The organism is Chryseobacterium sp. BIGb0232, from assembly GCF_024810195.1.
Taxonomy (GTDB): domain Bacteria; phylum Bacteroidota; class Bacteroidia; order Flavobacteriales; family Weeksellaceae; genus Chryseobacterium; species Chryseobacterium pennae.
The window spans coordinates 115343-230685 of record NZ_JANUEH010000002.1 but is presented as its reverse complement, the minus strand read 5'-3'; the positions used below and the strand labels follow the sequence as shown (position 1 = coordinate 230685).

At 36.1% G+C, this 115343-nt stretch carries 101 protein-coding genes and 1 pseudogene (2 of these 102 running past the window's edge); 66 read left to right on the top strand and 36 right to left on the bottom strand.

Going from position 1 to position 115343, the window contains the following annotated elements; translation table 11 throughout:
- From M2372_RS07190 to M2372_RS07175, 4 genes and pseudogenes are all read left to right on the top strand, one after another.
- Positions 1-815 carry the 3' portion of a RagB/SusD family nutrient uptake outer membrane protein gene (locus M2372_RS07190; RefSeq protein WP_123319713.1) on the top strand. 799 nt of this gene lie to the left of the window's left edge, so only the last 815 of its 1614 coding nucleotides appear in the window; its start codon lies beyond the left edge, outside the window; its stop codon occupies positions 813-815.
- Between the two features lie 14 nt (positions 816-829).
- Positions 830-1906, top strand: coding sequence for a SusF/SusE family outer membrane protein (locus M2372_RS07185; RefSeq protein WP_123319712.1), 1077 nt, complete (start codon positions 830-832; stop codon positions 1904-1906).
- A gap of 85 nt (positions 1907-1991) precedes the next feature.
- Positions 1992-4148 carry a glycoside hydrolase family 97 protein gene (locus M2372_RS07180; RefSeq protein ID WP_123319711.1) on the top strand — a complete coding sequence of 719 codons (2157 nt, stop codon included), beginning with the start codon at positions 1992-1994 and terminating at the stop codon, positions 4146-4148.
- 78 nt (positions 4149-4226) lie between these two features.
- Positions 4227-5214: pseudogene (locus M2372_RS07175) on the top strand (bile acid:sodium symporter family protein).
- Positions 5215-5422: 208 nt separating this feature from the next.
- On the opposite strand, the gene M2372_RS07170 reads toward M2372_RS07175, so the two are convergent.
- A complete protein-coding gene (locus M2372_RS07170) occupies positions 5423-6397 on the bottom strand; it encodes a sterol desaturase family protein (protein WP_123320116.1) in 975 nt (324 codons plus the stop codon).
- Between the two features lie 395 nt (positions 6398-6792).
- Between M2372_RS07170 and M2372_RS07165 the strand changes: the two genes are divergently transcribed.
- The 3 genes from M2372_RS07165 to M2372_RS07155 are packed head-to-tail and all read left to right on the top strand — an operon-like array spanning position 6793 to position 10583.
- A complete protein-coding gene (locus M2372_RS07165; RefSeq protein ID WP_123319710.1) occupies positions 6793-8655 on the top strand; it encodes a glycoside hydrolase family 13 protein in 1863 nt (620 codons plus the stop codon).
- Positions 8656-8664: 9 nt separating this feature from the next.
- Positions 8665-9186, top strand: coding sequence for a nuclear transport factor 2 family protein (locus M2372_RS07160; protein WP_123319709.1), 522 nt, complete (start codon positions 8665-8667; stop codon positions 9184-9186).
- Between the two features lie 14 nt (positions 9187-9200).
- Entirely contained in the window at positions 9201-10583 is a 1383-nt protein-coding gene (locus M2372_RS07155) for an MFS transporter (protein WP_115971118.1), read from the top strand.
- Positions 10584-10757: 174 nt separating this feature from the next.
- Here M2372_RS07155 and M2372_RS07150 read toward each other — a convergent pair whose 3' ends face one another.
- Positions 10758-11360 carry an FMN-dependent NADH-azoreductase gene (locus M2372_RS07150; RefSeq protein WP_123319708.1) on the bottom strand — a complete coding sequence of 201 codons (603 nt, stop codon included), beginning with the start codon at positions 11358-11360 and terminating at the stop codon, positions 10758-10760.
- A gap of 85 nt (positions 11361-11445) precedes the next feature.
- Between M2372_RS07150 and M2372_RS07145 the strand changes: the two genes are divergently transcribed.
- From M2372_RS07145 to M2372_RS07095, 11 genes are all read left to right on the top strand, one after another.
- Positions 11446-11817: a helix-turn-helix domain-containing protein gene (locus M2372_RS07145; protein WP_123319707.1), complete on the top strand. Its 372-nt coding sequence runs from the start codon at positions 11446-11448 to the stop codon at positions 11815-11817.
- Between the two features lie 52 nt (positions 11818-11869).
- Positions 11870-12382: a hypothetical protein gene (locus M2372_RS07140; RefSeq protein WP_185018820.1), complete on the top strand. Its 513-nt coding sequence runs from the start codon at positions 11870-11872 to the stop codon at positions 12380-12382.
- A 180-nt stretch (positions 12383-12562) separates the two neighbouring features.
- Entirely contained in the window at positions 12563-13291 is a 729-nt protein-coding gene (locus M2372_RS07135) for a pirin family protein (protein WP_123319706.1), read from the top strand.
- 98 nt (positions 13292-13389) lie between these two features.
- A complete protein-coding gene (locus M2372_RS07130; RefSeq protein ID WP_123319705.1) occupies positions 13390-13941 on the top strand; it encodes an NADPH-dependent FMN reductase in 552 nt (183 codons plus the stop codon).
- Between the two features lie 277 nt (positions 13942-14218).
- A complete protein-coding gene (gene purM / locus M2372_RS07125) occupies positions 14219-15211 on the top strand; it encodes a phosphoribosylformylglycinamidine cyclo-ligase (protein ID WP_115971124.1) in 993 nt (330 codons plus the stop codon).
- Positions 15212-15267: 56 nt separating this feature from the next.
- The gene (locus M2372_RS07120) at positions 15268-15684 is read left to right on the top strand and encodes a hypothetical protein (protein WP_123319704.1); all 417 of its coding nucleotides are present in this window, start codon (positions 15268-15270) and stop codon (positions 15682-15684) included.
- Positions 15685-15774: 90 nt separating this feature from the next.
- Entirely contained in the window at positions 15775-16338 is a 564-nt protein-coding gene (purN, locus tag M2372_RS07115; protein ID WP_123319703.1) for a phosphoribosylglycinamide formyltransferase, read from the top strand.
- Between the two features lie 151 nt (positions 16339-16489).
- Positions 16490-18007: a bifunctional phosphoribosylaminoimidazolecarboxamide formyltransferase/IMP cyclohydrolase gene (gene purH, locus M2372_RS07110; RefSeq protein WP_123319702.1), complete on the top strand. Its 1518-nt coding sequence runs from the start codon at positions 16490-16492 to the stop codon at positions 18005-18007.
- A gap of 89 nt (positions 18008-18096) precedes the next feature.
- Positions 18097-19335 (top strand): phosphoribosylamine--glycine ligase, encoded by a 1239-nt coding sequence (purD, locus tag M2372_RS07105; RefSeq protein ID WP_123319701.1) that lies wholly within the window; start codon positions 18097-18099, stop codon positions 19333-19335.
- A 162-nt stretch (positions 19336-19497) separates the two neighbouring features.
- Positions 19498-21027 carry a glutamine-hydrolyzing GMP synthase gene (gene guaA, locus M2372_RS07100; RefSeq protein WP_115971129.1) on the top strand — a complete coding sequence of 510 codons (1530 nt, stop codon included), beginning with the start codon at positions 19498-19500 and terminating at the stop codon, positions 21025-21027.
- Positions 21028-21205: 178 nt separating this feature from the next.
- Positions 21206-22714 carry a carbon-nitrogen hydrolase family protein gene (locus M2372_RS07095; RefSeq protein WP_115973852.1) on the top strand — a complete coding sequence of 503 codons (1509 nt, stop codon included), beginning with the start codon at positions 21206-21208 and terminating at the stop codon, positions 22712-22714.
- A gap of 19 nt (positions 22715-22733) precedes the next feature.
- Here M2372_RS07095 and M2372_RS07090 read toward each other — a convergent pair whose 3' ends face one another.
- Positions 22734-23345, bottom strand: a complete 612-nt coding sequence (locus M2372_RS07090; RefSeq protein ID WP_123319700.1) for a bifunctional 2-polyprenyl-6-hydroxyphenol methylase/3-demethylubiquinol 3-O-methyltransferase UbiG — start codon at positions 23343-23345, stop codon at positions 22734-22736.
- Between the two features lie 227 nt (positions 23346-23572).
- Positions 23573-23740, bottom strand: a complete 168-nt coding sequence (locus M2372_RS07085) for a hypothetical protein (RefSeq protein ID WP_185018818.1) — start codon at positions 23738-23740, stop codon at positions 23573-23575.
- A gap of 399 nt (positions 23741-24139) precedes the next feature.
- Here M2372_RS07085 and M2372_RS07080 point away from each other — a divergent pair, with 399 nt between their 5' ends.
- The 3 genes from M2372_RS07080 (at position 24140) to M2372_RS07070 (ending at position 27881) form a co-directional block, all read left to right on the top strand.
- Positions 24140-25789, top strand: a complete 1650-nt coding sequence (locus M2372_RS07080) for an AarF/ABC1/UbiB kinase family protein (protein ID WP_123319699.1) — start codon at positions 24140-24142, stop codon at positions 25787-25789.
- Between the two features lie 83 nt (positions 25790-25872).
- Complete coding sequence (locus tag M2372_RS07075; RefSeq protein WP_228455721.1) at positions 25873-26382, top strand: hypothetical protein; 510 nt, start codon at positions 25873-25875, stop codon at positions 26380-26382.
- Positions 26383-26528: 146 nt separating this feature from the next.
- The gene (locus tag M2372_RS07070; RefSeq protein WP_115973855.1) at positions 26529-27881 is read left to right on the top strand and encodes a DEAD/DEAH box helicase; all 1353 of its coding nucleotides are present in this window, start codon (positions 26529-26531) and stop codon (positions 27879-27881) included.
- Between the two features lie 175 nt (positions 27882-28056).
- On the opposite strand, the gene M2372_RS07065 is transcribed toward M2372_RS07070, so the two are convergent.
- The 5 genes from M2372_RS07065 to M2372_RS07045 form a co-directional block, all read right to left on the bottom strand.
- A complete protein-coding gene (locus M2372_RS07065) occupies positions 28057-29022 on the bottom strand; it encodes a tetratricopeptide repeat protein (protein WP_123319697.1) in 966 nt (321 codons plus the stop codon).
- Between the two features lie 10 nt (positions 29023-29032).
- Complete coding sequence (locus M2372_RS07060; RefSeq protein ID WP_123319696.1) at positions 29033-29689, bottom strand: GDSL-type esterase/lipase family protein; 657 nt, start codon at positions 29687-29689, stop codon at positions 29033-29035.
- 65 nt (positions 29690-29754) lie between these two features.
- Positions 29755-30228 carry a lipocalin family protein gene (locus tag M2372_RS07055; protein WP_123319695.1) on the bottom strand — a complete coding sequence of 158 codons (474 nt, stop codon included), beginning with the start codon at positions 30226-30228 and terminating at the stop codon, positions 29755-29757.
- A 393-nt stretch (positions 30229-30621) separates the two neighbouring features.
- The gene (locus M2372_RS07050; protein WP_123319694.1) at positions 30622-31785 is read right to left on the bottom strand and encodes an iron-containing alcohol dehydrogenase; all 1164 of its coding nucleotides are present in this window, start codon (positions 31783-31785) and stop codon (positions 30622-30624) included.
- 146 nt (positions 31786-31931) lie between these two features.
- Positions 31932-32342 (bottom strand): helix-turn-helix domain-containing protein, encoded by a 411-nt coding sequence (locus tag M2372_RS07045; RefSeq protein ID WP_115973860.1) that lies wholly within the window; start codon positions 32340-32342, stop codon positions 31932-31934.
- A 109-nt stretch (positions 32343-32451) separates the two neighbouring features.
- On the opposite strand from M2372_RS07045, the gene lpdA reads away from it, so the two are divergent.
- Entirely contained in the window at positions 32452-33852 is a 1401-nt protein-coding gene (gene lpdA, locus M2372_RS07040) for a dihydrolipoyl dehydrogenase (RefSeq protein ID WP_123319693.1), read from the top strand.
- Between the two features lie 396 nt (positions 33853-34248).
- Here the strand turns inward: lpdA and M2372_RS07035 are convergent, their stop codons facing one another.
- From M2372_RS07035 to M2372_RS07025, 3 genes are all read right to left on the bottom strand, one after another.
- On the bottom strand, positions 34249-34854 hold the full coding sequence (locus tag M2372_RS07035) for a hypothetical protein (RefSeq protein WP_123320115.1): 606 nt from the start codon (positions 34852-34854) through the stop codon (positions 34249-34251).
- A 63-nt stretch (positions 34855-34917) separates the two neighbouring features.
- Positions 34918-35499 carry a peptide deformylase gene (gene def / locus M2372_RS07030; RefSeq protein ID WP_123319692.1) on the bottom strand — a complete coding sequence of 194 codons (582 nt, stop codon included), beginning with the start codon at positions 35497-35499 and terminating at the stop codon, positions 34918-34920.
- A 56-nt stretch (positions 35500-35555) separates the two neighbouring features.
- A complete protein-coding gene (locus tag M2372_RS07025; protein WP_123319691.1) occupies positions 35556-36122 on the bottom strand; it encodes a Crp/Fnr family transcriptional regulator in 567 nt (188 codons plus the stop codon).
- 235 nt (positions 36123-36357) lie between these two features.
- On the opposite strand from M2372_RS07025, the gene M2372_RS07020 reads away from it, so the two are divergent.
- A complete protein-coding gene (locus tag M2372_RS07020) occupies positions 36358-38892 on the top strand; it encodes a phosphoenolpyruvate carboxylase (protein WP_123319690.1) in 2535 nt (844 codons plus the stop codon).
- A gap of 140 nt (positions 38893-39032) precedes the next feature.
- Here M2372_RS07020 and M2372_RS07015 read toward each other — a convergent pair whose 3' ends face one another.
- Entirely contained in the window at positions 39033-40637 is a 1605-nt protein-coding gene (locus M2372_RS07015) for a S8/S53 family peptidase (protein WP_123319689.1), read from the bottom strand.
- Between the two features lie 87 nt (positions 40638-40724).
- On the opposite strand from M2372_RS07015, the gene M2372_RS07010 reads away from it, so the two are divergent.
- The 4 genes from M2372_RS07010 to M2372_RS06995 all read left to right on the top strand — a co-directional run bounded on the left by M2372_RS07010 (position 40725) and on the right by M2372_RS06995 (position 44577).
- Positions 40725-41849 carry a DegT/DnrJ/EryC1/StrS aminotransferase family protein gene (locus M2372_RS07010; RefSeq protein ID WP_123319688.1) on the top strand — a complete coding sequence of 375 codons (1125 nt, stop codon included), beginning with the start codon at positions 40725-40727 and terminating at the stop codon, positions 41847-41849.
- Positions 41850-42305: 456 nt separating this feature from the next.
- The gene (gene galE / locus M2372_RS07005; protein ID WP_123319687.1) at positions 42306-43325 is read left to right on the top strand and encodes a UDP-glucose 4-epimerase GalE; all 1020 of its coding nucleotides are present in this window, start codon (positions 42306-42308) and stop codon (positions 43323-43325) included.
- A gap of 20 nt (positions 43326-43345) precedes the next feature.
- Positions 43346-44110, top strand: a complete 765-nt coding sequence (locus M2372_RS07000; RefSeq protein WP_123319686.1) for a methyltransferase domain-containing protein — start codon at positions 43346-43348, stop codon at positions 44108-44110.
- Positions 44111-44124: 14 nt separating this feature from the next.
- Complete coding sequence (locus M2372_RS06995; RefSeq protein WP_115973870.1) at positions 44125-44577, top strand: adenylyltransferase/cytidyltransferase family protein; 453 nt, start codon at positions 44125-44127, stop codon at positions 44575-44577.
- Between the two features lie 42 nt (positions 44578-44619).
- Here M2372_RS06995 and M2372_RS06990 read toward each other — a convergent pair whose 3' ends face one another.
- The 5 genes from M2372_RS06990 to pnuC all read right to left on the bottom strand — a co-directional run bounded on the left by M2372_RS06990 (position 44620) and on the right by pnuC (position 50636).
- Positions 44620-47226: a TonB-dependent receptor domain-containing protein gene (locus M2372_RS06990; protein WP_123319685.1), complete on the bottom strand. Its 2607-nt coding sequence runs from the start codon at positions 47224-47226 to the stop codon at positions 44620-44622.
- 131 nt (positions 47227-47357) lie between these two features.
- Entirely contained in the window at positions 47358-48383 is a 1026-nt protein-coding gene (mltG, locus tag M2372_RS06985; RefSeq protein ID WP_115972332.1) for an endolytic transglycosylase MltG, read from the bottom strand.
- Positions 48384-48415: 32 nt separating this feature from the next.
- The gene (dapF, locus tag M2372_RS06980) at positions 48416-49183 is read right to left on the bottom strand and encodes a diaminopimelate epimerase (protein ID WP_123319684.1); all 768 of its coding nucleotides are present in this window, start codon (positions 49181-49183) and stop codon (positions 48416-48418) included.
- 105 nt (positions 49184-49288) lie between these two features.
- Positions 49289-49960, bottom strand: a complete 672-nt coding sequence (locus M2372_RS06975; protein ID WP_123319683.1) for a hypothetical protein — start codon at positions 49958-49960, stop codon at positions 49289-49291.
- A gap of 4 nt (positions 49961-49964) precedes the next feature.
- On the bottom strand, positions 49965-50636 hold the full coding sequence (gene pnuC, locus M2372_RS06970; protein WP_115972329.1) for a nicotinamide riboside transporter PnuC: 672 nt from the start codon (positions 50634-50636) through the stop codon (positions 49965-49967).
- 164 nt (positions 50637-50800) lie between these two features.
- On the opposite strand from pnuC, the gene M2372_RS06965 reads away from it, so the two are divergent.
- The 5 genes from M2372_RS06965 to M2372_RS06945 all read left to right on the top strand — a co-directional run bounded on the left by M2372_RS06965 (position 50801) and on the right by M2372_RS06945 (position 56536).
- The gene (locus M2372_RS06965) at positions 50801-52315 is read left to right on the top strand and encodes an amino acid permease (protein WP_115972328.1); all 1515 of its coding nucleotides are present in this window, start codon (positions 50801-50803) and stop codon (positions 52313-52315) included.
- A 56-nt stretch (positions 52316-52371) separates the two neighbouring features.
- Positions 52372-53382, top strand: a complete 1011-nt coding sequence (locus M2372_RS06960) for a glycosyl hydrolase (RefSeq protein WP_123319682.1) — start codon at positions 52372-52374, stop codon at positions 53380-53382.
- Positions 53383-53473: 91 nt separating this feature from the next.
- The gene (locus M2372_RS06955) at positions 53474-53755 is read left to right on the top strand and encodes a hypothetical protein (protein WP_123319681.1); all 282 of its coding nucleotides are present in this window, start codon (positions 53474-53476) and stop codon (positions 53753-53755) included.
- A gap of 219 nt (positions 53756-53974) precedes the next feature.
- A complete protein-coding gene (hemN, locus tag M2372_RS06950) occupies positions 53975-55333 on the top strand; it encodes an oxygen-independent coproporphyrinogen III oxidase (RefSeq protein WP_123319680.1) in 1359 nt (452 codons plus the stop codon).
- Positions 55334-55336: 3 nt separating this feature from the next.
- Positions 55337-56536 (top strand): hypothetical protein, encoded by a 1200-nt coding sequence (locus tag M2372_RS06945; RefSeq protein ID WP_148060769.1) that lies wholly within the window; start codon positions 55337-55339, stop codon positions 56534-56536.
- A gap of 21 nt (positions 56537-56557) precedes the next feature.
- On the opposite strand, the gene M2372_RS06940 is transcribed toward M2372_RS06945, so the two are convergent.
- The gene (locus tag M2372_RS06940) at positions 56558-57934 is read right to left on the bottom strand and encodes a PQQ-dependent sugar dehydrogenase (protein WP_123319678.1); all 1377 of its coding nucleotides are present in this window, start codon (positions 57932-57934) and stop codon (positions 56558-56560) included.
- Between the two features lie 216 nt (positions 57935-58150).
- Here M2372_RS06940 and secD point away from each other — a divergent pair, with 216 nt between their 5' ends.
- The 8 genes from secD (at position 58151) to M2372_RS06900 (ending at position 67863) form a co-directional block, all read left to right on the top strand.
- Positions 58151-61045: a protein translocase subunit SecD gene (gene secD, locus M2372_RS06935; RefSeq protein WP_123319677.1), complete on the top strand. Its 2895-nt coding sequence runs from the start codon at positions 58151-58153 to the stop codon at positions 61043-61045.
- A gap of 442 nt (positions 61046-61487) precedes the next feature.
- Complete coding sequence (locus M2372_RS06930) at positions 61488-62060, top strand: hypothetical protein (protein WP_123319676.1); 573 nt, start codon at positions 61488-61490, stop codon at positions 62058-62060.
- Positions 62061-62148: 88 nt separating this feature from the next.
- Positions 62149-63420, top strand: a complete 1272-nt coding sequence (locus M2372_RS06925) for a hypothetical protein (RefSeq protein WP_148060768.1) — start codon at positions 62149-62151, stop codon at positions 63418-63420.
- Between the two features lie 225 nt (positions 63421-63645).
- A complete protein-coding gene (locus M2372_RS06920; RefSeq protein ID WP_123319674.1) occupies positions 63646-64866 on the top strand; it encodes a TCR/Tet family MFS transporter in 1221 nt (406 codons plus the stop codon).
- 50 nt (positions 64867-64916) lie between these two features.
- Positions 64917-65819: an AraC family transcriptional regulator gene (locus tag M2372_RS06915; RefSeq protein ID WP_123319673.1), complete on the top strand. Its 903-nt coding sequence runs from the start codon at positions 64917-64919 to the stop codon at positions 65817-65819.
- 72 nt (positions 65820-65891) lie between these two features.
- Positions 65892-66548, top strand: coding sequence for a hypothetical protein (locus M2372_RS06910; RefSeq protein WP_228455720.1), 657 nt, complete (start codon positions 65892-65894; stop codon positions 66546-66548).
- 43 nt (positions 66549-66591) lie between these two features.
- Positions 66592-67056, top strand: coding sequence for a DoxX family protein (locus tag M2372_RS06905; protein ID WP_123319672.1), 465 nt, complete (start codon positions 66592-66594; stop codon positions 67054-67056).
- Positions 67057-67065: 9 nt separating this feature from the next.
- Positions 67066-67863: an arylamine N-acetyltransferase gene (locus M2372_RS06900; protein ID WP_185018816.1), complete on the top strand. Its 798-nt coding sequence runs from the start codon at positions 67066-67068 to the stop codon at positions 67861-67863.
- 94 nt (positions 67864-67957) lie between these two features.
- Here the strand turns inward: M2372_RS06900 and M2372_RS06895 are convergent, their stop codons facing one another.
- Together M2372_RS06895 and M2372_RS06890 are read right to left on the bottom strand one after the other, a co-directional pair.
- Positions 67958-68641, bottom strand: a complete 684-nt coding sequence (locus tag M2372_RS06895; RefSeq protein WP_123319670.1) for an alpha/beta hydrolase — start codon at positions 68639-68641, stop codon at positions 67958-67960.
- Between the two features lie 109 nt (positions 68642-68750).
- On the bottom strand, positions 68751-69698 hold the full coding sequence (locus tag M2372_RS06890; protein ID WP_123319669.1) for a hypothetical protein: 948 nt from the start codon (positions 69696-69698) through the stop codon (positions 68751-68753).
- A 333-nt stretch (positions 69699-70031) separates the two neighbouring features.
- On the opposite strand from M2372_RS06890, the gene M2372_RS06885 reads away from it, so the two are divergent.
- The 4 genes from M2372_RS06885 (at position 70032) to M2372_RS06870 (ending at position 72355) form a co-directional block, all read left to right on the top strand.
- A complete protein-coding gene (locus M2372_RS06885; protein WP_115972313.1) occupies positions 70032-70370 on the top strand; it encodes a twin-arginine translocase TatA/TatE family subunit in 339 nt (112 codons plus the stop codon).
- A gap of 3 nt (positions 70371-70373) precedes the next feature.
- The gene (locus M2372_RS06880) at positions 70374-70940 is read left to right on the top strand and encodes a phosphatase PAP2 family protein (RefSeq protein WP_115972312.1); all 567 of its coding nucleotides are present in this window, start codon (positions 70374-70376) and stop codon (positions 70938-70940) included.
- Positions 70937-71749 (top strand): lipopolysaccharide assembly protein LapB, encoded by an 813-nt coding sequence (locus tag M2372_RS06875; protein ID WP_123319668.1) that lies wholly within the window; start codon positions 70937-70939, stop codon positions 71747-71749. Before M2372_RS06880 ends, M2372_RS06875 begins: the two co-directional genes overlap by 4 nt.
- Before the next feature lie 150 nt (positions 71750-71899).
- On the top strand, positions 71900-72355 hold the full coding sequence (locus M2372_RS06870; RefSeq protein ID WP_123319667.1) for a tRNA (cytidine(34)-2'-O)-methyltransferase: 456 nt from the start codon (positions 71900-71902) through the stop codon (positions 72353-72355).
- A gap of 23 nt (positions 72356-72378) precedes the next feature.
- On the opposite strand, the gene M2372_RS06865 is transcribed toward M2372_RS06870, so the two are convergent.
- The gene (locus M2372_RS06865) at positions 72379-72852 is read right to left on the bottom strand and encodes a 23S rRNA (pseudouridine(1915)-N(3))-methyltransferase RlmH (RefSeq protein ID WP_123319666.1); all 474 of its coding nucleotides are present in this window, start codon (positions 72850-72852) and stop codon (positions 72379-72381) included.
- Between the two features lie 110 nt (positions 72853-72962).
- A complete protein-coding gene (locus tag M2372_RS06860) occupies positions 72963-73952 on the bottom strand; it encodes a GlxA family transcriptional regulator (protein WP_123319665.1) in 990 nt (329 codons plus the stop codon).
- A 116-nt stretch (positions 73953-74068) separates the two neighbouring features.
- Between M2372_RS06860 and M2372_RS06855 the strand changes: the two genes are divergently transcribed.
- A complete protein-coding gene (locus tag M2372_RS06855; protein ID WP_123319664.1) occupies positions 74069-74518 on the top strand; it encodes a DUF1569 domain-containing protein in 450 nt (149 codons plus the stop codon).
- Positions 74519-74773: 255 nt separating this feature from the next.
- Positions 74774-75787: a YihY/virulence factor BrkB family protein gene (locus M2372_RS06850; protein ID WP_123319663.1), complete on the top strand. Its 1014-nt coding sequence runs from the start codon at positions 74774-74776 to the stop codon at positions 75785-75787.
- Here the strand turns inward: M2372_RS06850 and nhaA are convergent.
- The 12 genes from nhaA to M2372_RS06790 form a co-directional block, all read right to left on the bottom strand.
- Positions 75784-76962, bottom strand: a complete 1179-nt coding sequence (gene nhaA, locus M2372_RS06845) for a Na+/H+ antiporter NhaA (protein ID WP_123319662.1) — start codon at positions 76960-76962, stop codon at positions 75784-75786. The two genes, M2372_RS06850 and nhaA, sit on opposite strands and share 4 nt — an antisense overlap.
- Positions 76963-76964: 2 nt before the next feature.
- Entirely contained in the window at positions 76965-79175 is a 2211-nt protein-coding gene (locus tag M2372_RS06840; protein WP_123319661.1) for a bifunctional (p)ppGpp synthetase/guanosine-3',5'-bis(diphosphate) 3'-pyrophosphohydrolase, read from the bottom strand.
- 109 nt (positions 79176-79284) lie between these two features.
- Entirely contained in the window at positions 79285-79650 is a 366-nt protein-coding gene (locus tag M2372_RS06835; RefSeq protein ID WP_115972305.1) for a hypothetical protein, read from the bottom strand.
- 504 nt (positions 79651-80154) lie between these two features.
- On the bottom strand, positions 80155-82062 hold the full coding sequence (gene acs / locus M2372_RS06830; RefSeq protein ID WP_123319660.1) for an acetate--CoA ligase: 1908 nt from the start codon (positions 82060-82062) through the stop codon (positions 80155-80157).
- A 57-nt stretch (positions 82063-82119) separates the two neighbouring features.
- Positions 82120-84006: an AMP-binding protein gene (locus M2372_RS06825; protein WP_123319659.1), complete on the bottom strand. Its 1887-nt coding sequence runs from the start codon at positions 84004-84006 to the stop codon at positions 82120-82122.
- A 30-nt stretch (positions 84007-84036) separates the two neighbouring features.
- Positions 84037-84396: a response regulator transcription factor gene (locus M2372_RS06820; RefSeq protein WP_115972302.1), complete on the bottom strand. Its 360-nt coding sequence runs from the start codon at positions 84394-84396 to the stop codon at positions 84037-84039.
- 9 nt (positions 84397-84405) lie between these two features.
- Positions 84406-87108 (bottom strand): ATP-binding protein, encoded by a 2703-nt coding sequence (locus tag M2372_RS06815; protein ID WP_123319658.1) that lies wholly within the window; start codon positions 87106-87108, stop codon positions 84406-84408.
- Positions 87101-87295 carry a hypothetical protein gene (locus M2372_RS06810; protein ID WP_115972300.1) on the bottom strand — a complete coding sequence of 65 codons (195 nt, stop codon included), beginning with the start codon at positions 87293-87295 and terminating at the stop codon, positions 87101-87103. The genes M2372_RS06815 and M2372_RS06810 overlap by 8 nt, the downstream gene beginning before the upstream one ends.
- Positions 87296-87360: 65 nt before the next feature.
- A complete protein-coding gene (locus M2372_RS06805; RefSeq protein WP_123319657.1) occupies positions 87361-87588 on the bottom strand; it encodes a DUF6814 family protein in 228 nt (75 codons plus the stop codon).
- Positions 87589-87631: 43 nt separating this feature from the next.
- Positions 87632-89212, bottom strand: a complete 1581-nt coding sequence (locus tag M2372_RS06800; protein ID WP_123319656.1) for an MFS transporter — start codon at positions 89210-89212, stop codon at positions 87632-87634.
- Positions 89213-89309: 97 nt separating this feature from the next.
- Positions 89310-90689: a porin gene (locus M2372_RS06795; RefSeq protein ID WP_115972297.1), complete on the bottom strand. Its 1380-nt coding sequence runs from the start codon at positions 90687-90689 to the stop codon at positions 89310-89312.
- 171 nt (positions 90690-90860) lie between these two features.
- The gene (locus M2372_RS06790) at positions 90861-91277 is read right to left on the bottom strand and encodes a helix-turn-helix domain-containing protein (protein ID WP_123319655.1); all 417 of its coding nucleotides are present in this window, start codon (positions 91275-91277) and stop codon (positions 90861-90863) included.
- A gap of 160 nt (positions 91278-91437) precedes the next feature.
- On the opposite strand from M2372_RS06790, the gene M2372_RS06785 reads away from it, so the two are divergent.
- The 8 genes from M2372_RS06785 to argH all read left to right on the top strand — a co-directional run bounded on the left by M2372_RS06785 (position 91438) and on the right by argH (position 100313).
- Positions 91438-92073 (top strand): GNAT family N-acetyltransferase, encoded by a 636-nt coding sequence (locus M2372_RS06785; RefSeq protein ID WP_228455719.1) that lies wholly within the window; start codon positions 91438-91440, stop codon positions 92071-92073.
- Entirely contained in the window at positions 92045-93241 is a 1197-nt protein-coding gene (gene argG, locus M2372_RS06780) for an argininosuccinate synthase (protein ID WP_123319654.1), read from the top strand. Before M2372_RS06785 ends, argG begins: the two co-directional genes overlap by 29 nt.
- Before the next feature lie 54 nt (positions 93242-93295).
- Positions 93296-94261, top strand: coding sequence for an N-acetyl-gamma-glutamyl-phosphate reductase (gene argC, locus M2372_RS06775; protein ID WP_115972294.1), 966 nt, complete (start codon positions 93296-93298; stop codon positions 94259-94261).
- A gap of 267 nt (positions 94262-94528) precedes the next feature.
- Positions 94529-95668 (top strand): aspartate aminotransferase family protein, encoded by a 1140-nt coding sequence (locus tag M2372_RS06770; protein ID WP_123319653.1) that lies wholly within the window; start codon positions 94529-94531, stop codon positions 95666-95668.
- 32 nt (positions 95669-95700) lie between these two features.
- Positions 95701-96660, top strand: a complete 960-nt coding sequence (locus tag M2372_RS06765) for an N-acetylornithine carbamoyltransferase (protein WP_123319652.1) — start codon at positions 95701-95703, stop codon at positions 96658-96660.
- Positions 96661-96839: 179 nt separating this feature from the next.
- On the top strand, positions 96840-97634 hold the full coding sequence (gene argB / locus M2372_RS06760; RefSeq protein ID WP_123320113.1) for an acetylglutamate kinase: 795 nt from the start codon (positions 96840-96842) through the stop codon (positions 97632-97634).
- Positions 97609-98691: a M20 family metallo-hydrolase gene (locus M2372_RS06755; RefSeq protein ID WP_123319651.1), complete on the top strand. Its 1083-nt coding sequence runs from the start codon at positions 97609-97611 to the stop codon at positions 98689-98691. The genes argB and M2372_RS06755 overlap by 26 nt, the downstream gene beginning before the upstream one ends.
- A gap of 317 nt (positions 98692-99008) precedes the next feature.
- The gene (gene argH, locus M2372_RS06750; protein ID WP_123319650.1) at positions 99009-100313 is read left to right on the top strand and encodes an argininosuccinate lyase; all 1305 of its coding nucleotides are present in this window, start codon (positions 99009-99011) and stop codon (positions 100311-100313) included.
- 290 nt (positions 100314-100603) lie between these two features.
- Here the strand turns inward: argH and M2372_RS06745 are convergent, their stop codons facing one another.
- The gene (locus M2372_RS06745) at positions 100604-101065 is read right to left on the bottom strand and encodes an Lrp/AsnC family transcriptional regulator (protein ID WP_045495405.1); all 462 of its coding nucleotides are present in this window, start codon (positions 101063-101065) and stop codon (positions 100604-100606) included.
- 239 nt (positions 101066-101304) lie between these two features.
- Between M2372_RS06745 and M2372_RS06740 the strand changes: the two genes are divergently transcribed.
- From M2372_RS06740 to M2372_RS06685, 12 genes are all read left to right on the top strand, one after another.
- A complete protein-coding gene (locus M2372_RS06740; RefSeq protein WP_123319649.1) occupies positions 101305-102195 on the top strand; it encodes an aspartate carbamoyltransferase catalytic subunit in 891 nt (296 codons plus the stop codon).
- Between the two features lie 213 nt (positions 102196-102408).
- Positions 102409-103482: a carbamoyl phosphate synthase small subunit gene (locus M2372_RS06735; RefSeq protein WP_089733467.1), complete on the top strand. Its 1074-nt coding sequence runs from the start codon at positions 102409-102411 to the stop codon at positions 103480-103482.
- Between the two features lie 45 nt (positions 103483-103527).
- Complete coding sequence (locus M2372_RS06730) at positions 103528-103878, top strand: four helix bundle protein (RefSeq protein WP_123319648.1); 351 nt, start codon at positions 103528-103530, stop codon at positions 103876-103878.
- A gap of 56 nt (positions 103879-103934) precedes the next feature.
- On the top strand, positions 103935-107117 hold the full coding sequence (carB, locus tag M2372_RS06725; protein WP_123319647.1) for a carbamoyl-phosphate synthase large subunit: 3183 nt from the start codon (positions 103935-103937) through the stop codon (positions 107115-107117).
- Between the two features lie 136 nt (positions 107118-107253).
- The gene (locus M2372_RS06720) at positions 107254-108075 is read left to right on the top strand and encodes a lipopolysaccharide assembly protein LapB (protein ID WP_123319646.1); all 822 of its coding nucleotides are present in this window, start codon (positions 107254-107256) and stop codon (positions 108073-108075) included.
- 24 nt (positions 108076-108099) lie between these two features.
- Positions 108100-108546, top strand: a complete 447-nt coding sequence (locus M2372_RS06715; RefSeq protein WP_123319645.1) for a DUF6884 domain-containing protein — start codon at positions 108100-108102, stop codon at positions 108544-108546.
- A gap of 204 nt (positions 108547-108750) precedes the next feature.
- Complete coding sequence (locus M2372_RS06710) at positions 108751-109194, top strand: hypothetical protein (protein ID WP_148060767.1); 444 nt, start codon at positions 108751-108753, stop codon at positions 109192-109194.
- Positions 109195-109340: 146 nt separating this feature from the next.
- Positions 109341-110081, top strand: a complete 741-nt coding sequence (locus tag M2372_RS06705; protein WP_123319643.1) for a hypothetical protein — start codon at positions 109341-109343, stop codon at positions 110079-110081.
- A gap of 185 nt (positions 110082-110266) precedes the next feature.
- On the top strand, positions 110267-110656 hold the full coding sequence (locus M2372_RS06700) for a hypothetical protein (protein ID WP_148060766.1): 390 nt from the start codon (positions 110267-110269) through the stop codon (positions 110654-110656).
- 30 nt (positions 110657-110686) lie between these two features.
- On the top strand, positions 110687-111061 hold the full coding sequence (locus M2372_RS06695) for a hypothetical protein (RefSeq protein ID WP_123319641.1): 375 nt from the start codon (positions 110687-110689) through the stop codon (positions 111059-111061).
- Between the two features lie 382 nt (positions 111062-111443).
- Positions 111444-114215 carry a S8 family serine peptidase gene (locus M2372_RS06690; RefSeq protein ID WP_123319640.1) on the top strand — a complete coding sequence of 924 codons (2772 nt, stop codon included), beginning with the start codon at positions 111444-111446 and terminating at the stop codon, positions 114213-114215.
- Between the two features lie 10 nt (positions 114216-114225).
- Positions 114226-115343, top strand: the 5' portion of a protein-coding gene (locus M2372_RS06685; RefSeq protein ID WP_148060765.1) for a membrane dipeptidase. It continues 529 nt past the right edge of the window; only the first 1118 of its 1647 coding nucleotides appear in the window; it begins with the start codon at positions 114226-114228; its stop codon lies beyond the right edge, outside the window.

Here is a 115343-nt window from a genome sequence, read left to right as displayed (position 1 = left end):
GAGCAGATAAAAGTACTGAAGCATTAACAGAGGTTGAAAAAGTAATTGGCTCAAATTATAAAATAGCTCAAATTCCTTATGCTAATTTATTTAAAGCTGATAATAACAGCAATGGAGCACAGGAAGAAATTATTTTCCCTATTAATTTTGATGGTATCAAAACAAGAACCTATGGAGGAACTACATTTTTAATCCATGCAAATTGTACCAATGAAGTAGGAGCAACTTTAGGAATTGATTTTGGCTGGCAGGGATATAGAATCAGACAGGAATTTATGCAGTCTGTTGGAAATACAGATCCAAGAATAATGAAGGTGGCAGGAAATACAGATCCAGCCTCTATTTCAGATTATTTAAAATTTGACCAGGGCACAAAACTTATTAAATTCTCTAATAGATCATCAACAGGTGGTAATGGAAGTGATTCCAATTTCGTAGATACAGATTTCCCATTGTTCAGAATGGCTGATGCTTATCTGATGTATGCGGAACTTACGGTAGTAAATGGGAAAGGAAATATTGCTTCAGCTTTGAATTATGTGAATGCTCTTAGAACCAGAGCAGGAGCTCCTGCTGTATTGCAGTCAGCATTAACTCCAGATTTTATTTTAAATGAAAGAGGACGCGAATTATATTGGGAAGGGTATAGACGTCAGGACTTAATCCGTTTTGGAAAATACACTTCAGGTTATACCTGGCAATGGAAAGGAGGAAATATGAGTGGTACTGACCTTTCAAGTAATAAGTTACTTTTTCCTATCCCTAATAAGTATCTTAATTTAAATTCTAACTTATCTCAAAACCCTGGTTATTAATTAAAACGAAGAATATGAAGAATTTTTTTAAAATATTTATAATAGCAGTTGCTGGTTTTTTCCTGGTAGTTTCATGTGAAAAAGATGAAGACCAAGCGATACTAAATGAAGCAACTCAAAGTAAGATATCAACTAACAAAACAACAATTGTTTTAGATAAAACTCAATTAGACTCGGAAGCTGTAAGCTTTACATGGTTAAAGTCAACTTTTAATCTTACTGTAGTATCTAAACCACAAATAGAGCTAGGAATTAAAGGAACTAACTTTAAAGAAAGTAAATTAGTAGATGCTATAAGCTCACCTTCATCTCTAACAAATAGCCAATTGAATACCTTGGCAATGAGTTTAGGAGCGGTTGCTAATACAGTGAATGAGATAGAAGTGAGACTGAAAACAAGTGTAGGTAAAGCTTCTTTTTATTCCAACGTAATTACTTTAGCGGTAACTCCTTATATTCTAGGACCTGTTTATAACTATACTGATCTTTATCTTATAGGAGATGCTACAGCCGCAGGATGGACTAATGAAGCAACAAATACAAAGTTTCTGCCTTTACAAAAAGAAGCTACTGCTGGTGTTTATTCTTATACAGGATATTTTGCAAAAGGAGGTTTTAAAATGATTAAAACGCCAGGATCTTGGGATACTCAGTACGGAATGGGAGGAGCAACTGGTATTTTGAGCTCAAGCGGGTCGTCAGGAGATATTAAAGTGGATGTAGCAGGATACTATAAGCTGACAATCAATACAAATGCATTAACATATACATTTGGTCCAATAGCTGACCCAACAGTATCTTATAATGCCATATCAATGATTGGAACTGCTTCTGGAGACTGGAATACAGATGTTGATTTACAGAAATCAACTTTTGATCCTCATATTTGGGTAAAGAAAAATGCAACATTGAATTCCGGAGAATTCAAATTCAGAGCTGATCACGATTGGGGAACAAGCTGGGGAGTTGCACAGGAATTCTACGGGGTTGCCATTGTAGGAGGAGCCAATATTCCATTAACTACAGCATTTAAATATGATGCTTATTTCAATGATATTACAGGAGAATTTTCAGTAATTCCTGTATTCTAAATCAATAAAAATCAAGTTAAAATAAAGCAAAGTGCTGCTTTACTGCAGCACTTTATCTATTTTTTTAAGTTAATAAATAGTCATTATGAAGAAAATTACAGTTGGAGCGCTCTTGCTCTCAATGATGTTTACAGGTGTGAAAGCACAATCTTTAAAATCGCCGGACGGTAAATTTGAAATGAACTTCCAATTGAAAGATGGAGTTCCTTTCTATAACCTGAAATACAACGGTGCGGTGGTAGTTGAAGATTCAAAATTGGGATTGAGATTATTTAAAGACACAGCCATAAAATTTGCTTCTGAAATAGCCAAACCGGAAGATGCAAAATACGACCTTAACAACGGTTTTGCAAAGGTAGATGAAAAAAGAGACTCCAAAAATGAAACGTGGCAGCCGGTTCTTGGAGAAAAGAAAAATTATATCAACAACTATAATGAATTGGCACTTACGCTGAATCAGGCTTCTACAGACAGAAGTATTGTGGTAAAATTCAGATTGTTTAATGATGGTCTTGGATTCAGATATGAGTTTCCACAACAGAAAAATCTTAATTATTTCGTCATCAGAGAAGAAGATTCAGAAATCGATTTCCCAACTGATATGAAAGCCTGGTGGATTGTAGCAGATTATGATTCTCAGGAATATCAGTACCAGGAAACAAAAGTATCTGAAATTCCGGCAAAATGGGACAAAGCAGCTGATGCCAATGCCTCTCAGGCTTTAGTGAAAAATGCAGTTCAGTCTCCGTTAATGCTTAAAAAAGAAGGGAAATCACCTTTATACATCAATGTTGCAGAAGCTGCTGTATTAGATTACCCGGCTTCACATCTGGAAGTTGATGCCCAGAACTTTAAGTTCAAGACCCACTTAACAGGTGACAGGCAGGGAGCGAAAGGATATATCCAGACCCCATCAGTAACCCCTTGGAGAACGATCATCGTGGCACCAAAGGCAGAAGAGGTAATGGATTCCAAAATGATCTTTAACCTGAACGAACCTACGAAATATACTGATACGTCTTATATCCACCCAACAAAATACATGGGAGTATGGTGGGAAATGATTATCGGAAAATCACAGTGGGCCTATTCTACAGCTGAAAATGTTCATTTGGATAAAACAGACTTTGCAAAATTGACTCCAAACGGAAAACATGCAGCTAATAATACGAAAGTTAAAGAATACATAGACTTTGCTGCTGAAAATGGATTCCAGGGATTATTGATCGAAGGCTGGAATATTGGTTGGGAAGACTGGTTCGGACACTCTAAAGAATTTGTTTTCGACTTCGTTACCCCTTACCCCGATTTCGATATCAAAATGCTGAATGATTATGCCCATTCAAAAGGAATCAAACTGATCATGCATCACGAAACTTCAGGTTCAGCAACGAACTACGAAAGATGGGCAGATAAAGCATTCCAGACAATGAACAAATATGGGTATGATGCTGTAAAAACAGGATATGTGGGAGATATCATCCCAAGAGGTGAACATCACTATTCTCAATGGACAATCAACCATTATTATAGAATTGCTGAAAAGGCAAACGACTATAAAATTATGATAAACTCTCACGAGTCTGTTCGTCCTACAGGAGAAAGCCGTACCTACCCGAACTACATCTCTGCAGAAGCTGCACGTGGAACAGAGTATGAAGCATTTGGAGGAAACAAGCCAGATCACCAGACCGTACTTCCGTTTACAAGATGGATGGGTGGTTCTATGGATTATACTCCTGGAATTTTCCAGACAAAATTAGACTATTATTTCCCTGGAGATCAGCGTTTCGTAAAAACTACATTGGCAAAACAGCTTGCTTTATACGTAACGATGTATATGCCGCTACAGATGGCTGCCGATCTTCCTGAAAACTATAAAAAGCATATGGATGCCTTCCAGTTTATCAAAGATGTAGCTGCTGATTGGGATGACACGAAGATCTTATCTGCTGAACCGGGAGATTATGTAATCACTGCAAGAAAAGCAAAAGGTACAGAAAACTGGTTTGTAGGAGGAATTACCGATGAGAACAAACGTGAGTACACGGTAGACTTCTCATTCCTGGATAAAGGGAAGAAATATGAGGCAACAATCTATGAAGATGGAAAAGATGCAGATTATATAGACAACCCTCAAAGCTATAATATCTATAAGAAAGAGATTAACAGCAAATCGAAAATTAATTTTAAAATGGTAAGAAGTGGAGGTTTTGCGATCTCTATCAAACCGGTAAAATAAAAATTTCTTAATTTTATAATCCTTAAAGGCTACCCCTTTAAGGATTTTTTTATTTCTTAATCTTGTATTGTAATGCTGATGGCTAAAGTTTTTAATAAACAGAATGTTTTTCTTTTCCTGCTGATGGGGATGGTTGTAATGGGGTAAACTGATCCCTTTTGATAAATCCTACAATCAGTATTTCAATCTTTCCGCCTTTATAGATTGGGGAATTGCTGCGATTTTTTTATTGTATGGACTTAAGCTTAATCTCAAAGAAGTAGTAAAAGATATCTCAAACTGGAAACTGCATTTGTTGATTCAGTCCGGAACATTTATTCTTTTTCCGTTATTGGTATTGATCTTTTACCCTCTGGTGAAAGGAACAGAATATTATGAAATCTGGCTTTCCATATTTTTCCTGGCCGCTTTGCCTTCTACCGTTTCATCGTCTGTAGTAATGGTGTCTATAGCAAAAGGAAATGTGACTTCCGCAATTTTCAATGCTTCTATTTCAGGGTTGATAGGGATTGTAATGACACCTCTTCTGATGAGCTTTTTCTTAACTTCACAATCAGGTTCAGGAGATCAGGGTGAAGTGATACAACAGCTTTTGATGAAAGTTTTGTTACCCATTGTTTTAGGAATTATATTCAATCCTGTTTTTAAAAAATGGGTGACAAAATATTCAAATATCATTGCAGAATTTGACAAACTTATTATTCTGTTAATTGTTTATGAAAGTTTTTCAACAGCATTTATAGAAAATATTTTCAGTTCTGTTCCGCCGGTTATATTTTTAATACTGGCTTTCAGTGTGGTTTTCCTGTTTTTTGCAGTTTACAATATCCTTAAATTGATTTCAGGAAAGATGAAGTTCAATGCTAAAGATACTGTTACAGTCACTTTCTGTGGCTCAAAAAAATCACTCGTTCATGGAAGCCTTTTTCTATTGGTTTTGAATATTCCTGATGACAAAAAAGTATTATTTCTGCTTCCGGTAATGGTGTACCATAGTTTTCAATTGTTTTATGTGAGCTGGCTGGCCAGTAAAATTGCAGAAAGATCAATAGGTAATAAAGAATAGAATCTTAATAATTAAGATAAACCACTATGGCTATTGTGCTCTGTCGTTTTGAATACAAACTGAAGGTTTGCGAACGTAGTTCAGGAAGTGAAATGAAAAATCTCAGTAATAGATGATGCTCCTCTTTTGTCAGATTAACAACAGTGTAAAATTATATATAAGTACATAATGAAAAACCCCAGGCTAAGCAGCTTGGGGTTTTTATATTCTAATTCGGAGTGTATTCCGGTTCTGTAGCTTCCGTCTGCTCATTCTGAACAGGTAGCGGCTTATTTTTTATTTTCTCTTTGTATTCCCTCTGGAACTGCTTCACTGTTTTTCCGGTACCGTCATGTCTCCATCCCGGTGAGTAGAAGAGGTATTTCAGACGATCTTTGAAAGAAAGTCCTGGTTGCTTAAGGTCCTTCCCAATTCTTCTCCATTCATAAAACAGTACTGTAGCAGGATCTTTAGACTTCATTTTAGGATAGATCCCATATTTTACAGGCACTTCCGGATCTTCCTTTTCAAAAGTTCCGAAGATTTTGTCCCAGATAATCAATCCCATTCCCATATTACGGTCCAGGTATTTGATGTTACAGGCATGATGCACACGGTGGTGAGAAGGCGTTACCAAAATGTATTCCAGGAAGCCCATGCTTTTGATAGATTGCGTATGTACAAAGGTTCCATAAATCTGAATAGCAGAATAAGCTACCATTACATGAAGCGGATGGAATCCCACTAATGCCAGAGGGGAAAAGAACAGATATCTGTACAGCGGCTGAAATACAGGACTTCTGAATCCTGTGGTGATATTGAAATAATCAGAATTGTGATGGGTAATGTGTACCGCCCAGAAGACACGGGAATGATGGTCTACATAATGGTGGACATAATAGGCAAAATCCTGGGCCAGGAATACTGCAATCCAGTACCAGATCCCAACTTCCCAATCAAAAATACGATGATAGTAAAAGAACATCATAACGAGCATAGAAAACCCTTTCATAATGATATCCAGGCTATAATTTAAAAGCGCTAAAAGCACATTGGTTGCCACATCTTTAGTCTCGTAAAGCTTATCTTTATTGAAGTGACTATACGCCATTTCTATAAAGATGATACCCGCAAACATAGGTATGGCCCAAGGATAAACAATATCCGGCCCATCACTTTCAAACATTTTACTAAAATCAAACATTTTTTCTGTAAAATTAAGCATTAAACGGATAAAATGGGAACTTTTTAGATTTAATATTGGATTTTATACATGTTTTAATGGAAATTTAATAAAAAATATAATGGCAATTGTGAAATATTCCGATTTATCCTTTACAATAAAGTGTAATAATGGGCAGAGAGTCTGTCTGAATTTTATCAAGTCAAAGAATCCTATAGGACTCATAAATAAAAGAAAATTCTGCTGATCATTTTATAATAACTCTAAAAATTTTTCGTAATTTGCTGCTAAGTTGTTCATACTTAAATTGTTGTATTACTTAGCGTAACTTGTTGGTTTTCAAAATAATCAATAGTATTCTTAACGACATTTTATAGTACACAGCTGATGGTTACATGGAAGATTAAGACTAAGCTATGAGAAGAATATATACTATTTTTGCCCTTTCAGCTGCCACAATCGCTTTTTCCCAATCCAAAACATTGGAAAAAGTAGAACCGGCTTTCTGGTGGAAGGGAATGAAAAATCCTGAACTTCAGATCCTTGTTTATGGAAAAGGAATTGCCAATCATGAGATTTCACTTTCAGATGGAATAAAGATTAAAGACATTCAGAAAGTTGAAAGTCCAAACTATGTTTTTATTACAGTTAACACCAATGAAATCAACGTTCCGAAGTTTACAATCAATATTGGAAAAGATAAAAAGAATCTTGGTTCTTACACCTACGAACTGAAGCAGAGAAATTCTGGGTCTGCAGACCGGGAATCTTATACTTCAAAAGATGTAATGTACCTCATAATGCCTGATCGTTTTGCCAACGGAAATGAAAAAAATGATTCCGTTCCCGAATTAACTGAAAAAGGAGATCGTAATTTGCCTAACGGAAGGCATGGTGGTGACCTTCAGGGAATCATCAATAACCTGGACTATATTCAGAATCTGGGAGCAACGGCTGTTTGGCTAACACCAGTGAATGAGGATAATGAAAAAGTATACTCTTATCACGGATATGCCCAAACTGACCTTTATAAAATTGATGCCCGCTACGGAACCAATGAAGATTACAAAAAGCTTTCCCAGGAGCTCAATAAAAGGAATATGAAACTGGTAATGGATTATGTTACCAATCATTGGGGTGTTTCCCATTGGATGATAAAAGATTTGCCAACCAAAGATTGGATTCACCTGTTCAAAGAAGGTGAAAATGGGTTTAAAAGATCCAATTATAAAATTTCCACTCAGTTTGATACCAATGCTTCAGAAATAGATAAAAAATATGCTTTGGATGGGTGGTTTGATAAAACAATGCCGGATATTAACCAGAAAAATCCGCTGGTTTTAAAATACCTGACCCAAAATGCTATCTGGTGGATCGAATATGCTGAATTAGGTGGTTTCCGTGTAGATACTTATCCTTACAATGATAAGGAAGCTATGGCGAAATGGGCAAAAGCTATTACCGATGAATATCCTAAGTTCAATATCGTAGGAGAAACATGGCTTGGGACCGCAGGACAGATTTCAGCCTGGCAGAAAAATTCTAAGACAGGTGAAGCAGTGGGATACAATTCAAACCTGCCATCTGTAATGGATTTTATGCTGTTTGGAGAGATGCCGAATGCTTTTAAAGAAAAAGAAAGCTGGAACAAAGGATTGATAAAGCTTTACGAATCTTTGAGCAGCGATTTCCTTTATCCGGATATCAATAATGTCATGGTCTTTTTTGAAAATCACGACACCGAAAGATGGAATGAAATCTTCAATGCAGATCCTAATGCCTACAAAATGGGATTAACCCTGATCTCAACTGTTCGCGGAATTCCTCAGATCTATTATGGCTCAGAAGTAGGAATGCGTGGAAATAAAGAGAAAGGAGGGGATGCTGATATCCGCAGAGACTTTCCTGGCGGCTGGAAAACTGATAAACAGAATGCATTCAATCCTGCAGCGCAAACCTCTGAACAAAAAGAATTCTATCAGTTTACTCAGAAATTATTGAACTGGAGAAAAGGAAAAGAAGTCATTCATACTGGAAAAACGAAAAATTTTGTTCCAAAGGATGATATTTTTACTTATTTCAGATATAATGATAAGGAAAGTGTGATGGTGATCATCAACAATAATACAAAAGATCAGACGTTAGACTTAAAATATTTTGAAGAATCATTAAAAGGATTTTCCAAAGGAAAAGAGGTGATCTCAGGAAAAGAATTCTCATTACAGAATACTTTGACAATTCCTGCCAAAACACCATTGATTATTGAACTTGAAAAATAAATAATACCTATGAAAAAATTAATAGCTGTTCATACACTCATCCTGTTTTTATTCGGATTTACAATGTTGTCTGCACAGTCAAACAAAACATTTGAAAAAGAAAAATCAGAAATCAGCACTATGCTTGATGCTTTTAACGTAGCAGCTGCTAAAGCTGACTATACGGGGTATTTCAATTTTTTTGCTGATGAATCTACCTTTATCGGAACAGATGCCACAGAGATCTGGAATAAAAAAGAATTTATGGTTTGGGCAAAGCCTCATTTCGATAAAAAGAAAACCTGGAATTTTACCGCATTGAAAAGAAATATCCATTTCAGTAAAGACGGAAAACTGGCTTGGTTTGATGAATTACTGGATACTCAGATGAAAATCTGCCGTGGTTCAGGAGTTGTGGAAAAGATCAATGGACAATGGAAAGTAAAACAGTACGTCCTTTCTATGACGGTTCCTAATGATGTTGTAGATAAAGTGGTAGCTGAAAAAGCTGCTCTTGAAGATGTTTTGATTAAAGAATTAAAAACAAAATAAGCATAAAAATAGCAATGGCTGGAAAAATGAAACCGGAACTTTCACTTACTCAGATCATCAATATGAGTATGGGATTCCTGGGAATCCAAATGGCATTCGGATTACAGAATGGAAATGCAAGCCGTATTCTTGCCAATTTAGGAGCAGACGTTCACGAACTGTCGTGGTTCTGGCTCGTAGCTCCCATTACAGGACTTATTGTTCAGCCTATTATTGGCCATATGGGGGATAATACCTGGAGTCCGTTGGGAAGAAGGAAACCTTATTTCCTGATTGGAGCCATTTTGTGTTCCATTGGATTGGTTTTACTCCCTAATGCAGCTTCTGTAACTCAGATGTTTGCAGCCAATGCCCTTTTACTGGCGGTAATCTTTCTTGCTATGATGGATGCTTCCGTGAATGTTGCTATGGAACCTTTCAGAGCTTTAGTGGGAGATATGCTTCCGAAACATCAGGGAACGATAGGTTTTTCAGTACAAACCATTCTGATTGGATTTGGAGCAGTGCTGGGTTCTTATTTACCGGATTGGCTGACGAAATTGGGAGTTTCCAATGTAGCACCTAAAGGTTTTGTTGCTGACAATGTGATCTATTCCTTTTATGTAGGAGCGGTATTGCTGATCATATCTATTTTGTATACCATCATTACTACTAAAGAATATTCTCCGGAAGAATTTGCTGCATTTGAAGACGGCAAAGAAATAGAATATGAAAAATCTAAATTTTCAGACATTTTTAAAGATTTTGCAGCCATTCCTGCGCAGATGAAAAATCTGGGAATTGTTCAGTTCTTTTCGTGGTTTGCCTTATTTACGATGTGGGTATTTACAACCAGTGCACTGGCAACTCATCATTTAGGGCTTTCTCCTGAAGATACTCACTCGAAGGCTTTCAATGATGCCGGGGATTTAACGGGTAAACTCTTTGGGATGTATAACCTTTGGGCAATCCCATTCGCATTTCTCTTAACACCTATTGCTAAATGGATTGGTAAAAAGCAAACCCATGCTTTAGCTTTGCTGTGCGGAGGATTAGGATTGATCTCCATGTACTTCATCAAAGAGGTAGATAATCTATGGATTTCTATGATCGGTTTAGGATTTGCCTGGGCAAGTATTTTGGCAATGCCTTACGCTATGCTGATTGAAGTGATTCCACAGAGAAAAATGGGTGTTTATATGGGAATATTCAACTTCTTTATTGTGATTCCACAGATCATCAACGGTCTGTTTGGAGGACCTATTGTGAGCGGTATTTTTGGAAAGCAGGCAATGGATTATGTAGTGGTAGGAGGTGTATGTATGTTAATTGGTGCTGTGGTAACTATGATCTTCGTTAAATCTGAAGATGAAACCCCTAAAGAAATTGAAGAAGAAATTAAACAGGTACATTTTTAATGAGAAATTAAGTCAGACATTGGCTTATGAAGAAGAATATATCATATTTATAAATTGTATACGATAAATAATAGGATTAAAATTCAATAGAAGCGGGCTTTAGCCCGCTTTCATATTTTAGATACCTTCCATTGGCTTTAGCCAAAACTTAACGGTATTCTCTATCGGTATTTATTATGCTAAAACCGTTTCAATCTCTGCAACTGTTTTTGATAAATTTTCCTCTCTTATTTCGGGAAGAGACATTCCCTCACTTCTGAATACCTCAATATCTGTAATTCCGATAAACCCCAATAAGGTTCTTAAATAAGATTCCATCTGATCAATGATACCTTTATCTTCGTACACTCCGCCGATTGCAAAATTCAGATATACCTTTTTGTTTTTTAAAAGACCTTTCAGAACACCGTCAGCATAGGAAAATGTTTTCCCCGGAATCGAAATATGGTCAATCCATGACTTTAAAGTTGAAGGGAAACTGAAATTATAAAAAGGAACTCCAATAACAAGAATATCCGCCTCTTCAATTTCTTTTAAAGCCTGATCGGAATACTTTGAAGCTTCTTTCTGTTCATCATTTCTTTCTTCATGAGGGATTTCAAAAGATAAAAAATGCGTGGTTTGCATATGAGGAATAGGATCTGATGCCAGATCACGAACCATAACTTTACTGTCAGGATGTATTTCTAATAATTGATTGATAACAACTTCAGAAAGTTGATTACTGGCAGAGTTTTCTCCGTTGATGCTTGTTTTAATATTTAAAATGGTAGTCATTTTTTGAATTTTTTGTTTTTACTGATGACAAAATTATTGTAAATTCACTTTCCAAAGTATAGCAGTTACCTAAAGGAAAGTGAAAATGGAAAAACAGAACAATCATAAAGAATGTTTACAGATCTTGAAACCAGTCCGTGATACACTGGATGTGATAAGTGGAAAATGGAAATTACTTATCATCGTTTCATTAAATGCAGGAAACAAACGTTTTACTGAAATTGAAAGGAGTATTCCGAAACTGACATCAAAAGTGTTGGCAAAAGAACTAAAAGAGCTTGAACAAAACGGTTTGGTGGAAAGAATCGTAAAAGACACCTATCCGGTGAGTATTGAATATTATTCCACCGCACATGCAAAAACTTTAACAACGGTGGTAGAATCTTTAAAAGACTGGGGAGAAAATCACCGTAAACATATCTTTGGAAGTCCGTCGGTTGCCAACAACGAAGGGTGAAAACAGATTTTTTGTAATTGAGAAAAAGAGCTGGAATTATCTAAGTAAAACAATGAAATTTAATATTTTAAATAAGTTTTTTTTATCGGAAAAAGAAAAAGCACTAGATCGGAATGTGATTGAAGAAGTTAATGATATTGAGCTTACTGATGAAGAATTGCTTCAAGAGGAAATGCTCCAATATGATGAGCATGTAGATTTCTACTACACAAATATTATCAATTCATTAATTCTCTATACTTATAATACTGAAGAACTGGATAAGATGGCTCCTGTTTTAATTGATCCATTGACAGAACTATATGAAGAACTTGATTATGCTTTTTTGCCTGTGTTATTTGAAACAGTTTTCAGGAATAAACTCATTGATGTATTCTTAAAAGAAGAACTCTTACTATTCAAAAAGAAAGTAGATGATACTCCCGATGAAATCTGGGATTGGGATGTTTTAGATATTCATGAACTTTGGAAAAATATAAGACTTGATGCTGAAAGGCTTCTCCATACAATGAATATAGAAACCAGAGAATATAATGCGGAATATATTACAGTAATTAAAAGATGACAATTGAATCTAAATAGAATGTTACAGTATGAAAATTTGCGTCATCTGCGAGAAAAAAACACAACTTTTCAGACTTCTCAGCATTCTTAGGCTTATTTGCTACCCTATCTTCTTTCTTATCCTATATCAACTTTTTTCACTCTCACATCCCGTACATTTGTACCATAAATAATCACAGAAATGAAAACAGTATATCATAAAGCAGATTCAAGAGGCCATGCTAATCATGGTTGGTTAAACTCTTACCACACATTCAGTTTTGCAAACTATCAGAACAATGACAGAATGAACTTTGGAGTATTAAGAGTATTGAACGACGATACCGTGTCTCAGGGAATGGGATTCGGGACACACCCACACAGGGATATGGAAATTATTTCCATTCCTTTAGAAGGAGATTTGGAACACAAAGATTCAATGGGAACTACTGCGGTCATCAAAAAAGGCGAAATTCAGGTCATGAGTGCCGGAACCGGAGTGCAACATAGTGAATATAACAAAAATAAAGACGAAGAGGTAAAATTCTTACAGATCTGGGTTTTCCCAAAAGAGGTGGGTGTAGAGCCGAGATATGACCAGAAAAGCATCAAAGAAGGTGAGAAAATCAATGGATTCCAACAGATTCTATCTCCTAATAAAAATGATGACGGAGTCTGGATTCATCAGGACGCATGGTTTAACCTGGCGAACTTTAAAAAAGGAAACGGGAAAAACTATATGCTGAATAAAAAAGGAAACGGAGTTTACGCATTTGTTTTAAAAGGAAGTGCAAAAGTAGGAGACCGTGTACTTAATGAAAGAGATGGATTGGGAATCTGGGATACGCAAAGCTTTAATATCGAAGCAGTAGAAGATGCAGAAATATTATTGATGGAAGTCCCAATGGAATTACCGTCTTATCTTAAATAAAAAACTAAATTTGTATCCTTAAAAATTAAAAATAATATAGAAGCATCATTGGGAAATCCGGGTGATGCTTCTGTATAACTTAAAAATAAATACGATATATGAAGATCTTAGCAATAGCAGGAAGTAACTCAGAAGTTTCAATGAACAAGCAGTTGGTAGCTTATGCATCAACATTATTTGATAAAGCAGAAGTAGAAGTAATTGATTTAAATCCTTTCGAAATGCCAATCTATAAACATGAAAGAGAATTAGCAGGTGGAGTTCCTCAGGAAGCTCATGATTTTGCAGCAAAAATTGATGGAGCAGATCTACTGTTGGTTTCTTTAGGAGAACACAATGGTACATATTCTACAGCATTCAAAAATGTGTTCGACTGGGTATCGAGAATCAAAGACAGAACCGTATGGAATGAAGTACCAATGCTATTGATGGCTACATCACCTGGAGGTAGAGGTGGAGCAGGAGTTTTGGAAGCAGCATCCAAGCGTTTCCCTTTTCACGGTGGAAATGTGGTGGAAACATTCTCGCTTCCTTTCTTCAATGATAACTTTGATAAAGCTGGGCAAAAGATTTCTAATGCAGAGAAAGACAGTGAATTAAAAGAAAAAGTAAAGAAGATTGCGGCTATTGAAACCATCCTTGAAAAATAGAATTTGAATATTCATTTAAAATTACTATTTTTGCAAAAAGAAAAGAGATGAAAATTCAGACCTCCTATAAACAATGTTTTTCTCATAAAGGGAAAATTGTGGGCTCTGAAATTCTGAGATAAAATAACGGCCGATAATCTGAAAAGATTGTCGGCTTTTTTGTTTTCTAAATTTGAAATAAAAAGTAAATTGAAATATAAAAGATAGTAAGGTGACAGACACCGGATCATCAATAATCTGAGATCTGAAACATATTATCTAAAAAATCTAAGCAGACATGAGCAACACTTACAAATCAGCAGGAGTAGACAAAGAAGAAGGATACAAAACGGTTGACAAGATTAAAAAAGCAGTGGGTGAAACCCACAATTCCAATGTATTGAACCATTTGGGAAGCTTTGGTGCTTTCTACGAAATCGGTGGATACAAAAACCCAGTTCTTGTTTCAGGAACAGACGGGGTAGGAACTAAGCTGAAAGTAGCTTTGGATACCAAAAAATATGACTCTATCGGAGTAGACTGTTTCGCAATGTGTGCTAACGATATTCTTTGTCACGGGGCAAAACCTTTGTTCTTCTTAGATTATTTAGCTTGTGGAAAGCTGGATTCTGAAATTGCAGCAGAAATCGTTTTAGGAATGGTGAATGCCTGTAAAGATAACAACTGTGCATTAATTGGTGGGGAAACTGCTGAAATGCCGGGAATGTACCAGCCGGGTGATTATGATGTTGCAGGATTCTGTGTAGGAATCGTAGAAAAAGATCAGATCATTGATGGTTCAAACATTAAGGCAGGTAATAAAATTATCGCATTGCCAAGCTCAGGATTCCATTCTAACGGATTCTCTTTAGTAAGAAAAGTATTCCCGAACTTCGAAGAGGAGTTTGAAGGAAAACCATTATACGAAACCCTTTTAGTACCAACAAGACTATATTTCAAAGATATTCATAAAGTATTGGAAGAAGTAAAAGTAGGTGGGATTGCTCACATTACAGGTGGTGGGTTATACGAAAATGTTCCAAGAATCATTCCTGAAGGACTTTGTGCTTCTATTGACGGTTCCAAAATCAGAATTCCAAGTGTAATGCTTGAACTGGAGAAGAGAGGTGGAATTGCTCGTGAAGAAATGCACGGTACTTTCAACATGGGTGTAGGAATGGTAATCGTAGTAGATGCTGAACATGCTGAGAAAGTATTACACCTTTTAGATGATGCTTACGAAATCGGAGAAATCACTGAAGGAGCAGAGAAAATCAACTTATCACTATAATATAACAATGTATCAGTATATCAATTAAAGTCATTGTTATACTGTTACCTTATAAAATGAAGAAATCCACCCGCTATTGTCTCATAATAATAGTACTCCTGGGAGTCGGATATTGGGGATTTAATAGCTGGAAACATAAAACATCTTTAGGAAAACTCATCATCATCGAAGCTACATTTATGCAATATGCCTGCGGAGACGAAAATGATGACGCCAAAGTTGAAAAAGTAAGCGACTCACGATATAACTTTTTATTAGGAAAAGATATAAATCCTGAAACAGAAAACAATCTTGATCCCATCGATTTTAAAGATTATTTTTATGATAATCGGACCGATCAATATCACATGACATATAGATTGAAAGGTCGTTTGGAACAGGATTCAAGATCAGGATGCAGTGATTCCGCTCCCAGATTTTATGTGGAGGAAATAGAAAGATTAGACGGAACTCACCGGGTAGTAAAAAAATAAATTGAATAGATATCAGACAGGAAACTGAAAGATGTATTTAAAATAAAGCCTTGTCAAGGTTTAAAACCTTGACAAGGCTACCAAATAAATATGAAGAACATTGTTGTACTTGTATCCGGTTCAGGAAGTAATCTCCAAAGAATCATTGATACCATCGAAGCCGGAGAGATCCAAAACGCAAAAGTGGTTTTAGTGGTGGCAGACAGAGAATGCTACGGATTGGAAAGAGCAAAAAATCATAATATAAAAAACATACTTATTCCAAGAGGAAAGAACTTCAGCAGTGAATTGGCTAATGTAATCCCACAAGATACAGATCTTATCGTATTGGCAGGATTCCTATCCATTTTAAAACCTGAATTCTGTGAAAACTGGAATGGTAAAATAATCAATATTCATCCGGCATTGCTTCCGAAATTCGGAGGAAAAGGAATGTGGGGAATGAACGTTCATAATGCAGTGATTGAGGCTAAAGAAGTAGAGAGTGGGGCAACAGTGCATTTTGTAACTCCGGGTATTGATGAAGGAGAAGCTATTCTTCAGAAATCTTTTGAAGTAACAGCAGAAGATACTCCAGAAACATTAGCTCAGAAAGTTCACAAGATTGAATATGAAATATTTCCGCTAGCGATCAATAAGGTCTTAGGGAATTAATAATGAGTAAAATTCCCCTCCTCTGGAAGGGTGTCAAAAATTTTTAATTTTTGACGGGATGGTTAAAAATCTAAGTAAAATAAAAAGTAATCCGGAGGTGAAAGACCCGGATACAGTTTGAAATAACTGTGAAAAGTAAAAATTGAAAGTAATGAGTAAAAAGAGAGTTTTAATCAGTGTTTCTGACAAAAGTGGATTAATTGAATTCGCACAGTTTTTGGAAGCTCAGAATTATGAGTTGATCTCCACAGGAGGAACGTTCAAACATTTGAAAGACGCTGGTTTAAATCCAATTCAGATTGATGAGGTAACCAATTTTCCTGAAATGTTGGACGGTAGAGTAAAAACTTTACACCCAAAAGTTCACGGTGGTTTGTTAGCGGTTCGTACCAACGAAGAGCACATGAAAACCGTTCAGGAACACGGAATTGGTCTGATTGACATGGTAATCGTAAACCTTTATCCTTTCTTCGAAAACGTGAACAAAGACATTTCGTTACACGAGAAAGTAGAGTTTATCGATATCGGTGGTCCGTCTATGCTTCGTTCTGCAGCAAAAAACTTTGATTCTGTTACGGTAATTACTGATGTAGAAGATTATACAACGGTAAAAATTGAAATGGAACAAAACGGGGATACTTACATTGAAACCCGTAAGAAGCTTGCAGGAAAAGTATTCAACCTTACATCAGCTTATGATGCTGCTATTTCAAGAATGCTTTTAGATGAGGAATATCCAACGTATTTAAATGCATCTTACAAAAAAGTTTCTGATCTTAGATACGGTGAAAACCCTCACCAGTCGGCAGCTTACTATGTTTCTACTTTCGAGAACGGAGCAATGAAAGACTTCGAGCAGCTTGGAGGTAAAGAACTTTCTTTCAACAACCTTCGTGATATGGACCTTTGCTGGAAAGTAGTCACTGAGTTCAAAGAAGAAATGGCTTGTTGCGCCGTAAAACACTCTACCCCTTGTGGAGTTGCGATAGGTACTTCAGCATTGGAAACATACCAAAAAACTTTCGAATGTGATCCGGTTTCCATCTTTGGCGGAATTGTTGCAATGAACTATAAGATTGACGCTGCAACAGCTGAAGAGCTAAACAAAACTTTCCTTGAGATTGTAATGGCTCCGGATTTCGACGAAGAAGCTCTTGAAGTTTTAAGAAAAAAGAAAAACCTGAGAATCATCAAAATCGTAAACCCTGTTTCTGATAAAAAGACTTGGGTAAAAGTAGACGGTGGTATCCTGGTTCAGGATAATGATTTACATTTCTCTGATGATATCAAAGTAGTAACTGAAATTCAGCCTACTGAAGAACAGAAAAAAGCATTGCTTTTCTCTCAGAGAGTGGTAAAATATGTGAAATCTAATGCTATTGTTGTTTCCAATGGGATCCAGGCTTTCGGAATCGGAGGGGGACAGGTTAACAGAATCTGGGCTACACAGCAAGCAATCGAAAGAGCAAAAGAAAAGTTCACAGGAGATTTAGTATTGGCATCTGATGCATTTTTCCCTTTCCGTGACGTGGTAGATTTCTGCGCTCAGGAAGGTATCAAAGCAATCATCCAGCCAGGAGGAAGTGTAAAAGATCAGGACAGCATTGAAGCTGCTAATGAGCACAAAATCCCAATGATGTTTACTGGGGTTAGACACTTTTTCCACTAATTAAAATAGAATTAAAAAATAATTTTGGATGGTAATTTTAACATCCAAAATTATATATTTGTAGAATAAGACTAGATAATAAATAAAGTATGAGAATATTAATCATAGGTGAAGGCGGTAGAGAATCTGCTTTAGCAGCAAAGCTTCAGAATGACCCGAGAATTTCTAAAATGTTTTTTGCTAACGGGAATGCTACTACCGATGCAATAGGGAAAAATGTTCATTTATCAGAAATCAAAGAACTTAGAGATTTCGCTATTAAAGAAAAGGTTGATTTAACGATCGTTGGACCGGAAGCACCATTGGTAGCTGGGATCAAAGATGAGTTTAAAAAGCATGATCTTAAAGTTTTCGGACCTACTCAGAAAGTAGCAAGCTTGGAAGGGAGCAAGGCTTTTTCTAAGAAATTTATGCAGACCTATGATATCAAAACAGCTAAAGCGGTAGTATTTGATTCATATAACGAAGCAAAAGAATATGTACAAACACAGCAGTATCCTTTAGTGATCAAGGCAAGTGGTTTAGCAGGTGGAAAAGGAGTTGTTATCTGTGATACCCTTGAAGAAGCTGAAGCTACTATCCACGACTTCATGATCAGAAGAATCTATGGAGATGCAGGAATCCGTTTGGTGATTGAAGAATATTTACAAGGTTTTGAAGCTTCTATCATTGCTTTCTCTAATGGTGAAAAACTTTTCCCATGTGTAGCTGCAAAAGATTATAAAAAAGCAGGAAACGGAGATACAGGACCCAATACAGGAGGAATGGGCTCAGTGGCACCAAGCCCGGAGTTTACTCAGGAGCACTACGCTGATTTTGAACAAAATATTTTAGAACCTACTATTAAAGGTCTTAAAGCAGAAGGATTCAGTTTCAAAGGAATCATTTTCTTCGGATTAATGGTAACTAAGAACGGAGCTTATCTTCTTGAATACAACATGAGATTCGGAGATCCTGAAACTCAGGTATTGATGGCGCTTATGGAAAACAACCTCTTAGATGTGATCCAGGACTGTATGGACGGAAAAGACATTGAGCTTAAGTTTAAAGACGAAAAAGCAGTTTGTCTTGTCATGTGTTCAGGTGGTTATCCAAGAAACATTGAAACAGGTTTCGAAATTACAGGAGAAGACAAAGTAAAACATAGTAAACTATTATATGCAGGAGCTATCAAAAAAGGAGACAAAGTGGTTTCCAATGGAGGTAGAGTATTGAACATCGTAGCTACCGGAGCTACTTTCGATGATGCCCGCAAAAAAGTTTACGAAGACGCAGGACATGTACATTTCGATTACGGCTTCTACAGAGAAGACATCGGAAAGTTTTAATAAAAATCATGAGAAAAGATTTGGAGTCATTCCAAGTCTTTTTTTGTAAAACAGTTAATATTAGAAATAAGAGTTCAGATGCCAGATTCCAGACTTCAGACCCCCAAATCTGATATCTGTTGTCTGAAATCTGATATCTTTCAAACAAATCAATTATCAAAAATGAACAACGGTATTATTATTTTAGATTTCGGATCCCAGTACAACCAGCTTATCGGAAGAAGAATCCGTGAGATGGGCGTGTACTCTGAAATCTTACCTTTCAATACACCTTTACAAGATATTTTAGCAAAACAGCCAAAAGGAATTATCCTTTCCGGAGGACCAAGTTCTGTAAACGCAGAAAATGCTCACCTGGTTGAAAAAGAATTGTATGAGCAGGGAGTTCCGGTTTTAGGAATTTGTTACGGAATGCAGATGACTGCTCACCTTTTAGGCGGAAAAGTAAATAAAGGAGAAAAAGGAGAATACGGAAAAGCCAGCCTTGAAATCGTTAAAGAAAGCTCTTTATTAAAAGGCGTAACTCAGAACTCTGTAGTTTGGATGAGCCACTTTGACGAAGTAGGTGAGTTGCCTGCAGGTTTTGAATTAAACGCAAAATCAGGAGTTATTGCTTCCATTTCTAATGAAGACAAAAAAATATTCTGCGTTCAGTTTCACCCGGAAGTTTCCCATACGGAAGAAGGAGGAAAAATGCTTGAGAACTTCGTATTTGGAATCTGTAATTCAGAGAAAAACTGGAAACTGACGAACTATATTGAGAAAACAGTAGAAGAAATCCGTGAGAAAGTAGGGGATAACAAAGTGATCCTTGGTCTTTCAGGAGGTGTTGACTCTTCTGTAGCTGCAGTTTTGATCCATAAAGCAATCGGAGATCAGTTAACTTGTATTTTCGTAGATACAGGATTATTGAGAAAGGATGAAGGTAAGAAAGTAATGGATCAGTATGGAGAGCATTTCCATATGAACATTAAAATGGTGGATGCCAGAGAAAGATTCCTTTCAAAATTAGCTGGAGTAGATGATCCTGAAGCGAAGAGAAAAGCTATCGGAAATGAGTTTATCCATGTATTTGATGAAGAATCTCACAAAATTGAAGGGGCTAAATTCTTGGCTCAGGGAACCATTTACCCTGACGTTATCGAAAGCCAGTCTGTAAACGGACCATCTGCAGTAATCAAGTCTCACCATAACGTGGGCGGACTTCCTGAAGATATGGAATTCGAATTGTTAGAGCCATTAAGAGAGCTTTTCAAGGACGAAGTAAGAAGAGTAGGAGAAGAATTAGGAATTCCTCACCACATGGTATACAGACATCCTTTCCCAGGACCTGGATTAGGAATCAGAGTATTGGGGGCTGTAGATGCAGAAAAAGTAAGAATCCTTCAGGAAGCTGATGATATCTTCATCGAAGAACTATACAAAAACGACCTTTACGAAAAAGTATCCCAGGCTTTCGTAGTATTACTTCCTGTAAAATCTGTAGGAGTAATGGGTGATGAAAGAACTTACGAATACACAGCAGTAGTTCGTTCTGCTAACACCATCGACTTTATGACAGCAACATGGAGCAGGCTTCCTTACGAGTTCTTAGATACTGTGTCAAGCAGAATCATCAACGAAGTAAGAGGAATCAACAGAGTAGCTTACGATATTTCAAGCAAACCACCTGCAACCATTGAGTGGGAATAATTTTTGACTTGAATTTTAGATATAAATCCTGCCCGTTTGGGCGGGATTTTTTTGTTGGGAATTATTCTCAAATATGATTTTGGTCAATGGATGATTACTTGTTAAAAAATCTATAACAGGACGTATCTATTGGGATTGTTCAGGTTATTTTTCCTAAATTTAAGTAAAATTACATTAAATGCAAATAGATACAAGACCCCTGAATGTTCAGGATTATGATGAACTGGCAGCAACAATGAAAAGGGCTTATCCACAAATGTCGGAATCCATATGGTCTAAAAAAAGTATAGAAAAACTCACAAGAATGTTTCCTGATGGGCAAATCTGTATTACGGTAGATGGAAAACTGGCTGCAGTAGCGCTTTCTATTATTGTAAATTATGACGAATTCGGTGACGATCATACCTATAGTGATATTACAGGAAATTATACCTTTAATACCCATACCTCAAAAGGAAATGTTTTATATGGAATAGAAGTTTTTGTAGACCCTGAATTCCGTGAACTGCGTTTGGGAAGAAGACTCTATGATGCCAGAAAGGAATTATGTGAACTTTTAAACTTGAAATCAATTATCCTGGGTGGAAGAATCCCGAATTATCACAAACACAGCCATGAGCTTTCTCCAAGAGAATATATCCGAAGAGTAAGAGATAAAGAGATTTATGATCCTGTGTTGTCTTTTCAGCTCTCCAATAATTTTCTGCCAATCAGGGTGTTAAAAAAATATCTTCCAGAAGATGAAGCGTCAAGAGAAAATGCAGTGCTACTGCAATGGAATAATATTTACTATAGCAAAAACCCGAATACCATGCAGGACAGTATCATCCGTCTTGGATTGGTACAGTGGCAGATGAGGCATTTCAAAGATATAGAGGCCTTTTATGAACAGGTAGAGTTCTTTGTGAATGTAATGGGAGATTACAAGTCAGATTTCGTATTGTTTCCGGAGCTTTTCAATACACCATTGCTGGCGCCTTTCAATAACCTTTCAGAAAGAGACAGTATGATAGAGTTGGCAAAGCTTACTGAAGATATTAAAAAGAAAATTTCTGAACTGGCCATCAGCTATAATGTCAATATTATTTCCGGAAGTATGCCTGTTTTTGATAATGAGACTAATGATTTGTATAACGTAAGCTACCTTCTTCACCGTGATGGTCGTAAGGATGAATACAGAAAAATCCATATTACTCCGAACGAAAAGAGATATTATGGAATGAAAGGAGGAAATGAGATCAAAGTTTTCGATACAGACTGTGGTAAAATAGGACTCGTGATCTGCTACGACGTTGAATTCCCTGAATTGCCAAGAATTTTAGCTGACCAGGGCATGAAGATACTGTTTGTTCCTTATCTTACCGATACACAGAACGCTTATATGAGAGTGCGCCACTGTGCTGCAGCCAGAGCTATAGAAAATGAATGTTATGTTGCCATTGCAGGTTGTGTAGGAAATCTTCCGAAAGTAAATAATATGGATATCCAGTTTGGACAGGCAGCTGTATTTACTCCCTCAGATTTTGCCTTTCCATCCAATGCAGTGAAAGGAGAGGCAACTCCTAATACGGAAATGACTTTAATTGTAGATGTAGACCTTAATTTATTGAAGGATCTTCATCACAACGGTTCCGTTCAGGTGATGAAAGACCGGAGAAAAGACCTTTATGAAACCTATCTTAAATAGAGATCTCAGGGTAATTTTTTCATTGGATTTTTTGAAATACTAGGCGTGACCAGATGACAGGCTCTTTTCCTGGAAGAAGACTTGGTTGTTTTTCGAGGGTTAAAAGAGCTTTCAGCCCAGTTTGTTCAGCCTGTTGTATGGTAGATATTGTACAAGTTGGGAAAATATGAGTTCCAACACCCGCAGGACCATTTCTTAAGCTAAGAGCAAGAATTCCTTTTTTTGTCAGAAGCTGTGAAACTTTTATCATTGAAAAATGCTGTTCTTCCGGGCTGAGGTGATGCCATACTCCAGATACCAAAATAAAATCAAACTTTACGTCAGGACTTAAAAACTTAAGTTCTGGCAATGCATCCTGAATCCAATTGATCCCAAAATTAGGATATAATTTTTTCCCTGCTTTAAAAAGAGCTTCAGATGGTTCTACAGCAGTCACTGAATGTCCCATAGAAGATAATACAGAAGAATCTTTACCTATTCCGGCCCCAAGATCAAGAATCCTGCTAGAGCTTTTTGGGATAAAGGGAATGAAATCGTGATGTAATTCTGTAAAGTCTATTGAAACTGTTGCTTCAATAAATTTGTCAAGAGCAGCGGTGTATCCTTCAGTTCCGGGAACTTTTAATTTCATAATAAAAACTAGTTTCTTGTAAAAATACAAAAGTGTAGATTTATTTCTGTTTTTTTATATGTATTCTGGGATATTATAACAACAGGACAGTGCTCATAGGTATATAGTAAAATTTGGATTAAAACTATACTTAACACCTATTAAATAATAGAGTAGCGGAATTTAAATAACAAAACAGAATGCGAAAGCATTCTGTTTTTATTTTACCTAAAATTTAAATGTGTATCTTATAAATACTGTGGGCAAACTACCGCAGGACAAATCATTCCCGGGCATTTTGGAAGTCCGTCAGTAGGACAGCACTGGTGAGAGCACTTACCACCGATAATAATTCCGCTTCCTGAAACGTTTTTTAATTGTTCTCTTGAAAGTTTGCTGTTACGTAAATTTTTCATGTTGTAATACTTTTATTGGTTTGTTTTAAGTTTGTACTTCGTAAATATATAAAATATTATTATACATAACATTCTTTCTTTATTATGCTTGTAAATAATAATGTAAAATGCTGATTATGTGATTGTATTTTTAATCTCTTTATCGTGAATTTCTGTTTTTGTTTTAAATTCAGGACAGCAAACAGATTTGAAGACAGGAAGAATAAACACCTTAAAGAATAATTATACTCCGGTTTTCATCTTTCTGGAATATTTGATGAAAGGATATTCGGTAATTATACAACTACAAGTAACTTCCAGCCTCAAACTTCCATCTTCCCTCTATTAACCTTTTATATTCAGTTTAAATTAGTATTAGGAACAGTTTTTGGAGTACATTGCACCTACTATTGATACACTATGTTTGACAAGCAGCAAAGAAAACTGAAAAGATCCGCAAGACTGATTTCCGTATTAAGCAAATACGGATTTAAAGATATTCTCGCAAGAATGAATGGCGGAAATAAGCAGGAAGATGTTTCCGGGAATTCAGATGAAATTATTTCCAAAGGAACCGTTTATGAAAGAATCAGATTGGCATTGGAAGAATTGGGACCTACTTTTGTAAAGCTGGGACAGACTTTCAGTAACAGGGAAGATCTGCTGCCACCGGAACTGATTCAGGAGCTGCAAAAGTTGCAGGATAAGGTGGAAACGGTAGATATGGACGTGGAAGAAGCACTGGAAAGTGAATTCAATATTTCTGTGAAGGATCATTTTCTGGAAATCCAGAAAGAACCGCTGGCTACTGCCTCCATTGCACAGGTTTATAAAGCTGTTTTGCTGGACGGAAGTCCGGTCATTTTGAAACTTAGAAAACCAGACGTACAATCCGTCATTGAAGATGATTTACTGCTCATTAAAGATATTGAAAAAATAATTTCTGCCTATTCAGAAATAGGAGAGAAGCTGAATCTCAAACAGGCTATTTCCACTTTTGAAAGATCATTATTGGAAGAAGTTTCTTTGACGAATGAAAGAAATAATATCCAGCAGTTTCGCCTGAATTTTAAGAATAACAAAGAAACCTATGTTCCTAAAATTTACGAAGACTATTCCAATAACAATATTCTTTGTATGGAGTTCATCGATGGAATAAAGGTAACTGATAAATCTGTTCTTCTGGCTAATGATATTGATCCTGTAAAAGTTTCTGAAGCAGGATTAAGACTCTTTGTTTCCCAGATTTTAGACTATGGTTTCTTTCATGCTGATCCACATGCAGGGAATATTTTAGTGAAAAAAGATGGGAAAATTGTCTTTATTGATTTTGGAGCCGTTGGAAAAATCCAGCCCAACGATAAGGAAATCCTTGAAAACCTGATCGTAAGTTTTGTTTCTAAAAACCCACACAAAATTGTCCGTTATCTCAAAAAAATGGCGATTAGCTATGAAATCCCAGATGAAAGACGATTTGAAAATGATGTGGAAGATATTCTGAATTTTGTTCACAGTTCCTCATTACAGGAGATTAATGTTCAGGTTATTATCAATAAGATGAAGGATATTTTAAAGGATAACAGGTTGTACATGCCAGATTATTTCTACCTTTTATTTAAAGGAATCAGCCTGATAGAAGGAGTGGGGAGAAATATTAACCCGGATCTGGATATTGTCAAAAGCCTTCACCCTTACACTAAAAAGATTTTTACCAAAAAAATAAGTCCGAAGAACCTTTTGAAAACAGGAATGGACCGGATGATGAATTTTACGGATAATGTGGATGAAATTCCAAAAGAACTCCGCTCTGTACTTCAAAAACTGGATGAAAATAAATTTACGGTCTCCAGTGAGATCAAAAATATTGAAAAGACAAACCAGCTGATAAAATCCAGTGTGATTAACCTGATTTTAGCCATGATTTTAGGAGCAAATATTATTGCAACAGCCATTGTTTTTTCTTCAGAATCCGGACCAAGAATAGGAGAGCTATCTGTGGTTGCGGTTTTAGGTTTCGTTTTTTCAATTATTTTAATATTAATACTTTTGTTGAGAGTAACAAGGAAATAGCAGGTTATAAGATTCGGGATTTTAGATTATATATTTTCTATGCCTAGAATCTTGCATCCAAAACTTCGCACCAAAATATAACAATGAAAAAACTAATGATACCTATTATGCTTTTCTGTGGCATATTTGCTATGGCTCAGGAAGGAACTGAAGAGAAAACTCAAGGAGATTTTGACGGAAACGGAACAAAGGAATATGTCTATGCTAAGGTCAGTGATTGTACTGATGAATGTGATGGAAAATGTGATACCACGATGTATTTCAGTGATAAAAATATAAAGCCATTCACTATTTCGATGGCTAAAGGGGGAGCTTTATACAATCTGGGAGATCTTAACAATGACGGAAAGGACGAGATTGGTTTTTATCCCAATTGGTGTACAAGCTGCTGGCATTCTTTCTACGTTTACACATTAAGCAAAACAGAATGGAAACTGCTCGTAGATCCTATTTCCACACATTGCAACCAGTGGGAAGAAGACAAATTTCCAATTAAAAAAGATCCTAAAAAGAAAGGAAATGTTATCATCACTACCAGTGAATGGAAAGATGATGATATTAAAATAAGCAGTAAAAGCGTAAAGGTTAACTGATGAGGTTAAGGTTCAAAGTATAGAGCTGAAGGTTTTGGGCTCAGTTCTCAGGCTTTCACTCTTTTGATCTGGGATTCCTGTCTTTGCCATCGGTCATCTCAAAAACCCGATTTTACATTCTACATATTAATACTTATCTTTGCAAAATGGAAAAACTCACTTTTGCAGATTTTGACCTACCGGTTAAAGTTCTTGATGTTTTAGCAGATTTAGAATTATTTGAGCCTACTCCCATTCAGGAGAAGAGTTTAAAGCCAATCCTTTCCGGAAGAGATGTAATGGGAATTGCACAAACCGGAACAGGAAAAACCCTGGCTTATCTTTTACCCGTTCTGAAGACCTGGAAATACAGTAAAACTGGAAATCCAACTGTTTTGGTACTGGTTCCTACAAGAGAATTGGTAGTACAGGTGACGGAAATTCTTGAGACACTGACTGAAAATATTACCGCAAGAGTTATCGGAATATATGGTGGTAAAAACATCAATACACAGAAACTTTTATTCAATGATGGTTGTGACATTTTAGTAGGAACACCGGGTAGGGTGATGGACCTTTCCATAGACAATGCTATTTCCCTTAAAGAAGTTCAGAAGCTTATCATTGATGAATTTGATGAAATGCTGAACCTTGGTTTCAGACCACAGCTGACTCACATTTTCGAAATGATGAAAGAAAAGAGACAGAATATCCTTTTCTCTGCAACGATGACAGAGGCTGTAGATGATATGCTGGATGAGTATTTCGCAAGTCCTGTAGAAATTTCATTGGCAAAATCAGGAACTCCGCTTGAAAAGATCGAGCAGACTGCCTATAAAGTTGAGAATTTCAATACCAAGATCAACCTTCTTGAACATTTGCTGAAGAATAACACAGACATGTCTAAAGTGTTGATTTTTAATAATAATAAAAAACATGCAGATCTTCTTTTCACTAAGATCGATGAGCTTTTCCCTGAACAGTTTGATGTGATTCACTCCAATAAGTCTCAAAACTACAGGCTTAAGGCGATGAAGAGCTTTGAAAACGAAGAAATCAGAGGCCTTATTACTACCGATGTAATGGCGAGAGGTCTTGATATTTCAAACATTACTCACGTTATCAACTTTGAAACTCCTGATATTCCTGAACAGTATATTCACAGAATCGGTAGAACCGGTAGAGCTGATAAAGAAGGTAAGGCAATAACTTTTGTTACTAAAAAAGAAGAGCCTTTAATTCTTGATATCGAGCTTTTGATGGATAAAGATTTAAAGTTTTATGACTTCCCTGAAGAGGTTAAAATTAATCCAAACAAAATTGCTTCTGAGAAAGATGAGGTAATAATGAAGAACCCGGCTCAGGTAAAACTGAATGATGGAGGAGGTGCTTTCCATGAGAAAAAAGCCAAGAATACAAAAGAAAACTGGGGTGGACCTTCAAAAAGAAAAGCACCTAAGAAATTTGGGGCTAACAGAGCACAGCAAAAATCAATTTCTAAATCGAAGAAAAAGAAATAAAGAAAAACGATTCCTGATATGGGAATCGTTTTTTTTATCACTTTTGTTGATTGTAGTAAGGTTGGTATTTTTCCTCCCCCTCATCTTCCTGTCTTCAGATTTGTAGTAATGCGTGACTTTTTTAGATTTCTTCGGCCTTATTATAAATCAGCAGATTTTGGGAAGTTTTCATTTTTTACTCGAAGTCAATTTTATTATTTTTCAAAATTTCTTTAAACTTATCCACCTTATTTTCCTCTTTCATACTTTTGTAGATATGACCTATTATTGTTTCTGCATCAGAGCGGTAAGGTGATTTCTGCTCAGTATAGATCCTGTAAGCTTTGCAGATGTAATCAAGTCCTTTTTCGCTGTTTTTCAAATAAGAAAAATAGGTTTGTCCCATTCCATAATAAACTTCCGGATCTCCGGGATACACTTTATCCAAATCATTATAAGCATCAATAGCCTTTTGGTATTCCTTTTTATAAATATAGGTCATTGCTATATTCTGTAAAGGCATTTTACCTTTTGGATCAATAGCCAAAGACTGTTTATAAGCATTCAGTGCTTTATCATATTCATCAACTCTTCTATAGCAAATCCCAAGATTATCCCAGGCATATATGAATTTTGAATCAGTCTTTACAGCTTGCTCGTAATTTTGAATAGCTTCCTTCCAGTTTTCCTTTTTTGAAGCTTCAACTGCTTTCTGATAGAAATCAACTGCAACTTCATTTTTTGAAAACTTGTCATAATTGGTTTCTGTAGTTTTTGTAGCCTTCTTTACACTTTCACAGTTTTGCATCAGATAGCGTTCCAGTTTATTGTAGTTGTCTATATACTGTTTTGAGTTCTTATCGGAATTAAAAGTCAGGTTAATCTGCTTTTTCCCATTCACCTCAGGTGCTGTTTCTGAAAGCTTTTCTGCTCCTGACAAGAGGGATGATAGCTGAAGTGCTCCAGTGTATTTATCAATACATTCATGAACATCTTTTATAATATCTTCCTTTTTCCGGTTAGACAAAGCAATAGAATCAGCACACTTACATGCATTCTCCGAAAGTTCCTGAATAATCTTTTTTTCATCAGGTTTTTCTTGAGAAAACGAAAACGAAAATGGTAAAATAAAAAGTAAAATGGTTATTGTTTTTTTTATCATAGGATTGGGTTTATTTCATATAAGGAGTCATCACCTTAGTCCAGATCTGATAGCCTTCCGGTTTAAAGTGAAGCATATCTTCCACAAAAATATCTTTTCTTACCCTTCCGTTAGCATCTTCCATTGCTTTGGTTACATCTATAAACTCAGAATGTGGCTGCTTTTTCATAAAAGCTTCAATTCTGGCATTGGCTTCTTTGATCTGAGGCCAAAGGACTTCTCTGCTGGGGGAGTATTTCATTGAAATATAATCCACTTCAATATTAGGAAATCGTTCACGTATTTTTTTGTAGAAGCTTTTGTATCTTTTTACTACTTTTTGTGCCTTCAGCTGATGATTATCGGCGAAGTCATTTTCTCCACAATAGATAATAATCTGCTTAGGCTGATACGGGGAGAGCAGGTCATTCGCAAAATAATTAAGATCTGTAAGTCTGGAACCTCCGAACCCTCTGTTGATGATGGTTTTAGTAGGGAAATAATCCGCTACATCAGTCCATTTGGTAAAGGATGAGCTTCCTATTAATAAAATAGCATTTTGAGGAGGTGGTTTTTGTTGATCTTGTTTTTTGAATTCCTGGATGTCATGCCAGAACATTGGTTTTTTTTCCTGTGAAAAGGCAAAAATAAAACACAGCAATAGAAATGCTGATAGAATCTTCTTCATTATATTCAGTTTTAAAATTTGAGATAAAAGTAATAAAAAACTCCCGATCAACGGGAGTTTAGGTTTTATCTTTTGTAAGTAATGTAGGTGATGTCTATAATCTTGTCTCCATCCTTATCATAGTTGCCGGTTTGCTGTACCAGTCTAAGTTCCGTATTAGTCAGCATATCAACTTTGAAACTCATATTTTCAACATCTTCTCCGCTAAGCTGGATGTTGAGAAGTTTAGAATCTGTATCATAAGTATATTTGCCTTCATTTTTAGCGGCAAACTGGCAATTGGTACCATCTGGATTTCCATCATAAGCAGTATAGCTTACATAATAGTCTGTTCTGAAAAAAAGGATATTGTTAGCACTGCATCCTTCCGGAGTTGTCGTTTCAAGCACAGTTTTATTATCTTTTCCTGAAATAATTTCTGTCTTTACTTCTTTCCAATCCCCTTTCATAATGTCCATTTCATAGGCTGTAAGGTTATCGTCATTACAAGAAGTAAGTGCCAGAGCTGAAAAGGCAAATAAAAGTAGCTGTTTTTTCATTTTCACAAATTTAAGAATATGCTAAAATATAAATAAATTTGAAATATAAGTAATGAAATGATCTTTTTTTAAACGAATGTTTATGGATAAGAAGAAAGAGTAGTGGAGGAATTAAAAAATAAGAGATTGGGAATTATTTGTAAAAGATAAAAGATAAAAGATAAAAGATAAAAGATAAAAGATAAAAGATAAAAGATAAAAGATAAAAGATAAAAGATAAAAGATCTTGTCGTTAAACAACTATTATCCTATATGCATATCTGTTTGTATATCAAAATCAATTAGAGCGGGCTTTAGCCCACTCTAATTATAAAATTTATATTCATATGGCTTTAGCCAAAATTCAAAATATGTACTTCAATTCAAAACTTTAAATCTTGAGCTCAAAAACCTCTAGTAGCTCATTTCTACAATTTTTGAAGCATCCTGAGGAGTTAGTTTTTTATACTCCCCAAGGCCCATCCAGTTTCTGTCTGTAAAAGCTTTCTCCACTTTTTCAGCAGTTCCTTTATAATCTTCTGTATATTCAGAAAGTCTGGTCTTGATATGAAGGCTGTGGAAGAACTCTTCAAGTTTTTTGATTCCCAGCTCCGCTTTTTCTTCAATACTTCCGTCTTTAATTCCCCATACTCTTTCAGCATATTGGGCCAATTTTCCTTTTTTATCGTCAAAATTATAACGGTAGTGGGAAGGAGCGATGATTGCTAGTGTTCTTGCGTGATCAATACCGAAATACGCTGTCAGTTCATGGCCCATAGCATGTACAGCCCAGTCTGTAATCACTCCTTTCTGGATCAGTCCGTTTAATGCCATAGTACAACACCACATAAAGTTTCCGGCAGCGTCATAATTGAAGTCATCTGCTAATACTTTAGGAGCCGTTTCCTGAAGGCTGATTAAGATACTTTCTGCAATTCTTTCCTGAAGATCAGCAGAAGACGGAGCCGTCATATATTGCTCCAATACATGAGTATAGGCATCAGTAATTCCGTTTACAATCTGATTTTTAGGAATGGATCTGATCACTTCAGGGTCCAAAACAGAGAATTGCGGAAAAAGTCCAGGTCCTCCTGAAGAAAGCTTTTCATTGGTTTCTCTTCTTGAGATCACGTATCCTGAATTCATTTCCGATCCGGTTGCAGGAAGCGTTAGGATACTGCCGAATGGCACGCCTTCACCTTCAAAGGTTCTCACTTGTTTTCTCAGAATATCCCAAGGCTCACCATTGTAATTGGCTGCAGCAGAGATGAACTTAGTTCCGTCAATCACAGATCCCCCGCCTACAGCAAGAAGATAATTGATGTTTTTTTCTTTGATAAAACTGAGTGCATTTATCAAAACTTCATATTCAGGATTGGCAGGAACACCACCGAATTCGTAAAGATCGTGGTCTTTTAAAGCTTCTTTTACCTGATCATAGACCCCATTATTTTTTATGCTTCCACCTCCATAGATCATTAATATTTTGGCATCCTTAGGGATTTCATTGGAAATTTTAGAGATTTCTCCTTTTCCGAAAAGTATTTTGGTCGGATTTTTAAACTCGAAATTAAGCATTGTTCTAAATTTATTTAACCCAAATTTACGGAATGAAAAGGAAAAATTGAGTTAATGAAATTTTAAAATTGCTATCACTGATTTTCATGAAAGCTATCAAAACCTATTTACCAATCTGTAGGTAACGGATAATTATTTGATTGTATTTATTGGGACTTATTGGAAAGGTAGACTTTCGCCCTTTTGATAAAATCTTCTTTATCCTTTTTGATGTCTTCCAGCAACTTTTTCCTGTCATCCGGAATCGTCAGATATTTGTCTCCCCAGAGGTTAATTTCAACAATAATAGGCACCAGATCAATTCCTTTTTCTGTAAGATAGTATAATATTTTTAGCTTATTGTCCGGATGATCCCTTTTGTCGATAATTCCATTTTCCATAAGGTTCTGAAGCCTTGTAGCCAGAATATTGGACGCAATTTTTTCATCAGCTTTCTGAAGTTCTCCATAGGTACATTCCTTTTTAAGCATCAGATCACGGATGATTAATAGTGACCATTTATCTCCCCATATTTCCAATGAACAGCTGATAGGGCAGTCTGATCTTTTTCTACTCATTATTTTAATTTTTCTTTAAAAAAAAATATTACTTGCAAAATGAAAGTAATTATTTTAATTTTGCTTTTATTTTGCAAGTAAATTTAATCATAAATAATTAATAAATCAAATGGAAAACTATGACATTGCCGTGATTGGCTCAGGACCTGGAGGATATGTTGCAGCTATAAGAAGTGCTCAATTAGGCTATAAAACAGTGATTATTGAAAAATATGAAACATTGGGGGGAACCTGTACGAATGTAGGCTGTATTCCAACAAAAGCTTTACTGGACAGTACTCATCATTATGCAGATGCCCAACATAAGTTTAAGGAACATGGAATTAAGCTTGATACAATAGAACTGGATTTTTCTCAGCTGTACAAAAGAAAATCTGAAGTGGTAGGTAAAAATACCAGCGGACTCGATTTTTTAATGAATAAAAATAAAATTACCCGTCTGAAGGGGACAGCAGGTTTCGTCAATAACTCTGTTATTAAAATTACTAATGAAACAGAATCCAGAGAGATTACAGCTAAAAACTATATCATTGCAACAGGCTCAAAACCATCAACTATTCCGGGAGTGGAAATTGATAAAAGGAGAATCATCACTTCCACTGAAGCTTTATCCTTACAAGAAAAGCCTGAATCTATGGTGATCATCGGAGGCGGAGTAATAGGAGTAGAAATGGCCTCCATCTTCAACAGAATCGGAACACAGGTCACAGTTCTCGAATATGCAGATCATCTGATTACGGCGATGGATCATGAATTGGGGAAAAATCTTCAGAAAATCCTAAAAAAAGAAGGAGTTGATATCCGCTTGGGACAGGCTGTTTATAAAACCGAAAGTTCAGAGTCTGTAGCAAAAGTCTTTTTTAAAGATAAAAATGGAATAGAAAATAGTCTGGAGGCTGAATATGTTTTGGTAGCTGTAGGAAGAAGCCCTTATACAAAAGGATTGGGATTAGAAAATACAGCAGTGGAGGTAGACAACCGAGGATTCATTAAAGTTAATGAAAACAGCAGGACGTCTGTTTCTAATATCTATGCCATCGGAGATGTAATCGGCGGAGCAATGCTTGCCCATAAGGCTGAAGAAGAAGGTGTTTTGGTAGCTGAAACAATTAACGGACAGAATCATCATATTCACTACGACCGTATTCCTTCTGTGGTCTATACCTGGCCGGAAGTAGCGTCTGTAGGGTACAGTGAAGAATATCTCAAAAAGAATAATATTGCTTATAATGTTGGAAAGTTCCCATTTTCAGCCAGTGCAAGAGCCCGAGCATCGATGGATATAGAGGGGTTTGCAAAAGTTTTGATTGATCCAAAATATGGAGAGGTACTTGGAGTACATATTATCGGAGCCCGAGCTGCAGATCTTATTGCGCAGGGCGTTATTGCCCAGGAATATGAAGTCACGGCAGAAGATATGTTCCGTATTTCGTATGCTCATCCAACCTATTCAGAAACATTAAAAGAAGCATATCTGATCGCATCAGGACAAGGAGCAATTAATATCTGATCCTGACTACTTTAAATTGCCACGATACACAAATAAAATAATTAGTGTATTCATGGCAAAAATTCTGGGTAACTCTTGCCGGGAATCTTTGATTTTCTTGCGCCTTAAAATATGCATGTTGTTTAACATCTTAGCGACCTTGCGTTTTCCAACAATATGAGTATGATGAAAAAAGGGAATGTTTGGAAACGCAAAGTCGCTATTTTTTTTTCTTTTTGATATTGTTTTTAAGGCGCTAGGATTTCATCTGTGATAAAATTGTATACTGCTAATAATTGCCACGGATACCTTTAGATTTGCAAAACGTATTTGTGGCAAAAAATAAATGACGTTCTTGCTGAAAACTTTTCATTTTCCTGTATCTTAAAATAGATGTAAAAGTTATTGTCCAATATATTATAAAGTGGTACAGTCCTCATTTTTTGAGTAAATACCATTACTTTTAGCTTCCAGTTTTCCGGTCTTTCTGTTGATCTTAATTAAAAACGACTCTTTAACAACCGGACAGCCTTTAGATTGTAAAGCATACAGGGAAATAGAGTTATCTTCAATTTTATAAGAACCTGTAAAACGGTTTTTAGTATCGATAGTGTAGCCATATGTCCTGGCCAGTAAAATAGCTTCCGGAAGATTATCTACTGTTCCGATGAAATCCCTTAATTGCTGTTCATTGGAAAAATAAACAGGTCTGTCTTTTTTACAGGCAAGAATATAGGAAAAACAATTATTACCCATGCATTTCTGGAAAAACCCTTTTTCAGGAGCAGGCTCATTAATGGTCATAAAAAGAGGGGCCTGACTTTCATAGATGATAGCCTTGTCTGGATCATTGTCATTGGTGAGTACTCGCCAGTATTCGTATTCTTTATTGGGAATGACAAAAGGGTAAAGATATTCAGTAGTATCCAGAATATCCGGAATTTTTTTATAATCATCAGGAACCTTGATCTGTGCAAAAAGCAGATTGGAAAAGATCAGGGAAAGCGTGATGATAATTTTCATAAGGAAACGTGTTTTCAGCACAAATTTACGAAAATTACTCATGTTCTCAATGCCCTAAGAAGATTATAAAAACGTCATAGGATATCCGGTTTTAATATTTCCGTTGACAATCTTCTTCAATTTCGATTCTATCATTTTTCTTGTTAATGGTTTCAAATGATCAATATATAAAACTCCTTGTGTGTGGTCATACTCATGCTGAATGATTCTCGCCGTTAATCCTGTAAAAGTTTTGGTTTGTCTGATAAAATCCTGATCAAGATATTCAATGGTAATTTTCCAGGGCCTTTCTACCTTTTGAGACAGTCCGGGAATGCTTAGGCATCCTTCATAATCTTCCCAGGTCTCTTCAGAAGTGTTTAAAATCTTAGCATTAATAAAAGTTTCCCTGATTCCCTTATCATTCCTTTCGAAGGAGAGAAGCTGATCTTCAGTATCAAAGTTTTCAAATATGATCTGGCTGTCAACAATAAAAAGCTGTAGGGGTTTATTGATTTGGGAAGAGGAAAGGCCACATCCATTGGAGTTTTCCATGGTTTCCCACATATTGGCAATAAGGTCCTGTATTTCCTGACTGTTTTCATTAACCTGCATGCATTTCTGCTTTAAAATACGGTTCCCATAGGCTACAATAGGTAAATTCATTGAAATGTTTTTCTGCAAAGTTCAACAGAAGAGGGAAGATACACAATGAACCTATGTTAATTAATTTGTCTGCGGATTCTGCTTAAAGCCTGTGGAGTAATTCCGATATAAGAAGCAATATATTTTAATGGAACCCGTTGCAGAAGCACAGGCTGTTCAGTAAATAGTTTTAAGTAACGTTCTTTGGCGGTAAGTTTCAATAAAGAAAGTTCCCTTTTGCTTTTAGCCAGAAACAGTTTCTCGGAGGCAAAACGTCCCAAATGATTTCCCACATTGGTCTGATTATAAATTTTCTGTAAATCATCAAATGAGATCTGCCATACAACCGTCTCTGTTAATGCCTGCATTTCATATTCAGAAGGCGTTTGAGTGAGGAAAGAATCATAAGCACAGGTAAATTCCTTTTCAAAACTGAAGCTAAAAGTATAGCCATGTTCATCATCAGGAATATAAAATCTTACCAATCCGGATTCGATGAAAGACAAATAGTTTTCCGTATTACCCTGCTGCGTAATAATTTCGTTTTTAGCATACACTTTTCTACGGAAATATCCTGCGATGAATTCCCATTCAGATTCCTGTAGCTTAACAATTTGTTCGTAATATTCTCTGATGTAGCCCATATTCGAAAATTTTTGATACAACAGATAAAATTGTATCTAAGAATTAATTAAAACCCAAAGTTACAAAATGTTTCATTGAAGATATAGATATTGAATATTTATAGAATACTTAATTTTTGATGATAAAATTAGCTGTAATTGCTATTGTTATTTTAAATTTTCAGTTGACAATAAAGTTTTAATTTTTTGTCATTTATCAATTCAACTAATTCCAAAATCACTTACATTTGTTATTATGAGACACGACCAACGCGCAGAAAAATTCAGGCAGATCGTGGAAAATAAATTCCAGATCTACAATTCATTATTTATGAGCCTGCCTTATGATAAAATGACCAATATCGGGATGTTGCTTCCCTTCCTTTATGAGGAAAGCAAAACCGGCTATGATGCAGGAAAAACCCCCGAAGAAATTGTTGAAGAATTTTTTAAAAACCATACCGATCTTCAGACCGAAGAGCAGAAACTTGAACTGCTTTTTAAGATCATTCAATATATAGAAAGACAGGTGGTTTTATTCGACAGTATTGAAGATGCTGCATTTCCCAATCTGCATTCCGAAAGCGATGGCGGAACCGTGACCAATCTTTTTGAACGTTCTTTTCAGGATCATAAAATTGAGAAAGTACGTGGGAAATTAAAGGATTTCAGTGTAAAGGTTGTGTTTACAGCGCACCCTACACAGTTTTATCCAAGTTCAGTACAGAGAATCATCCAGGATCTGAGAGGGGCCATTACCAGTGATTCCGTTACTCAGATTGATACCCTTTTGCAGCAGCTGGGGAAAACCCCTTTTGTGAATAAGGAAAAACCGACACCAATTGATGAAGCTCTAAGCATTATTTCCTATCTGAGATATGTGTATTATGATACGATTGGTGAATTATTTACGAAGATTAAAAAGACCTTTGGAAACGGAAATTTCCATCTGCATGAAGATATTATACAGCTTGGCTTCTGGCCAGGAGGAGACCGTGACGGAAACCCTTTTGTAACGGCCGATGTCACCAAAAGAGTAGCCGAGGAGCTTCGTTCAGCCATTCTGAAGTCTTATTACAGCCATTTGAAATTCGTCAGAAGGCGATTGAGTTTCAGAGGTGTTTCTGAAGTATTGACGGCTTTAAGCGAGGAGTTGTACACGGCTATTTTTGATGGAAAAACAATTACAGCAGAAGATATTTTAAAGAAAACAGATGAGGCTGAAAAAATATTGATCAATGAGCACAATGCACTATTCTTAGATCTTTTGGTGAATTTCAGAGATCGGGTGAAAATTTTTGGAACTCATTTTGCCACGTTGGATATCCGCCAGGACAGCAGAATTCATCAGAAAGTCATTGATGAGGTTTTTGCAAAAGTATATGGAAATGAAGAAGCTGACTCCGAACAGAAATTCAATAAGCTGATTCAGATTTCAAAACAGGTAAATGCAGCTGATTTTGAGGATATTGTAACAGATACATTACTGACGGTAGCTCAGGTTTCCAAAATTCAGGACCTGAACGGGCTGAGAGGAATGAACCGCTATATTATCTCCAATTCTGATGCTGTGAAAGATGTAATGAATGTCTATGCATTCTTTAAAGTGTGTGGATATCAGGACGAAGACATCAATATGGATATTGTGCCGCTTTTTGAAACCATGGAGGGGCTTGATAATGCAGAGCATGTGATGAATGAACTGTATCAGAATCCTGTATATAAAAAACATCTTGAAAGAAGAGGAAACCAGCAGACCATTATGCTGGGCTTTTCTGATGGAACCAAGGATGGTGGATATCTAAAGGCCAACTGGGAAATTTATAAGGCTAAAGAAGTACTGACGAAACTTTCGGAGCAGAATAATATTAAAGTTGTGTTTTTTGACGGCAGAGGAGGACCTCCGGCAAGAGGTGGTGGAAAAACCCACGATTTCTATGCGTCCCAGGGAAAAACAATTGCGAATAATAAAATTGAACTGACCATTCAGGGGCAAACGATTACCAGTATTTTCGGAAATAAAGAACAGGCAAAATACAATTTTGAACAGCTTTTGACTGCCGGAGTAGAAAATGATGTATTTAAAAACGCTAAAAAAGATCTTACGGATAAAGAACGGGCATTGATTATTGAGCTGGCAAATATCAGTTATCAGAAATATTCAGATCTTAAGGCCCATCCAATGTTTGTTCCTTATCTTCAGGAGATGAGTACACTGGAATATTATGGAAAAACCAATATCGGAAGCCGTCCATCTAAAAGAGGAAACGGAAGTGAATTGAAGTTTGAAGATTTAAGAGCTATTCCATTTGTAGGTTCCTGGTCACAATTAAAACAGAATGTTCCCGGATTTTTCGGTTTTGGCTATGCTATGCAGCAGTTAAAAGAGGAGGGAAGGTTTGAAGAAGTTAGAGAACTGTATAAAGGCTCAGATTTCTTTAAAACTTTAGTTCTGAACTCTATGATGAGTATGAATAAGTCTTACTTTCCTTTAACTTATTATATCAAAAACAATCCTAAATTCGGAGCATTCTGGAATGTTCTTTTTAGTGAATACGAGCTTTCAAGAGATATTATGCTGGAATTGACTGGTTTCAAAATGCTTCAGGAAGAAGATCCGTTATCCAGAAAATCAGTGAAGATCCGTGAAAAGATTGTTTTACCATTGCTCAGTATTCAGCAATATGCACTGATGAAAATTCAGAAAGGTGAAGGAAACAAAGAAGCTTATGAGAAATTAGTGACAAGATCTTTATTCGGAAACATTAATGCAAGCAGAAACTCGGCTTAAATTGCTTTTAATGAAAGCGATATTATCAAAAATATACTATTTATAGTAAAAAAACGGGTCGTTAGACCCGTTTTTGGTTTATAATCAGTTTCGTGATATTAGTAATAAAATAGTGTTATTTGTGTTTAAAATAATGAAGATTATTCCTTTATAAACTTTTTATAATACCCTTTATCAAGGGTCTGTATTTTCAGATAGTAAATACCTTTTGCAAAATCATCAACCCTTACAGACTTCTGATTATTCACTTTTCTTATCAGCCTTCCCAGATTGTCATAAATTTCCAGCGAACTGATGTCATCTTCTGAGGCAATATTAAGAATGTTTTTAACAGGATTCGGAAACAACGCGAATTTTTCTTTTTTTACAATTTCAGAAGTATTTAACACGCCATTGTAAAGACTTCCGAAGTTAAGAATGCCATATCCTATCTGATCTGTGTGGTTAGGATAAAGTGAAGCTGTCTGTCTTAGCTTTGTTTTGAGCTGATCCCTATTCATGGTAGGAAATACCTGGAGAAGACAGGCAACACCTCCTGCAGCAATAGGAGTAGCAAGGGAAGTCCCGGTACTCGTAAAGGTGGTATCTCCTAAAACAGTTGCAGTAGCAGTTCCTCTAGCACTTCCATCCGGTTTAATGACTCCCAGTGAATTAGGTCCGAAAGAAGAGAATACAGATGTATTTCCTGAAGAATCTACTGCTCCGATCGTAAATACCTTGGCGTTGTCTGAGGGAGTTAAAAGATAATGCCATGGTTTATCCCCTGAATTTCCTGCCGCAGCAAGAACAAAAATTCCTTTTTCAGCAGCAATTCCGGCTCCCCTTGCAATAAAGGACGTAGTTCCGTTCATATCGGCATAAGTATAACTGTATTGAGGATTGTCAAATGCTTGATATCCAAGTGAGGTTGTGATAATTTCTACTCCCTTTCTGTCTGCTTCTTCAGCAGCTTCGATCCAGTAGAGTTCTTCCTCAGGAATTTCAGCAGCGGTATTTTCGCTTCGGTACAGATAAAAATCCGCATCCGGTGCAGAACCTACAAAGATATTTTCCAAATAACCACCAATAGCTCCCAGTACAACGGTGCCATGTGCATTTAGAGAAGGGTTGTAGATGTCATTGGATTTGGTAACAAAGTCATAACCAGCCTTTATCTTATTATTGTTGCGTAGTCTCAGAAAAGCATTTCCGGTATTCACAGTAGGAAATCCTGTGTCAATAACAGCAATGGAAATTCCGGTTCCTGTAAAGCCTGCAATGTGAAGAGGTCTTATGTTTACCTGGTCAATCTGTAAGGTACCGGAACCATATTCAAAATTGGTAAGTCCCTTCTGGGTATTCGTAGGATTTTTCCATTTATTAACGGGTGTCTGCTTTACTATAGGAGTTCCGTTTCGGGCAAAACTTTCTACAGATAAAACAAAAGGCTGGGTTTGCAAAGTGGCAATTTGAGCAGGGCTTGCATTGACTGCCGCTCCGTTGAGCCATTTAGAATAATCTGTAACGGTAAATCCTAGATTCTGAAGGTTTTGTATGTAAGATTGTTCTATAGGGACGTCCTGATCATTAAGTGATATGCCTAATGTTGTACGTCTGTCAAGCGATTTCTGGCTAAGCTCAGAAAGAGGATTAGCATAAAATACTGCTTTATTAGGCTTGTCTTTAAAATACACAAAAACAAGCTGAGTTTGTGCAATACTATAAGAGTAACCTGTTAGGAAACAAAAGAGTAAAATTTTTTTCATATAAATTTTTGTATAAAGATAAAAACAAAATCAATAAAATTTTTGATAGGATTTTAAAATCCTTATTTTTACAGAAATAATTTATTTATGAAAAAAATTCAGATGGTTGACTTGCAAAGTCAGTATTACAAAATAAAGAATGATGTAGACAATGCAGTTTTAAATGTAATGGATTCCGCGGCTTTCATCAACGGTCCTGAAGTAAAGTCTTTCCAGAATGAATTGGAGTCTTATTTAGATGTAAAACATGTTATTCCATGTGCAAATGGAACTGATGCATTACAGATTGCCCTTATGGCGCTGGATTTGAAAGAAGGGGATGAAATAATTACTGCTGATTTTACTTTTGCAGCAACAGTAGAGGTGATTCATCTGCTTAAATTAAAATCTGTTTTAGTAGACGTAGATTATGATACATTTACTATTTCAACAGATGCTTTAAGAAAGGCGATCACACCAAGAACAAAAGCAATTATTCCGGTACATTTGTTTGGGCAGTGTGCCAATATGGAAGAGATTCTGAAAATTGCTGAAGAGCACAATTTATACGTAATTGAAGACAATGCACAGGCAATTGGTGCAGAATATACATTCTCTGACGGAACATCGAAATATGCCGGAACGATGGCAACAGTAGGAACTACATCTTTCTTTCCTTCCAAAAATCTTGGATGTTATGGTGACGGAGGTGCTATTTTTACAAATAATGATGAGCTGGCACACCGTTTAAGAGGAATTGTTAACCATGGAATGTACGAGAGATATTATCACGATGAGGTAGGAGTGAATTCCCGTTTAGACAGCATTCAGGCAGCGGTTTTAAGAAAAAAGTTACCACACCTGGATTCATATAATGAGGCGAGAAGAAAAGCTGCTGACTATTATGATGAAGCGTTCGCAGGAAATCCGAATATCTTAACTCCAAAAAGATCTGAAAGCTCTACTCATGTATTTCACCAGTATACATTAAGAATTCTGAATGGAAAACGTGACGAACTTCAGAAGTTCCTTACTGAAAAGGAAATTCCGGCAATGATCTACTACCCTGTAGCATTAAGAAAACAAAAAGCCTATTTCCAGGAAAGCAATGATGCTGACTTTGTAAATACAGATAAGCTTTTGGGTCAGGTAGTTTCTCTACCAATGCATACGGAACTGGATGAAGAACAGTTGAAGTATATTACAGATGCTGTCCTTGAGTTTATGGGATAAAAGGGGATGAAGGGATTTTTTCTTAAAGGTAAAAAGTATAAATTCTTTTTAGGAGTTCATCTTTTTATTATGGGGATCTATTCACTTTATTTGATCAATACAGTGATGTCCTACAATTCCTTGTCTTACTCTAGATATTATAAAGAGAGTATTTTTGAAAATATTTTTAAATACTCTCTTTACATCATTGTAAATTTAATTGCAGGAATAATCATTTTTTGCAAATTAAAATATACCAAGATTATTCTCAATTTTTTTGCTGTAGTGATCCTTATTTTAGTTTGTTTTGCTAATTATACCTTAATTAAAAGTTACATTAACAATTCATATTATAACTTTGTAATTATTTTTAATACATTAGTTATCGGTTTTGTTTTTTTTTATATCTTTTATTTAAATCATAGGGAAATAGAAAAAAATGAAATAGAAAATATAGGAAAACACGAAGATTAAAAAATGGCAATACTTGTTACAGGAGGACTTGGATATATTGGTTCTCATACAGTAGTAGAACTTATCAATAATGGCTTTGATGTTGTTATTGTAGATGATCTGTCCAATTCGGAGAGGTTTATTTTAAATAATATAGAGGAAATCACTGGTAAAAAACCAGTTTTTTATCCTTTTGATCTTAAGCGTAAAGAACTTCTTTCACAGGTTTTTGATGCTCATAATATTGATGGGTGTATTAATTTTGCGGCTTCAAAGGCTGTAGGAGAGAGCCAGGTAAAGCCTGTAGACTATTATGAAAACAATTTGTTTTCACTCATCAATATCCTTCAGGAATTTAAAGAAAGAGAAATCTCCAACTTTATTTTCAGCTCATCATGTACTGTATACGGACAGGCAGAAGTAATGCCGATTGATGAAAATACTCCGTTAAAAATGCCTGAGAGCGTTTATGGAAAAACTAAGCAAATGGGTGAGGAAATCCTGATCGATTTTGCTAAGGCATACAACAGAAAGATATCATTATTAAGATACTTTAACCCAATTGGAGCACATCCCTCAGCAAAAATCGGAGAATTACCAATAGGAATTCCTAATAATTTAGTTCCCTATGTTATGCAGACCGCTGCAGGAGTTCGTGAGAAACTAAGTATTTGGGGAGATGACTATCAGACAAAAGACGGTACAGCTGTTCGCGACTACATTTATATAATGGACCTTGCAAAAGCTCACGTGGCAGCTTTGAAAAAACTTATGGAAGATCAATCCAGAGAAACAGTGATTGATACTTATAATTTGGGAACTGGAAAAGGGTCATCCGTTTTAGAAGTCGTAAAAGCTTTTGAAATTGCAAATGGAGTAGATGTTCCTTATCAGATCTGTGAGAGGAGAGAAGGGGATATTACTATTGCCTATGCAGATCCTTCAAAAGCAGAAAAAGAACTTAACTGGAAATCAGAAACTTCCCTGGAAGAGTCTTTAAGGACAGTCTGGGAATGGCAGAAATATCTCAATTCGAGAAACTAAACTCATAAAACACCACCATTATGGCTTGGAATCCTGAAATATATGATCAATTTAAAGAAGAGCGTTCAGCCCCTTTCTTTGATCTGTTGAAACTGGTAGAATCAAGAACGGGAATATCCGTTATAGATCTGGGGTGCGGAACGGGAGAGCTTACCTCAAAACTTTTGGATTACTTAGAAGATTCTAAAGTCTTAGGAATAGATTCTTCTGAAGAAATGCTTGAAAAAGCGGCTCAGTTCAAAACAAGCAGACTGAATTTTGAAAAAAGAAGTATTGAAGAGCAGCTTCATTTGGGAGATACTTATGATCTGATTATTTCCAATGCTGCTATCCAGTGGTGTAGTAATCATAAGGAGCTTTTCCCAAGAATTATCAGTAAAATTAAGGAAGGCGGACAATTGGCCGTACAGATTCCCTCAAATCACGAATATGTAGTTCATCAGCTTCTCAGAAAGATTGCAGGTGCTGAGCCTTATAAAAGTGCTTATGACGGATGGGAGAGAGAGTATACTGTTTTGAGCATTGAAGACTATGCCAGAATATTATTCAACAATAAAGGAAGAGAAATCACCGTTTATGAGAAAGTATTCCCTCATGTTCTTGAAAATGCGGAAGCAGTATTCACCTGGGCTTCCGGAACCGCTATGCTTCCTTATATAGAAAGGCTTCCTGATGAAATGAAAGAACAATTTAAAAACGATTATAAACAACAATTGCAAAACACCTTCCCTGAATCACCGGTTTTTTACCCGTTTAAAAGAACATTTATTTCAGCGAAGTTTTAACTTTTAACATTAATATGAAGACACAAAGAATAGGTATTACATTTTCCTCATTTGATTTATTACATGCAGGGCACATTAAAATGCTGGAAGAAGCAAAAACAGTATGCGATTATCTGATCGTAGGGTTGCAGATTGATCCGTCTCACGACAGGCCCAACAAAAACAAACCAAGCCAGACTATTGTTGAACGCTATATTCAGCTGAAAGCTGTAAATGCAGTAGACGAAATTATTCCTTATTACACAGAAGAGGATTTACTGGATATTTTAAAATCTTTTGTTATCGATGTAAGAATCATTGGTGATGATTATATGGACAGAGATTTTACTGGTAAACAATACTGTGAAGAGAAAGGTATTGAGATCTTTTACAATAAAAGAGACCACAGGTTTTCTACCAGCGACTTAAGAAAAAGAATTTATGAAGCTGAAAAAGAAAAAGAAGAGAGAGCTGAAATTGTAAAATAAAAATAAAAAATCCCGAAATCTAATTTCGGGATTTTTGTTTTATTACATCGGGCCTTGCTGTTCGTCACCGGTTGTATTAGAATTAATATCCTTTTTTCTCTTAGGTTGCTCTATTTTCTCACCTTGTTTGAATCTATAGGTTAAAGAGATAGAAAACTGTCTTGGCTGCCATTGCATAAAGCTGCTACGGGTATAATCGTTGGTGTAATTAAATACTTCCATCCCTCTTGTATTGAAGATATCCTGAATGTTGAAAGTAATAGTTCCGTCTCCTTTCCAAATGGTTTTGGATGCTCCAAAGTTTAGAGCATACATATCCTTTCTGTCCTGGCTGACTGTCTTTTGACCACCTCTGTAGAAACCTTGCAGCTGTACGCTTAAGGTCTTATCCAGTTTGAACGTTGTATTAAGACGTAATCTTGTAGAGAAACCACTTCCTGTAAAGTTTAATTCTCTTGTCTGTGCTAAACCATCTTTATCTATGGTAGCATAAGAAGTAATTCCTGTCGTTTTGTATCTGAATATATCTGCACTTCCCATAATTTTGAACCATGCAAAAGGATCATAGGTAAAGTTCAGATCCAAACCGATACGATCGTCATTGCCCAGGTTTTCCGGTCTTGTATAGAATACTGTTTTTCTTTCATCCGGTCTGTAGACTAGCATTTTCGTATCATCTGTGGCATGTCTATAATAAAAAGTAGGGTTCAGGGTAAACTTCTTCTTGGTAAGGTTATAGCCTACTTCATAAGAATCTACATACGATGGATTTAAATCGATATTTCCCTCGAAAATATTCTGGTTATTGGTGTAGCTTGAGAAAGGAACCATAAAGAATGATCTTGGTCTGTCTATTCTTCGCGAGTAATTAACTAAGATCTGATTATTCTTAGCGATGTCATAACTTAAGAATACGCTTGGGAATAAATTATTGTAATTCTTGGATTTATCTAATGGCTCCTTCGTAGGGTTCTGGCTGATATAATGGATCTTAACATTAGAAATTTCATCTCTTAATCCTACCTGATAGCCGAAGTTTCCAATCTTACTCCTAAACTGCAGATAGAAAGCATTGAAGATTTCCCGATAGTCTGTATTGTTGTTATAATCTGCAATCAGTGGATTATTAGATGTGGTGCTTACAAAGTTATCATATGTATTGTTGTTGACATCCAATCTGTAACCGGCTTCAATTTTTGAATTTTCGCCTATTGGTAATTCATAATCTGCCTTTCCGATTACCGTTTTACTTACAGAATGTCTTCTTGTAATATCCTGTACAGAAGGAACATGATCTACACTTTCCAGAATGTCTGCATTGTTATTACTTCTGTTTCGCTGTAAACTTAATGATAAGGATAGGTTTTGCCCTTTATCGTTAAATTTATGATCCAAACCTACATCTCCCTGAAAAGCAAGATTATTAAAAACAGTTTTAGAATCCCTTAATGTATAAGGGTTCATAAGCTTCCATGGATCTGAGGTGTCTTTTGTGTATTTGTAAAAAGTGTCATAGGTATTTACCAGATCATTTCCGTCTCCCTCAAAAGTTCTCACCAATCCTGTTAAGTTGATGGACGTTTTTTCAGAAACATCATATACAAAACCGGCACTTGCATTATAGTTTTTATTATATGTCTTACTAGTGGAGTTTTGAAGCTGATGAACAGGAACGGTAGGGATTTTATCTATTTCTTCCTGAGCAGTAGGGATAGGATTTACATCAGGGAATTTAATATTATGGTAAGTGGTTTCAGCATTATTTTTGGTTTTGTTTTCCGTATAGCCACCACCGCCATTTACAAACCAGGTCCAGTTGTTTTTTCTCCAGCTTAAATTGGCATTAAGGGAGGTTCTCGGAAAGTATCCAAGACTTCCCACTACACTACCGTTAAATCCTACTTTTTTGCTTTTTTTAAGAATAATATTTAAGATACCGGAAGTTCCACTAGCTTCAAATTTTGAAGAAGGATTGGTAATGACCTCAATTCTTTCAATCTGGTCAGCCGGAATACTCTGCAATGCATTGGCTCCATCATCAATCCCTAATAGGGAAGAAGGTTTACCGTTGATCAGGAATTTTACATTAGAGCTTCCCCTCATAGAAACGGTTCCGTCTGTATCTACTGTAACAGATGGTACATTCGTAAGAACATCCTGAAGACTTCCTCCTTTACTCACGATATCCTGTGATGGATCGTACGTTTTTTTATCCAGTTCTACCTTATAGGGTTTAGCTGCAGATGCTGTAATAACAACTCCTTGGAGCTCCTGTGTTTTTCCGTCTAATGTGGAAGTCGTTGAAGCTTCAATAGATAAAGCACCAATATTTCCGGCTCCGGTAATATTTTTGTTAATAATGCTTTTTTTGTAATCAATAGCTTCTACAGTAATGTCGTAGCTGCCGGGAGCAAGCTGTAATTTATATTGCCCCTTTTCATCGGTCAATACCGCATCGCTGAATGATTTGTTGGCTTTGTTGCTAAAGGTTACAGAGGCATAAGGCACCGGCTGGTTCTTCTTATTGACAATGATCCCTGAAATGTCGGCCTTCTCCTGAGCAAAAGCCATTGCAGCTGCCGAAAGTACTAACGTAAGTCCTAGTGTTTTTCTGGTGAAAATATTGACAATTTCTGTCTTATTCTTCATAGGTTATTTTTTTGTATAAAATCGTGAAAGGATAACCCTTAATATTTTGAAAATTTATATTAAATTGATTTTCAAAATATTATGATTTATGTATTGTTTTTATCTATAAAATTCTGGTGCCTGCTAAAAGCTTATTTTATATTCTTTGAATTGAGCCAATCCTGATAAGCTTTTGCATTTACAGCATGTTCTTCCGCACTGGCTGTAAACTTATGATATCCAAATCTTGCGGGATCAGCGCACATAAATATATAATTGTTGTTTTCTGCATTCAAAACAGCATCTACTGAGTTCTTATCCACTACGCAGATCGGCCCCGGAGGAATCCCTGCATTGGCGTAGGTATTGTATGGAGAAGGTGTAGATAAATGTTTATATAATACCCTTTTGATCTGTTCTTTAAAATTTGTCTGCTTATTGATCGCATAGATCACAGTAGGATCAGACTGAAGCTTCATTCCTTTTCTGTATCGGTTTAAATACAAACCGGCAATGGTCTTCATTTCGTCCTTCTTCCCTCCCGATTCTTTGTAAACAATTGATGCCAGTGCATAAATCTGATCTCTTGTAAGTCCGGATTGCTGTTCTTTATTTTTTCTTTCACTGGTCCAGAAATCATTGTACTGGTCATCGAATTTTGCAAAAAATTCTCTTGGGCTTACTGTCCAGAAGAAATTATAAGTATCAATGAAAAAATATTTCTTTAAGTCTTCAATGTTCTTATATCCTTTTTCCTGAGCAACCACATCCAGGTCATTCACAAAATGAAGAGAATCCAGTTCTGTTTTTTTGGTAACCTTTCCAATCATCTGGTACATATCTCCAAAATCACCAATTCTGAAAGAATTGGCCGTTTGGTTACCTGCTTTGATCATATTAACAAGATCTGTATTTCCTTTCCCACTTTGAATATGATAACGTCCTGCCTTAAAATTAGTAACAAGTCCTTTATCTTTAGCTACTGCTTCGAAAGAACTGCGATCCTTAATATACGGAGCGATAGAATCAAGAATCTGATTAAAGTTTGCCTTATGAGGGATCAAAATATAACCGTCCTTTTCTACGTTATTTCCGAAGTATTTATTATAAAATCTCAAACCAAAAAATCCTGCCACTACAAAAACAAGCAGAATGATAATGAGAATAGCTTTTTTCATTCCTAAATAGTATTGATTAAAAGTTTTTGATTTTAAAGAATATCTACCTTACCTTTAAAAACTTGCTTTGCAGGACCCTCCAGCCAGATGTTGCAGAAAGAATCACCGCTTTTTTCAGCATATACCTTAAGATTTCCTCCCAGGGTTTTAACTTTTACGGAAGTTAGATTGTCTTTTTGAAGAAAAGTTAAAGCAGAAGCTGTAACTCCTGTTCCACAGCTGTAAGTTTCGTCCTCAACACCTCGTTCATAGGTTCTTACAAAGATTTCATGATCTGAAATTTTTTCTACAAAGTTGACATTGATTCCTTTTTCTGTATAATTTTCTGAATTTCTGATGCTGTGTCCCTGGGTATAAACGTCATAATCGGCAAGATTTTCTACATATTTTACATAATGAGGAGAACCGGTATTAAGAACTGCATCATTTCCGTCATGTGAGACTGTATTCACATCAATCATCTTTAATTTAATGATCCCATTGTGAATTTCTGCTTCATGTTCACCATCTATCGCAATGAATTTGCATTTGTCTTCAAAAACATCAAGAAAAAAGGCAAAAGCTACCAGGCATCTTCCTCCGTTTCCACACATCGTACTTTCTCCACCGTCTGAATTATAATAGACCATTTTAAAATCATAATCAGGATCGTTTTCCAGAAGAATAAGGCCGTCTGCACCTATTCCAAAACGTCTGTCACATAGTTTTTCAATGATATTTTTGTCTTTAGGAAACTGAAGGTCACGGTTATCTACCATTACAAAATCATTTCCCGTTCCCTGATATTTATAAAATTCCATATTGTTTTTTGTCTGAATGAAGAAACAAAATTAGTATATTTAAAATGAAAAACGAACAGTGTTAACTGTTCGTTTCCTTATTTATAATCGTTATTTATAATTGTTCTATCTAAAGCCCCCGCCACTGTTTTGTTCTCTGCTTGAACTGGTGTTTGGAGTGCTTTGAGTGCTTGAGCTGTTTCTGAAACCTCCTCCGTTTGAAGATTCAGGTCTAGTGGTATTGGTATTGGTATTTGTATTTGCACTTCCTGAGTTTCTGAATCCGCCTGCGTTCAGGGTTCTGTTTTCAAAGCTATTGCTGTTTTGGTTTCTGAATCCACCGTTATTTTGGTTATTCTGATTTCCCTGATTATTCTGATAACCGCTGTTTGAATTTCTGAATCCACCACTGTTGCTGTTATTAGAGTTTCTGTTATATCCTCCATTGTTATAAGATCCGCTGTTGTTATTACGGAAACCGTTATTAGGTCTTTGTGAAGTGACCGTAGGAGTTGTATTTCTTCTTTCTACATACACTTTTCTTCTGGAATTATTATAAGTGTCATAATAGTAAGGCATACCATTATCATAGTAGTAATTGATGTTGTTTCTATAATAATAGCCGTCATTACCATAATATCCGCCATTGCCATAATATCCGGAAGGAGCGTAGTAAGATCCATTGTTATAATATGGATCACCATAACCATTGCTGCCATATCCGTCTGTATAAGCCATACAAGATGTTAAAGTGCTAATAGCAAAGATGCTAACTGCTATTTTTAATAAATTTTTCATAACTTTATTGTACTTTTTTTTCTTTAAAACTTTTTTTCCAATTAAGGTATCCTAAGATAGCCATTATAGTAAATACCAAATATTGAACCGAAGTGATGCCAAGCCCCTTAAAAATCATCATAGGCATACAAATAAAATCTCCGATAATCCAGAAAATCCAGTTCTCAATGCGCTGTTTGGCCATAAACCACATTCCTACTAAAAATATTGAAGTGGTAAAAATATCCAGCCAGTTTGCCCAATCCAGATGATATAATCCAAGATTGGTTCCTTCCATTGAAAAGTGATTGTCAATATAAGGTTTATAATAATAAATAAATGTGACAAGTCCTAAACTCAGGATAAAAAGGATTCCTGCATAGAACCATTCTTTTTGTGTCGCCCACGTAACGTCCACATGCACATGGTCTTCCGAATTTTTAGCCCACAATATCCAGCCATAGACACTCATCACAGTATAATAAACATTGATCAGGCAATCTCCAAGCAGCCCAAAGTTAAAAAGAATATATACATAAATCAGTGTTGAAATAATGCCTGTAGGATATACCCATATATTTTTCTTAATGGAAAAATATACGCTCAAAATTCCGAAAATGGCACCTGATACTTCAAGCAGAATCTGCAAAGCATCATAGTTTTCATAGGGTTTTACAAAAAGATCATATAAATTCATGCGATCAAAAATAAGCAAAAATATGGACTTTTTAAAATGAATTAAATAATGTGTTAATTAGGTTTTTAAGATTTTAATATAAAATAAATGATGAAATTTTAACGATAAACGTGAGGATTCCTAAATTTTTTATATTTTCGTAAATCCTTAATAAATAAAAAAACATGTCGAAAATTTGGGTTAAAAAACCACTAAGTGCCTATGAGGCAGATATGAAGAAAAGTGAGCTGAAGAAAGTCCTTGGAAAATGGAGTTTAACAGCAATAGGAGTAGGTGCTATCATCGGAGGTGGAATCTTTGTTCTTACGGGAACAGGAGCCTATTATCATGCAGGACCAGCACTTGCAATCTCCTTTATTATAGCAGGTATTGCCTGTGTTTTTGCAGCATTATGCTACGCGGAGTTCGCCTCCATTATTCCTGTTGAGGGATCTGCATATGCTTATGCATACGGAACAGTAGGTGAAATTTTTGCATGGGCCATGGGGTGGTGTCTCATCCTGGAGTATGCCATGGCCAGTATGGCCGTTTCCGTGAGTTGGTCCGGGTATTTTAATAAATTTTTGAAGATATTTAATATTCACTTACCGGCTTATCTTACATCGGATCCGTCAAGTTATACAGGGGATGGGTTTTCTATGAACCTGCCTGCATTTATTCTAGTTCTATTGATTACAGCCTTATTGGTAAAAGGAACTAAAGAAGCAGCAGGCGCCAATAACCTGATTGTTTTGATGAAAACTTCAGCCGTTATTTTCGTGATCATTGCAGGGGTTTATATTATTTTTTCCAATACTGATCTTTACAACGCAGTTGATGGAGTTAAAAATTGGAAACCTTTTATTCCTGATCAGATAAAACTTAAAAATTCTGAAGGTGATTTGGTTTCAGCCTATGGTATTAAAGGAATTATTTCAGGGGCTGCAGCTATCTTTTTTGCTTATATTGGTTTTGATGCCGTTTCTACACAGGCAGGAGAGGCTATCAATCCTAAAAAAGATGTGCCTTTTGCTATTATTGTTTCATTATTAGTTTGTACAGCATTATATATTTGTGTGTCTCTTGTTTTGACAGGAATGATGCATTATTCAGACTTTAATCCTGAAGGAAAATATCCTGATGCCATTAAAGCACCAGTAGCTTATGCATTCGAAATTGCAGGGAAACACTGGGCGAGTAATGTGGTAACCATTGCGGCTACTGTAGGATTGATCTCTGTAGTAATGGTAATGATGATGGGACAGTCCAGAATCTTTATTGGAATGGCAAAGGATGGATTGATTCCTCAGTTTTTTGGGGAGCTTCATCCAAAAACAAAAACACCTTATAAAGGAATTATTTTATTAGGAGTAGTGGTGGCTTTTATCGCTGCATTTACACCGATTTCTACACTGGCAGATATGACTAGCTTCGGAACCCTGTTTGCATTTACATTGGTTTGTATTGCTGTTTGGGTAATGAGAAAGAAAGAACCTAACTTGATCAGACCTTTCAAAGTTCCAGCTTATAAAATCGTTGTGGCATTAGGAGTATTTATTAATATATATTTAATATTTAACTTAAGTGCTCATGCATTGGAGCTTTCTGCTGTATGGCTTTTCTTAGGCGGTTTAGTGTATTTCCTTTATGGAAAATCTAACAGTAAACTTAACAATCCTGAAAAATATCAGAAAGATTAAATAATATAAACCGCTTCGGCGGTTTTTTTGTTGCAAATAACCAATCAAAATAATATATGAAAAATATTTTTTCCATTGTATTCCTGTCTGTAGGAATGACTGCATTTTCTCAACAGGTGGAAAGCATTGAAACAATTCTTAATGATAAAATAAGCATCAGAGCTCTTGAATTGTATGACAATAAAGTTTGGTACAGCGGCTCGGATTCCAAATTCGGTTTTGTAGATATTAACGATACCAAAAATCAAAAACAAATCAAACTTTCTGATGAAAAACTTGAATTCAGAACGCTTGCACAGAATAAAACTTCATTCTATGCGATCAATATTGTGAACCCGGCCCGATTTTTCAAAATTGATAAAAAAGACTTGAAATCCCAGATTGTTTTTACAGATTCTGCAAAAACAGCATTCTATGATGCTTTACATTTTGTGAATGATAAACTGGCATATACTTTCAGTGATGCGGACAGTGACAATGTATTGAAATTGGCTGTTTATAAAGACGGAAAATGGGGTATGTTTAAGAATGATTTAAAACTAAATGAAGGAGAAGCTGCTTTTGCTGCCAGTAATACCAATATTTCCTCTACCAAAAAGCATGTATGGATTGCAACAGGAGGCAAAGCTTCAAGAATCTTAAGATTGAACCTTAAGAATGAAAAGCTGGAGGTTTTTAAAACCCCTTTTATTCAGGGAGAGTCATCACAGGGAATGTATTCTATTGATTTTAATGATGATCAATTCGGAATTGCAGCAGGAGGTGATTATACAAAACAGAGTGCTAATATCAATAATATTGCAACGACTCATGATGGGGGCGAAACCTGGCAGATTCAGGCTTCAGGACAGAATGCAGGCTATACGACCTGTGTGAAAATAAAGCCGGGATCAAAAGGAAAGGAGATTATTGCGGTAGGAGATCAGCATATTAGCTATTCTTCAGATTTTGGAAAGACCTGGAAGAAAATTTCTGATGAAAAAGGGTTATATGTTGGGCAGTGGATTGATGGGAATAGAGTGGTTTTTGCTGGGAAGGATAGGATTGTGATGATGAAACTGAAGTGATTTTTGATGAAAACAGAAGATGTTTTAAAAATATATGATATAGAATTTATCGTTTCTAAATTAGGAACACCATTTTTTAGGAGGTGGGGCCATGGAAGAACTGTTTACTTTTTTAAGGTCACCAATGGATATCAATGATTTACTGGAAATGACAGATCATTATCTGAATGGTAATCCTTTTCCTGTTGATAATGACTGGACGGTTTTTACCTGTACAATAGAAATGACTCCCGAGGGAGTTGTATTTGTGTATCCTGGTATAAAAGATCTGGATAGGGTAGTTCCTTTGAAAGATTTTAAGATTATTGCTACAGCATGGCTTGATTTTCTTGAAAGAGATTCCGGTCAGATTAAGGTTCCTTTATACAAGTAAGATTAGATTTTACAGATAGGAAATCAGGATCAAAAAAATAAATAAAACTGATAGAATTTATCATTATCCCTGTAACCAGCTCTGTTAGCGTATTTAGACTCATTATAAAATACAACCTAATATAATTCATAGGTTAAAATTCATAACTAATGGTTAATTTTGTAGGATGGATTTTTAATAATGTTAAATTTCCCCACCTTATAAAATTTTATTTTCAAAATGAACTCTTTAATAGATAAGTATAATATTCCCGGACCCCGTTACACCTCTTATCCTACCGTTCCTTATTGGGATGATTCTACATTTTCACCGGAAGGATGGAAGGAAAGCGTAATAAGGTCTTTTCATGAAACCAATGCAGAGGAGGGAATTTCTATTTACATCCATTTGCCTTTCTGTGAGGCATTGTGTACATTCTGCGCATGTCATAAGCGTATTACCAAACAGCACAGCGTTGAAGTTCCTTATTTGGAAAGCGTTTTAAAAGAATGGAAACTTTATCTTGAGCTTTTTAATGAAAAACCAAAGTTAAAAGAGCTGCATCTTGGTGGTGGTACTCCTACATTTTTCTCTCCTGAAAACCTGAGAACATTGCTGGAAGGAATCTTTTCCACAGTAGAGATTGCGGAACATCCTGAGTTTTCATTTGAAGGACATCCTAATAATACAACAAAAGAACATCTTCAAACCTTATACGATCTGGGCTTCAGAAGAGTAAGCTTCGGTGTTCAGGATTATGATCCTAAAGTACAGAAAGCGATCAACAGAATCCAGCCTTTTGAGAACGTGAAAAATGTGACCGAATGGGCTAAGGAAATTGGTTACAGAGGAATCAGCCATGATTTAGTATTTGGACTTCCACATCAGAGTTGGGAAGCGATGGAACATACAATCAGAAAAACAATGGAGCTGAAGCCGGACAGACTGGCATTCTATTCCTATGCACATGTTCCATGGGTGAAAGGAGTTGGGCAGAGAGGTTTTGATGAAAATGACCTTCCAAGTGGAGAAGAAAAGCGCCGTCTGTATGAAGATGGTAAAAAACTGCTTCAGGATTTAGGATATATTGAAGTGGGAATGGATCACTTCTCCTTGGAACATGATGATTTATACCAGTCTCTGATCCATAAAAAACTTCACAGAAACTTTATGGGCTATACTTCAAGCAATACCCAGCTGATGGTAGGACTTGGTATGTCTGCTATTTCAGATTCATGGTATGCTTTTGCCCAGAATGTAAAAACAGTGGAAGAATATCAGACGATGGTAGAAGAAGGTAAAATCCCTGTTGTAAAAGGCCACGTTCTGAATGAAGAAGACCTGATAGTAAGAAGACATATTTTAAATCTGATGTGCCAGCTTGAAACTACTTTTACTGCAGGCAACTCTTTCCCTGAGCTGGATAACGCTTTAGAAATGCTGAAGGAAATGGAAAATGACGGGTTGGTTGAAATTTCCGGTAAGGAAATTAAAATTACTGAAGCGGGAAGGGCTTTCACCAGAAATGTAGCGATGGTTTTTGACCTCAGGATGATGAGAAATAAGCCGGAGACGAGAATCTTCTCGATGACGATATAGAGAATGAGACATAAGGCTCTAGTCATATTTCTATATATTTATACACTTTCTTTCAGTTTTTTTAAGACGGTAAGATGGCCCAATGAATGGTCTCAGTCGCATTGGCTGATGGACTATAGGTTTGGATTCATCAAGAGGGGCTTTGCTGGTGAGATCTTCGGATTTTTTTTTGAAAAAAATGAGTACCAGATACAGATATTATCTGCAGTGATATTATTTTTACTATATGTGACGATACTCATTACTGCAGTTAAGCATACTCTACAAAATTACAGTATTCATAAGGTTCTTTTTTATGTAGTCTTTTTTCTGTCTCAATATGCTATATTGTCTGCCCATCTTATCGGGTATTTGGATCATGTGATTTTTCTGTTGACAATGCTGGCCCTGTTTCTTATTCGGAATAAAAAATATTGGTGGGCATCTTTGCTGTGCACAGTCAGTGTGATGATACACGAAATTACATTCTTTATCATGCTTCCGATTTGCCTTTTTGCTTTATTGGTAAATGAATGGAAAGGCCATAAGCCGGTCTTTACATCAGCAGTATTGAAAAAAGTAGCTTTTTTTCTCATCATTCCGATGGGAGCTACCTTTTTAATTTCTGTATATCAGGAGTTTTTCGGAAAAGACAATCGTGATCTGATTTTTCAGTATTTAAAATATTCCGGATTGATAAGTGATCGGGTTTCAGGTGTGGTTGCAGATGCCTATACAGAAAGCTTTCTAAATTATCTGAAACAGGAAAGTCCAACATTTTTTTTAAAAATTTACTCTTTCGGAATTCCTGTTAAATTTGGAATTCCAATAGCTTTTATGTTCTTTGTACTCTATAAACAATTCCGAAAAGCGAATCAATATACAATTCTCCTGCTGTATATAATATCACTATTTCCTCTGCTATTGCATGCGATTGCTTGGGATACCTTCAGGATATGGTCATTTTCGTATATGATTCTGTTTCTTGGTTTTGAGATATTGGATACTCAGTTTAAAACGGTGAGACATTTTCAGAAGGTAAACGGATTTGAGATTTTATTTTTTGTGTCAGCTGTACTCACTGTTTCCATTTTTAATAATATGCTTTTTGATCAGGAAATTGAAAGATTTTCAAAGCCTGAAAGATTATGTTTTTTAATTCCTGTCTTTTCTGTGATATTTTATTTAATGAAAAATGCCCCAATACAGAATATTGAGGCATAAACTTCTATTTAAAAATAAAAATTATTTGATGATCAGTTTCTGACTATATGATTTCATGTCTCCTAGTTTCAGATTGATAAAATAAACTCCTGCCGGAATTCTGGAAATACTAATGCTTTTACCATTGATAACCTGTTTAGATTCCAGTACTTTCCGTCCTTCTGTATTGATGATCTCCAGTGTTAAATTCTTCTCCCTGATGCCATGAACGAAAATCTCTTCAGTGGCTGGGTTAGGATAAATGCTGATTTTGTCTAAACTGTTATTTTCCTGAGTAGCTAAAGTTCCTGTTGTAATTTTAAAGATCTTTCCACTGGTGACTGCTGCCACATACAATTCCTTTTGTGAATCCTGACCGAAGGAGGAGAAGCCGTTTCCGCTGTAAGCAGAGGTCCATATGATCGAATTATCAGTACTCAGAATGCCTATTTGATCGGAACAATAGTCTGCAAAGAAATATTTTCCCTGAAGTGAAGGATATAGAGAACCTGCATAAACGTAGCCTCCGGTGATAGAGCATTTTCCACCAGAATGATCATAGATGGCAACAGGGAATGTCATAGAAGACTGAGCAGCACATCCTGAAGTGTTATAGGCCGTATTTCCTTCATAGCAACGCCATCCGTAATTGATTCCGGCCTGTGTGACGGGCATTCTGTTGATTTCTTCAATTGCTCCCTGGCCTACATCTGCAATCATAGCATTTCCTGCATTGAGATCAAATGAAAATTTCCAGGCATTTCGAAGTCCGTAAGCCCACACTTCATCTGCTCCGTCAACGCCAGCCCCGGCAAAAGGATTGTCAGAAGGAATATTGTATGGAACCGGATCTGTGGTATTCACATCTATTCTCAACATTTTTCCGAGAAGTGAGTTCTTATTTTGTGCATTGTTGTTAGGATCGCCACCACTTCCACCATCTCCTGTTACAATCCAGAGTTTTCCGTCAGGGGCAAAATGAATGCTTCCACCATTATGGTTAGCGAATGGCTTTGGAATGTTCAGAAGGATTTTCTCAGAGCTGGGATCTGCGGCATTGGAATTGGTGGAACTTACTTTGTACCTGGCAACGATAATATTTCCCGCTGTGTTGTTATAATACACAAAAAAATACCCATTAGTTAGGTATTGCGGATGGAAGGCGAGCCCTAAAAGCCCTCTTTCTCCTCCATAAAGAATTTTTGAGGTAATATCCAGAAAATTGGTGGTATTAATGGAACCATTAGGCTGGATAATCTTTATTATACCATTCTGCTGAACAACGAATAACCTGCTGTCATTGGCATTCGTAATCTCGACCGGACTGGTTAATCCGGTGGCAAATTCTTCCAAATTAATGCTTTGAGCATTAACGATTAAGGAAGAAACAATACTTAGACTAAAAAGTAAATTTCTCATAATATTGTGATAGTTAGTGTGTTGAAAGATGAATGAAAATTTTATACCAATTAAATTTTGAAAACTTCATTAAGATACCACGAAATAATTGTTAAATCTTAAATAGAAATCAGAATGCTGATATATCTGAAAATAAACCATTTCTGTTGTTAAAAATTCATAAAATACAAGAAAATCATTATATTTGCCGACTTAATTTAACGTAGTTATAACAAAATGCAAGGAAAAGGGCTTATTACAATTGTTGCTATTGTCCTGGGGTTGATTTGCTTAAACGAGCTATTACCAACCTGGTACGCCAGCAAAATTGAATCGCAGATCGAAGCTGCGAAAGGAAACGAGAAAGAGATCAAGCGAATCAAAGAAGATACTCTTAATCTTGGGTATACAAAGCTTTATTATTCAAAAGCTAAAGACAAGGAAATGAAATTGGGTCTTGACTTAAAAGGAGGGATCAACGTTCTATTGGAAATTAACCAAAGAGATTTGGTAAATGATTTAACCAATTATTCTACCAATCCTGTTCTTATTGAAGCTTTAAATAAGACTGATGAAGCTCAGAAAAACTCAACAAAATCTTACATCGACAATTTCTTTGAACAGTTCGATGCGATTAACAAAGCAAAAGGAACGAACCTAAAGCTTGCTGACCCGGAACTTTTCGGAAACACAACTTTATCTGAAATCAAGTACAACACTACTGATGAGCAGGTAAAAAGTATTGTTAAAAGAAGAATTGATCTTTCTGTAGGAACAGCTTTCGAGGTAATCAGAACGAGAATTGATAAGCTTGGAGCGATCCAGCCAAACGTTCAGAGAGTACCTGGTACAGCTAGAATTTCTGTAGAGATGCCTGGTATGAAAGATATCGATAAGGTAAAGAAAATGCTTCAAACTTCTGCAAAACTTCAGTTCTGGGAAGTACAGCAGGTTCCTGAGGTAGCACCTTATTTCCAGACATTAACAACTATGGTTGCTGCAAAAGGAGATTCTATGGGAGTTGCAAAAAATGTGAACTTCATGAACCTTTTACAGCTTGACAAATTAAGAAGTAATGGTGTTGCTAACGTAAAATTGTCTGATACAGCTGCTGTAAACAAGATCTTGAACAGCAAAGTAGGAATGGCTTTACGTCCTGCAAACATTAAATATACACAGTTCATGTGGGGTTACAAACCTGAAGCTACAAGTCCTGATGATTTAGTATTGTATGCAATCAGAAGTAACATCAACCAAAAAGCTCCGGTAGACGGTGCGGTAGAAACTGCAAATATCAGCTACGACGAATTGAGTAGAGTAGTTGTAGATATGCAGATGGACTCTAAAGGGGCAAAAGAATGGAAAACTTTAACGGAGAAAAACGTTGGGAAGCCAGTAGCTGTAACTCTTGATAACAGAGTATATACTGCTCCAAACGTTGTAAATGCTATCCCTAACGGTAGAACTCAGATTTCTGGTAACTTCTCTCAGGAGGAAGCTAAAGAACTGGTAGACGTGTTAGGTGCTGGTAAATTACCTGCTGGTGCTAAAGTAGTTCAGGCTACTCAGGTAGGTCCGTCATTAGGACAGGAATCTATCGACGCAGGTATGATTTCATTTGCAATCGCATTCCTAATTATCATTGTTTATATCATTTTCTATTACGGTGGTGCCGGAGTGTACGCTGTAATTGCAATGGTAATTAACTTATTCTATATTTTCGGAATTATGGATTCCGGAGACTTTACTCTTACGCTTCCTGGTATCGCTGGTATCGTATTGACGATGGCCATGGCGGTAGATACGAACGTAATTATCTATGAGAGAACTAAAGAAGAATTATTTGCTGGTAAAAGCATCTTAGAAGCTTATAAAGACGGTTTCAAACACGCATTAAGTGCGATTATTGACGGTCACTCTACTACATTACTTACTGCAGTTGTATTGTTCTTCTTTGGAACAGGGCCTATTAAAGGTTTCGCATTGACATTGATGATCGGTATTATCATGACATTGTTCACTTCTGTATTATTATCAAGAGTAATGATCTTCAGCAGACTGAACAAAGGTAAACAGCTTTCTGTGTGGACTCCTCCTACGAAGAACTTATTCAGAAATACCTGGATCGATTTCATTGGAAAGAGAAAATATGCTTACATTATCTCTGCTGTGTTAACGGTAATCTGTATTATATCTATGGTTACTCACGGATTTAAATACGGTATCGACTTTACAGGAGGTAGAAACTATGTAGTAAGATTTGATAAAGAAGTTAATGCTAATGATGTTGAAGAAAAATTAGTAAAACTATTTAAAACTGAAGATGGTAAGAACTCTTCTGTAGAAGCTAAGACTTTCGGAAACTCTAAACAGTTGAAAATCTCTACAGATTATCTTATTGAAGATGAATCTTTAAAAGCTGACCAAACAATTGAGCAGAAATTATTTGAAGGATTAAAAGGAGATCTTCCTTCTAATATTACCTTAAATGATTTCAAATCTGCAGACAAAGATCACGCTGGTATCATTTCATCTGAAAAAGTAGGACCTACGGTAGCTGATGATATTCAGACGCACGGTATTCTTGCTGTAGTGGCTGCATTAGGAGGTATTTTCTTATATATCTTATTCAGATTTAGAAAATGGCAGTTCTCTTTAGGTGCTGTAGCAGCATTATTCCACGATGCGGTTATTATTTTAGGAACGTATTCATTACTTCACAAATATATGCCGTTCAACATGGAGATCAACCAGGATTTCATTGCTGCGATCCTTACGGTATTAGGATACTCAATCAACGATACGGTGATTATCTTCGACAGAATTAGAGAATATCTGAGAGAGAAGAAATCTCTGACATTAGCCGGATTATTTGATGACTCTATTTCAAGTACGTTGGGTAGAACATTCAACACTTCATTCACTACAATTTTGGTGATCCTTGCGATCTTCATCTTCGGTGGTGATAATCTGAGAGGATTCATGTTTGCTCTGTTAATCGGTATTGGATTCGGTACTTACTCATCTATCTTTATTGCATCGGCAATTGCCTATGACTTCCTTAAGAAAGGAAAAGAAGAAGAGGTACACGGAAAAACAACTTCCGAAAAAGAAGTGCTTGCTTCAAAATAATACAAACTACAATAAATTAGTAAAAGCCTTTCGAAAGAAAGGCTTTTTTTATTTCCTTTTCGTTTCGAGCATTTTGTTCTTTCATTGATTTGCATAAACTTTACCTGTAAGATTATATTGTTCTTATGGTTCCGTATAAGTGAGTGGACTATTGCCTTGCTGTGAATCAATATTCTTCTTATTGTCCATTACTTATTTTTAATGCATTTCCCAACTTGTGCATTTTTAAACAATTTTTGCATGTTAAAAATGATCGAATTTAACATAAAGTAGAATTATTCGTGAATAAATCAAATTTTAGAGATTAAAAATTTCGTGTAATACCTTAATAATACTCATTTTTTGATGTTTATGCATAAATAATAATTTTAGTTAAAAAAAAATAAAAAAATATGGAATTATGTAGCAAATTATTATATATTTACAAAAAAACAAAACAAAAATGAAATTCGAAAAATTATTCGTTGCTGCGGCACTTTGTGTCGGTAGCGCTATTTCTGCACAGGCAGGGATTGGGATCTCTAACCCGGATAAAAGTTCTGCTTTAGATGTTACCAGCACTAATAAAGGTGTATTAATCCCCAGAATTTTTGATCTTACTACAGTAGCCACTCCAGCAAATGGGCTGTTGGTTTATGATCTGAAAAGACAGGCATTAACCCAAAACATCGGAACACCTGCTGCCCCAAACTGGGTTCCCATCAGTGGAAACATTGTTAAGTTCTTCTACATGCCCTCTATCAGCATTGATACTTCTACGCTAGGTACGGGTAGGACATTGGATCTATACCAATTATACAAGACACAGTTTTCAACTCCGAAAGTCACCAGTACAGGAGCTCCTGCAGCCATTCCTTTCTTTCTAAATGCTACCGATCTGTACTATTATGTAACAGATTTTGACGGCAGTGTTTTAAGGAATGTAAGCATTGATGCTAATGGAATCCTGCGCTATGATGTAGTAGGAACAGCCACAGCCTGTTCCTTCGTGAATATTGTATTTGTAATCAAATAATTTTAAGTGACATACAGTCATTAGCATCATCCTTCAATTAAGGATGAGTATCCTTTCGTATACAATTAACAGATTAAAATTATTCGTGATGAAAACAAATTCAATACTACGGTACATTTTTATGGCATTATGCCTCTTAGTATCAAATAAAATGATTTCTCAGGAAATGGTTTCCCTGCCTATGGGTGGTTGTGGGAGATTATTAGATACTAATACTTCCGCTCAGTATGCTAATTTTATTACTATCTTTCCCCCCTGTTTAAAGGTGGGAGCAGTGGCAGCTAATGCCAATAATATGACAGATATAGATGTCAATTCATATGCTTCCCTTAAACCTGGAATCGGAGCTGGGATATGTCCTATTTATATCAGTGTGGGAACAACTGGAAGTGACTTTCCGGCAAACAAGCCTGTATATATAGATTTCTCTTCTGAAGGCTTTAATTTTAATGCCAGTTTCAATGATGCTAGTTTCAGATTCTTTAATAACGGACAGGAGGTGTATTCAACTCCGGTTGGAGGGCACTTTTTCTTTGATTTTGGGGATAGCCAGTCTAGAAAAATTATTAAAGTAATGCCTACTGTTGCATGGGATGAAGTCAGACTGTCTTATTCAGACTTTGGAATTGGCTTTACATTCAATGAAATGAGGGTTTACAATATCCTTTCAGAATATTATATAGATCCTATGACTTATTTGTCTCAACCTTCAGACAGAACAGTTCCTGTGGGAGGATCCACTACGATGACAGCAGTTATAAGCAATACAGATATTGATGAGACTCCTGCGAATGTTACTTACCAGTGGCAGATATTAAACGGTTCTACATGGACGAATCTTACCAATGGAGGTAATTATAGTAATGTTACCAGTTCAACGCTTAACATTAATAATATCCCTGCAGGATTCAATAATAATCAGTACAGAGTGGTAGCTAAATCCAGCTTCTATACCTGTTCATTCCAGGCGAACTCGAATACCGGAAGACTTTTTGTAAATGCAGTGAATGATCCCGGAACCATTGGAGCTGATCAAACAGTTTGTCTGGATATCAGCAGTGACCCGGCAGCCTTTACACAAATTGCAGCCGCTCAGTTAACAGGAACAGCAAGCTATCAATGGCAGAGCTCAACAGATAATGTAACATTTACAAACATCACTAATGCTACTTCTGCAACGTATGATGCGCCGGCAGTGACACAGACCACTTATTACCGCCGTGGAGTAAGATCAACTCTTAATGGAGATGTTACAGCTTATCAGTATAGCAATGTGGTAAAGGTTACCTTGAAGAAGAGCTGCCTCATCAAATGCATCATCACTAACCGTATGATCACTGCAAAACCTAATAGTAACTAGTAATATATCAATTTAATAATAAAAAAGACCTGTTTCATGTTCATTTGAAATCAGGTCTTTTTGTTTTATGGTTGCCATATCTTTAATCTTCAGCCTTTTAGATTGTTGAAAATAATACAAAAACAACAGGTCTTTTAATATAATTCTGTTGTTCAATATTATACTTCTTTAACGTAGTGAAATTTAGAACCATTATTTTTAAGATTTGATTAATTTTGCATCATCATGGAAAATTCAAAGAAAAAAGCAGCTATAGGCTTTATATTTATTACTTTACTGATTGATATTACAGGATGGGGGATCATTATTCCTGTTGTTCCCAAATTAATTGAAGAGTTGATTCATGCAGATATCAGTGAAGCCGCAAAATATGGAGGCTGGCTGGGGTTTGCATATGCATTTACACAGTTTATTTTTTCTCCGTTGGTAGGTAATCTGAGTGACAAATACGGGCGAAGGCCTATTATTCTGATCTCTCTTTTCGGATTTGCGGTGGATTATATTTTCCTGGCGTTAGCTCCAACTATCTGGTGGCTTTTCCTGGGAAGGGTGATTGCTGGGATTACCGGAGCAAGTGTAACTACGGCAAGCGCTTATATTGCTGATATTTCCAATGATGAAGACAGGGCTAAAAACTTTGGACTGATAGGAGCCGCTTTTGGTCTCGGATTTATTATAGGACCTGTTCTGGGGGGAGTTTTGGGGCATTATGGTGCAAGAGTTCCTTTCTATGCAGCAGCAGTATTGTGTCTTCTTAATTTCCTTTATGGGTATTTTATTCTTCCTGAAAGTTTAGATAAAGATAAAAGAAGAGAGTTTGATTGGAAACGCGCCAATCCGGTAGGGTCTTTTAAATTCTTAGGGAAGCACCCAGAAATTTCAGGACTGATCACTGCATTGATTCTGATCTATATTGCAGGGCATGCTGTACAGAGTAACTGGAGCTTTTTTACGATGTATAAATTTAACTGGACAGAAAGAATGGTCGGGATTTCATTAGGGGTTGTTGGTCTGCTTGTTGGTTTGGTACAGGGACTTCTGATCAGATGGACAACCCCAAGATTGGGAGAGCAGAAGAGTATTTATTATGGCCTGGCGATGTATGCTGTAGGGCTGTTATTATTTGCTTTTGCTTCGGAAGGCTGGATGATGTTTGCTTTCTTAGTTCCTTACTGCCTGGGGGGAATCTGTGGTCCGGCTTTACAATCGGTGATTACAAAAAGTGTCCCTTCTAATGAACAAGGGGAGCTTCAGGGAGCATTAACCAGCTTAATGAGTGCAACTTCTATTATTGGCCCGCCTATGATGACCAATCTGTTCTATTTCTTCACCCATGATGAAGCACCATTCAAATTTTCAGGAGCGCCATTCTTTCTGGCATTTATCTTAATGACCATTAGTGTTGTGATTACATATTCTGCTTTTAAGAAAAATGGAAAGATTTAATAAATCTCACTTTTAACGGAAGGAGGGATAAAAATCATTATTTTTAAGATGTGAAACGTATTCCTCAATACCAACCGGATGAATTTAATACGATCCTTAATCTGGATTGGGCAGGAAAGGCTATGCAGAAAAAAGGGTTGAATGAATTCTTTATAGAGCCACTTCAGGTGCTTAGTGAAGCAAAAACTCCCTCTCAGCCACACCGCAAAACGGTAAACGATTTTGTGTTTATCAAAAGAGGATTTCTTGAAAAAATGGTTTGTTCAGATACGTTTACCGTACAGGAAAATATGATCATTCTTCTTCCTCCGTATAAGATCCGTACATTCATTAAAAACACACCGGATATTGAGGGTTTCTATTGTCATTTTTCCGACGATTTTATTGCAGAAGGCCCAGGATTGAAATATTTGCAGGATATTCTGAGTTATGCAGAGATTAAAAACAATCCTACACTTTATCTGGATGATCAACATGAGAAGAGGATTTTTTTGATCCTGAAGCAGATGGAGAGCTTGTATATAACCAGTGATAGTATGGAACTGGTTAGGCTTTATCTTTTTACTGTATTGGGAGAGATCAGGCATTTTATAGAAAAGCTTCCGAAAGAGTATCTATCAGCTAATGAAACTGTTGTGTTGAAATTTAGGAGGTTAATTACAAGTCGGATTCAGAATTTACATGCTGTAAAAGAATATGCTGATCTGCTTAATGTTTCCCCTAATCATTTGAATAAAACAATAAAAAAAGCAACTGGAAAAACGGCTTCCGAAATTATTATTGAAGCTCTTGTGATGGAGGCTAGAGCTTTGCTGTCTTTACCTCAATATACTGTTTCTGAAGTTGCAGTGGCCTTAGGTATAGATGATGCTTCTTATTTTTCTCGTCTTTTTAAAAAGCACACGGGTCTAAGTCCGTCAGATTATAAAAAAAAGATTGATTTATCCTGGTAATGGATGCATATGTTCTAACCTGATCTTGTTGTATTTGAGAATTTTGCAAATACAATTACGATGGCTTAGAAAATGAAACAAATATTACTTTTCAGTATTGGCTTAATGCCCTTATTATTTTTCTCTCAAAATAATAAACAGGTTCCCAATTCTCCTATTGCCTTTGAAGCTTTAGCAGGGAATAAAGGAATTGCTACCCAGATGACTATCAATAAAGGTTTTCAGGATATTAGAGGGTTGGGGTTTTTTAGTGCTGCCAACATTTCTTCAAAATGGAATGAAGAGCATTCCAATGATGCCATGATTCAGGCAAATCTAACTTTTGAAGTGATTAAGAATATCCGGGTATTGGGTGGAATGCATTATACTCCTACTACAGGACTTAGGCCTACAGCAGGAATATTATATTCATTAAGTACCCCCGAATTTTTACTCATTGTCAATCCCAGATTTATTGGGTTTTCTGAAAAAAGTATAGCAGAAGGTATGATGCTATTGGAATATAAACCTTCAATCAACGAAAACTGGAAAGGATATTCACGAATTCAGGCTCTTTATTCAGAAACTATAAAAGATGGAGCACACGCACGCAGTTATCTGATGCTTCGGCTTGGGGTAAGTTATAAGCCTCTCACTTTTGGGCTTGGTGCCAATTGGGATCGTTATGGACCTTTTAAGGAAAGTAAACAGAATTTTGGAGTATTTGCTGCGATCAGGCTGTTTCATTGAAATATACATTTTTTACTATAATTTTTTTATTCTTTTAATTAACATGAAACATTTAATTTTTCAAACGAATAATACCTGGACCGGAACCTTGCTGAGATGGACGGTAGGTATTGTATTTATACCTCATGGGCTTCAAAAAACGTTGGGGTTATTTGGAGGAATGGGTTGGGATGGAACAATGAAATTTTTTACAGAAAATCTGCAGCTTCCCTATATGGTTGCAAGTACAGTAATTTTGGTGGAATTTTTGGGATCAATATCATTGTTGTTGGGCTGGGCAACCAGATTCTGGGCTTTATCATTTATAGGGTTACTGATCGGAATTATGTTTTCTTCTCATCTGGATAACGGGTTTTTTATGAATTGGCTGGGTACCCAAAAAGGAGAGGGATGTCAGTTTGACATTCTTGCGATTGGAATAGTTGTAACTTTGCTTATGGAAGGCGGAGGGAAATTATCAGTAGACCGTTGGATTTTGACCAAATATATCTTAAAAAAAGAATTATAAATGAATATTATGAACCAATTAAAATTAGAAAAATACCTTAAAAGAATTCACTATTCGGGAAATTTGGAAATGAATATAGAGGTTTTAAAAAATATTCATCAGTTGCATCCTCAGTATATTCCATTTGAAAATATAGATTCTTATACAGGAACAGTGCCGTCATTGGATCCCGAAGATATTTTTCAGAAATTAATCGTTGAATCCAGGGGCGGTTATTGTTATGAACAGAATCTACTTTTGAGTGAAATATTGAAATATATCGGCTTTACAGTAGAATTGCAGTTGGGCAGAGTGTTGTGGCGAAAAGACGAAAACAGCAGCTCCGCCAGAACACACTTATTACTGATTGTAGAACTAAATGCTCAGAAATACCTTGTAGACTGTGGCTTTGGAACAGCGACACTTACCGGACCTTTACTTCTGAATGAGGAAAAGCCTCAACAGACCCCTAATGAACAATTTAGAATTTTACAGAAAAACGGAGCTTATACACTTTGGACTCAAAGAGAAAACTGGCTGCCGGTATATCGGTTTGAACTTGAGCATGTAGAACCTCTGGATCTGGATATTTCCAATTGGTATCTTTCTACTTACCCGGAATCCAATTTTAAAAAGAACCTTATTCTTTCAAAAGTAGATGAAAATGCACGTTATACCCTCGCTGGCCACACATTAAATATACGACGGGGAGCTGGAGAAAAAGAAACGGTTATAGTAGAAAACAACGAGCAGTTATACCAAATATTAAGAGAAACTTTTGGGCTGAAAAAAAATGCAGTTGATCTATTAAAGCAGAAAATAGAGTAATAATATTTTAAAGAATTTTAAAAAAAATAAAAACCAAAGGAAGCACGCTCCCTTTGGTTTTTTAATAATTTGAATTCTATCGAAATTTAATGATCTATTGTATAGAAGTAGCTGCATCTCTAATCACTTTTAATACAGCATCCGGTTGTGAGATCATAGGAACATGGCTGCTTTCCAATTCAATTGTAGTAGCTTTCATTCTGTCAGCAAAAAAATGTTCCAATTCAGGGTTGATGGTATGATCGTTTTTTGCTATAATATACCAGTTTGGTTTTTCTTTCCATGCAGGTGTTGTTGTTATCTGTGCTCCAAATAAAGCTATGGAGGCAGGCCCTTGAGTAGCGTACATCAATGCTGTTTCCTCCTGTGGAAGATCACCTGCAAAGTGCTTTTGCATTCCCTCAAGTCCCATCCATATTAAGCCATCTGCAATTTCAAGATGATTTGACGCTTCGGCGGGATACTTTTCTGAAAGCTCCCCTAAACTTTCCCCTTCGTCAGGCGCTAGTGCGGCAACGTAAACCAGTCCTTTTACTTTTGGATCGTTTCCTGCCGCGGTGATCACTGCTCCGCCCCATGAGTGACCTATTAAGATTGTTGGGCCTTCCACTCTTGCCAACGCCTTTTGGGTAGCTAATACGTCATCCTCTAGAGTTGTTAATGGATTTTGTACGGAAATTACTTTGTGGCCATCCTCTAATAAAGTGGGAATAAGTTTGTTCCAACCAGAGCCGTCAGCCCAAAGTCCGTGTACGAAAATAATGTTTGCTTTTTTCATTGTATTTTTTAAGATTAAATATGAATTTTATAATCCTTCTGAGATATAATCTTATTGTTTAGATTGTATTATTAATGTAATGAGTATAGTAGGATTATGTTTTGATAACTTAAGGATAGAGGGATTTTGTGCCATTAGCTACAATATTGCTTCCAAGTCCTGAAAATGATACTGAAAATTTACTTGCATTAAAGCTTAAAGAACCGGTTGGAGTACAGAGACCCAGTGCATACTGACATTGTCCGTAAGCTCCTGTTCTTTTAGTGATCTTGCTTTCGCTTTTTGCCTTTCCTAAACTGATGTTGGACCAGTCATTTACATCAGCATTGGAAACACTTGAGCCTGTATAATAAATGGTGATTTGATATCCTGCTTCACCTCTTTTAGATCCCCAAAGCCATTTTGCAGTCCACCATTCCTTGTACCATTTAGAGGCCACTTTTGCTGTTGCTCCTGCATTAGAGTCTTCGGCGGTACCTCTTGTATCCATTATGGTAAGGCTTCCAAGGACATTATCCCAGATTATTCCTGATTCATTATAAAAGCAAAGCGTTGTGAACTTTCCATTTTTATTGCTCCAGATTACTTCCATAACGTTGGTTCCTGTTTTTATTTCTTCAGTTACCATTTCTTTTAATCCGGTTTGGGCAGTGCTAAGATCATCTCCTGTATACAGATCACCAATTCTTCCCAATTTTACAGTAGAAAGATCCATAAGGTTTCCCACAGCAATAAACTGATCTTTATTAGAAATAAGATGTTGAGACAGTTCGATTCCTTTTTGAGTTGAGATTTTTCCGATTACATTCACACCGGCAATCTGAAGGTCATTGTTCAGATATTTTTCAAGGTTCTTTTGAGATTCGCTCAGTTGAATCTGTACAACATCAGGAGCAGCCTGTGAAGTAGGAGTGGTTTCTTTTTTAAGATCAGCAGTGGTGATTTTAGCCTGAACGGTTTCCTGTTTTGTAATTTCGTTGTTATCATCACTACAGCTGCTGAAGGTTAATACCGATAATACAGCGATAAATTTAAAAGAAGTAACTAGTTTTTTCATAATAAAATGTATTTAAGATTGTGTATAGTAAATGTAATAAAATGTTAATTAATTCTCAATCATTTGAATTAATTATTTGTTAATTTGAATGTAATTACTGTTTGAGATGCTATTTAAAAAAAGGAGAGGGGTTGGAATGAAGAGATAACAGACAGATAGATGATGAATGGGGATGGGAGAAAGTAAATCAGGATACCAGAGGTACAACTATAAACCTTAAATATTAAACCATAAACCTAGGACTTAAAACCAGCCTCGCAGTCAAAATCTTAAAATTTGTTTAAATTTTTAGTTTATCATCAATAAATGTATAATCTTTCGTAATTTTACAGCATGGAATTAAGCATTGGAGAAATGGCATTGATTGCCATTGCAATCGTTGTATTATTCGGACCTGATAAGCTGCCTCAGATCGCGCGTGACCTAGGTGCAGGCGTTAGAAAAATGCGTGGCGCTGTGGAAGATATTAAAACCGAGATCATGAAGGAAACGGATAATCCTGTTTCTGAGATCAAACGTGAAATTGAGAAGGTGAAAGATGCAGCTAAAGACTTCAACCCGATGAAGGATATCGAGAAAGACATTCTTACAGAGCCTACCTCTGCCACTCAGGAGCCTCCAAAACCAAAGCCAGCCGATGATGAAACCTACGAAGGGCCAGTAAGCAGATAACGTATGGAAGAAATCATTCAGGAAGATAAGCAGGTGTTTCTATACCTTAACAATTTGGGCGATCCGGCTTTTGATCAGTTTTGGATGCTGATATCCAGTACCTGGATCTGGGTACCCCTTTATATTATATTCCTTTATTTTTTGTACAAAAATTATAAGCTAAAATCTTTAGTTTTTATTCTTATATTCTTAGCATTGGGAGCAACAGTTTCTGATCAGCTTGCCAGCGTATTCAAATATGGAGTGGCAAGATTAAGACCATGCCATGATCCCACTCTGGAGCACTACATGAGAATTGTGAAATGTGGCGGACAGTTTGGATTTTATTCTGCCCATGCGTCGAATACCTTCTTTTTAGCCGCTTTTTTAAGTATTTTGCTTAAAAATAAACTTAAATGGTTTCCTTATGCTATATTTGTATGGGCTATAGTGGTTTCTTACAGCCGAATATATTTAGGAGTGCATTTTCCAATTGATATTTTGGTGGGAGCGTTTGTTGGATCTTTATTGGGAGTGATATTTGGTGCACTTGCCAGGAAAGTAATCAACAAACAAAATATATCCTCATGAAAAAATCTTTATTACTTTTAGTTTCCGTTAGCTTTTCATTCCATGTCTTTGCCCAGGATAAAAAAATGGCCGAAGAATGTTTTAAAAAAGCAGATTATAAATGTGCTGAAGAACAGTATTCCAAACTGGCAGATAAAGAACAGATCCGAAAAATTCAATCCGAATATTATAATAATCTGGGAACAGCACAAAGAAGACTGGGTAAAACAGAGTCTGCTTTTAAATCGTATGATAATGCCTTAAAGACCAACCCGATGTCAGTATCTGTCTATGAGAACCTTGCTTCTCTATACAGCCAGAAAGGAGATAAAAGAAGAGCATTGGATTATATTGAAAAGGGGCTCAAAGTAGATGATAAAAGTACTGATCTCTATCTTACACGTTCCAAGATTTATGAAAGTCAGGAAAAAAAAGATCTGGCCAAGAAGGACCTTAATCAGATCCTGAGCTTTGCACCGGATAATATTTTTGCTAAAACAGGGTTGGCCAATCTGAAAAAAAATAATGGTGAGCTGGAGGATGCGCTGAAAGACTATAATCAACTCATTGCCGAAAAGCCAGAATCATTGCTATATAACGGACGGGCAGATGTTTATTTAAAAATGAGAAAAAATAAGGATGCTCTTGCAGACGTCAATAAAGCCCTTGCCATTGATCCTAAGTTCGCTCAGTCATATGTAACAAAAGCATTGATCCTGTTTAATACAGCCAAGCCTAAAGAAGCTTGTGAAAACCTGGATAAAGCTGTAAAATATGGGTATGAAAAAGCGATATTAGCTGATTATTATACTAAATGTGATAGAAAATAATATCACCATAAGCTATACTTTTTTCTGCGACTAAAAGACAACTTGAATATACAGGTTGTAGAAAATCATTATTTTAATCATACATAAAGAACAGCTGAATATAGCAAGCGCTTAGCTTTAGCAGTTTTTTATTCATATAAAAGATAATACATGTTAAATATTGTTCTTGTAGAACCTGAAATACCTAATAATACGGGAAATATTGGTCGTTTGTGTGTGGGAACAGGCTGCAGACTGCACTTGGTTCATCCCTTCGGATTTGTAATTAATGATAAAAACCTGAAGCGGTCCGGCCTTGATTATTGGGTACATCTTGATGTCTCTGAATATGCTAATGTAGAGGAATGGGTAAAAAGTATCCCAGATCCGTCACGGGTATTCTTAATGAGTTCCCATGCAGAAAAGTCATATTTGGATAATACTTTCCAGGATGGGGATTGGTTGGTTTTCGGAAAGGAGAGTGTAGGACTGAGTAAAGAAGTCTTAGATCAGTTTGAACACCATTTAACCATTCCAATGTCAAAACTCATTCGAAGTTTTAATATAGCCAATTCTGTTGCTTTTGTCGTAGGAGAAGCTAACAGACAGATCGGATTAAAAATATAGCCTTATTATTGATAGGGCTTTTTTTAGTCATTATGATAGGGTTTCCCCTGAAGGATCTGATCTGCGCGATAAAGCTGTTCAACAATGAATAGACGGATCATCTGATGGGTAAAGGTCATTTTTGATAATGACATTTTTTCATTTGCCCTGCTGTAAATATCCTCTGAAAAGCCATAAGCACCACCAATCAGGATATGCACCTTTTTTACAGAAGAATTCATCCAGTTGTCAATTTTCTGGGAAAACTCACGGCTGGTAAACTGTTTTCCTTTTTCATCAAGAATCACAACCAGGTCATTTTTATCAATATGATTCAGAAATAGTTTGGCTTCTTCTTTTTTAAGAAGATCCGGAGATAAGTTTTTGGCATTTTTAACATCAGGAATCTCTGTAATTTCAAAATTCCAGTGCTTGGGAAGACGGTTAAGATAGTAAGTGATCAGAGAGGTAATTTCCTTGTCGTCTGTCTTTCCGATACAAAGTAAGCTGATTCGCATTGATAAAATTTTCAGTCGGCAAAGATAGTGATTTTTTAACGGTTGAAATTTAAGAATAAATATTTCAGATTGGCTGTTGGAAGATGATAATGACGCCATTCTTTTTCATTTTAATCAATTAAATTGCCCTTATACTTGTTTTTGTAATCAATAGGAGTAAGACCAGTGATTCGTTTGAATAAAGTTCTGAATGTTTTCAGGTCATTGTAGCCAATGCTGTAAGTAATATCGGCAATATTGGATTCTCCGGTTTCCAATGCTTTTTTGGCGGCTTCTACTTTTACTCGCTGAATATATTCTATAGGATTCAAAGTGGTTGCATTTTTAAACCTTCGGATAAAATTTCGTTTGCTCATATTGACACGGCCGGCAATTTGCTCTACAGAAATGTCAGTTTTAAATCCTTTTTCAATATAATTTTGAGCTTGATGGATTTCATGATCATCGTGGAGGCGCTGTCCGGAAAAAATACTGAAAATATTCTGTGAAGTACGGCCATAGTCTAATGCATAATATTTGCTGAGTTCCACTGCAATTTCCTTAGTGGAGTTCTTTTCTATAAAATAAAGCAGGGCATTTAAAGATGAAAATCCGCCACCACCTGTGATGATCGCCTTAGAATGAGTAACTACATGATCCGGCTTAAAGTCGATTAAAGGATATTTTTTTTGCAGGTCTTCCAAAGCGCCCCAGTGTGAAGTGCCAGGCATACCATTTAGCAGCCCACATTCAGCTAAAAAATAAGCGCCTGTGCACAAACTGATTATTTCAGCTTTCTGGTTATATTTTTCTTTTATCCATGTAAGAAGCTGAAGATTTTCAGCTAATAATGCATCCGCCTGTTCTGAAGAAGAGATATTATTAGGCGGAATAATGACTACATCTGTCTTAAATTCATCAGTTATAGTTTTTGAACATTGAAGCTGTATGGGAAGATTGGTTTTTACCTCTTTTTGATCAGCCCCAATAAATTCTATTTGAAAAAGAGCAGGCAGATGATTTCTAAGTGCTGTTTCATTGGCGCTTGTAAGCAATGCAATGGTGTTGGAGACTGCTGTACACATTACATTTTCATACAGTATAATTGAAATGTGCTTCATATCAGTTTATTAGTACTTAAAGTTACATTAATTTTGGCACAAAATACACTGTTGGATGTCATTTTTGTGTAGTAAGGATCTTTCTGAACTGTTATAATTTTACAAAAAGATTTATTATGAAAACAATATTTGATAATAACGCAAGAGAAGAACTCATCGGCAGGATTGATACACTTTCTCAAAAGAATACCGCGCAATGGGGAAAGATGAACCTCTATCAGATGGTAAAGCATTGTACGGACTGGAATGATTGGGTATTGGGAAGCAGTCAATACAGATATAAGCAGGATTTTTTAGGAAAGATCTTTGGGAAAATGGTTCTGAAGGGAATGGTAAAGGATGATAAGCCGATGGGCAAAAACTCTCCTGCCGGAAGTTTTGCAATAAAGGAATTATCAGGAGACACAGAAGCTCTTCAAAAGAAATGGAAAGGACAAATAGCTTCCTATGATAGTTATGCCAACCCGGATTTTATTCATGATTTCTTTGGAAAGATGACAAAAGAAGAAATCGGTATTTTTGTTTATAAACATATGGATCATCATTTACGGCAGTTTAATGTGTAGGGGGCTGAATACAATTTTAATTATTTTAATAGTCTGCAGTTAATGTAAAAAGGATCATATCTATAAAAGAGAAATTATCCGGATTTTTATGGTGAATGTCCATAAGTCTCAATTCTATATAATTCACATTGAGAAACAGGAGAGGGAAAATGTTTATATTTGTAAGAGAGATCGAGAAAATATCTTCAAAAAACACTCATCATTTGGGTGAGTTGGTATTTAATCTTTTGACTAATCACGAAATTGCAGCAATAGATGAGTGTAAAGGTTCCCAGATTTATCCTGAAAGTTCAGGAGTTTTTTGATGACATCCATATTCCCGTTTTGGGAATATCGCTTTGGCAGATGTTTCAGATCTATATCTCCGGGATTTTTAAAGGAAAGATAGGGCGAAAGGCAGCTGCTATTTCCTGGAGTTTTACCATGAGTCTATTTCCTTTTATTCTGTTCCTACTTTCCGTGCTGCCATATATGCCGCATTATGACAAGCTACAGTTCTATATTTTTGATGTACTGATGCATAATGTGTTCCCATCCAATATGGAAGGCGATGTGAGAGGCTATATCGAAACCAATATTATTCCCAATATGAAAGGGATCAGTAACCTGACAATCGTATTGGCGCTCATATTTGCAACAAATGGTACTTTTTCCCTGATTAATGGGTTTAATGAAAATACAGAAGAAAAACTCAGTGATGTAAAAGAGTTTATCCTTTCATTCTTTATCACAATAGGTTTCATTACCATGGTTTTTCTAACACTTTTCGGAGTCTATTATGTGGAGGTTGTAATGAAGCTTTTTACCCCTGCTTATGACGTAACATGGCTGGTGGATAACCTTTCCAGTATCATTGGTTTTGTTTCTTTTCCTTTGTTTTATTTTATCCTTTTAACCTTATTCTATTGGTTGGGGACTGTGAAAATTACAAGGTTCAGACAGGCGATTCCCGGAGCGATTCTCACCACAATACTGTTTCTGGTGACGACCTATATTTTTGCTATTTATGTAAAAGATATTGCCCGGTATAACGTTCTTTACGGGTCTATTGGAAGTATGATCCTTTTGATGGTTTGGGTGAATGTAAATGTATATCTTTTACTTTTCGGGAATGAATTGAATATGGCTATCAGAAAACTCAGAATAGAAAAGCTGCTTTCGGATGAGATTCAGAAAGAAACGGTTAAGTATCATGCACAGGTTACAGAACCCAATTTTGAAAGTGATGAAGAACATCGCAGAAAGCTGGAAAACCAGAAAAAGAATTAATCTTCTTCCGGTTCCATATTTCTTTTAGAGCTGATGCTTAAAATAGTAAATCCTAAAATGGCCGCAATAAAGGAAGCGATCAGAATAGCAAATTTAGCCTCGTCCTGGATGAGAATTTCCCCTTTAAAGGACAATAAAGCAATAAAGATAGACATGGTAAATCCTATTCCTGCCAGCAAACCTACTCCGATCATCTGAGTCCAGTTGCTGTTTTGAGGCAGAGAACTGAGCCTTAATTTAATAGCAATCAAAGAAAATAGATTGATCCCGATCAGTTTTCCAAGAATCAATCCACAGATAATTCCTAACCCTAATGTGCTTGTAGCCCCTGCAACCATATCATTGGAAAATGTAATATTGGTATTGGTTAAAGCAAAAATAGGCATGATCAGAAAGCTTACAGGAATGTGAAGCTGATGCTCCAGTTTTTCCAGCGGTGAAATTTCAACATTGGAAGCATTGGTAGGAATTGAAAATGCCAGTACAACACCTGCAATCGTTGCATGAATTCCGGAGTGATGAAGGAAATACCATAAAAACAGTCCCGGAATAATATAAAATATTGTTTTGGTAACCTTTAAAAAGTTTAAAGCAAACAATAAAGCAGTAACTCCGAAAGAGAGTAGAAGATAGGTCCAATGAATCTGATCTGTATAAAAAACAGCAATCACAAGAATCGCTCCCAGATCATCTACGATAGCCAATGCGGCTAAAAATATCTTAATTGAGTTTGGGATTTTTTTCCCAAGCATAGAAATAATGGCAAGAGAAAAAGCAATATCTGTAGCCATGGGAATTCCCCAGCCATTGCTATATTCCGTTCCGTAATTGAAAATACTGTAGATAACCGCCGGAACAAGCATTCCACCCACTGCTGCAAAAATAGGCAGTGAAGCATTCTTAAAAGAAGAAAGTTCACCTTCTACAAGCTCTCTTTTGATTTCCAGTCCTACCAGAAGGAAGAATACAGCCATCAGACCGTCATTGATCCAGATGCTGACAGGATACTCCAGCTGAAACAGATGAGTTCCTACCTCCTTGTCTAAAAAGTTCTGAAAACTTTCAGCAAGAGATGAATTGGCAATAAGTAATGAAATAAGCACGCAGAAAATAAGGATAATTCCTGAGGCTTGACTGTTGTTGAAAAATCTTTTAAAATAAAGTGATAAATTCATGTTTACGATTGTAGTCGTCTCACTCTTGAGACTCCATTAATATTCTTGAGCTTCTTGAAGGTCTCCTCCAATTGCCCCTTATTCTTAACTTCAAGATTGATGTTTCCTGTGAAAACTCCGTTGTTGGATTCAATAGACATACTTTTCATATCCATACCCATACTTCCACTGATGACCGTTGTAATATCGTTGATCATACCCATTCTGTCAAGGCCTTCGATTTCGATCTTCACTCTGTTCTTGAAGCTTTCTGCATTGACCCATTTGGCAGGGATGACACGATAATCATACTGTGCTCTCAGGTTAATGGCATTCGGACAGTTGTCACTGTGTACTTTGATTCCATCGGAAATGGTGATGAATCCGAAAATTTTGTCCCCCGGGATTACCGTACAGCATTTTGCATAGCTGTAGTTCAGTTTTTCCTCATCTTTTCCAAAGATAATCATGTCAAGGTTTTGCTCTTTCGGTTCCTCGAAATGAACATTTTTGGATGGAGATTTTCTGAATCTGGAAAGTAAATTATTGAATACGTTTTTACTTTCAATATATTTTCTTAAACTGCTTGCATCCAGTTCGTTGGTCTGAAATTTAAGAAATAGTTCCTGTGATGATTTTAAATTAAAGAATTTTTGTAATTTATTGATCTCCTCATCATTGAAATTGATTTTGGCATGACGAAGCTTTCTCTGCAGAGTTTCTTTACCTTCTTCCACCAGTTGGTTTTTCTGGGAATTCAGGTAACTTTTAATTTTGGATTTTGCTTTTGAAGTCACTACAAATTCCAGCCAGTCAGACTTCGGTTTCTGGTTCTGAGAAGAAAGGATATCTACCTGATCTCCATTTTGAAGGACATAAGAAATCGGAACCAGTTTTCCGTTGATTTTAGCCCCTAAACATTTCATTCCCAAGTCTGAGTGAACGGAGAAGGCAAAGTCTAAAGCAGTTGCGTTGGTTGGTAAGATCTTAATTTCACCTTTTGGAGTAAATACAAACACCTCTTTTGAATAAAGATTCAGCTTGATGTTATCCAAAAGTTCAGAAGTAGAAAGGTTCTGCTGTTGCTCAAGGACTTCACGGATTTCCGTAACCCATTTTTCAAAATTACGGTCATCGGAGCTTTGTTTATAGCCTTCCTTATATTTATAGTGTGCGGCAACTCCTTTTTCAGCAATTTCGTCCATCCTTTCTGAACGGATCTGTACTTCAATCCATTTTCTATCAGGGCCCAGAACGGTAAGGTGAAGACTTTCATATCCTGTGGAACGGGGTTGGGTAATCCAGTCACGCATTCTTGACGGGTTACTGTGATAAACATCCGTAACAATGGAGTAGATTTTCCAGGCCAGGAATTTTTCGTTTTTAGCATCCGATTTATAGATAATCCTGATCGCATAGTTATCAAAAACTTCTTCAAAAGAAACTCCCTGCTTCAGCATTTTTCTGTAAATGGAAGAAATAGCCTTTGCGCGGCCTTTGATGGTGAAATTTAAACCTTCTTCCTTAAGTCTCTCAGAAACTTCGGTTTTAAATTCCTCAATGTATCTTTCACGGCTTTCTTTGGCCAATTCCAACTTTTCCGTGATTTCATTGTATACTTCCGGATTATTGTATTTTAAGGAAAGATCTTCCAGCTCAGATTTGATGTTGTATAATCCAAGGCGGTGTGCCATGGGAGCATAAATGTAAACCGTTTCTGAGGCGATTTTTTTCTGCTTGTCCGGAGCCATGCTTTCCAGTGTCCGCATATTATGAAGACGGTCTGCGATTTTGATCAGGATAACCCTGAAATCTTCAGACAGTGTCAGCAACAGTTTTCTGTAATTTTCTGACTGTACAGAGATATTCTGATGGTTCATGATGGATATTTTGGTTAATCCATTCACGATATTGGCGATTTTCTCTCCAAAGATCTTTTTCAGATCCTCATAAGTGTAATCAGAATCTTCAATGACATCATGCAGTAATGCACAGGCAATAGACGTTGCCCCCAAACCAATTTCTGTTGCTACAATTTTGGCTACAGCGATAGGGTGATAGATGTAAGGCTCTCCGGATTTTCTCCTTTGGTCTTTATGAGCATCCAATGCAATATCGAATGCTTTCCGGATGAGTTTGTTATTTTCCTCATCTAAAGTTCTGTATGTGTTGGAAATCAGGTCCTTATATCTAGAAAGGATCTCTTTATTCTCTTGTTCTAAATCGTAACTCATTTGTGCAGATGCCTATATTTAGACGAAAATACGAAAAATTTTACTTTTTTCAAACATAAAAAATCCGTAGTATGTACTACGGATTTCTGGTTATTAGGTTTTATATCGATTAGGATTTCACTTCTGAATTGATACCCTCGGTTGAGGTTTTAATTCTAATGTCCGGGCTGTTGTGAATCTCAGCCCTGTTTCTGGCATCAATGTACTTTTTAATCGTATCATAATTGGCCTGATCAATACTCATATTTTCAAATAAATAAGTTTTTATCACTGCATGCTGCGTGAAAATACTCCGGACATTATCCGTCTGGCTGCTATCCTTTACCGCCACACTTGCCAGATATTGGGCGTTAGTTGTTTCACTGCTAAGGTATATGATGTAATCAGAACTAGGAATTCCTGAATTTTCCAGATCACTCTCAAGCTTCTTGTAATCGCTATGGTGCTCAAATAGCCCAGCTAATATATTTGACATAATTAATGGGTTTTAAAGTTGTGATTAAAGTTAATAATAATTTTTCTATTTTTTTAATGTAAAGTCAATAAAATTTATCTATTAATATTTTATCTATAAAATAATGTTAAAATATTTGAAAATATCTATTGAACAGGTGTTTGAATTTGTCAACTTAATAATTTTTTTAAAATCCTATACAGGAATTAAGGTTTCATCAATTCCCCTGCTAAAAGAAGGATCTAAAATTTTCCTGTTATTTAACTCTAATTTTTGGATATGAGTTAATTTATTGCTCACGCAGATTTAATACCCGAAATTATATTTTAAATTCTGTTATTCTCAACGGAATGAAGTGAGTGGAGAGTCTCCAAGACTCTAAAAAAACAGTTTATTATAATGTCATTATCTAAGTAATTTGCGAAATCAGCGAGAGGTTATATAAAAAGATAATGAGAAGCTTATACATAAAAAGAGATCACTTCATATAGAAATGATCTCTTTGTTTTACTATTTTAAATTCAATTAAATTCTTTCGTTTTTAATTTCCTCTACAATTTCCGGGTTCAGTAAGGTGCTGATGTCTCCGAAATTGCCGAAGTCTCCCTCCGCAATTTTTCTAAGGATTCTACGCATGATTTTACCGGAACGTGTTTTTGGAAGACCTGAAACAAACTGTATCTTATCCAGCTTGGCAATAGGCCCTATCTGGTCAGCGATCAACTGATTGATTTCCTTCTTAAGATTTTCCTTATCACGGCCTTCTCCGGATTCTTTAAGCATAACATAACCATACAATGCGTTTCCTTTGATATCATGTGGATAGCCTACAATTGCAGACTCTGCAACAGCAGGATGCTGGTTGATGCTGTCTTCAATAGGAGCGGTTCCCAGATTATGACCTGAAACGATGATAACATCGTCTACACGCCCTGTAATTCTGTAATAACCTACTTCATCTCTCAGAGCTCCGTCACCTGTAAAATATTTCCCAGGGAAAGCCGTAAAGTAGGTTTCCTTATATCTTTGGTGGTCTCCCCAGATGGTTCTTGCAATGCCCGGCCATGGAAAACGGATACAAAGATTTCCGGTTACCTGATTACCTGTAATTTCATTACGCTTGTCATCCATTAAAACAGGCTGGATTCCCGGTAAAGGAAGAGTTGCATAAGTAGGTTTGGTAGGGGTGACGAAAGGAAGAGGTGAAATCATAATTCCTCCGGTTTCGGTTTGCCACCAGGTGTCAACAATCGGGCATTTTTTCTTTCCAACATGATCATTAAACCAATGCCATGCTTCATCATTAATAGGTTCCCCTACAGATCCGATGACTTTCAGAGAACTCAGGTCATGCTTGTCTACCCATTCTGCGCTTTCTTTAGCTAAAGAACGAATGGCGGTAGGAGCGGTATAGAACTGCGTGATCTTATGCTTTTCAATCACTTCCCAGAAACGGTCCGGTTCGGGATACGTTGGAACTCCTTCAAAAATAACAGTGGTAGCTCCATTCAGCAATGGTCCGTAAAGAATGTAAGAGTGGCCTGTGATCCAGCCAATATCTGCTGTACACCAGTAAATATCATTTTCTTTATAGTTAAATACATTTTTGAAGGTGTAAGCAGTATACACCATATATCCGGCACAGGTATGAAGCATTCCTTTTGGTTTTCCCGTAGAACCGGAAGTGTAAAGGATGAAAAGCGGATCTTCAGAATCCATAATAATGGTTACAAAATCAGGAGAAGCTTTTTCGTACAGGTCTGACAACCAGTGATCTCTTCCTTCTTTCATTTTGATTTCATTGTGGGTCCTTTTAACTACAAGAATGTTTTCAACCGTTGGTGTTTTTTCTACAGCTTCATCAACAATGCTTTTCAGATCCAGCACTTTATTTCCTCTGTAGCTTCCATCTGAAGTGATTACCATTTTAGCTTCACAGTCATTCACTCTTGAAGATACGGCAGAAGCAGAAAATCCGGCAAATATAACGGAATGCACAGCGCCCAGCTTAGCACATGCCAGCATGGTAATTGCCAATTCTGGGATCATAGGAAGATAGATACAGACTCTGTCTCCTTTTTCAATGCCCATATCCTTTAAAACATTGGCTGTTTTATTGACACGGGTATATAGTTCGTTGTAGGAGATGTGTTGAGCTTCCTCTTTTGGATCATTGGGCTCCCAGATGATCGCAGTCTTGTCGCCTCTGATGGCTAGATGTCTGTCCAGACAATTTTTGGTGATATTGAGCTTGGCGTTTTTGAACCATTCAATTTTAGCTTCATTCATATCGTACTTAACAACCTTGCTCCATCTCTGATACCATACAAAGTTCTGATCGGCTACTTTGTCCCAGAATTTCTTCGGATTCTTGATGGATTTTTTGTAATCTTCAAAGTATTGTGGTAAATCTTCTATTAAGTAATTTCTCATATCCCTTTCGTTTTTTGAAATTTGAACTGTATTTTAAATATATGTTTAATTTTTCGTTTAAGCTCTGTATTCTCCGATCTTTTCCTGAATTTCTTCAATGATTTTTTCATCATCAATGGTTGGTGGAATCTGGAAATCTTTTCCATCAAGCAAGGTTCTGATAAGCTTTCTTAAGATCTTTCCGGATCGTGTTTTAGGTAATCTTTTGACAACTAAGGCATTTTTTAAAAAAGCTACAGCGCCAATCTTTTCCCGAACCATTTGAATGATATTCTTTTCAATTTCTTCTTCGGTAATGGTGGAGCCATTTTTTAAAACAACCGTTGCAAAAGGAACCTGGCCTTTTAAATCATCGTCAATTCCTACAACAGCACATTCTGCAACATCAGGGTGTGACGAGACAATTTCTTCCATTTCTGAGGTGGAAAGTCGATGGCCAGCTACATTGATGACATCATCCACTCTTCCTGTGATGAAAATATAACCATCTTCATCCTGTATAGCTCCGTCACCAGAAAAATAATACCCGTTGTATTGCGATAAATAGCTGTTTTCAAAACGTTCATGGTCTTTCCAGATGCCCAGAAGTGCTCCCGGAGGAAGAGGGAGTTTAATGACTAAATAACCTTCATGATGAGGATCCAGCTGCAGTCCGTTTTCATCAAAAATTTTGATGTCATATCCGGGAATAGGTTTTCCTGCGGAAGCTCTTTTGATATTGTAACTTTCATCAAAGGTCAATAAACCAAGCATCGGCCACCCGGATTCTGTCTGCCACCAGTGATCGATAGCGGGAACTCCAATGTGTTCAGCAAACCAGTCCAAAGTGGCGACATCACATCTTTCACCGGCAAGAAATTGTTTTTTGAAGTGCGAAAGATCATATTTTTTTACCAATTCACCATTGGGATCTTCTTTTTTTATCGCTCTGATGGCTGTAGGAGCGGTAAACATCACGGAAACTTTATACTCTGAGATAATTCTCCAGAAAGTTCCTGCGTCAGGTGTCATAATAGGTTTTCCTTCAAAAATTACCGTTGTATTTCTGTTGAGTAACGGTCCGTAAACTGAATAACTATGCCCAACAGCCCAACCGAAATCCGAGGCTGCCCAATAAGTTTCACCCGGTTCAACACCGTATATATATTGCATGGAAAACTTTAATGCAGTAGCATATCCGCCGGTATCGCGAACAATTCCCTTTGGTTTTCCTGTAGTTCCTGAAGTATAAAGCAGATAGAGTGGGTGAGTGGATTCTACCGGAATGCAATCGGCAGGGTTTGATTTTTGAACCAATTCTTCATAATCAATAAGTCCGTCAAACATTTCGTGTTGGTTGTCTACTAATTTTCTGTTGTAAACAATAATATTATCGACTTTATCCTGAGCAAGTTCAATTGCTTTTTCTACTAATGGAAGATAAGGGATTCTTTTAGCAATTTCTATTCCTGCTGTGGCTGTGATTAAAACTTTAGGTTTGCAGTCATCAATTCTTACCACCAGTTCATGTGGGGCAAATCCTCCGAAAACTACATTATGAATAACTCCAATTCTTGCACAGGCAAGCATAGCAAAAAGAGTTTGTGGGATCATTGGCATGTAAATAACTGCTGTATCTCCTTTTTTTAATCCTAAAGAAGCCAGTCCGCCTGCAAATTTTGATATTTCTTCTTTAGCCTGATTGAAGGTATATGTTTTTTTCTGCCCTGTTACCGGTGAATCATAAACAACAGCATTCTGATCTCCGAAACCGTCTTCAATATGTTTGTCAATACATAAATGGCATATATTAAGTTTCCCGTCAGCAAACCACTGCGGATAATCGTTGATGTCTTTTGAAAGAATCTGTTGTGGAAATTCAAACCATTGTATAGCTTCAGCCTGTTCTTTCCAGAATTTTTCTTTGTCTTCTATGCTTTGTTTAAATAGAGTATCTGTATTCATATTAATAGTCTTCTGTTTGGTGTTTTTTCTCTAAAACAGCTCTTCAATCTGCTGTATCAGTTTCTTAATAGAATAGGGTTTTGTAACGTAAGCATCCGCTCCCATTTCAAGGCCTTTTTCAATATCTCTCGGATTGTTTTTGGCGCTGAGAAAGATCACTTTTGTGTCCTTTAGTTTTTCATCCTGTTTGATAAGGTCTAAGGTGCTGTAGCCATCAAGATTCGGCATCATAATGTCGAGCAGGATTACATCCGGAACCATTGTTTTTAAAAACTCCAGAACCTCGGTTCCGTCACGGGCAATGTAAACATCGTAACCGTTCTTTTTAAAACTGTATTCCAGGGACATTAATATTTTGTGTTCGTCATCTGCAATGATTATCTTTTTCATAAAGGCTTTTTAAAGGTGTTCAACTTCATTTTTAATCTCGTTTATTATTCTGTCAGGAAGACTGATGGTAAAAGTTACTCCAAGACCACTGTTTTCAGCTTTTATACTTCCGTTGTGGGCCTGTATTATTTTCTTGGAAATAGCCAGGCCAAGTCCGCTTCCTGTAGGTTTTAAAATGTTCTGATTTTTAGACTGATAAAACTTGTCAAAAATCATTTCCAGATCCTCTTCCGGAATGTGCTTTCCTGTATTGAAAATAGTAATCATCAACTGATTTTCTCTTTCAAACAATTTAGTTTGTATCGTTCCCAGTTCATCTGTGAATTTTAAGGCATTTCCCCATATATTCTGAAGCAGTTGAATCATTCGGGCTTCATCATATTCAAATATAACCCGGTTCAGGAGATTAACCTCACTTAAATGAATATTTTTCTGCTGTATCAGGTGCAATAGGGGGCTTAATGCTTTTTTATAGGTTTCAAGAATGTTGTTTTGTTGAATGTTTAACGAGATTTCACCATGCTGAAGTTTATCAAGATAAAGAATATCGTTGATGATCTCACTTAACCGGTCAGATTCTGTGATGATATTATTTAAAAACTCTTGCTTTATTTCAAAAGGAATATCATCATCGTCAGCTAAGATTTCTCCTGCTGAACGTATCGCAGTGATTGGGGTTCTCAGTTCATGGGCGACAGAATCCAGAAAGTCATCTTTTTGGCGGTCTTTAACAATCAGATTTTCATTGGCATTTCTAAGGTCATCAGAAAGCTTCTGTAATTCTTCAGACTGCTCCGTAAGTTTTTTGTTTAAACTGATGTTTTCTTTGGATTCTTCAAGGATATTCAAAACTTCTTTCAGTGATATTTTATCTTCTTTGGTGACTCCCTCAATCAGAATTTTAGCTGAAGCTGTCCCGATTCTTCCTGCCAGAAGGTTTTCCGAAAATTTAATGAATCTTGAATCAGCAGTCTCTGTTTTAGAATCAATATTATATTTTAAATTGAATATTCTCAACGCCTGCTCGGTTTTGTTTTTACCTAAAAATCTTTCCAGGATATTCTGAATATCGGAAATATAGGCCGTTCCTCTCCAGATGAATGCATTTTCGTGATTTTGAATATATTTGTCAATGTCTACATACAGTTCAGCAAAGTTTCTTTCACGGTAATTTCCTTTGGTGCTCACTGAAACAATCGTAAACAAGCCAGTATTCACAAGAATTGACCAGAAAAAAATCTGAGGAATCCTGGCCAGATAAGGAATGGTAAAGAAGTTGAAAGAATTATACATATCCCTTAAAACCCCTTTGAGCTCTTGGTTGTACGAAAAATAATACTGTGGAATGATTAATCCGAAATAACAAATAGCTAATCCGGCAGCAAGCCCGATAACAGCGCCTTTATAGCTTCCTCTTCTCCAGAATATAGCTCCAAAAAATGCCGGAGCGAGCTGTGCAATCACTACAAAAGAGATCAATCCCACAGAATCCAGCGATGTTTTTAAAATAAAATATTTGTAGAACACAAAGGCCATGATAATCAGTGCAAAAATGCTGAATTTTCTGATGTTGGTAATGCTTCTTGTATTTTGTTCCTCATTTTCAGATTTCAGTTTTCCAAGCAAACCGTAAGGAATGATGAGGTTGTTGGAAAGCATGATGGATAAAGTAATAGCAGAGATGATAATCATGGAAATACATGAACTCAATCCGCCAAGGAAAACCAAAACGGTGATTAAAGTATTGCCGAAATGCTGCGGAATTAAAATAGAGTAGAACTCAGGATTTACTTTCTCACCATCAAAGATCAGCCTTCCGCCCCATGCAATCGGGAAAATAAATATGGTGAAGATTAATAAATAAAGCGGAAAAAACCATATTGCTGTTCTGATGTGCTTTTCCTGTCTGTTTTCAACGATCGCGGTATGAAACTGTCGTGGTAATATACAGATAGCTGTTGCTGAGATCATGCATAAAACCATCCAGTTCATGGCACCCTCAATGCCGTTGAAAGTATTTTTTTCTTTAAAATCTTCAAAACGACTAGCTTTTTGGTAGATGTCTGTAAATCCATCAAAAACATAGTAGATCACAAAAAGACCAAGAATAATGATGAAAAATAATTTTAGGAAGCTTTCCAGTGCAATAGCGGAGATAATTCCCAGTCGCTTTTCCGAAGCGTCTACATATCTTGTTCCGTAATAGGAAGAAAATAAAGCGATTAAAATCACCACAAATGTGGCATTGTCGGTCAGTATATTCTTCGACATCGGAGTTTCTGTTACCAGATGGAAGGTTTCTGATATGGCTTTGATCTGTAATCCGATGTAAGGAACAATCGCTAAAAGACAGACAATCGTGATAATCGCACTCAGACTTCTGCTGTTTCCATATCGTAACGAGATGAAATCTGCAAGGCTGCTTATTTTATTAACCCTGGCAATTCTTACAATTCTTGTGTTAATATAAATCCAGGCAGGAATAATCATTGCAGGGCCAATATAAATCGGTAAATAGTTTAATCCGCTTGTAGCGGCCACTCCGATGCTCCCGTAATACGTCCATGCTGTACAATACACAGCCAATGACAATGCATAAATGTAAGGATTGTTGATCCAGAACTTGCTTCTTTTCTTCTCTGCCAGATGGGCAACTAAGAACAGAAGAGCCAGATAAAACATAACCACAGAAAATAATGCGAAGCTACTCATTGTGCTTTTTTACAATTACAAAGGAAATTACAATGGAGATCATCCAGACAACAAACAGGTAAATTAGAATCATAGGATATCCGAAAACCTCCCGCTCATTATTGAAAAGCAGTGAAATAGGAATACTGAAAGCAATCATCAGTCCGATGCTCAGGATAACCAGTTTTTGTTCGTGTCTTTTTTTCATAAATGATGATGGATAAAAGATAATTGATGAATATGAGCATTCATCAATTATCATTATCTGTTTAATTATAATTTTTCGTCAGAATACTCTCCTGTTAAAGCGTAATAGCCAAAAACAGCCATTCCACCTGAAACAATCGGCATCAGTACAAACAGGATGATGATCCCGAAAACCAGGTCTTCCTGTTTTCCGGAAGTTATTTTTGGAATTCCCATTACTGTAATTGCAAAATATCCTACGACCACAGCTATTGCGATCCAGAGTATGCCTAATATTTTTTTTAGTGCGTTCATTTTAGTAGTTTTAAAATTAATAAAAATTTGAGTGATTCAGTGATTAATCGTGAAGATTATTGTTCTTATTTTTAAGATAAATTAATCCGATAATCAAGCAGACTGTAGCCACTCCGATCGGATACCATAATCCCTCAAGATACCATGTGGCATGTCCCGCTTCTTTTCCTGTAGTTACCAGATAAGTAGCTACGGCCGGAAGAAGTCCTCCAAATACACCATTTCCAATATGATAGGGCAAAGACATCGAAGTGTAACGGATTCTCACTGGGAACATTTCAACAAGGAACGCTGCAATAGGCCCATAAACCATAGTTACGAATATCACCTGGATAAATACTAAGAAAACCAGATACCATTTTGTGCTGTCACTCACCGTTACAGATTGTGAAACCTTAGGTTCTTCAGCTTTTCCGTCTTTTATAACAGGACCACTTGGTGACCAGTGAACGATACTGTCTTTTTTAATTAAAGTTCCATCGGTATAAAGTGTTTCTTTATGGAAGGTTACAAGGCTGTCTGTAGCAATGTCTTTGTGGATTTTAGCGGTTCTTTTTTCGGTAATTCCACTAGTGGCTACCGTTTTATTTTCAAGACTGACGCTTTTGAACATGCTGTCATAAATAGGTCTGTACGCTAAAATTGCCACCAGCATTCCGGTCATCATTACAGCTTTTCTTCCTATTTTATCTGATAACCAGCCAAAAAATACAAAGAAAGGAGTTCCTAAAAATAAAGCAGTCGCCATTAAATAATCTACCTGAGTAGAATCAATATTCATTACTTTCTGCATGAAGCTCATAGCGTAGAATTGTCCTGTATACCAGATTACCCCTTGTCCCATTGCTGCTCCAAAAAGAGCAAGCAATACGAATTTAAAGTTGAATTTATTACCAAAACTCTCTTTTAAAGGATTTTTAGAAGTTTTTCCTTCACTTTTCGCCTTGGCAAAAAGGGGAGATTCCTTCATGTTTTTTCTGATAATATAAGAAACTCCCACCATTAAGATTGAGATCCAGAAAGGAACCCTCCATCCCCAGCCGTCGAATTCTTCGGGAGAAAGTGTATTTTTTGTAATTAAAATAACAATCAGTGAAATGAAAAGCCCTGCTGTGGCTGTGGTTTGAATCCATGAAGTCCAGTAGCCTCTTCGATGAGGTTGTGCATATTCCGCTACATAAGTTGCTGCCCCTCCATATTCGCCCCCAAGAGCAAGACCTTGTAATAATCTAAGGATTAAAACCAAAACCGGAGCCAGGAACCCGATGGTTTCATAACTTGGGATACATCCGATAAGAAAAGTGGAAAACCCCATAATGAGCAGAGTGACAAGGAAAGTGTATTTTCTTCCGATAATGTCACCCAGTCTTCCGAAGAATAAAGCCCCAAAGGGTCTTACCACAAATCCAGCTGCAAAAGTGGCTAGCGTAGATAAAAATGCCGCTGTCGGATTATCTGCAGGGAAAAATTTGGTCGCTAAAACAATGGCCAAACTTCCGAAGATGTAGAAGTCATACCATTCTATCAATGTTCCGAGGGATGAAGCAGTGATAACACTCCAGATGGTGCGGTTTTTCTGCTTTTCGGTCATATTTTCGTAGCTTTCGTGATGGTTTTCGCTCATATTGATTGGTTTTTGATGTTAATGGAAAGAGTAAAATGTTTTATTCTTAATAGAACTTAGCTCATCTTACATTTTATATTGCCTTAATGTGTTTAGATTATAAGTAGATCTGGAACTGTACGATGAATTCTCCTTTTGAAGAAGGTTTTTCAGTAGGATTGGTGTAAACTGGTCTTGTTGAATACTGGGTTGTGATTTTTGCATGATGTCCGTCAATAAACCAGTTAGCTCCAACATCAAACTGAGAAGATGATTTGTCAAATGCTTCAAAGTTTTTGTGAGTATATGCTGCAAAGGGTTGTATTCTGATTTTCGGCTTTTCTGCCTGACTTGGTAATAGCAAACCGGCCTGTGCGTAGATAATATTACCTGTTCCGATGGTAGGCTGTAAATTTCCCGGTCCTGCGATCGCTTTATTGCCAATGAAATTAGGGTCGGTAGCTGCAATATTCATTGTTCCCAGATTTCTTACATAATTTGGACCGAAATTGTAGTTATAATATCCGGCGTAGGCTGAAACTGCCATTTTGTTTTTGGCTTCTCCCAATGGGATATCTGCAAAAGCATCTACCGCAAAAAGAGTTATGTCATGTTTTTCTACATTTGAATTCACTGAAGTTCTGGTTCCGTCTGCCTGATGGTAAAATCCGGCTCCTACATTGAATACTTTTTTTGTCCCAAGATAAGATCCTACTTTGAAAGGTAAGGTGTTGGATTCCTCATCTAAGAATTGATATTCAACATATCCTGCTTTTGAAAAACTTGGATTTCCGTTATTGTCTACTGCTACGGCTTTTGACGGATCGGTCACATTCGCAGGAGCAAGGTCTGTAGCAAAAGGTTTGTTTAAGCTGAAACGATATTCCAGTTTTCCGTATTTACCCTTAGCAAACATTCCGATTTGTCTTCCAAACTGATCCGAATTGTCTATCAGTGGCCATGAGAATACCGGAGAATCTACTGTAAGAAAGTTTAGGGTAGAGGCCATAGTCATACGGGAAAGTCCCATGTAGTAATGAAGCCCTGCCCCTAAAGATAAACTGAATTTTCCTGCTTCTCCAGGTAAAATAACTGCATATTCATTCCAGGCATCATGGAAAAACATCTGGGTTTTCTTTCCGTTTCCGTAACCTCCTGTTCCTGAGGTTCCTGATCCGCCGCCATTGATGAAAGTCTGATTGTTGATTCCAAAATGAAGGAGAATCATATATCTTTTAGAGATCTGCGCATACGTTAGAGCGCGTAATCGTCTGTTTCCCAGATTCCACGTGTTATCTGTTGGTTCATTTCCAACCATACTTCCGGGATTCATGGCACTGTTTCTTAGCCAAAGCTGATCCCATAAAATAAATCTGATGAATTTGTCTCCCTCAGGATTGAGGTTAATTTTTAATCCGCTGCCATAATCAGGAGAACCCTGCGAATACATAGAACCGCTAATTAAGGCTATTCCAATAAATGTAAGTAATTTCTTCATAAATTATCAATTTTTGGCGTTGTTTTTTGTGAAAGCCAAATTGTAATTAATAATTTATTTATGAAAATTTAATATATACTATTGGTAATACTATAGTTATATAGAATTGAAAGTATAAAATTCAGACTGCAAAGTCTATTATCTATCAATCTATTCTCTTTATTCCACCCTCTATTTCTTAAATCTTTCCCATTTAATCAACATATACTTATCAGCAAACTGAGTAATAATAATCCCGGAATTTTTAATGTTGTCTTCTTTAGCAATGTATTCAATCAATTCATTCTGTTTTAATATTTTATACACAGGATGGAATTCAGAATGGGGTGGCCTTGTAATATTATATTTCTTGATCCATGAACTTATCGTAACATGAGAAACCCCAATAATTCTTTCAATTTCACGGTAGCTTAAGCCTTCCAGATAGAGTTGTAAGGCTTTGGTTACATAATAGTCATCAATCTGTTTTCCCAGCTTTTTTACGGTAAAATAATAGTTGCAGCTTTTACAGAGAAATCTCTGTTTCTCATTGATAATTCCGCTTTTAACCACTTTATTACCCTTGCATTTTGGACATGTATTTTCCATAGCTATATTATTTTAGCAAATATATAATAAATTAGCAAAAATATATTTTTCAATAAAGATAATTTTACCTGTGTAAATTTTTAAAACAAAAAAAATATCTTTTTAATTTGGTTTTTAAAGAAAATATATTTTAAATTTGCCAAAAAAATTAGATAAATAAATGGAAATAGAAATTTCCTCATGCGAACATCTAATGTATGTGAGTGAAATACAGCAGGAAATGTATGATTCTGCACAGCGTAGAGGAACGGGAATCGCAAAACGTTCCATCGAATATTTGAGTAAGAAGATTTCAGAAGGCAATGCTGTGGTTGCTACTGAAAACGGCGAGTGGGTAGGTTTCTGTTATATAGAGACCTGGTCGCATGGGAAGTTTGTGGCTAATTCGGGATTGATTGTATCTCCCAAATTCAGGCATGGCGGAGTGGCTACTCAAATTAAGCATAAAGTTTTCCAGTTATCTAGAGAAAAATATCCGGAAGCAAAGGTATTCGGGTTAACAACAGGTCTTGCGGTAATGAAAATCAACAGTGATTTAGGATATAAGCCGGTGATTTATTCTGAACTGACTCAGGATGAAGAGTTTTGGAGCGGCTGTAAGAACTGTGTGAATTATGAAATTTTAATGAAAAAGGAACGTAAAAACTGCTTATGTACAGCCATGTTATTTGTTCCGGAAAATATAAAAAAAAATGAGGTTGTAAATCAGCCTGATCAAAATAAAGTAAACAGTGTTGTGAATACACAACCAGAAATTAAATATAACAATGAACAAGAAAGTCATCTTAGCATTTAGTGGAGGTTTAGATACTTCCTACTGTGCAAAATATCTTAGTGAAACACTGGGGTATGACGTGTATGCGGTTACTGTAAATACCGGAGGTTTTTCTAAAGAAGAAGAAAAAGAATTAGAAAGAAAAGCTTTAAACCTAGGAGTAAAAGAGTACAGGTGCGTAGATGCTCAGGAAGATTATTATAACTCTTGTGTAAAGTATTTGATTTTTGGAAATGTATTAAAAAATAACACCTATCCTCTTTCTGTAAGTGCTGAGCGTACCATTCAGGCGCAGGAAATTGCAAAATATGCTATTGAAGTAGGAGCAGATGCTATTGCTCATGGAAGTACCGGTGCCGGAAACGATCAGGTTCGTTTTGATTTGATTTTCCAGGTAATGTGTTCTGATATTGAGATCATTACACCAATTCGTGACATGGCTTTATCTCGTGAAGAGGAGATTGAGTTTTTGAAGAATCATGGGTATGAAATGGAATTCCATAAAGCACAATATTCGGTAAATAAAGGACTTTGGGGAACTTCTGTAGGTGGAAAAGAGACTTTAACATCAAGAAGTTATCTGCCGGAAGAAGCTTTTCCATCTCAGGTTCAGGAAACTCAACCTTCAGAACTGGAAATTGAATTTAAAAATGGAGAAGTGGTAGCGGTAAATGGAGAAAGCTTTGAACATTCTGTATATGCTATTCAAAAAATAGAAAAACTGGCTTCTGCTTATGGAATTGGACGTGATATTCATGTTGGTGATACTATCGTAGGAATCAAAGGAAGAGTAGGATTTGAAGCAGCGGCAGCCTCGGTGATTATCAAAGCGCATCATTTATTGGAAAAACATACCCTTTCAAAATATCAGCAGATGATGAAATCTCAGTTATCTGATTGGTATGGAAACTGGCTTCATGAAGCGCTTTTCTTAGATCCGGTAATGAGAAATATTGAATCTTTCTTAACGGATTCTCAGAAAACAGTGAGTGGGAAAGTATTTGTAACCCTTCATCCATACAGATTTGTCTTAAATGGAATTGAATCTGATCACGATTTAATGTCTGATAAATTCGGAAGCTATGGTGAAGCCAACAGAGCATGGACGGGAGAAGATGTAAAAGGATATACAAAAATTGTAAGCAATTCCTTAAATATATATCACCAGATTAATCAAAATATCAACTAAAGTTCCGAAGGAGCGATTTAACAAAAGATAGGATAGAATTCTATCGATTAAAATATGAAAAAGACAGTAGGAATAGTTGGTGCCAACGGATATACAGGAAGCGAGTTAATACGTTTACTGGCTTTCCATCCCCATGTGACATTGAGTTTTTTATATAGTCGTTCGAATTCGGGAACAAGAATTTCGGATCTGTACCCGGATTTAACGACGGTTTGTGAGCAGGTACTGACGGACCAGCCTGAAGAAGTAGATATTCTTTTTTTATGTCTTCCACACAAGGAAAGTCAGAACTGGTTAACCCAAAATCCGGTTAAAGAAGAAACATTGGTGATTGATCTGGGAAATGATTTTCGTTTGGACGGAAATTTTGAAAAGAGAAATTTTATCTACGGATTGCCGGAAATCAATAAAAAACAACTTTCAGGATCAAAAAGTATTGCAAATCCCGGATGTTTTGCCACAGCCATTCAGTTAGCATTATTGCCATTGGCTGGGAAAGAGGCTTTGGATGAGGTTTATACTACCGGAATCACAGGCTCTACAGGAGCTGGACAGTCTTTACAGGCAACGACTCATTTTACCTGGAGGAATGATAATGTATCAGCTTATAAAACTTTGGCTCATCAGCATGTAGATGAAATTTTACAACAAATAGTTTTGTTTAATCATAAAGAAGTCAGCCTGAATTTTGTACCATGGAGAGGGGATTTTGCAAGAGGGATTTTTACAAGTTCTACAGTGAAAACAGATTTGGGACTTTCTGATCTCTATCAATTGTATCAGGATTTTTATGCAGAAGCGCCGTTTGTTACGGTAAGTGAAAAAGCAATTGATTTAAAGCAGGTTGTCAATACGAATCGCTGTGTGATCCAGATTGAAAAGAGTGGAAATGTTGCCGTTATTCACTCAGCGATTGACAATTTGTTAAAAGGAGCTTCAGGACAAGCTGTGCAAAACATGAATATCGCGATGGGCTGGGAAGAAAATACAGGCTTGAATTTAAAACCGATAGCATTTTAAATTCAATTGATTAAAATAAGTCAATCGTAAGTTTTAAAAACTAACATCAAATCCGACTTAGGAAAATGGAGCGTTAAGAAAATTAATTCTGTGAACGTTAAGAAAATTCTACTGTTCAAAGTGTGTATAAAATCGAAGAACTCGTTTAGAATTCGCACAAGTTTTAGAATTTTTAGAGAATAGAACTAATTTTTAGCGGAAGTTTCCAGGTCTTGAACTTTTGTTTCTTTTGTTTCAAGACGAAAGAAATTAATTAAAAACAAAAAAATGAATTTATTCAACGTATATCCATTATTCAACATAAATCCAATTAAAGCTCAGGGATCTTTCCTTTGGGATGATAAAGGAGAAAAATACCTTGATTTTTACGGTGGGCATGCTGTAATCTCTATCGGTCACAACCATCCGCATTATCAAAACAAGCTGAAAGAGCAGTTGGAAAAAATTTCTTTCTATTCTAATTCTGTTCAGAATGAATTACAGGTAGAGCTGGCTGATAAGCTTGGGAAACTTTCAGGATATGAAGATTATAGCCTTTTCTTATGTAATTCAGGAGCAGAAGCTAATGAAAATGCATTGAAGCTTGCTTCTTTTCACAATGGAAAAAGTAAAGTGCTTTATTTCTCGGGATCATTTCACGGAAGAACTTCTGCTGCAGTTTCTGTAACGGATAATCCAAAAATTGTTGCTCCGGTTAACTTTTCAGAACGATTTATCAAATCTGAATGGAATGACATTAAGCAACTTGAAGAAACTTTTGCCGCATATGGAAATGAGATTTCATCAGTCATTATTGAAGGAATTCAAGGGGTAGGTGGAATCATGATCCCAACACCGGAGTTTTTATCTAAAATTAAAGAATTGTGTGAAAAATATGACACTGTTTTGATTCTGGATGAAGTACAATCAGGATATGGAAGAAGCGGATATTTCTTTGCCCATCAGGAATTCGGAATTGAAGCGGATATCATTACAACAGCTAAGGGAATGGGGAACGGATTTCCTGTTGGCGGAGTTTTGATTAGTCCTAAGTTTCAGGCTAGTAATGGTTTGTTAGGAACAACATTTGGAGGAAATCACTTAGCCTGTGTAGCTTCGATTGCGGTTCTGGATGTAATGAAAGATGAAAATCTTATCGAAAATACTCAGCAAATGGGTGAGTATATTGAAAATGAAATTAAAGATTTATCCCATATTAAATCAATCCGAAGGAAAGGACTGATGATCGGAATAGAACTCGACAGAGACTGTTCAGAAGTAAGGAAAAGCTTACTGTTCGATCATCATATCTTCACTGGAAACTCTAATGATAAAAGTGTTTTAAGGATTCTTCCGGCACTGAATATCAAAAAAGAGGAAACAGATCTTTTTATCAGCGCTCTGAAAGAGGTGTTGGGAAATATTTAATAGGTATTAAAAATCTTTACAATCAATTCAAAATGAAAAAATTCACTACTGTAAGTGATGTAAAAAACTTACAGGAAATTATAAAAAAAGCTTTAGAAATTAAAGCAAACCCACTTTCTGAAACAGAAAAAGGAAAAGGAAAAACAATTGGTCTTGTATTCTTAAACTCAAGTTTAAGAACCCGTTTAAGCAGCCAGATTGCAGCGCAAAACCTGGGATTGAATGTATTAACTCTAAATGCAGCTCAGGAAGCCTGGAATCTTGAATTTGCTGACGGAGCTGTGATGAATGGAGATACCGTAGAGCACATCAAAGATGCTATTGAAGTTTTAAACCAATATTGTGACATCATTGCTGTACGTTGTTTTGCCGGAATGAAGAGCAAAGAAGACGATGTAAACGAAAGTATTCTGAGCCAATTCGAAAAACATGCAAAAGTTCCTGTTATTTCTTTGGAATCAGCAACCCGCCATCCTTTACAAAGTCTGGCAGACTGTATTACGATTACAGAAAAATGGAGAAAAGACTATAAGCCAAAAGTAGTTTTAACCTGGGCACCGCATATCAAACCGATTGCTCATGCAGTAGGAAATTCTTTTGCGGAATGGATGCAGGAAATGGACGTTGACTTGGTAATCGCTAATCCGGAAGGATATGATCTGGACCCTGCTTTCACAAAAGATGTAAAGATTGTTCATGATCAGGATGAAGCATTAAAAGAAGCTGATTTTATCTACGTAAAAAACTGGTCTTCTTTTGACGACTATGCAGCAATGCCTGAAGTAAAAGAAAACTGGATGCTTACCAATGAAAAACTGGCGAATACCAATCAGGCAAAAGTAATGCACTGTCTTCCGGTTCGCCGTAATGTAGAATTAAGTGATGAGGTAATGGATGGAGAAAATTCCATTATATACCAACAGGCAAAGAACCGAATTTTCTCAGCACAGGCAGTCTTTAGTGAAATTTTGGATGGCTTGAACGTTGAATAATTCTTTTTCAAACCCCTTGACAAGGTTCTAAACCTTGACAAGGATTGAAAATTCAACAAGACATAATTAATCCAAACAGAGTCCTGAAGTGACAATTTAATCTAGGGTTGGAATACATTCCAATCAATTTAAAACCCCAGATAGAATGGAAATTCTATCAATACAATAAACATAAAAAAATGAAACAGAAAATATACATCATAAAAATAGGCGGTGCGCTCATTGATGATGAACGATTACTGGATCAATTTTTAGATCAGTTTTCCGAAATTAAAGAAAAGAAAATCCTTGTGCATGGTGGTGGTAAGTTAGCCACAACGCTTGCTGATAAACTGGGAATCGAGCAGAAGATGATTAATGGAAGGAGGATTACTGATAAAGAGACGTTGGATATTGTAACGATGGTATATGCAGGGGGAATCAATAAGAATATTGTTGAGAAACTACAACATAAAAAATGCAATGCCATAGGGTTTTCCGGAGCAGATGGGAATCTTATTAAAGCTAAAAAAAGAGAACATCCTGAAATAGATTTCGGCTTTGTAGGAGATATCAATAAGAAGAGTGTGAATAAGAAACTCGTTTCAAAGTTCATTAAGCTGGATCTTATTCCTGTATTTTCTGCCATTACCCACGATAAAAAAGGAAATCTTTTTAACACCAATGCAGACACTATTGCTTCTGTAATCGCTCAGGCTTTGTCTGAGAAATATGAAGTGGAGCTGCTGTATTGTTTTGATAAAAAAGGAGTGTTGGAAAATGTGGATGACCCGGAATCTCTCATCAAAAGTATTTCTGAAGACGATTTTACAACATTGAAAGAAGAAGGAAAGCTTCATAAAGGGATTTTACCCAAACTTGAAAATGCTCTTGGAGCAATAAAAAATAATGTAAACAAAGTGTTTCTGATTAAAGAAACAGAATTGAAAAACCATATAGAGAATCATCATGCAGGAACCGAAATCTGTTTATAATAAAGAAGAATTGCTAAACAATGCTGTTGAATTGCTTAAAAATTTGATTGAAATTCCTTCATTCAGCAAAGATGAATTCAATACGTCAGTGGAAATTGAAAACTTTTTCAAAAAGCACCAGATCCCGACGAAGCGTTTTAAAAACAATATCTGGGCGGTCAATAAAAACTTTGATGTATTTAAACCTTCAGTTTTACTCAATACGCATCATGATACGGTAAAACCAAACAAAGCATACACGCTGGATCCGTTTGTACCGATTGAAAAGGATGGGAAGCTGTTCGGATTGGGGAGCAATGATGCCGGAGCCTCTCTGGTTTCCATGGCGCAGGTTTTTTTACATTTTTATGATAAAGAAGATTTAGAATATAATTTAGTGATTGCGTTGACAGCAGAGGAGGAGATTTCAGGTTTTGACGGAATCGAGGCTCTGTTTCCACAGTTACCTAATATCGAGCTTGCCATTGTAGGAGAACCCTCGCAGATGAATCTGGCAATAGCGGAAAAAGGACTGTTGGTGATTGACGGAGAGATGAAAGGAACTCCTTCTCATGCTGCTCATCCTAATGACGATAACTCCATTATTAAATGTATGGAGGATCTTCAGGGAATTTTAAATTTTAAATTTCCGAAGGTTTCAGATTATCTGGGCGAAGTGAAAGTTACTCTTTCAGGAATGAATGCCGGAGTGCAGCATAACGTAGTACCGGAGTCCTGCCATTTTACATTAGATGTAAGGGTAACGGATGAATATTCCAATAAAGAAGCCTTTGATATCATTCAGTCGCAGATGAAATCAAAGCTTACCGCAAGGTCTTTCAGGTTAAATTCATCAAAAATCGAAATGGATCACCCGTTTGTAAAAGCAGGACTGGAAATAGGAAGGTCAACCTATGGTTCACCAACCTCTTCAGATCAGGCGATTATTCCATGTACATCTGTAAAACTGGGGCCTGGAGACAGTAGGCGCTCTCATACAGCGGATGAATTTATCTATATCAATGAAATAGAAGAAGGTATAGAGATCTACATCAAAATTTTGGAAAAAGTGTTATAAAAGATGGGAGCGGGAAGAAGGAAGAAAGGAAGTTATTGTGGTTTACTATTAACTTCCTGCCTCTAGCTTCAGACTTCCAGCTTACTATATATTTTGACAAATGCTCAGCAGGCAATAAAGTTCACGTTTTAATAAGGATTTATGCAAACAATACGATTAAAAGGGACTTTACATATTAAGGAAATGTTTTTTTATAGTTAATAGTAATAATAAGGATAGTCTTGCTGGGCTTGTCAAAATCAATCAAATATTTTAAATCGGACTGTGATGAAATCAGTATATGATAACCTGCAGTCTTAGAAAATCAATCAGTACTTATGAAAAAAATATGGCAAAAGGATGACCTGGCCACCAATATATTAGTCAATAACTTTACAGTAGGAAAGGACCTTGACTTTGATGAACGTTTAGCAAAATATGATGTTAAAGGTTCTATGGCACACTGTACAATGCTTGCAGAGACCGGAATTATTTCTCAGGAAGAATCCGGGCAGATGCTGGCAGTATTAAATGATATTTTACAGCAAATTGAAAATGGTAATTTTGAAATTGATAAAGAAGCTGAGGATATCCATTCTCAGGTAGAAGCAATCCTGATTACAAAATTAGGAGACATCGGAAAGAAAATTCATACGGCAAGATCAAGAAATGATCAGGTTTTATTGGATATCAAACTGTATTTATTAGATGAGATCCGTAAAATTACGGCACTAACAGATGAGTTTTTTCAGATCTTAATCCAATTGGCAGATCAGCATAAAAATGTGCTGCTTCCGGGATATACCCATTTGCAGATTGCTATGCCTTCTTCTTTCGGATTGTGGTTTGGAGCTTATGCTGAAGCACTTTTGGATGATGTTGAAATGTTGTTTTCAACTAAAAATATCATCAATAAAAACCCATTGGGATCAGCGGCAGGCTATGGTTCATCTTTCCCGATCAACCGTGAAAGTACCACTTATAATCTGGGATTCCAGTCTATGAACTATAATTCAGTCTATGCTCAGATGACTCGTGGAAAATCTGAGAAACTATTAGCAATGGCAATGGCAACTCTGGCGGGAACACTTGGGAAATTTGCTTATGATGTATGTCTGTATCTGAATCAGAACTTCAATTTCATCAGCTTTCCGAAAGAATTTACAACAGGAAGCAGTATTATGCCGCATAAAAAGAATCCGGATATCTTTGAGCTGGTTCGTGCACGATGCAACAGAATTCAGGCGTTACCAAATGAGTTGATTTTGCTAACGAATAATCTTCCGTCAGGATACCACAGAGATGTACAGTTGACGAAGGAAATTCTCTTCCCTGCAATTGATTCATTAAAGGAATGTCTGGAGATTCTAAGCTATACTTTACCAAATATTCAGGTGAAAGACGGAATTCTGGAAGATGAAAAATATAAATACCTGTTCAGCGTAGAGAAAATTAATGAAGAAGTGAAAAACGGAAGTTCTTTCCGTGATGCTTATGTGAAAGTAGGGCAGGAAATTGAAAATAATGAGTTTGAATTCGAGCCAGGCGCTTTGAATCATTCACACCAGGGAAGTATAGGAAACCTTTGCCTGGATAAAATAGAATACCAGTTCAATAAACTGAAGAATAAATTATTAGGTTAAAATCTAAACCATTAAGATAATAAAAGCTTAGGCAGACATAAAAATCTAAAATTACTTTAGATCGCCTTATGTTTTATCGTTGTGAAATCCTTAAATCTTAATTGCTTAAGCTGTCTTAATGGTTGGATTTTATTTTGATCTTTGAATTTGATGATTGAACCATTTAAGGTTCTTTAAGATAAGATGAGTTAAGAAAAGTTTGAATTTTCTGCATAGCTTTATAATTAGCTTGCGGATATCCTTAACTATTCTTCGTCACCTAAAGTTTCTTAATGGTTTAAAATTGAAAACTATTCAAGGTCAATCTTGAATTTAGTAGACTTTTTCACTTCATGAAGTACAATAGAACTGTGATACTGTCCGATATTAGGAATGTTTGAAATTACATTGACCGCAAACTCATTATAAGAGTTGATGTCTTTGGCAATAATCTTCAACATATAGTCATACTCCCCGGAAAGACTGATGATTTCCTGTACTTCATCATACTTTCCAATATGCTTCTCAAAGGTTTCCAATACCTTCTTGGATTGCTCTTTAAGACGTACATTACAGTAGACTACAATATTCAGACCCAGTTTCTCACGGTTTAAAAGACCTACATACTTCTGAATGATCCCCTGCTTCTCCAGTTGTTTGATTCTTTCATACGTCGGAGTGAAGGTAAGACCTATCTTTTCTGAAATTTCTTTAACAGATAAGGTGGAGTCTTCCTGTATAATGCTGAGAATCATTTTGTCTTTTAAATCCATAGAATATATTTGAATGTTAACAAAAATATCAATTTTAAATGAGAATAAGAAGTACTGAAGTTTTTAATTTATTTCAAACTTAATTTTTGTAGGTTCATAAAATTGTTATATCTTTGCACCTAATGAATAAAAAAGCATTTATATCATTAGATTTACCGGGCGAAAGCGCCCTTTACGATATTTATTGTTATTAGCGAAGATTGTTGTCTTCGCTTTTTTTATGCTTAAAAATTAAGATTATGTTTACGATTACAGAACTAAGTACCGAGAAAATCAACAGTATACTGACAGAAGCAATGGCTTTTAGAAATGGAAAAACTGCTAAAATTGAAGGCGAAGTTTTTTGCTCCAATCTTTTCTTTGAAGACAGTACAAGAACAAAAACAAGCTTTGATATTGCAGAAAGAAAATTAGGATTGCAGATAGTTCCCTTTGATGCTTCACAGAGTTCTGTAAATAAAGGAGAGAGTCTTTATGATACGGTAAGGACAATTGAAAGTCTGGGAGTAAATTTAGTAGTGATCAGGGATAAGAAAGACAGATATTTCGAGGAACTGGAAAATATTAAGATTCCTGTCATCAACGGAGGAGACGGAACAGGAAACCATCCTTCACAATGTATGTTGGATCTGATGACCATCTATCAGGAATTCGGAAAGTTTGAAGGATTAAAAGTAGGAATTGTAGGAGATGTAAAACACAGCCGTGTTGCCAACTCAAATGCTGAAGCTTTAAGAAGATTAGGCGCTAAAGTATATTTCTCCGGACCTGAACAATGGTTTGACGAAGGAGCACTAATCAACGGAACTTATCTTTCAGTAGATGAACTGATTGCTGAAGTAGACGTTCTGATGTTATTAAGAATCCAACATGAAAGACATGATGCTGCCATGAGTTTCACTGCATCAGACTATCATAAAAAATATGGACTGACGAAAGAAAGGGAGAAGGCTATGAAAAAAGAAGCAATCATCATGCACCCGGCACCTATCAACAGAGGAGTGGAAATAGACTCAGACCTGGTAGAATGTGAGCGTTCAAGAGTTTTCAGACAAATGGAAAACGGTGTTTTTGCCAGAATGGCCATCTTAAAAGATGCACTGGAAGAAAAAGGGTTTACTTTTAAGTAAAAAGAGCCAGGATAAAAGTAAAAAGTATAGTGAGCTCCGTAGGAGCGACCTGTTAATAGCCATGGGCGGAAACCCCTGGAAAAATAAGAAAGACATTAATTATGTGAGCCTCGTAGAGGCGACCTGATAATAACCACAGGGGAAGTCCTTTGGAAGATAAAAAAGCCTCGAAGAGGCGACCTGTTAATAAAAAAGAAAATCTAAATAGAAAAAATGAAGAAAAAATTAATACTGGAGTCCGGTGAAGTGTTTCATGGAGAAGGTTTCGGAGCAGAATTGGAAACTGCAGGTGAAGTAGTTTTCAATACCGGAATGACAGGGTATCAGGAATTGATCTCTGACCCATCATACTGTGGTCAGATAGTTTGTATGACCTATCCGCTTATCGGGAATTATGGTATTAACCGTGATGATTATGAAAGTATTGAGCCGGCTATTAAAGGACTTATCGTAAAAGAACTTTGCGATCTTCCTTCTAACTTCCGTACTCAGATCACTTTAGATGAATTATTTAAAAAGAAAAACCTTTCTGGAATTTCAGGAATTGATACAAGAAGACTGACAAGGATTCTTCGTAACTCCGGCGTAGTGAAAGGAAAAATTGTGAATGCAGATGCGGATGAAGCAGCTACAGCTGCAGAGTTGAAAACAACTACTTTCCCAATCAACCAGGTAGAAGAAGTTTCTACAAAAACACCTTATGCAAACCCTAACAGAGGTTTCAAAGTAGTATTGGTAGACTTTGGTGCCAAACTGGGAATTATCAGAGAATTATCTCAAAGAAACTGTGATATCATTGTAGTTTCTCATGATACAACAGCAGAAGATATCCTGTTGATGAATCCGGATGGAATTATGCTTTCCAACGGTCCTGGTGACCCTGAAGATGTTCCACACGCACTGGATATGATCCGCGGATTATTAGGAAAAGTTCCAATCTTCGGAATCTGTTTAGGACACCAGTTAATTGGTCTTGCTTGTGGAGCAAAAACTTTCAAACTGAAGTTCGGACACAGAGGAGGAAACCACCCTGTACTTGATTTAGCAAAAAATACAGTAGCGATCACATCTCAGAACCATGGATATGCAGTAGATCAGGAAAGCTTAAAAGGAACAGACCTTGTAGAAACACACATCGCTCTGAACGACAGAACAAACGAAGGTTTGAAACACAAAATCCACCCTTGTTTCTCCGTTCAGTATCACCCTGAAGCAAGTCCAGGCCCTGAAGATGCAAACTACTTATTTGATGAGTTTATCCAAATGATGGAAGACTTTAAAAAGTAGGATTCAAGAGCCAAGAACCAAGAGTCAAGACTTAAGAGGAAATATATGCACAAGTTTGAAAATTTACTTTTCTGGCAGAAATCTATTGCATTGGCAAAACATGTATATACTATTTGTTTGGAAATCAATAGTGATGAAAAGTATGGTTTAATTTCACAGATTAAGAGATGCACCATTTCTATTCCTTCTAATATTGCCGAAGGTTCTGGAAGAAATAGCAATAAAGAGTTTAATCATTTTCTTGCTATCGCTTTAGGCTCTGCATTTGAATTACAGACTCAATTGATTTTGGTAAAAGAGTTGAACCTTTTAGCAGAAGAAAAAGTAAATACTTTATTAAATGAAGTTTCTGAAATTCAAAGAATGATTTACTCATTTAAAAATAATTTAAAATAAAGTCTGGAAATCTTGGCTCTTAGCTCTAGATTCTTGACTCTAATAAAAAAAGAAAAATGGCAAAACGTACAGATATAAAAACAATTTTAGTAATCGGTTCAGGACCTATCATTATCGGGCAGGCAGCTGAATTTGATTACGCAGGAACGCAGGCTTGTCTGTCTTTGAAAGAAGAAGGCTACAAAGTAATTTTGATCAATTCAAACCCTGCAACAATCATGACAGATGTAGAAATCGCAGATAAAGTATATATCGAGCCGATTTCATTACAGTTTGTAAGCCACATTATCAGAAAAGAACGTCCGGATGCATTGTTACCAACGCTTGGAGGGCAGACTGGTCTTAACATGGCGGTAGAACTTGAAAAATCAGGAATTCTTGAAGAATGCAAAGTGGAAGTATTGGGAACTAAACTTTCTGCAATCAACAGAGCAGAAGACAGAGACCTTTTCCGTGAGCTGATGAGAGAATTGAATGAGCCGGTTCCGGAATCTGATATTGTAAACACAGTAGAAGGAGCAATTGCCTTTGCTAATGAGATCGGATATCCTGTAATTGTTCGTCCTGCCTTTACTATGGGAGGAACAGGTGGAGGTATCGCTTCCACTGAAGTAGAATTAAAAGAAATTGCCGAATTGGGACTAAAACACAGCCCAGTTACACAGTGCCTTATCGAGAAATCTATTGCAGGTTTCAAAGAAATTGAATACGAAGTAATGCGTGATGCAAACGACAATGCCATTGTGGTTTGTAACATGGAAAATATAGATCCGGTTGGAGTTCACACAGGGGACTCCATCGTAGTAGCACCTTCTCAAACGCTTTCAGACAGAGAGTACCAATTATTGAGAAATGCTTCCTTAAAGATCATCAGAGCATTAGGAATTGAAGGAGGATGTAACGTACAGTTAGCGCTAGATCCACATTCATTCGAATACTATATCATCGAAGTAAACCCTAGAGTATCCCGTTCATCAGCTTTAGCAAGTAAGGCAACAGGATATCCGATTGCAAAGATCGCTGCAAAGATTGCGGTAGGATTAACACTGGATGAAATCATGAACCCGGTAACAGGAAAAACATACGCATGTTTCGAACCTGCTCTGGACTATGTGGTTACAAAATTCCCAAGATTCCCATTCGATAAATTCGAAACAGCAGACAGAAGACTTTCTACTCAGATGAAAGCAACTGGAGAAGTAATGGCAATCGGAAGAAACCTTGAAGAGTCTTTACAGAAAGCGATCCGTTCATTAGAAACAGGAATCAAGCATTTAGGATTAAAAACTAAGCAGGCTCAGGCCCTTACAGCTGAAGAAATCGAAAGAAGAATCAGAGTGTGTGATGATGAGAGATTATTCATCATCGGAGATGCCTTAAGAAGAGGATATGATTGGGAACAAATCGTAGAATGGAGCAAAATCGACAAATTCTTCATCTGGAAACTGAAAAAGCTGGTTGATTTCGAAAAAGTTATTGCTGAAAATAAATTTGATAAAGAAACATTAATTGAAGCTAAAAGATTAGGTTTCGCAGATGTCAATATTGCAGTACTCTGGGATGTAAAAGAACGTGAGATTTTCAACTTCAGAAAAGAAAACGGAATAATGCCGGTTTACAAAATGGTAGATACTTGTGCCGCTGAGTTTGAATCTGAAACACCTTATTTCTACGGAACTTACGAAGAGGAAAACGAAAGTGTAGTTTCTGATAAAGAAAAGATCATCGTTTTAGGGTCAGGACCTATCAGAATTGGACAGGGAGTTGAATTCGACTACGCAACGGTACACTCAGTTTGGGCAATCAAAGAAATGGGTTACGAAGCGATCATCATCAACAACAATCCTGAAACTGTTTCTACAGACTTCTCTATCTCAGATAAATTATACTTCGAGCCATTAACGGAAGAAGATGTAATGAACATCATCGAGCTTGAAAAACCTAAAGGAGTAGTGGTACAGTTCGGAGGACAGACAGCGATCAACCTTGCAGATAAGTTAGCTTCTCACGGAGTACAGATCTTAGGAACTTCATTAGAAGACCTTGACAGAGCTGAAAACAGAGATAAATTTGAAAAAGCACTTCAGGAGATGGGAATTCCTCAGCCAAAAGGAAGAACTTCCACTTCAAAAGAAGAAGCGATAGAAATTGCGAACGAAATCGGTTACCCGGTATTAGTGCGTCCAAGCTACGTTCTTGGAGGTAGAGCAATGGAAATTGTATACGCAGAAGCAGAATTAGCTCACTACATGGAACATGCAGTAGATGCAAGTCCTGAACACCCTGTTTTGGTTGACAAATACATGGTAGGAAAGGAAATTGAAGTAGATGCAATCTGTGACGGTGAAACAGTGGTCATTCCAGGAATTATGGAGCATATCGAAAGAGCAGGGGTTCACTCCGGAGACTCTATCGCAGTATACCCGCCACAGAATATTTCACAAAGCGAAATTGAGACTTTAGTAGATTATACCCAAAGACTGGCAAAAGGACTGAAAGTGATCGGATTAATGAACATCCAGTACGTACTTTTCGAAGGAAACGTATATGTGATCGAAGTAAATCCACGTTCTTCAAGAACAGTCCCTTTCTTATCTAAAATTACTGAAGTTCCAATGGCGAACCTTGCAACGAAAGCAATCCTAGGACAGAAATTGGTTGATCTTGGTTACAAAAACGGATTGGTTCCGAATAAAGAAGGAGTCTTTGTAAAAGTACCAGTATTCTCATTCTCAAAACTGACAAAGGTTGACATCTCTTTAGGCCCTGAAATGAAGTCTACAGGAGAAGTAATGGGGAAAGATACTACTTTAGAGAAAGCCCTTTACAAAGGATTGGTCGCAGCAGGAAGAAAAGTTCCAATGCACGGTTCTATCTTGTTCACAGTAGCAGATAAGCACAAGGAAGAAGCAGCTGATTTGGCAGCAAGATTCCATGAAGTAGGGTTCAGAATCTGGGCTACAGAAGGAACAGCAAAATTCTTCGAAGAAAAAGGAATCCCTTGCAAAATAGGGTACAAGATTGGAGAAGAAAGTGTAAACCTTATCGACCTGATCCAGAAAGGAAAAGTTCAGTATGTAGTAAACACCACTACAAAAGGAAAACAGGCAGAAAGAGACGGATTCCAGATCAGAAGAATGAGTGTGGAAAACGGTGTTCCTTGTTTAACTTCAATGGATACAGTAGAAGCAATCCTAAAAGTAATTGAAAGCATGAGTTTCAAAATGGAGACGATGTAATTTCGAAAAATAAATAGTTGAAGTCCCGCAAGTTTTCTTGCGGGACTTTTTATTTTTAATGCCACAAATACACAAATTAAATTGTTGAAATGTGTAAATTGGGTAGCAAAGAAAACATAGACATTTAAAAGAAAGTATGAAACTATTACCTGCCATTTTGGGCTCTGCATTTTTGACTTTTTCAGCTTGCCAGACGGATAAAAAACAAGAGAATATTGTGCAAAATGATATTGTCTTCAAGGATAATTTGGGACATTCCTTGAGCAAAAGTGATATCGCCAATACCACAGGCAAAATAAACTATGAGATAATGGAGAATCAAAATATTGATCCTAAAGCAAAAGAACTGCATAAGGAAGCAAGACAATTGGGACAATCTGGTAAATATGACCTATCCATTACAAAACTTGATGAAGCAACAAAAATTCAACCGAATTGGGCATATCCTTTTTATGATTTGGCCTTTACTTATTTATTGAAAGGAGATTTTGATAATGCCTTGAAGTTCTATAAAAAGACTGATGAATTGGAGCCCAAAGGGTTCTTTACGGTAAAGACTGCTTTATATTCATTGGAGGGAGAAAATGAAGGCAAATTTCCTAAAGGTTTATATACTGCCTATATGCAGATTGAATGGACGGCAGACAAGAATAAGAAACTTGAAATTGCAAAAATGATAACCCAAAAAGTCCCAGACTTTGCTCCAGGATGGAAAGAATTGTCCTACCTACTGGATGATAAGACTGCACGACTTGATGCCATTGAGAAAGGGCTTTCAAAGAGTCCTGATGCTGAAACAAAAGGGATTTTGTTGATTAATAAGGCTTTGATATTAAATGATGAAGGAAAAAAAGAAGAAGCGAAACAAATATTGGGAAATCTTATTTTTTCATCAGATGTTACGAGGTCTAATGAAGAACTGGCTAAGTTTACCCTGAAGACGATAACAGGGAAATAACCACAATAACATGATTCAAGTTCTATGGCTAAGAAAATAATATTAATCAGCTGTGCCTCCCAACAAGGAAGTGTGAAAACCAAGGCAAAGCATTTATATACCAGTCCATTATTTAGGTTGAGTTGGAGATATGCCAACAAACGAGGCCCTGACAAAATATTTATCCTTTCGGGACTTCATTATTTGCTTGACATTGATAAGGAAATTGCACCTTACGATGTAACCTTAAGCAATGTTTCTAAAGCTAAAAGAAGAATAGGGCAAACCATATTGACTTCCAAGGAAAAGTTAAATTGGGGTAAGGAAATCATTGGACAGCTCTCAAAGGAAACGGATTTACAGAATGATGAATTCATTGTTTTGGCAGGACAGGAATATATCAAACCAATCATAAAAGATATCTTACGTTGTGAGAACCCTTTGGAAGGACTGAGGATAGGAGAGAGACTTAAGTTTCTTAAGGAGAATTAATAAGTAATGAATCAATAATAATCAAAAGTTTATACCAATAGGAGACAGACAAAAAATAATTGCAGATATTGTTAAAAGTACTTAGTAAATAAACACAACAATATAATGTTTTATTCGATTGGCTTATCAATAGGCATGCTGAGATTGATGTCCACAATAAAGAAGCTTGTCCTAAAGTAAAAAAACTATAGAAACTAAAATACAATGCATATAAAGCCAATTATAACAGTCTTTTTAGGTATTATTTTCGTTCTGGTCTTTTCTGGATGTTCTTATTTGACCGATTTTTATATTCAAAACCTGACTGCAACTAAAAAAATAATAAAGATCAATTATAATTATCCGATCTCAAAAGCCATTGCCAATGATCCTGGCAGCTTTGAGTTTAATTATGAGAATGAGGTATTGACACCCCGGTCTTTTCAAAAAATCAAAAGCCTAAAGTCTCTTGAAAAAAAAGTGGTAGGTGATTCTGCCATTGTTCTGGAAATCTATCCCAATTCAACAACAAGAATTGATAAAAGCCATAATGGAAATTGGAGGGACAAGATTAAAAGTGTTGAGATGGATGGAAAAGTATTTACTCCAGCAGAATTAAAAAATAAAACGAAGTTTATTAGTAATGATTATATTTTAAAAATTAAATAAGCGTGTTGTGGAATATAATGTCTTATTAATGTTCGAAAATAAACCTAACAGGTTTCTAAATTGTAACTCTTTTATCAGCAATAACTTTTGAAAATTGAATTGATATAATGCATAGTTTTGAAAAGCTACTTTTTAATAGATCTAAGATGATGATAAAATCTTTACCAATTATTTTTATATTAATTTTTCAATCTGGAAAATGTCAAATCATAAAACCTTTTGAGGATGAAAAATGTCAAATGTTTTCATACAATATACAGGCAAAAGATGCTGTGAAAATTGAATATCTTAATGATGAAAGGTATAGTAGATTGAAGTCAAGTAAGATTGCGTTAGATCAGGTCTTTAAGGAGGAAAATCTAAAATTATTGAACGAATTCAAAATGAAATTCCCTCTGGTTTTCTCTGATTCTTGCGCAACTTTTTCATTTTATGAAGATAATAAGCTAAGAAAGGTAAAATCTTGCAAAGTAAAATTTAAACTAGTTGATAAAAAAGCAGGCTTTTATGTTTTTCAGATGTCCGGATTTGAAATATATGGGTTTCTTCTTTACAATGAAAAAAATAAAGTATCTATCATCACAGACAATTTTCCTCAAATTTTAGAGAATGGAAAATATATTTTAAGTATTGATAACGGACTTGATTCGGCTGTAATACAATTTTATAAAAAAGCTGAGAAAGACTACAGTAACTATGAAATAAGAATAGAATCAAGGTTTCGTATTGATGAATATTATCTTTTAGAAGATCATTTTAAAAATCTAAATTTAATTTTTTCGGTGACATCAAAAGCTTTAAAGCTCATTGAAGAAGGAAAAGACGGTAAACAATATGCTTTGGATGAGAATAATGGTTGTAATTTTAAAGTGAAAATTAACTACTAATTATGCTGTTTATTTATAATCAATTCAATTATTGTAACAATATTCTGAAATTTATTTTTCAATTATTTACCCTGATTATAATTTGTTCTTGTAAAGCAAAAAATAATTTTCAATATGATATTGAATTCAGAAAATATGAATTAGCCTATAATTCAATTACCCATAAACTTAACCTGGAGAAACCTTTGCTTAAAGAATATAATTCCGATGCTTCCGGGGTTAAAATAATTCCCAAAGTCTATAAAATTAAAAACTATTCAATTTATGGGAGTGAGAAATTCAAAAATGAGAATTCATTTTCAAACGGAATAATTAAGACATTATCTGAAAAATATACCCAAGCGAATTGGAGAAAAGATAAAAAATATAAAGTAGTAAAGCTTGAGGAATTAAAAGACTTTCATGGACCACTACAATATATTTATTTTTCTGAAATCAGAAACGATTCACTTAGGGCAGAAATTTTAGGAAATCCTTTTGTGAAATATTCTATGACAACGGGAGAGCATTATTTAATTATATTTGAAAATAATCAAATCAAATCTGTTCAAAAGACTATTGGGCACTATGATTGAACGTTTTAATTTTAACATATCTAAAATTCCATGAAAAAAATACTTCTAATATTCACTGTATTAGGAATCGCATGTATGATTATTTTTAATATCGATTTTCCATTAAATGATCAAAGTATATATGGAAAATACCTCAATAAAAATTTTGATAATCTAACTTGTTGTGTGGAGGCTCCTCATGTAGCAGATACTCTAATTTTATATAGAAATGGCACATTTAAAAGTAAATTTTATAGTGTTGGAACATACCATATTGAGAATGGAATAAATCCTGAAATAGAACTACATTATAAGGAACTTGACAAACCAGCTATCTATAAAACCTATTTTTCAAATAAAATTTTTAGAAAGCCAAGGATCATTCTGAATGCAGATTTAAATCACTATTATGAAAAATTGGATTAGCAGGTTTTGAATTTGAGCGGAAATTTAATTAAAAAAGTACTTTAAATAGTCCACTTAATTGAAGTTAATTTATTGAGTGTCTAAAATATCTTAAACCTAACAGGTTTCAAAAACCTGTTAGGTTTTTTTATATCCTGATTATTACACAAAAGTGCTATTTTTTATTATAATGATTCATGATAACTTTGAATAAAATATTCTGAGAAATAGTGATATTACAGCTTATTGAGCATTGTTCAGTAATTTTTTATCGCTTTCTTTAATAATATTATTTATCGGAGAAATTGTTAGTTGCTGATATACTTTACAGTTTATTTAGGATAAGTTTAGTGTTGTTTCAGTTTCTCTGGTTTTGAATTAATAACCTTAAAAACTTAATATTATGTTTAATTCTTTAAATTCTGGGGAAACAAAAGCAGTCATTGTTGACAAGCTGGCGAATCAGTATGATCAAATGATCAGGGATCAAAAAAAGCTGGAAAAAGTACGTTTGTTAAACTATCCTCTCATAAACCTGGAGGATGATCAGAAGCGTTTTGAGACCAGAATTGCCCGTGAGGATCTTAATTTCCGTTTAGGAATTGAAAAAATAACCGGAGAAAATGATCTGGTAGATATTGTAAATCTCTCAAAAGTACTACAGATTTCCAAATCAGTATGCAGGATTTTGTATAATAATCAACCCCTTGGATCTGGCTTTTTAATCAATGGAAATATTTTAATGACCAATAATCATGTGATTTCAAGTGTGGAAGAATGTGCAAATATTAAAGCTGAATTTTTTTATGAAATTGACGAAGAAGGAAGAATTCTGAATCCCATCCAATTCAGACTGGAGCCGGAAACATTCTTTTTTACTTCAGATATTCAAAAAAAGACGGAAGATGAATTTTCCGGATTAGACTTTACAATGGTTGCATTAGAAGAACTTAATGCCAGAGGAAAAAAAATTGCAGATATTCCTTCTTTAGAAATAGATGGTAATGCTGGTAAAATAACTAAAGGAGGAACGTGTATTATTATTCAGCATCCTAATGGCCAGCCTAAAAAGACCTCGCTTAATAATAATTCTTTTTTTTCCGAGACTCAGGATCTGATTATGTATGAAACAGATTCTTTGTCGGGTTCCTCAGGCGCTCCGGTTACAGCATTAGGTACTTGTGAAATAGTTGCTCTGCATCAGACTGGAGTACCTAAAATGGATGAAAATAAAAGACCTCTTACAAAATCAGGGGCCATTGCCAGTTTAGATACACCGGATGATGAAATTGAATGGGTGGCCAATGCCGGAATTCGTATCAGTAGAATATTAGAATTTCTGCAAAAGAAAAATTTTGATGATCCGGCTCACAATGTAAAGAAAAGCGAAATCCTTGCAAGAACCAATAAGATCAAAAAAGAACTCAAAGAAGTCGTTAAGAATCAGCCGGAGATTTTTCTTACCCAAGTAAAGGATGAAGCAAAAAAACTGAAAAATCCTGTTTCTGTAATTGATAATCAGGTGCTGAATACAAAAAATGTTGTAGATACTGCCGATGGCTCAAAAAAGTTTCCATTCATTATTCTGGCGAAAAATAACCCGGAAAATTTTAATAACCTTGAAACAGAGCTTACACTGAATTATGGAAAAGACTTCGATCTTTATCTTGCTACTCCGGTTTCCGCAAAAGAAGATGAGGAAGAATTATTTGTACTGAATATTTCTGCCGAAGGTAAGAATCCAAACGAATTTGCAAGAGAATTACTTTCATTAGAAGAAATTATTCATGCAGAATATGACAGTGAAATTTATCTCAATATGGAAGTGGCTTATGATGATGAGTTTAAAGCTTTCGAGAGCTCAGGTTCAAAAGATTTTAACAATGAGAAGCATTTTCTTGAATTATATAGTCAGTCCAGTAAATATGTAAAAGGAAAGACTAAGGAAGATTACAGACAGTGGAATTGGAAAGCCGTGAATTATAACGGAGGTATAACAAATATCATTGGGAATTCAGTAAAAATCGTCCAGTTTGATACAGGGTATTCCCATCATCCGAAAAACTATGGTTCATTTGATCTTACTGAGGATTATGATTTTGTAGATGATGATGACAACTCCAGAGAAGAAGAACATCATAAAATATTTACTCTGGCAGATGCCGGTCACGGTGCTAGAACAGGGAGTATTATTATTGGAAACCCTTATTCTGATGCAGAAGAAAACGGTAACTGTGGTTTATTAAATCAAAACGGTGTTAAGCTTATTCCTTACAGGGTTGCACAGGATGTAATAATTATAGGAAGGCAGGAAGAATTGGCAAAAGCAGTGGATGCAGCCATTGCAACGGGAGCAAAAGTGATTACTACAAGTATGGGATTACCACCTACTATGACGACTTATAATCTGGCAAAAAAAGTATATGAAAAAGGCATTATATGGTGTTGTGCAGCAGGAAATGAAGTGAAAGAAGTCGTTGCACCTGCCGTACATCCCGGAACCATTGCAGTAGCAGCATCAAACCCCGATGATAAAGAATGGAAAGGATCATGCAGGGGAGAAGCCGTAGATATCACAGCTCCAGGAATGCATGTTTATGTGCCAAAATCCTTAAAAGAAGATTCGGGCTTGTTCCGCTATGGAATGGCATATGGACATGGAACGAGCTATGCCACTCCCCATGTTTCATCTGCAGCTGTACTTTGGCTTTACAAAAACAGAGAAGATTTGAAAGCTTATCATGGTTATCAGGTTGTTGAAGCATTTAGAACCAGTCTTAAAGACTCGGCAAGAACCAAGCACAGTCTTCCTTCCAAAGACTTCGGGGCAGGGATTTTAGATGTTGATAAGCTTTTAAAAACTAATCTTCCGGTTGCTTCCAGTTTAAATAATGCATATAATGGTGAAGATATAAGCCGTATTGCTATGGGGTTCAGAACCGTTGGGGAAAGCTTGAAGATGCTTTGGAATGGAATTATGAGAAGCATTATCAAAGGAGTGAAAAATGAAGAAAGTCTTCAAGATGAGGAGTATGAAATGTCTGATCATGCCAAAAAAATTGTGAGACGTAATACCTTTATGGGTAGAACTGATACAGAAAGTATAAGTAATCGTGAAGAAAATGAATCATTTGCCACATTTAATGCGATAAGAGATAAAGTGCTTACTCCTTAAAACACAAATTATGAAAAATATATTCGATTTTCACTTTCATTTGTTGTTTAAACATTTGATCAGCAAAAAAGATACTGGCCGCCTTCCTCTAAGCTCCAATTTTAAAACAAAAGGAGTAATGAGTATCATAGATGAGTTTATGGGTAATGCATTCGACAGCCAGTCTTCGCCTGGAATGGTAAAAAGTAGTTCACTCGGGTACGGAGTGACAGCTCTTATGGCTATGGAATATGCATTTGCAGAAAATATAAATGGTTTTTTTAAAGGCTTTAGCTCTTCTAAGCTTCCCATCAACTGGGACTTTATAGATCGTGTGAAAAACAGAGAAACTACCTATTTTGATTTGTTGAAAGAAGAAATTGGCTATTATCAATCAAATTATGCTATGCTGGAAAATGATTTCAAAATAAAATTTATCAGCAGGAAAAAGCCTTCTGCTGAAGATATTTTTAGCAATCAACAGTATACTTATCTTGCATTTTCTGTTGAAGGTGCTCATAACTTTTCGAATGCTAAAATAAGAGATACAGCCACAGCTACGAACCCGGAAAAGTGTTATCGTGAAATTCAGAATGATGAAGAAAATGTAGATATTTTCAGTATTAATCTTGTTCATCTTAGTGAGATCCCTGAACAGCATATGTGTGGTTTTGCACAGGCTTTAAACGGTACAGCACAAATCGCTTTCCGGAGTGAAGATTTTATTCCAAAGTCAGGTTTTGGGATCTCTGACAAGGGAAAAGATTTTATCCGGACTGTATTTCTTCATTCTAACCCATCCCTTATTGACATTAAACATATGAGTGTTTTTTCCCGTCACAAATTTTATCAGTTCCGGGAAGAATTGGGATCAGAGCATCCGGAAACGCTTCGGTTACCAATTATTTCTTCTCATACCGGGTTTACATTTTCTTCCATAAAAGACTTTTTAGAACAGAAAAACTATCGTTCTGATTTTAGATATGTTCAGGGTAAAACGATCTGCGAAATTCAGTCTAAAAATCAATCAATAGGTAAAACAGATTTTCTTTTGAATAATAAATTATTTTCCAATCCATGGACAATCAATCTATTTGATGAGGAGATTTTGGAAATTATGAAAAGTAATGGACTTATAGGAATTTCGAT

What these genes read in the sequence shown, in the direction of transcription:
- M2372_RS06755 (WP_123319651.1), top strand. Translation starts at nt 97,609, where the DNA reads ATGCAGGAACCGAAATCTGTTTATAATAAAGAAGAATTGCTAAACAAT.
- M2372_RS07140 (WP_185018820.1), top strand. Translation starts at nt 11,870, where the DNA reads ATGAAATTTAATATTTTAAATAAGTTTTTTTTATCGGAAAAAGAAAAA.
- M2372_RS06795 (WP_115972297.1), bottom strand. Translation starts at nt 90,689, where the DNA reads ATGAAGAAATTACTTACATTTATTGGAATAGCCTTAATTAGCGGTTCT.
- M2372_RS06945 (WP_148060769.1), top strand. Translation starts at nt 55,337, where the DNA reads ATGAGACATAAGGCTCTAGTCATATTTCTATATATTTATACACTTTCT.
- M2372_RS07170 (WP_123320116.1), bottom strand. Translation starts at nt 6,397, where the DNA reads ATGTTTGATTTTAGTAAAATGTTTGAAAGTGATGGGCCGGATATTGTT.
- purH (WP_123319702.1), top strand. Translation starts at nt 16,490, where the DNA reads ATGAGTAAAAAGAGAGTTTTAATCAGTGTTTCTGACAAAAGTGGATTA.
- galE (WP_123319687.1), top strand. Translation starts at nt 42,306, where the DNA reads ATGGCAATACTTGTTACAGGAGGACTTGGATATATTGGTTCTCATACA.
- M2372_RS07010 (WP_123319688.1), top strand. Translation starts at nt 40,725, where the DNA reads ATGAAAAAAATTCAGATGGTTGACTTGCAAAGTCAGTATTACAAAATA.
- M2372_RS07020 (WP_123319690.1), top strand. Translation starts at nt 36,358, where the DNA reads ATGAGACACGACCAACGCGCAGAAAAATTCAGGCAGATCGTGGAAAAT.
- hemN (WP_123319680.1), top strand. Translation starts at nt 53,975, where the DNA reads ATGAACTCTTTAATAGATAAGTATAATATTCCCGGACCCCGTTACACC.
- M2372_RS06720 (WP_123319646.1), top strand. Translation starts at nt 107,254, where the DNA reads ATGAAACTATTACCTGCCATTTTGGGCTCTGCATTTTTGACTTTTTCA.
- M2372_RS07070 (WP_115973855.1), top strand. Translation starts at nt 26,529, where the DNA reads ATGGAAAAACTCACTTTTGCAGATTTTGACCTACCGGTTAAAGTTCTT.
- M2372_RS06815 (WP_123319658.1), bottom strand. Translation starts at nt 87,108, where the DNA reads ATGAGTAGCTTCGCATTATTTTCTGTGGTTATGTTTTATCTGGCTCTT.
- M2372_RS07080 (WP_123319699.1), top strand. Translation starts at nt 24,140, where the DNA reads ATGTTTGACAAGCAGCAAAGAAAACTGAAAAGATCCGCAAGACTGATT.
- M2372_RS06810 (WP_115972300.1), bottom strand. Translation starts at nt 87,295, where the DNA reads ATGAAAAAAAGACACGAACAAAAACTGGTTATCCTGAGCATCGGACTG.
- M2372_RS07055 (WP_123319695.1), bottom strand. Translation starts at nt 30,228, where the DNA reads ATGAAAAAACAGCTACTTTTATTTGCCTTTTCAGCTCTGGCACTTACT.
- M2372_RS07035 (WP_123320115.1), bottom strand. Translation starts at nt 34,854, where the DNA reads ATGAAAATTATCATCACGCTTTCCCTGATCTTTTCCAATCTGCTTTTT.
- M2372_RS07085 (WP_185018818.1), bottom strand. Translation starts at nt 23,740, where the DNA reads ATGAAAAATTTACGTAACAGCAAACTTTCAAGAGAACAATTAAAAAAC.
- nhaA (WP_123319662.1), bottom strand. Translation starts at nt 76,962, where the DNA reads ATGAATTTATCACTTTATTTTAAAAGATTTTTCAACAACAGTCAAGCC.
- M2372_RS07180 (WP_123319711.1), top strand. Translation starts at nt 1,992, where the DNA reads ATGAAGAAAATTACAGTTGGAGCGCTCTTGCTCTCAATGATGTTTACA.
- M2372_RS07150 (WP_123319708.1), bottom strand. Translation starts at nt 11,360, where the DNA reads ATGACTACCATTTTAAATATTAAAACAAGCATCAACGGAGAAAACTCT.
- M2372_RS06855 (WP_123319664.1), top strand. Translation starts at nt 74,069, where the DNA reads ATGAAAACAATATTTGATAATAACGCAAGAGAAGAACTCATCGGCAGG.
- M2372_RS06850 (WP_123319663.1), top strand. Translation starts at nt 74,774, where the DNA reads ATGAGTGTAAAGGTTCCCAGATTTATCCTGAAAGTTCAGGAGTTTTTT.
- lpdA (WP_123319693.1), top strand. Translation starts at nt 32,452, where the DNA reads ATGGAAAACTATGACATTGCCGTGATTGGCTCAGGACCTGGAGGATAT.
- M2372_RS06710 (WP_148060767.1), top strand. Translation starts at nt 108,751, where the DNA reads ATGCATATAAAGCCAATTATAACAGTCTTTTTAGGTATTATTTTCGTT.
- M2372_RS06825 (WP_123319659.1), bottom strand. Translation starts at nt 84,006, where the DNA reads ATGAATACAGATACTCTATTTAAACAAAGCATAGAAGACAAAGAAAAA.
- M2372_RS06865 (WP_123319666.1), bottom strand. Translation starts at nt 72,852, where the DNA reads ATGCGAATCAGCTTACTTTGTATCGGAAAGACAGACGACAAGGAAATT.
- acs (WP_123319660.1), bottom strand. Translation starts at nt 82,062, where the DNA reads ATGAGAAATTACTTAATAGAAGATTTACCACAATACTTTGAAGATTAC.
- M2372_RS07145 (WP_123319707.1), top strand. Translation starts at nt 11,446, where the DNA reads ATGGAAAAACAGAACAATCATAAAGAATGTTTACAGATCTTGAAACCA.
- M2372_RS07000 (WP_123319686.1), top strand. Translation starts at nt 43,346, where the DNA reads ATGGCTTGGAATCCTGAAATATATGATCAATTTAAAGAAGAGCGTTCA.
- M2372_RS07130 (WP_123319705.1), top strand. Translation starts at nt 13,390, where the DNA reads ATGAAGATCTTAGCAATAGCAGGAAGTAACTCAGAAGTTTCAATGAAC.
- M2372_RS07045 (WP_115973860.1), bottom strand. Translation starts at nt 32,342, where the DNA reads ATGAGTAGAAAAAGATCAGACTGCCCTATCAGCTGTTCATTGGAAATA.
- M2372_RS06785 (WP_228455719.1), top strand. Translation starts at nt 91,438, where the DNA reads ATGGAAATAGAAATTTCCTCATGCGAACATCTAATGTATGTGAGTGAA.
- mltG (WP_115972332.1), bottom strand. Translation starts at nt 48,383, where the DNA reads ATGAAAAAAGCTATTCTCATTATCATTCTGCTTGTTTTTGTAGTGGCA.
- M2372_RS06770 (WP_123319653.1), top strand. Translation starts at nt 94,529, where the DNA reads ATGAATTTATTCAACGTATATCCATTATTCAACATAAATCCAATTAAA.
- M2372_RS06695 (WP_123319641.1), top strand. Translation starts at nt 110,687, where the DNA reads ATGAAAAAAATACTTCTAATATTCACTGTATTAGGAATCGCATGTATG.
- M2372_RS06875 (WP_123319668.1), top strand. Translation starts at nt 70,937, where the DNA reads ATGAAAAAATCTTTATTACTTTTAGTTTCCGTTAGCTTTTCATTCCAT.
- M2372_RS06975 (WP_123319683.1), bottom strand. Translation starts at nt 49,960, where the DNA reads ATGAAAAATTTATTAAAAATAGCAGTTAGCATCTTTGCTATTAGCACT.
- argB (WP_123320113.1), top strand. Translation starts at nt 96,840, where the DNA reads ATGAAACAGAAAATATACATCATAAAAATAGGCGGTGCGCTCATTGAT.
- pnuC (WP_115972329.1), bottom strand. Translation starts at nt 50,636, where the DNA reads ATGAATTTATATGATCTTTTTGTAAAACCCTATGAAAACTATGATGCT.
- M2372_RS06995 (WP_115973870.1), top strand. Translation starts at nt 44,125, where the DNA reads ATGAAGACACAAAGAATAGGTATTACATTTTCCTCATTTGATTTATTA.
- argH (WP_123319650.1), top strand. Translation starts at nt 99,009, where the DNA reads ATGAAAAAAATATGGCAAAAGGATGACCTGGCCACCAATATATTAGTC.
- M2372_RS06860 (WP_123319665.1), bottom strand. Translation starts at nt 73,952, where the DNA reads ATGAAGCACATTTCAATTATACTGTATGAAAATGTAATGTGTACAGCA.
- M2372_RS06930 (WP_123319676.1), top strand. Translation starts at nt 61,488, where the DNA reads ATGAAATTCGAAAAATTATTCGTTGCTGCGGCACTTTGTGTCGGTAGC.
- M2372_RS06800 (WP_123319656.1), bottom strand. Translation starts at nt 89,212, where the DNA reads ATGAGCGAAAACCATCACGAAAGCTACGAAAATATGACCGAAAAGCAG.
- guaA (WP_115971129.1), top strand. Translation starts at nt 19,498, where the DNA reads ATGAACAACGGTATTATTATTTTAGATTTCGGATCCCAGTACAACCAG.
- carB (WP_123319647.1), top strand. Translation starts at nt 103,935, where the DNA reads ATGGCAAAACGTACAGATATAAAAACAATTTTAGTAATCGGTTCAGGA.
- purN (WP_123319703.1), top strand. Translation starts at nt 15,775, where the DNA reads ATGAAGAACATTGTTGTACTTGTATCCGGTTCAGGAAGTAATCTCCAA.
- M2372_RS07025 (WP_123319691.1), bottom strand. Translation starts at nt 36,122, where the DNA reads ATGGGCTACATCAGAGAATATTACGAACAAATTGTTAAGCTACAGGAA.
- dapF (WP_123319684.1), bottom strand. Translation starts at nt 49,183, where the DNA reads ATGGAATTTTATAAATATCAGGGAACGGGAAATGATTTTGTAATGGTA.
- M2372_RS06735 (WP_089733467.1), top strand. Translation starts at nt 102,409, where the DNA reads ATGAAGAAAAAATTAATACTGGAGTCCGGTGAAGTGTTTCATGGAGAA.
- M2372_RS07065 (WP_123319697.1), bottom strand. Translation starts at nt 29,022, where the DNA reads ATGATAAAAAAAACAATAACCATTTTACTTTTTATTTTACCATTTTCG.
- secD (WP_123319677.1), top strand. Translation starts at nt 58,151, where the DNA reads ATGCAAGGAAAAGGGCTTATTACAATTGTTGCTATTGTCCTGGGGTTG.
- purD (WP_123319701.1), top strand. Translation starts at nt 18,097, where the DNA reads ATGAGAATATTAATCATAGGTGAAGGCGGTAGAGAATCTGCTTTAGCA.
- M2372_RS06820 (WP_115972302.1), bottom strand. Translation starts at nt 84,396, where the DNA reads ATGAAAAAGATAATCATTGCAGATGACGAACACAAAATATTAATGTCC.
- M2372_RS06835 (WP_115972305.1), bottom strand. Translation starts at nt 79,650, where the DNA reads ATGTCAAATATATTAGCTGGGCTATTTGAGCACCATAGCGATTACAAG.
- argC (WP_115972294.1), top strand. Translation starts at nt 93,296, where the DNA reads ATGAAAAAGACAGTAGGAATAGTTGGTGCCAACGGATATACAGGAAGC.
- M2372_RS06895 (WP_123319670.1), bottom strand. Translation starts at nt 68,641, where the DNA reads ATGAAAAAAGCAAACATTATTTTCGTACACGGACTTTGGGCTGACGGC.
- M2372_RS06730 (WP_123319648.1), top strand. Translation starts at nt 103,528, where the DNA reads ATGCACAAGTTTGAAAATTTACTTTTCTGGCAGAAATCTATTGCATTG.
- M2372_RS07185 (WP_123319712.1), top strand. Translation starts at nt 830, where the DNA reads ATGAAGAATTTTTTTAAAATATTTATAATAGCAGTTGCTGGTTTTTTC.
- M2372_RS06705 (WP_123319643.1), top strand. Translation starts at nt 109,341, where the DNA reads ATGATGATAAAATCTTTACCAATTATTTTTATATTAATTTTTCAATCT.
- M2372_RS07095 (WP_115973852.1), top strand. Translation starts at nt 21,206, where the DNA reads ATGCAAATAGATACAAGACCCCTGAATGTTCAGGATTATGATGAACTG.
- M2372_RS06955 (WP_123319681.1), top strand. Translation starts at nt 53,474, where the DNA reads ATGGAAGAACTGTTTACTTTTTTAAGGTCACCAATGGATATCAATGAT.
- M2372_RS06870 (WP_123319667.1), top strand. Translation starts at nt 71,900, where the DNA reads ATGTTAAATATTGTTCTTGTAGAACCTGAAATACCTAATAATACGGGA.
- M2372_RS06900 (WP_185018816.1), top strand. Translation starts at nt 67,066, where the DNA reads ATGAACCAATTAAAATTAGAAAAATACCTTAAAAGAATTCACTATTCG.
- M2372_RS06740 (WP_123319649.1), top strand. Translation starts at nt 101,305, where the DNA reads ATGTTTACGATTACAGAACTAAGTACCGAGAAAATCAACAGTATACTG.
- M2372_RS07120 (WP_123319704.1), top strand. Translation starts at nt 15,268, where the DNA reads ATGAAGAAATCCACCCGCTATTGTCTCATAATAATAGTACTCCTGGGA.
- M2372_RS06965 (WP_115972328.1), top strand. Translation starts at nt 50,801, where the DNA reads ATGTCGAAAATTTGGGTTAAAAAACCACTAAGTGCCTATGAGGCAGAT.
- M2372_RS07135 (WP_123319706.1), top strand. Translation starts at nt 12,563, where the DNA reads ATGAAAACAGTATATCATAAAGCAGATTCAAGAGGCCATGCTAATCAT.
- M2372_RS06790 (WP_123319655.1), bottom strand. Translation starts at nt 91,277, where the DNA reads ATGGAAAATACATGTCCAAAATGCAAGGGTAATAAAGTGGTTAAAAGC.
- M2372_RS06920 (WP_123319674.1), top strand. Translation starts at nt 63,646, where the DNA reads ATGGAAAATTCAAAGAAAAAAGCAGCTATAGGCTTTATATTTATTACT.
- M2372_RS07160 (WP_123319709.1), top strand. Translation starts at nt 8,665, where the DNA reads ATGAAAAAATTAATAGCTGTTCATACACTCATCCTGTTTTTATTCGGA.
- M2372_RS06715 (WP_123319645.1), top strand. Translation starts at nt 108,100, where the DNA reads ATGGCTAAGAAAATAATATTAATCAGCTGTGCCTCCCAACAAGGAAGT.
- M2372_RS06885 (WP_115972313.1), top strand. Translation starts at nt 70,032, where the DNA reads ATGGAATTAAGCATTGGAGAAATGGCATTGATTGCCATTGCAATCGTT.
- M2372_RS06910 (WP_228455720.1), top strand. Translation starts at nt 65,892, where the DNA reads ATGAAACAAATATTACTTTTCAGTATTGGCTTAATGCCCTTATTATTT.
- M2372_RS07050 (WP_123319694.1), bottom strand. Translation starts at nt 31,785, where the DNA reads ATGCTTAATTTCGAGTTTAAAAATCCGACCAAAATACTTTTCGGAAAA.
- purM (WP_115971124.1), top strand. Translation starts at nt 14,219, where the DNA reads ATGAGCAACACTTACAAATCAGCAGGAGTAGACAAAGAAGAAGGATAC.
- M2372_RS06840 (WP_123319661.1), bottom strand. Translation starts at nt 79,175, where the DNA reads ATGAGTTACGATTTAGAACAAGAGAATAAAGAGATCCTTTCTAGATAT.
- M2372_RS06990 (WP_123319685.1), bottom strand. Translation starts at nt 47,226, where the DNA reads ATGAAGAATAAGACAGAAATTGTCAATATTTTCACCAGAAAAACACTA.
- argG (WP_123319654.1), top strand. Translation starts at nt 92,045, where the DNA reads ATGAACAAGAAAGTCATCTTAGCATTTAGTGGAGGTTTAGATACTTCC.
- M2372_RS06745 (WP_045495405.1), bottom strand. Translation starts at nt 101,065, where the DNA reads ATGGATTTAAAAGACAAAATGATTCTCAGCATTATACAGGAAGACTCC.
- M2372_RS06940 (WP_123319678.1), bottom strand. Translation starts at nt 57,934, where the DNA reads ATGAGAAATTTACTTTTTAGTCTAAGTATTGTTTCTTCCTTAATCGTT.
- M2372_RS07165 (WP_123319710.1), top strand. Translation starts at nt 6,793, where the DNA reads ATGAGAAGAATATATACTATTTTTGCCCTTTCAGCTGCCACAATCGCT.
- M2372_RS06925 (WP_148060768.1), top strand. Translation starts at nt 62,149, where the DNA reads ATGAAAACAAATTCAATACTACGGTACATTTTTATGGCATTATGCCTC.
- M2372_RS06880 (WP_115972312.1), top strand. Translation starts at nt 70,374, where the DNA reads ATGGAAGAAATCATTCAGGAAGATAAGCAGGTGTTTCTATACCTTAAC.
- M2372_RS07155 (WP_115971118.1), top strand. Translation starts at nt 9,201, where the DNA reads ATGGCTGGAAAAATGAAACCGGAACTTTCACTTACTCAGATCATCAAT.
- M2372_RS07075 (WP_228455721.1), top strand. Translation starts at nt 25,873, where the DNA reads ATGAAAAAACTAATGATACCTATTATGCTTTTCTGTGGCATATTTGCT.
- M2372_RS07015 (WP_123319689.1), bottom strand. Translation starts at nt 40,637, where the DNA reads ATGAAAAAAATTTTACTCTTTTGTTTCCTAACAGGTTACTCTTATAGT.
- M2372_RS06690 (WP_123319640.1), top strand. Translation starts at nt 111,444, where the DNA reads ATGTTTAATTCTTTAAATTCTGGGGAAACAAAAGCAGTCATTGTTGAC.
- def (WP_123319692.1), bottom strand. Translation starts at nt 35,499, where the DNA reads ATGAATTTACCTATTGTAGCCTATGGGAACCGTATTTTAAAGCAGAAA.
- M2372_RS07060 (WP_123319696.1), bottom strand. Translation starts at nt 29,689, where the DNA reads ATGAAGAAGATTCTATCAGCATTTCTATTGCTGTGTTTTATTTTTGCC.
- M2372_RS06960 (WP_123319682.1), top strand. Translation starts at nt 52,372, where the DNA reads ATGAAAAATATTTTTTCCATTGTATTCCTGTCTGTAGGAATGACTGCA.
- M2372_RS06765 (WP_123319652.1), top strand. Translation starts at nt 95,701, where the DNA reads ATGAAAAAATTCACTACTGTAAGTGATGTAAAAAACTTACAGGAAATT.
- M2372_RS06805 (WP_123319657.1), bottom strand. Translation starts at nt 87,588, where the DNA reads ATGAACGCACTAAAAAAAATATTAGGCATACTCTGGATCGCAATAGCT.
- M2372_RS07090 (WP_123319700.1), bottom strand. Translation starts at nt 23,345, where the DNA reads ATGAAATTAAAAGTTCCCGGAACTGAAGGATACACCGCTGCTCTTGAC.
- M2372_RS06890 (WP_123319669.1), bottom strand. Translation starts at nt 69,698, where the DNA reads ATGAAAAAACTAGTTACTTCTTTTAAATTTATCGCTGTATTATCGGTA.
- M2372_RS06905 (WP_123319672.1), top strand. Translation starts at nt 66,592, where the DNA reads ATGAAACATTTAATTTTTCAAACGAATAATACCTGGACCGGAACCTTG.